The sequence below is a fragment of the Proteus sp. STS61-E genome (genome assembly GCF_040932335.1).
In the GTDB taxonomy this organism is placed as follows: Bacteria; Pseudomonadota; Gammaproteobacteria; order Enterobacterales; family Enterobacteriaceae; genus Proteus; species Proteus mirabilis_B.
In genome coordinates this window covers 57672-173014 of record NZ_JBFQGE010000009.1, presented here as the reverse complement: position 1 = coordinate 173014, position 115343 = coordinate 57672, and the positions used below count along the sequence as shown (strand labels likewise).

Below are 115343 nucleotides of genomic sequence, written 5' to 3'. Positions count from 1 at the left end.
CTGATGTCACCTTAGTGGCTTTGCTTGATGTAGATGGCGCTCTGTTCTCCAGTGATTTTCGTGCAGCCGAACGCTTTGCTCAGCTTTATATACAAGTGTCAGGTCGTGCTGGCCGTGCAGGTAAACAAGGCGCAGTATATTTACAAACTCACCAACCCGATCACCCGCTTTTACTAACACTATTAGAAAAGGGCTATGACGCTTTCACTAAAGAAGCTTTAGTGGAGAGACAAGCAACTTTTTTACCGCCGTATTCTAGCCATATTATGATCCGCTCTGAAGATCACAATAATCAACGTGCGCCTCAGTTTTTGCGACAACTCAAACAGTTCTTTGAACAGCACCCAATACGAGACGCCAATTTATGGGTAATGGGGCCTGTTCCTGCAATTCAAGCTAAACGGGGTGGAAATTATCGCTGGCAATTATTGCTCCAACATCCTTCTCGAGGTTATTTACAAAAATTAATGTCTATCACTTATCCTCAGATTGTCGCCTTGCCTGAGAGTAAAAAAGTGAAATGGAATATTGATGTTGACCCAACTGATTGTTAAGAGTCTTTTCAACTTAAGTTGAATGCATTTTAGCCAGATTCATAATGAGGATACAATTTCGATTGAGCACTAGTTACAGCCCAAGACTATTTATCAATTTTGCGAACTACCTCATAAAAACGATTGGTATCACACTTTTTATGCAAACTAGGTAACAGAATCTATTTAAAAAGCGGGTAGAATAACAATTTAGAATATTTCTTGAATTAAAAACCGTCGATAAAATCCTTTTTTGAATATTGGCGGTTTTTTTGCAATAAAAAAGCAATCGTTTAACTAAACCATCCAAAAGGGAGGTATGGGGTTTGCAACAGAATAATAAAGATAATACGCAAGCAACAATGAAAGATGTTGCCCTTGCAGCCGGCGTGTCCACAGCAACTGTGTCACGTACTTTAATGAATCCGGAAAAAGTATCCTCACAAACCCGTCAGAAAGTTGAACAGGCTGTTCTTGATGTGGGCTATTACCCACATAACCTGTCAAAGAACCTTAAGCGTAACGAGTCAAAAACGATCCTTGTGATCGTACCTAACATCAGTGATCCATTTTTTACTGATGTTGTGTGCGGCATCGAAGAAACTGCAGCACAACATGGTTATCTCGTGTTAATTGGTGATTGTAAACACCAGCAAAAACATGAAAATGCCTTTATTAATCTTATTATTACCAAACAAATTGACGGTATGTTACTTCTTGGCTCACACATCCCTTTTGATGTTTCCAAAGAAGAGCAGAAAAATTTGCCACCGATGATCATGGCAAATGAGTTTGCACCTGAACTCGAATTACCTACTGTCCATATTGATAATCTCACTGCATCTTTTAGAGCGACACACTATTTACAGCAAATGGGTCATAAGCGTATTGCTTGTATTACAGGCCCTGAAGATATGCCTTTATGTCGTTATCGCTTACAAGGCTATATTCAAGCCATGCGTAGAACAGGTGTACCGTTGCGCGAAGATTATATTATTCGGGGTGATTTTACCCATGAAAGCGGTGCAGAAAGTCTGAAAAAGCTGATTTCTTTACCTGAGCCACCGACAGCAGTCTTCTGTCATAGTGATATTATGGCAATTGGCGTTATGTGGCAGGCGAAAAAATTAGGGTTAGAGCTTCCCAAAGATCTCTCTGTGATTGGTTTTGATAATCTTGATATCACACGTTATAGCGAACCTGCTCTGACAACAATGGAACAACCTCGTTATCAAATTGGTCGTGAATCTATGTTGTTATTACTTGACCAATTACAAGGTAGACCTGTTGCACCCGGCTCTCGCTTATTAGATTGTGAGCTAATTATAAGAGATAGTGTCTGTCGGCTTAAAAGCTAGGCAAAACACACTATGTTAAGTAACATATCGTTTGTGATACCTATTCCTTTAATTATCAGCGAATCGAACTGTGGCACAACGAGACTATGTGGGACGAGGGCAGACATCTGCTCGTCGTAAAAAGACAACGAAAAGTAAAAGCAAAAAGGCTGCCAAAGGGCTGCCTTTAACGACGCTTATCGCGGCAATCGCTATTGTGGCGCTGTTTGTCGGCGGCCTCTATTTTATTACACATAATAAAAAAGAAGCCGTAGAAACAACGCCAACTGTCACTGGGCAACATCCAGCGAATAGCCTACCGCCAAAACCTCAAGAGCGTTGGCAATATATTAAAGAATTGGAAAATCGTCAGGTAGGTACGCCTTTACAGCCTGAATATCCTTCATCGGGTAGCCAGATTAATCCGAAAGCAACACTTTCGCCTGAGCAGTTGCGTTTTTTACAACAAATTGAAGCGGATAAGCGCCAACCTGCCGTTCAACTGCCAGAGGTGCCTTACAATGGTGAAGTGCCCCGTTCGCAAGTGGTTGTAACACCACCTGCAATAACAACGCCTTCTGTTGCACAACAACCAGTACAAACTCAACAACCGCAAGCGCCTGCACCTGCGATTGTTACACCACCTAAACCTGCTGTTACTGAAGCAAACTTTTTAGTCCAATGCGGCTCATTTAAAAATACCGAACAAGCTGAATCAGTAAGAGCAACACTGGCTTTTTCTGGTGTTGAAAGCCGAGTAACGAAAGGCAATGATGGTTGGGTCCGCGTTTTATCAGGTCCTTACAATAAAGAACAAGCCAACTCTGTGAGTAGACAAGCAGCTGGGGCTGGCGTATCAGGTTGTATTCTTCGCTCTTCTGGGGGTTGAAAAATAAATTTTCTCCCCCACCTATAATTCTAATTCACACAACGGGCAGTGCTTTATCTTAAATAAAAGCACTACCCGTCTCACTTTTTTATTGATTAAACCAGGGGCTGACTCATGACTACAATCGTAAGTGTTCGCCGTAAGGGCCAAGTTGTAATCGGTGGTGATGGACAGGCGACGATGGGTAATACCGTCATGAAAGGCAATGTTCGCAAAGTACGCCGTCTTTATAACGACAAAGTCATTGCGGGATTTGCTGGCGGCACTGCTGATGCTTTTACTCTTTTTGAACTGTTTGAGCGCAAATTAGAACTTCACCAAGGGCATTTAACGAAAGCTGCGGTAGAACTTGCTAAAGATTGGCGCACGGACAGAATGCTACGCAAATTAGAAGCGTTGCTTGCTGTTGCAGATGAAAATACATCTCTTATCATCACGGGTAATGGTGATGTGGTTCAACCAGAAAACGATTTAATTGCTATCGGTTCTGGTGGCCCTTATGCACAAGCAGCGGCTAGAGCTATGCTAGAAAATACTGAACTCTCTGCACGAGAAATTGCTGAAAAAGCACTTAGCATCGCTGGAGATATCTGTATTTACACTAACCATAATGTCAACTTTGAAGAACTCTCTTCAAAAGAGTAAGGATTAGAGAGCATGTCTGAAATGACTCCTCGCGAGATTGCCAGCGAACTTGATAGATTTATTATTGGTCAAGATAAAGCGAAACGTGCTGTGGCGATTGCCCTACGTAACCGCTGGCGTCGTATGCAGCTTGATGAAGCGCTGCGCCATGAAGTAACACCTAAAAATATTCTGATGATTGGACCTACTGGTGTAGGTAAAACTGAAATTGCACGCCGTTTAGCAAAATTGGCGAATGCACCTTTCATCAAAGTTGAAGCAACTAAATTCACCGAAGTGGGTTATGTGGGTAAAGAAGTTGATTCTATTATCCGTGATTTAACCGACTCTGCGGTCAAAATGGTACGTAGCCAAGCTATCGATAAAAATCGCTTTCGCGCTGAAGAAATGGCTGAAGAGCGTATCCTTGATGTACTGATCCCACCAGCAAAAAATAACTGGGGTGTAGCAGAGCAAGCATCAGAACCTTCTGCCGCACGTCAATCTTTCCGTAAAAAATTACGTGAAGGCCAATTAGACGATAAAGAGATTGAAATTGAGTTATCTGCAACACCAATGGGTGTTGAAATCATGGCTCCTCCAGGAATGGAAGAGATGACGAACCAATTACAATCTATGTTCCAAAATTTAGCGGGTCAAAAACAAAAAGCGCGCAAGATGAAAATCAAAGATGCGTTTAAGCTTATTGTTGAAGAAGAAGCGGCTAAATTAGTTAACCCTGAAGAGCTTAAACAGCAAGCTATTGATGCGGTAGAACAACACGGTATCGTCTTTATTGATGAAGTAGATAAAATCTGTAAACGTGGTGGACAAAGTTCCGGCCCTGACGTTTCTCGTGAAGGTGTACAACGTGACCTCTTACCACTGGTTGAAGGTTGTACAGTTTCAACAAAACACGGTATGGTAAAAACAGACCATATTCTGTTTATTGCATCAGGTGCTTTCCAAGTTTCAAGTCCTTCTGATTTAATTCCTGAATTACAAGGACGTCTGCCAATTCGCGTTGAACTTCAAGCGCTGACAGCAGAAGATTTTGAGCGTATTCTAACTGAACCTAATGCATCGTTAACAAAACAGTATGAAGCATTAATGGCTACCGAAGGTGTGTCTATTAGCTTTACCGAAGACGGTATTCGCAAAATTGCTGAATCAGCATGGCGCGTAAACGAAACCACTGAAAATATCGGTGCTCGTCGTTTACATACTGTTTTAGAGCGTTTGATGGAAGAAATTTCCTATGATGCAAGTGAACGTCAAGGTCAATCAGTATTGATTGATGCAGAATATGTGAAACAGCATCTGGATGAGCTTGTAGCAGATGAAGATCTGAGTCGATTTATTTTATAATCAACTTGTGCGATCCTTATCAGCAATATTTACGTGGGAGGCTTGCCTCCCATTCTTATTTTTATAATAACAACGAACATGAGTATCGAATTTCAGCATGAGCTCTCTAAATTCCACTAGCCGGACTCAAGCCTGGCTTGAAAGTTTACGACCCAAAACACTCCCTTTGGGGTTAATTGCCATTGTGACGGGTTCCGCATTAGCGTATTGGATGGGTCATTTTGAGCTACCTATTGCACTGCTTGCTATATTGACGGCGGGAACGTTACAGATCCTATCAAACCTTGCCAATGACTATGGTGATGCCGTAAAAGGAACGGATACTGAAGAGCGTTTAGGGCCACTTCGTGGAATGCAGAAAGGCATGATAACCGCAGCTCAAATGAAAAAAGCGCTGATCCTAAATGTTATTATTTCCTGTATCTGTGGTATTGCACTGATTATTGTCGCCTGTAAAAAGCCTGAAGACGCTATTGGCTTCTTAGTGATGGGTTTACTCGCTATTGTTGCCGCAATTACTTATACCGTGGGTAAACGTCCTTATGGTTATATGGGATTAGGTGATATTTCTGTTTTAATTTTCTTTGGCTGGTTAAGTGTCATCGGAACTTATTACTTACAATCCAATACCTTTGATATTGTTACCCTACTTCCTGCCACAGCCTGTGGTTTACTTTCTGTCGCTGTTCTAAATATTAATAACATGCGCGATTTAGAAAGTGATATTCAGGCGGGTAAAAATACATTAGCTGTTCGCTTAGGTCCTGCTGGCTCACGCACTTACCATACTTGTGTTATTTTTCTCTCTATTGCTTGCTTAATTATCTTTACCCTACTTTATATGCATCGCTGGACTGCGTGGTTATTTTTACTCGCTACCCCAATGCTTTTACTGCATATCAAGCGTGTGAATGCCGATCACTCAGGTGAGGCAATGCGTCCCCTACTTGAGCACATGGTAAAAGCCGCACTATTAACTAACGTTCTTTTCTCTTTAGGTTTAGTTTTAGAATAATTTCACTCGATTGTTGATTTGACTCACTGAATTTTCAGTGAGTCTTTTGCCAACCGCCCCTGTTAAGGGATATACTGGACTTTCCTGTGGCAACCTGACGTAATCTCCTATGAAATATGATACTTCTGAACTCTGTGATATCTATCAAGAAGATATCAATGTCGTAGAACCGCTTTTCTCAAACTTTGGTGGTCAAAGTGCCTTTAACGGGCAAATCATCACCGTTAAATGTTTTGAGGATAATGGCCTGCTTTATGACTTACTCGAAGAAAATGGCAAAGGCCGTATTCTTTTGGTCGATGGCGGTGGCTCTGTACGTAAAGCCTTAGTTGATGCTGAACTAGCGCGACTCGCTGTTTCTAATGAATGGGAAGGCATTGTCGTTTACGGTGCGGTACGTCAAGTTGATGCATTATCAGAGCTTGATTTAGGTATTCAAGCGATGGCAGCTATCCCTGCGGGTTGCCCAAGTGAAGGCATTGGTGAAAGTGATATCCGTGTTAACTTCGGAGGCGTTACCTTCTTCTCTGGTGATTATCTTTATGCTGATAACACAGGGATCATCTTATCTGAAGAGCCATTAGGCTTAGATGAAGATTTGATTGAAGAGTAATTGTTACTTTTTATCTGCATTCTTACGATTTCAAATACTCAAAAGCCACCTAACGGTGGCTTTTGTTTTCTTAGGCTTTAAGCAAACAAAGACAATTATTGCACGTCTTCCATTTTGCCTAACAGTGCGCGTAAACGCTCTTGCCAGCTTGATTGCTCTTGTTTCAGCTCTTCGTTTTCACGAACAAGAGCTTCGCGCGATCCTTTCGCTTCTTGAACTTCTTGGTTCAGCGCATCATTTTTTTCTTTTAGCTCTTCGATTTCCATCTGTAATAACGTGATGGTATCAATTGCTTGTTGTACTTTTGATTCTAACTTCTCGAAAACTTCAAATGACATACTGTAATCCCCCATATAATCGATACTTCCGATTGTAAGTAGCCTATCAACAACTGTCTAGCATCTTCCGAGGAATTACATTCTTTTTTCAATTTATCAAAAACACTGGTCAGATCACATTACAAATGTCGATCAAGTCACTAATTAAGAGCGTTTTCACTCATTTTCTTGATGAGACACACAAATTTCAATTTCGCTTATTCTCGTTTACGCTCATTAACGATAAATTCACAGTTATCTTTTCAATTCGAAAAGAATACTAACAATAAATAACCCTCTTTCAGGATAGAATATATGAGCCAGACGAAAACCTCTCTTATGGGTCAATGCATTTCTGAATTTATCGGAACTGCGTTGCTAGTCTTCTTCGGCCTTGGTTGTGTTGCTGCAGTACGTATTGCAGGAGCAGAGCTAGGACTGTGGGAGATAAGTATTATCTGGGGGCTGGGTGTTGCCTTAGCCGTTTATCTTACCGCCGGCACCTCTGGTGCACACCTGAACCCTGCTGTTACCGTTGCGTTTTGGCTATTTGCTTGCTTCGAACGCAGAAAAGTTGTTCCTTATATTATTGCACAAATGTTAGGTGGCTTCTTTGCCGCAGCCATTGTGTACTTTATGTACTACAGTGTTTTTCTCGACTACGAACAAGTTAATGGTATTGTCAGAGGCTCACAAGAAAGTCTCTTCACTGCCGGTGTATTCTCTACTTATCCCGCAGCTCAAATTTCCGTTGCACATGCCTTTGTTGTCGAAGTTATCATTGCCGTTATCCTTGTTGGCTTAATTTTAGCCTTAACTGATGATGGTAACGGTGTACCTAAAGGCCCATTAGCTCCGTTATTAATTGGTATCTTAATTGCCGTAATCGGTGGTGCATTTGGTCCACTAACCGGATTCGCCTTAAACCCAGCTCGTGACTTTGGCCCAAAACTGGTTGCGTACTTTGCTGGCTGGGGTGATATTGCGCTGACTGGTGGACGTGATATCCCTTATTTCTTAGTTCCAATGATTGCTCCATTTATCGGTGGTATCTTAGGTGCATTGGCTTACCGTAAATTAATTGGCCGTCACTTACCTTGCGATACCTGCAAAATCGAAGACGATAAATAAAATTAAGAGCAATATTGTTGATTATCAGAACAGGTTACTAACATGACAACAGAAACAAATACATCGAATACCGAGAAAAAATACATTGTTGCGCTGGATCAGGGCACAACCAGTTCACGCGCCGTAGTCATTGACCACGATGCAAACATCGTCAGTATTTCACAACGTGAATTCACCCAAATTTATCCTAAGCCAGGCTGGGTTGAACACGATCCAATGGAAATTTGGGCAACACAAAGTGCAACCTTAGTTGAAGTATTAGCAAAAGCAGATATTCCATCTGACCACGTTGCAGGTATTGGTATCACAAACCAACGTGAAACCACTATTGTATGGGATAAAGAAACCGGTAAACCTGTTTATAACGCGATTGTATGGCAATGTCGTCGTACTGCGGATTTCTGTACTCGCTTAAAAGATAAAGAAGGTGTTGAAGAATATATTCGCCAAAACACTGGCTTGATGGTTGACCCTTATTTCTCTGGTACAAAATTAAAATGGATCCTCGACAACGTCGAAGGCGCTCGTGAAAAAGCAGAAAAAGGTGAGTTATTATTCGGTACTGTTGATACTTGGTTAGTTTGGAAAATGACACAAGGTCGCGTTCACGTTACTGACTTTACTAATGCCTCACGTACCATGTTATTTAATATCCACTCTTTAGATTGGGATCAAAAAATCCTCGATCTGCTGGATATTCCTCGCAATATGCTACCAAAAGTGGTGCCATCTTCCGAAGTTTATGGCCAAACAAACATTGGTGGTAAAGGTGGTACACGTATTCCTATCGCGGGTATGGCGGGTGACCAACAAGCCGCACTCTATGGTCAACTTTGTGTACAAAGCGGTATGGCGAAAAATACCTATGGCACAGGTTGCTTCTTACTGATGAATACAGGTAAAGAAGCGGTTCGCTCTAATCATGGTTTGTTAACAACAATCTGTTGCGGTCCTCGCGGTGAAGTGAACTATGCTCTAGAAGGTGCAGTATTCGTTGGTGGAGCTTCTATTCAATGGCTACGTGATGAGCTAAAACTGATTGATGAAGCCACTGACTCTGAATACTTCGCAACGAAAGTTAACGATACTAATGGCGTCTATGTTGTTCCTGCATTTACAGGTTTAGGCGCGCCATATTGGGACCCGTATGCGCGTGGTGCTATTTTTGGTTTAACCCGTGGTGCTAATCGTAATCACATTATTCGTGCAACTTTAGAATCTATCGCTTATCAAACACGTGATGTTCTCGATGCAATGCAAGCCGATTCAGGTGCGCGTTTACAATCACTGCGTGTTGATGGTGGTGCTGTTGCTAACAACTTCTTAATGCAGTTCCAATCCGATATTTTAGGTACTCGTGTAGAACGCCCAGTTGTCCGTGAAAGTACCGCATTAGGTGCCGCATTCCTTGCAGGTCTTGCTATCGGTTTCTGGAATGATTTAGAAGAAGTTAAAAACAAAGCTGCTATTGATAAAGAATTCCGTCCTGGCATCGAAACTACTGAGCGTAACTATCGCTATAACGGCTGGAAAAAAGCTGTTGCTCGCGCTCAAGAATGGGAAGATCGCGGTTAATTGCTGTAAAACAGTTTGAGAGAGAAGTAGCCTAGGCTACAAAACCAAAATGCCGAGATTTTTTATCTCGGCATTTTTTTATTTAACTTACTGTATCAGTCAATTAATACTGTATCAGTCGATTAAATAGTATGTTCTTCATGGCTAAAACGATGAGCCAAAGGAAGCCAACAAAGTACAATAGCCACCGACATACCAAACATAATCATACCTAAGCTAAATTGGTTATGCTGTGGCAATAAAGCTGAAAACCATGTTGCTACGCCTGAACCTACATTTTGTAAACCACCCACCAATGCACCCGCAGAGCCAGCTAAATAAGGGAATGGCTCCATCGCACCTGTTGTTGCTAATGGGAATAACATACCTGCACCAAAGAAAAATAGTGCCGCAGGTACCAGTAATGTCCAGATATTAATAATATTTAGCCAACCAGGTATCCACATTAAAATACCCGCAGATAAACAACAAAAAACAGAGTGCCACATCAGTTGCACAAAGGTTTTACCTTCACGACCAGCATACCAAGCCCCAAAGAATGCCGCAGGGATCGGTAAAATAAATAATATACTGATAGTAATACTATTTAAGCCTAATACTCCCCCCATTAACACACCGCTTGATGCCTCAAAAACAGCAATACCGGATAATGCGCAAATCAGCATAATCAAGAATGCACTGAAGGTACTATTTGAAAGCAGTAAGTAAAATGATGATAGCATTTTACGTTTTTCAACTTGTACTGGGCGCGTTTCTGGCATCCAACGATACATACAAAAAAGAACGCTGCTTCCCAATAATAATAAGAAGATATAACACGCATGCCAGCCAAAGAAGTGAGCAACAACACCACCAATCATCGGCGCTAATAATGGGCTAACTAAAACACCCATATTTAATAAGCTATTGGCGTAACGTAATGCAGTTCCTGTATATAAATCACGAGGTTGAGTACGTGTCATGACACCTGCAACACCGGTTCCCATCCCTTGTAAGGTACTTGCAATAACCAGTGTGGTTAAATTTTGCGAGAAAATTGCCACCAGCGTTGATAAACAAAAGATCGTCATTCCGACTAAAATAACAGGACGACGCCCTACTTTGTCGGAAATAGGTCCATAAATTAACTGTGAAAAACCATAAGAAAAAAGATAAGCCCCCATTACTTGCTGTACCGCCCCAGTGGGTTCACTAAAGTAAACCGCCATATCAGCAATAACAGGAACATAAATAGTTTGAGTCATTTGACCCACAGCAACCAGTGCAATTATCAATAATAATAAATTTGCATGTTCTAACTTTCTCATTTCTTTTCTTTGCTCAAGAATTTCAGATAAATAAATTAACGGACAGGCGCACACCACAGAGAATTTATAAAAATAAACTCCGCAAAATGCATACCTTTTCAGAATGAGACTAAGTTAACAAATTTGGAGAAATTTGCGAGATAGCCAGCAATTTTTATATATAGATTAATGTCAGAGAAATACACCATAGTTGTCAATATAAATGTACATATTGTGTCATTTATTGACAAAATCTTAGATTAATCACATCACCACACCATCTTGATAAATAAAAAGCCGCTTCCTATTTAGAATAAATAAGCAACATAAGCATGTTTATCAAAAGGAGATAATCTCTATGGCTAATTGGGTGAATGGAAAAGTTACTCAAGTTCATCACTGGACTGATGCGTTAATGAGTCTCGTCGTCAATGCTCCTATTGATAAGTTTACAGCCGGGCAATTTGCAAAATTAGCGCTAGATATTGATGGTGAGCGAGTACAACGAGCCTACTCTTATGTAAATGCACCAGATGATCCAAATTTAGAGTTTTATCTAGTAACTGTTCCCGATGGAAAATTAAGTTCTAAATTAAGCGCACTAGAAGTCGGTGATGAAGTACTGGTAACTGAACAAGCCAGCGGCTTTTTTGTATTAGAAGAGGTTCCCACAGTAAATACGCTTTGGATGCTTTCGACGGGAACAGCCATTGGGCCTTTTCTATCTATTTTGCAATTAGGACACGATCTTGAGCGATTTGAAAATATCGTTCTTGTTCATGCTGTTCGATACGCCAATGACTTAAGCTATTTACCTCTAATGGAAAAACTCGTTGAACGTTATCAAGGTAAATTACGCATTCAAACCGTTGTCAGCCGTGAAAATCATATTGGCTCATTAACAGGACGTATTCCTGCACTCATTGAAAGTGGCGCTTTAGAAAAAACGGTTGGCTTAACTATCAGCCCAGAAGAGAGCCATATTATGTTGTGTGGTAATCCTCAAATGGTCAGAGACACTCAACAATTATTAAAAGAACAACGGGAAATGCGTAAGCACTTACGACGTAAACCCGGACATATCACCAGTGAGCAATATTGGTAATATTACAAAAAATAAGGGTGAGTCTATTTATCTCACCCTTATTCATTTGATTTTAATAATATGAATTAACGCCAACGACGATAGTTCACTTGTTCTGCTTGTTTACCAAAGTAGTTTTCGCCGTCATTACCGACAAATACACCGCAATCAAGCAACATGATCATCCCAATAAAAGAAGGAAGAAAGCGTCCAATCGCCCATTGCCAAAATGGTTCTAAACTACTGGTATCGGCTAACCCTAACATCACGGCAAGTAGGAGTAATAAAAGCCATATCCCTCTTTTATTTCTATCATGAAGTCTTTTAGTGAAAATCGCACACAAGGGATACAGAATAAAAAAGATCAATATCCACGTTACAATGGCAGGTAATGGATAAATTACATCGTTAATAATAAAGAGGCCTAAAAACAGCGCAAAGCAAGCACCCAAACCAGCCCAAAAGTCACGACGCCCAATTCGTCCTTTGAATGAAAATGCCCAATGTTGTAAGGTCATAAATTCTCAATAATTTACTTAATTTGTGAATTACACTGTCCATTTAGTATCAAATAATACAGACTAGCCAATAACAGCACAGACAAGCGGAGGACAGATGATAAAAGCAAACACACTTTCTACGTTATACCTGATAATCATAAGCATTGCTCTTTGTTTGCCAACTTCTGTTTTTGCAACAGAGATGTCTGTCGCACAAAAACAACCTGCAAAGGATGACATTGCTTATCTTAAACAAGATGCACCTGTTTTTGAGATAACTATTCCGGAGCTAAGAGCAAAATTTAATCAACAAAATCCGTTGTTATCGCTTAATGAATATAAAATTATCACCAATCACGATATTGCGATCCCTCTTGTCAGAGCAGCAACACGCATCACGCCTTATCTCTATTCATCTGCAATACTAGAGCGCGGTAGCGAAAAAATAAAAAGTTTACAACTAACGCTGATCCACTCCCCTGATTCACCTGAACTAGAAAAGATAAATCGTGAGATCACGACGCAATACATTATTACTTTGGTTTCTCAATTTGACTCATCAATAACCTCAGAGCAAATTCAAGAGGCTCTTAATTTATTCGCATTTAAAAATCAAACTTCTGATTACATTAGCCATGATGTGGGTGCAATTCGCTATATTATTGTCCATGAAGGTGACCAATTAACAACCTTCGCCATTGAACCGATTAAGCTTTCTTTAAACAGCAAGATCGTTTCAGCTATTCCGTGATAAAAAACAAAGCTATTCTATTCATTGTTCTCTATACTGTTGTGCATCAACAGAATTCGTGTTTATTAGCAAACTAAATTTAAACCACTCGGTTGGAGGAAAAGTTATGCGCCATCCATTAGTCATGGGTAACTGGAAACTCAACGGCAGCATTCATATGGTTCATGAATTAATTGCTGCATTACGTAAAGAAGTTAGCGGTGTTGCTGGTTGTGATGTTGCTATCGCACCACCAGCAGTTTACCTATGCCAAGCACGCCATGAAATTGGTGGAAGCCGTATTGCATTAGGTGCTCAAGATACAGGTGTTAACTTATCAGGTGCTTTCACTGGTGAAACTTCAGCAGAAATGCTGAAAAACGTTGATGTTAAATACGTTATCATTGGTCACTCTGAGCGTCGTACTTATCATAAAGAATCTGACGAGTTTATCGCTCAAAAATTCGGCGTGTTAAAAGAGTTAGGTTTAACACCAGTATTATGTATTGGTGAAACTGAAGCAGAAAACGAAGCTGGCAAAACTCAAGAAGTATGTGCTCGCCAAATCGATGCTGTATTAAATGCACATGGCGCAGCAGCATTTAAAGATGCCGTTATCGCTTATGAACCAATCTGGGCTATCGGTACAGGTAAATCAGCAACTCCAGCACAAGCTCAAGCTGTTCATAAATTTATTCGTGATCATATCGCGAAGAAAGATGCCGCTATCGCTGAACAAGTTATCATTCAATACGGTGGCTCTGTTAACGATAAAAATGCAGCAGAACTGTTTGGTCAACCAGACATTGATGGTGCATTAGTTGGTGGCGCTTCACTGAAAGCTGACGCATTTGCCGTTATCGTTAAAGCAGCAGCACAAGCTAAAGCGAAAAAATAATTTTTATCTTTCTGACCTATGCGGTTAATCGATAAAAAATAGAGAAAATCACCTTACTGGATATAAAACAGAAGGTGATTTTTTTGTTTCTCTCACCTTTGATTATCAACGACGACTAATTTCATCAAAGATACCGCCTGTCGCAAAATGTATTTTCTGTGCGGATTGCCAATCACCAAAAACTTCATTAAGTGTAAATAGTTCTAGTTTTGGAAAACTGTTTTGGTATTTCTCTGCTATTACTTTATCTCTAGGGCGATAATAGTTTTTTGCTGCGATCTCTTGTCCTTCTGGTGAGTAAAGATAGTCTAAGTACGCCGTGGCAATTTCTCGCGTTCCTCGTTTATCAACAACCTTATCGACTACCGACACCGTAGGCTCTGCAAGAATAGATATTGATGGTGTAACTATCTCAAATTTATCTGCACCTAATTCATTAATCGCTAATAACGCCTCGTTTTCCCATGCAATCAATACATCACCAATACCTCGCTCAACAAATGTATTTGTTGCTCCTCTCGCACCTGAATCTAATACTTCGACTTGCTGATAAAGTGCTTTAACAAAGGCTTTAGCTTTTTCACTATCTTGATGATTGGCTTTTAATCCATAGCCCCACGCCGCAAGGTAATTCCATCTTGCACCTCCTGAAGTTTTAGGATTAGGAGTAATAATTGAAACTCCCGGCTTAATTAATGAATCCCAATCAACTATTTGCTTAGGATTTCCTTTTCTCACCAGAAAAACGATTGTTGAAGTATAAGGCGCTGAATTATCAGGTAATCGTGTTATCCATTGTTTATCAATACTTCCTCTTTGCGCGATTGCATCTATATCATAGGCAAGGGCTAATGTGACAACATCTGCCTCAATACCGTTGATAACTGATGTTGCCTGCTTTCCTGATCCACCATGTGATTGGCGGATAGTGACTTTATCTCCCGTTTTTTGCTCCCAATACTGACTAAATGCTTGGTTATACTGCTGATAAAGTTCTCTCGTTGGATCGTAAGAGACATTTAATAGTTGAATATCTTTAGCCCATAAAATATTAGAAAAAAGTAATGTCACTAAAGCTGCCGATAATAAGCCCCATTGTTTAAACATATCTATCCATCCCCTATCGTTAAGTATTTAACTAGGCTGACAGAAAGTTTTATAACGATGAAATAACAAAAAGCCGATGGATATACACAACAGGAATATAACTATCAATATAAGGGGAATAAGAAGAAATAAAGGAGGATAGAGATCGTTAAGTGAAATGTTTTCACTCGAGAAGCTACTCTGACACAAGCAGAATGTATCAGAGCAGTTCACGAATAAGGATAGAACTCAGAAAGGCTCGGGTATTGCGAAAAATCTATTAATTAATACAGTTTTTTCGCTGTTTCATACCAATCAGCTTTAAAGACACGTTTCATATTCATAACCGCGTCAATAATATCATGGTGAACCAGTTTTTCATTTTGAATACCAACACAACGACCGCCATAGCCTTCTAATAGCAGTTGTACCGAGTAAGCACCCATACGAGAAGCAAGAATACGATCGTAAGCAACTGGAGAACCACCACGTTGGATATGGCCTAATACCGTTGCACGCGTTTCATGTTTAGTTTCAGCTTCAATAAAACGTGCTAATTCATGCACATCACAAACGTGTTCTGTAATTGCGACGATTGCATGACGTTTACCACGTTCAATACCTGCTTTGATTTCTGCCAACAGTTCATCACGGTTAAATGGTAATTCGGACTCAGGCAGAACAACAAATTCACAGCCCCCAGCGATTGCCGCAGACAGTGTTAAGTCACCACAGTAACGTCCCATCACTTCTACGATAGAGATACGTTTGTGAGAAGTTGAGGTATCACGTAAACGGTCAATAGCTTCAACAGCAGTTTCTAATGCAGTGAAATAACCGATGGTGTAGTCAGTACCAGCAACGTCATTATCGATTGTGCCCGGTAAGCCGATACATGGAAAACCTGCTTCCGTTAATTTTTTTGCACCTAGATAAGAACCATCACCACCAATAACGACTAAGGCATCAAGCTCGTTTTGTTTCATGTTTTCGATGGCAACAGCACGCACATTGTCTTCACGGAATTCAGGGAAACGAGCAGAGCCAAGGAATGTACCGCCACGGTTGATCATGTCTGACACGCTAAAACGGTCGAGTTTTTTCATGCGATTTTCGTATAGCCCCATATAGCCATCCATAATCCCATAAACCTCTAAACCTTCACTTAGTGCGGCACGAACAACACCACGGATCGCGGCATTCATACCTGGTGCATCACCACCACTTGTTAAAACCCCAATTCTTTTGATCCCATTGACCATGATTACCTCTGATTCTTATTCGATGTAATTATTGCAAAATTGTTGGAATAACTTTTTTATCTCAATACCGGCTTGTCTGGTGTTATATACCGATATCGCAAATGCTGAATTGATTCAACAATACCATTGTACGCATATTTTTTACCAGTTCATCATTATCGTACATTTTTTTTCATAAACTTGATGCGCATTAAACTAATCAGATAGCCTGTATAAAGATTATACTAGTCTATCTCAAATGTGTTTCACTAATAAGTTAACACTTTTTATACAGACACTTTACTGCCTTTTTGCATTCATCTCAAAAAAACGCTATTTATGCTAAAAAATAGCATCGGCATATTTTGATAAATATTCAGTTTTTCTCTTAAACAATGTTTTATCTGCCGTTTATCTTCCTATTTTGATAAGTCATCCTTTTAAAGAAAAAAATCATCTAAGGTACATTTGTGACTTATGGCAAAGTTCTTTGGTTCATTCTCCGCTTTTTAGCTTAGACTGATACAGTAGAACTTACACTTAATAGGAGGTTTTATGTTTGATTTAACGGGTAAAATCGCTTTAGTTTCAGGTGGCGCAAAGGGTATTGGCAAAGGTATCGTTATCGCACTAAAAAACAGTGGTGCGAAAGTGATTATTGCGGATATTGATGATGTAGCAGGTAATAAAACAAAAGATGAATTAGATGTAGGTTTTATGCATCTTGACGTCACTCAGCAATCTGCCTGTGAAAAAGTCATTGATGATGTCGTAAAAGAGTATGGCAAACTCGATATTCTTTGTTCCAATACTGGTATTTTCCCTCAAGCAACGATTAAAGAAATGACAGAAGCTGACTGGGATAAAATGCATACCGTAAACTTAAAAGGCATGTTCTTTTTAGTGAAAGCCGCACTTCGTGTAATGGAGAAACAAAAACAAGGTCGAGTGATCATTACCTCTTCCATTACGGGAGCAATCACAGGCTATCCCGGTTGGAGCCACTACGGCGCAAGTAAAGCAGGACAACTTGGCTTTATGCGTAGCGCAGCATTAGAATATGCACGTCATGGTATTACCATTAATGCTGTGATGCCGGGAAATATTCTCACTGAGGGTTTGCAAGCCCAAGGCGAAGCCTATTTAAACCAGATGAAGGCTTCTATCCCAACTCACACATTAGGTGAGCCAGAAGATATCGGCTACGCCGCCGCATTCTTTGCGTCGAATGAAGCAAAATATATTACAGGCCAGACAATTATCGTCGATGGCGGACAGATTTTACCTGAATCTCCAGAGGCACTGTTGTAGGTTTTTTGGATAAAAAAAAGCCCCTCTCCAGAGGGGCTGCAAAAGACAGGGATGGTGTCTATGGCAAGGAAAAAACTTCGTTGTTGCTACTTACTCTCTAACTAGGTACATCTTTACTACACTCTTACTCAACTACTTACTAATTAGTTACGTGTGTCAAAATCTGACATTTGCTGTTGGTAATTCTTTTCCAACTGCGCTTTCTGTTCTGGAGTTAACAACTGATACATCTGATTATGGACTTTTGCCATTTCTACATGGCGTTCAATTGCTTGTTTGTCCATATCTTGCATCTGTGCTCTTACTGCAGCTTCATCAAATTGAGGTGCTGTCACTAATTTGTGCATATTCTCATGACGTTGACGGTATACACCGTTATATCTGTCTTGATGATGCTGGCGCATTAAATCGCGCATTTGAGTACGTTGTTGCTCAGTTAATGTGATACCGTTAAACATACGTGATTCGGCATAACCGCGATCCATCATATGTCCACCGTTGTTCATCATATGGCCGCGTTGTCCGCGATGACCTCGATAATCACGGTCACCATGCATACCATAGCCATAATCACAGTGATAATTGCCATTATATTGTTGCTCAGTAGGCGGATTGGTGTTGGCGGTTTCGGCTAACACTACCGTCGGAGCTGCCAAAAACATTGATGCTAATGCAACTACTGCTACTTTACGCATTGCTTTCACTCCTAATTCGGTAATTTCATACCGACCTAATTAATGCTACCTAAATATGTGTAATTCTTTGCTATGTGGATTACTATACCGTTGCGGCTGCAAACTAGCGTCAGAGCGTGTAAAAGAACGTAAAGTCATAGATTCGCGCTATTTATTATCGTATTTTTCTCTTGGAGGAATTGACGAATGCATAAAATCTTATTAGTGGATGACGATCGCGAATTAACATCGCTATTGAAAGAACTGCTTGAAATGGAAGGCTTTAATGTTGTAATCGCCTCTGATGGCGAACAAGCACTTAAACTTTTGGATGCTTCTATCGACCTGTTATTACTGGATATTATGATGCCACGTAAAAACGGGATTGAGACACTCAAAGAGTTACGCCAAAATTTCCAGACCCCTGTCATTATGTTAACGGCAAGAGGCAGTGATCTTGACCGAGTACTTGGCTTAGAGCTTGGTGCTGATGACTATTTACCAAAACCTTTTAATGATAGAGAGCTGGTTGCTCGTATAAGAGCTATTTTGCGTCGTTCTAACTGGAGCGAACAAAAACAGACTGACAGCAATACATCTCCAACATTACAGGTCGATAAATTACAACTTAATCCTGGTCGACAAGAAGCAAGTTTTGATAATGAACCGCTAGAGTTAACGGGAACTGAGTTTACTTTGCTTTATCTACTTGCTCAGCACTTAGGGCAAGTCGTATCACGCGAACATCTAAGTCAAGAAGTGCTTGGCAAGCGCTTAACACCTTTTGATAGAGCGATTGATATGCATATTTCTAATTTACGCCGTAAATTACCAGAAAGAACAGATGGACAACCTTGGTTTAAAACTTTACGTGGCCGCGGTTATCTGATGGTTTCAATAACTTGATAAATATTCTTTATGATAAATAGTCTGTCAGCGCGCATTTTCGCAATATTCTGGCTGACGCTAGCATTAGTTCTTGTGCTAGTTATGATGGTTCCAAAGCTGGACTCGCGCCAGCTTACCCCTCTTTTAGAGAGTGAATACCGTCAAGGCGTTATGCTAGAACAACATATCGAAGCTGAATTAGCCCAAGATCCCGCTAACGATCTCCTTTGGTGGCGTCGATTAATTCGTGCCATTGATAAATGGGCTCCACCTGGTCAGCGCTTAATTATTGTTACGAGTGAAGGCCGTATCATTGGTGCTCAACGTAATGAGATGCAGGTTGTCAGAAACTTTATTGGTCAATCTGATAACGCAGATCACCCTAAAAAGAAAAAATATGGTCGTTCTGAGATGTTAGGACCATTTTCTGTAAGGGATGGTGAAGATCATTACCAACTTTATCTCGTGCGCCCTTCAAGTAGCCCTCAATCTGACTTTATCAACTTATTATTTGATAAACCGTTATTGCTACTCATATTCACCATGCTTATCAGCACACCATTATTAGTATGGCTTTCTTGGAGCTTAGCAAAACCCGCTAGACAGCTTAAGAATGCGGCAGATGATGTTGCTAAAGGCAACCTACGCCCTCACCCTGAACTAGAGACTGGTCCGCAAGAATTTTTAGCCGCAGGTACAAGTTTTAATCAGATGATAAGCGCACTAGAACGCATGGTTGAAGCACAACAACGCTTAATTTCTGATATTTCTCACGAGTTACGAACACCATTAACACGCTTACAATTAGCGAGCGCGTTGTTACGTCGTCGTAGTGGAGAAAGTAAAGAGCTAGAGCGTATTGAAACTGAGACTCAACGCCTTGATGGCATGATTAATGATTTACTGGTTCTTTCACGCAACCAACATAAAAACGAGTTATTACGTGAAACAGTAAAAGCCAACGAACTGTGGGATGATATTTTAGATAACGCTAAATTTGAGGCTGAACAGAGTAATAAGACGCTACAAGTAACAACACCTCCGGGAGCATGGCCTATCTACTGCAACCCATATTCACTTGCTAGCGCATTTGAAAATATTGTTCGTAATGCCCTACGTTATTCAAATTCTCGCATTGAGGTTGCCTTTACTGAACAAAACCAAGGTATCACTATTATTGTTGATGATGATGGCCCAGGTGTTAGTCCTGAAGATAGAGAGCATATCTTCCGACCTTTCTACCGAACAGATGAAGCAAGAGATCGCGAGTCAGGTGGTACAGGCTTGGGATTAGCTATTGTCGAGACGGCAGTAAGTCAGCATAGAGGCCATGTTAAAGCCGATGATAGCCCATTAGGTGGGTTGAGGGTTGAGATTTGGTTGCCGAGGGCTGGAAAATAGCCTTAATGCCTATTAATTTTTATTAATAAATTATATAAGAAACCACTAGTCATTCAATCCTATGATTAGTGGTTTTATTTTCATGTTAATTATAAATATAGTTCTCAGTCCCATTTTAACTCAATAGTTTCTTACTGAAGAATATGATCAGATAGCTATCATTTCCAATTATATTGCTCATTACACTTTTATAACTTAATCAATAGACTATCTAATACTACTTCCTAATAATATTGCCCCAAGCAATGCATTACTGCATTTCATAAAGCTCACTTTAAGACTAATATATTTACATTGTGTATAATAACAAAACTATACACATCATGAACTCTGGGTACTTTCCCAGTGCGGTAGCTATATCTTTAGCTTTCAGAGAATAAGTTAATGAATACAATAACAGTCACAAGTCCATTGTTTCCACCATTGGAAACTTTAGAACCTTACTTAAAAGATATATGGGATAAAAAATGGCTAACGAATAATGGATATTATCATCAATGCCTTGAAAATGCGCTTTGTGAATACCTAGATATCCCTTATATTAGTTTATACTCGAATGGAACATTAGCTTTAATAGCTGCAATCAATGTATTAGAACTTCAAGGAGAGGTGATAACGACACCATATAGTTTTGTTGCAACAAGTCATTCTCTATTACACAGTAATATCTCCCCTGTCTTTGTTGATATCGAACCAGATACCTATAATATTGATCCAAGTAAAATAGAAGCTGCAATCACAGATAAAACAAGTGCAATTTTACCTGTTCATGTTTATGGTCGACCATGTAATTATGAAGCAATACAAAAAATTGCAGATAAGTATAATATTCCTGTTATTTATGATGCAGCTCATGCCTTTGGTGTTAAAGAGAATAACCAATCAATATTAAAAAAAGGTGATCTATCTATTTTAAGTTTTCACGCAACTAAAACTTACTCTACCATCGAAGGAGGAGCAATTATTTGTCACACCAAAGAAATGAAAGAAAAACTCGATAGATATAAAAACTTTGGTTACACAAATGAAACAGTAATTGACGAATTAGGCTTCAATGCAAAACTCAATGAAGTACAAGCTGCATTTGGCTTAGCTACATTAAACTATATCGATGAAGCAATAGATAAAAGAAGAAAAGTCTCTGAGTTTTATCACTCTCATTTAAGTAATATGCCTGGCATTACTCTACCTACTATACCCGAAAACTTAAGATGGAATTATTCTTACTATCCTATAATAATCGATGAGAATAAATATAGTAAAAAAAGAGATGAGCTTTATCTAAAATTAAAAGATAATAATATAATAAGCCGTCGATATTTCTATCCATTAATTACTGACTTTAATATTTATAGTCAATATAAAGTAGAAACTCCAATTGCAAAAAAAATATCTGAAAATGTTATTTGCCTACCAATTCATCACTTATTAAGTGATAACGACTTATATAGAATCATAAATGTTATTAAAAGCTTAAAATAATGATAATAAATAAATTGATAACACCTCTCTCTGAAAAAGAAATAATCGATAGATGGGACTCTAAAGAGGTTATCGTTAGTGTAATATGTTGCACGTATAATCAAGAGAAATATATAGAAGATACTATACTTGGTGTACTTTGCCAAAATACATCTTATAGATATGAATTTATTATACATGATGATTGCTCTACGGATTCAACATCAAATATAATAAAAAAATATACTGATAACTATCCTAATATAATTAAACACATTATTCCACCTAAAAATATTTATTCACAAGGAATACAGCCTGGAATTAATGCGTTCTCATTTACAACAGGTAAATATATTGCTCTATGTGAAGGTGATGACTTTTGGATAGATGAAAATAAAATAACAAAACAAGTTGAAATTTTAGAAATAGAAAAAAGCATTAATTTATGTTTTAGTTCAGCTTATACACTACAACCCAATGGAAAGATTGAGGTTGCAGCAAACTATAACGATAGAATTTTTATTTCATCTCTTTCCACTGTTATTCGTCAAGGTGGCGCATATATGCCCACTGCTTCCATTATATTTAGAAGGGAAGTTTTCAAATTATTTAAAGATAATTTTTCAAGAGCATCTATTGGCGACTATTACTGCCAAATACTTGGTAGCATAGGAAAGGGAGCTATATATTTACCAGATATTACATGTGTCTATCGTATCAATTCTGTAGGTTCTTGGTCTGAAAACAGAAAAAATATTAATAAAGAGTTTTTAATTTCAGAAATAAATGAATACGAGAAATATTTATATAAATTAATTAACTTAGGTGTAGATAAAAAAGATATAGACTTTGCACTAGCAGATCTTATAAGAATAAATGCCAATCAGTTATTCCTTAAAAAAGAATGGAATGGCTCAAAATCATTAATTATAAAATCTTGGGGCCTTTATAAGGATATAAATAGAAATCAAAAAAAACTATATTTATATAGAAACTTTTTACCTGTTTTATTTATAAGAGAAAAAATAAAAATGCTATTGAAGAAAATAAATTTTTAAAAAAAACAGGATGAATATATAATGAAATTAGTTGTTATGCAACCCTACCTATTCCCATACATAGGATACTACCAATTAGCTTACTGCAGTGATCTTTTTATCTTTTATGATGATGTGAATTATATAAAAAAAGGATATATAAATAGGAATAATATAGCAACTAAAAATGGAGTTTTTTTATTTTCACTGCCTATAAAAAACGCATCTCAAAATAAGTTAATAAATGAATTATATTTCACTGAAGAAACAAAAAGAATTTTATTAACAATAGAAATGTCATATTCTAAATCAAAATATTTTCATGAGATTTACCCATTAATTGAATCAATATTCAATAATAAAAACAGAAATGTATCAAATATAACGTCACTATCAATTATTAAGGTATTTGAATATCTTTCATTAGATTTCAACTATAATTTTTCCTCAAGTATTGATTATGATCGAAAAAATAGTGCTCAAGAAAAAATATATGACTTATGTGAAATAAATAATTCCAAACAATATATAAATGCAATTGGAGGAATGGAGCTCTACGATAAAAAAGAATTTCAAAAAAGAAATATACAATTAGGATTTATCAAACCATTAATCACAAATTATCCACAAATGAATTCATCTACCTTTATAGGTAATTTATCAATAATTGATATTCTAATGAACTGTAGTAAAGATGAAATAATTAATCAACTCAATAATTTTAAAATTATATAGGCTAAATATGTCATTCTATACTCAAGAACAACTATTAGAAATTGGTTTTAAAAGTATTGGTGAAAATTGTAAAATAAGTACAAAAACGTCCATATATAGACCAGAAGAAATTGAAATTGGAAATGACTGCCGTATCGATGATTTTGTTATTTTATCTGGAAAAATTCATTTAAAAAACAATATTCATATTGCCGCATTTTGTAATCTAAGTGCCGGTGAATGCAGTATTTTTTTTGAAGACTTTTCTGGGTTAGCATATGGTTGTCATGTATTTACTGGAACTGATGACTATAGTGGTAGAACAATGACAAATCCAACAGTACCGTTGGAATATAAGGGATTAAAGGAAAAAAATATTATAATTGGGAAACATGCAATTATAGGAACAAATTCCATTATTATGCCCGGTGTTAATATTGCGGAAGGAACAGCTGTTGGCGCGTTATCGATGGTTACAAAAAGCACAAAGCCATGGGGTATATATTTTGGCAATCCAGCTAAAAGGATCAAAGAAAGAAAAAAAGATTTATTAAGTCTAGAAATAGAATATTTAGAAAGTAAAAAAAAGCATAATAAAGAATAAGTTATTGATAAGAATATTAAAATTTTTATTTACCGATATGAAAACTTATATGCAATTGATTTAAATGATATTAACCCATATTAGCTCTAATTTACTTTCCCATTTCCTATCAATATTACATCAATGATTAGCTAAAAAACCATTCCTTCTTAATCTACTATTTTTATTGGCACGCCCATACACTTTTGCCTTTCTACCAGTGCCTTATGTTTAAATATATACTCCAATAAGCAGGATAAAATCATAGCTAGCAAACACTATCATAAAAAATCATATGCTACTAAAAAACTCAAAGCAACGAGTAATAGAGTGATATTTAAAATCAAGTAATTAAACTGTTGTATCAAAATATCATGCCATCTATTGAAGAATAGGTGGCATATTCTTTTCATTAACGTTTGTTGATGTAATTCAGAATGATCTGGCTGAATCGACAGCTATTCCAGTATTTATATATCCTCAATCAATGCTAAAATACCCAGCTATCACTTGACCGTCTGGTTTGAAGAGTCTACTCTCAGTGCGGTTTTTAGCATATTGATAAAATATGCTTATATAACAAAACTCTTATATTACAATTAGATAAGAGTTTTTCGAGATGAATTTTGGCGCTCTGGGGGCCGTAAACCCAGTGCGGTAGCTTTGAAAATAATTAATTAACTCAAATTGGTCTTTCATATCCCTTAATAGCTAAATTAAGCAAATGCACATTCTTTAACAACTTGTATAATATGAAAAAAATTGCAATAACATCAAACACTAGCTGGTATTTATATAACTTTAGAAAAAACACCATTATTTCATTAATTAACACTGGTTTTGATGTATATACAATATCACCACTTGATGATTACTCAGAGAAATTAGTTAATTTAGGTGCAAAACATATCAATATAAAAATTGATTCAGCTAGCAAGAATCCTTTTATTGACCTCTATACATTAATTTCTTTCTATAAAATATGTAATCAATTTAAATTTGATGTAATACTTAATTTTACACCTAAAAATAATATTTATGGAACTTTAGCTGCGAAGTTAAATAAAATAAAAGTCATAAATAATATTGCAGGATTAGGAACTCTTTTTATAAATGATAATATCAGTTCTAAGCTTGCACGCAATCTATATCGTTATAGCCAAAAATACGCTAACAAAATATTTTTCCAAAACAATGACGACTTAACTCTATTTTTGGAAAGAAATTATGTGAAGAAATCACAAATAGATAGACTACCAGGCTCTGGTGTGGACTTATCGCGTTTTACTCTTTCATTATCTGAAAATAAAGAGAAATTAAGATTTATTTTAATTGCAAGAATGTTATATGAGAAAGGGATTACTTTTTATATTGATGCAGCTCGTATCTTGAAAAAAAAGTATGACAACAAGGTTGAATTTTGTCTTTTAGGTTTCGTTGGTGTTAATAACCCATCAGCTATTACTCATGAGCAAATGAATAACTGGGTTTCTGAAGGTATTATTAATTATTTAGGTACCTCGGATACTGTGGAGCAAGAAATAGCTAAAGCTGACTGTATAGTATTACCTTCTTTTTATCGAGAAGGTGTACCAAAAACATTGTTAGAAGCAGGCGCAATGGGGAAACCAATAATTACTACTGATAATGTTGGTTGTCGAGAAACTGTTACTCATGGATTTAACGGATACTTATGCCAACCTAAATCAGTATCAAGTTTAGTTGATGCAATAGATACCTTTATTAAGTTACCCTATGAAAACAAATTAAAAATGGGTGAAAATAGTAGAAAAAAAATTGAAACTGAATTTGATGAAAAAATTGTTATTAATAAATATCTAGATGCTTTAAAAGAAATTTTTCAAGATTAGGATAAAAAATGAAAATCACAATCTCAGGAACCGGCTATGTCGGTCTATCTAATGGGGTACTTCTTTCCCAAAACAACACAGTTGTTGCGTTAGATATCAATAAAGAAAAAGTTGAATTACTTAACAAAAAAATCTCTCCAATTACAGATAAAGAAATCGAAGAGTTTTTAGCAACCAAAAAGCTCGATTTTACTGCAACCTTAGATAAAGAATTCGCTTATAAAGATGCTGATTTCGTTATCATTGCAACACCTACCGATTACGATCCTAAAACAAACTATTTTAACACCTCATCAGTAGAGTCTGTTATTCGTGATGTTTTAGAATATAATCCAAATACGACAATGATTATTAAATCAACCATTCCTGTTGGTTTTACCAAAGAAATGAGAGAGAAATATAATACAGATAATATTATTTTCTCTCCTGAATTCTTACGTGAAGGTCGAGCACTTTACGATAATCTTTACCCATCTCGTATTGTTATTGGTGAACAATCAGAAAGAGCACAAAAATTTGCTGACCTACTACAGCAAGGTGCACTGAAAAAAGATATTGATGTTCTGTTCACTGACTCCACAGAAGCAGAGGCCATTAAATTATTTGCTAATACTTATTTAGCACTACGTGTTGCTTACTTTAATGAGTTAGATAGCTATGCTCAAGCTTATGGCTTAAATGCAAAACAAATCATTGAAGGCGTCTGTTTAGATCCTCGTATCGGCAACCATTATAATAATCCATCATTTGGTTATGGTGGTTACTGTCTACCAAAAGACACCAAACAACTGTTAGCAAACTACGACTCTGTTCCTAATAATATTATTAGTGCCATCGTTGAAGCTAACCGCACTCGTAAAGATTTTATTGCCGACTCAATTATCGCTAGATCACCAAAAATCGTAGGTGTTTACCGTTTAATTATGAAGTCTGGTTCTGATAATTTCCGCTCTTCTTCTATCCAAGGTATTATGAAACGTATTAAGGCCAAAGGTATTGAAGTGGTGATTTATGAGCCTGAAATGCAAGAAGAAACCTTCTTTAATTCAAAATTAGTTCGTGATTTAAATGAATTTAAATCAATCTCTGATGTTATTATTACCAATAGAATGTCATCAGTGCTAAACGACATTGAAGAAAAAGTTTATACTCGTGACCTATTTGGTAACGATTAATTAATAAATACGGGTTAATTACGTAATGAAATATTTAGTCACTGGTGCAGCAGGATTCATTGGTTTTCATCTGATAAAAAAACTAATCCAACAAGGTGAAACTGTTGTTGGTATCGATAATCTCAATGATTATTATGATGTCTCCTTAAAAGAATCTAGACTTAACATTCTGAATAAACTAAACAATTTCTCATTTTCTCTTATTGATCTAGCAGATAGAGAAAAAATAGCTAACCTATTTGAAACTGAGAAATTTGATAAAGTTATTCATTTAGCTGCACAAGCTGGGGTTAGATATTCACTAATTAACCCATTTTCTTACGCTGATAGCAATTTAACTGGCTTTCTGACAATCTTAGAAGGTTGTCGTCACAACAATATTAAACATCTTGTTTATGCTTCTTCCAGTTCTGTTTATGGCTTAAATGATGAATTACCATTTTCGCCTCATGATCAAGCTAATCACCCTGTTTCTTTATATGCGGCAACGAAAAAAGCTAATGAATTAATGGCTCATAGCTATTCTCATTTATACGGTATACCAACAACTGGATTACGCTTTTTTACCGTTTATGGTCCTTGGGGTCGTCCTGATATGGCATTATTTAAATTTACTAAAGCCATTATCAACGATGAATCAATTGATATTTATAATAATGGCCAAATGAGACGTGACTTTACTTATGTTGAAGATATCGTGGAAGGCGTTACTCGCATTGCAAATGTAATACCGACGCCACAACAAGATTGGAAAGTAAGTATAGGGACTCCGGCTAATAGTTCTGCACCTTATAAGGTTTATAATATTGGGAATGGTTCTCCAGTTAATTTAATGGATTACATTAGTGCATTAGAAACTCACTTAGTAAAAACTGCAGATAAAAACATGTTACCAATGCAACCTGGTGATGTTTACACCACATGGGCAGATACTGAGGATTTATTTAAAGCAACTGGCTATAAACCTCAAACAAGTGTAGATGAAGGTGTAAAACAGTTCGTTGATTGGTATAAAAGCTATTATCAAGTTAAATAAACCATGCTCAATATCGTCTTATTTGAACCCGAAATTCCACCGAATACAGGGAATATTATCCGCCTGTGTGCTAACACAGGCTTTCATCTTCATCTAATCCAACCACTGGGTTTTACTTGGGATGATAAACGTCTGCGTCGTGCAGGGCTTGATTATCGTGAGTTTGCTGATATTAAACAGCATCACGATTACTATGCTTTTTTAGAAAGTGAAGGTTTAAACCCTGATAATGCACAATCACCAACAGGTGCACGTGTATTTGCGTTAACGACAAAAGGCACACCAGCACATAGCAATGTGAGTTATCAAGATGGAGATTATCTCCTTTTTGGACCTGAAACTCGTGGTTTACCGCCTTATGTGTTAGACAATATGCCAACACAGCAGAAAATCAGAGTTCCAATGCTTGCTGATAGCCGTAGTATGAACCTATCGAATACTGTGGCTGTTGTAGTTTTTGAAGCATGGCGTCAACTAGGCTACCCAGGTGCATTATTGAAATAATTTTATGAAAACATTTCTCCTAAAAAAACTAAGTTCTCTTATAGTAAAAATTTATGTCTTCATTTTTTACAATGAATTAATTTACAACAAAAATGTTATATATTTTGGTTTTTTTACTATTAAAAATATAAAGAAATTATCTATCAAAGGGAGAGTAAATATTAATGATCATGTATATGTTAATGCCAAAGGAGGTATTACTCTCGGCAATAAAGTGACACTCTCAGCTGGCTCAAAATTAATTTCAACAGGATTGTTGATTAATGATAATGGAATTACTACTGAACATATAGATAAAGAAATTATAATTTCAGATAATGTACAAATAGGTGCTGGTGCCATCATACTTGCTGGTGTATCTATATGTGAAAATGTTATTGTAGGGGCTGGCTCTATTGTAACTCGCAATATTGAAAAACCTGGTGTTTATGTAGGAGCCCCAGCTAAATGCATAAGACTATTTAAATAATTTAAGAATGATTATTAAAAATGTTTTTTATCTACAATTCATTAAAGCAATCGAATTACTAATTCCCTTAATTGCGATTCCTATAGTTATAAAGTATCTTGGTATATCTAACTATGGCATTATAGCTTTGCTTCAAGCTATTTCAGCGTATATAATTCTTATTGGTGAATGGGGATATAATGCTAATGCAACAAGGGAATTTTCATCTGAAATTTCCATCTTTGAAAAAACATTATTATATATAGAAATACAAAAAATAAAGATTCTATTCTGTATATTAATATTTATTTTTTTGATCTTATTGAAATTTATTATTGAACTAACTTACTTACAAATGCTCATATTATTTGTATGGTTTTCCACCTCAATACTTCAATGTAAATGGTATTTTCAAGCTACATATAAATTAATAAATTTAGTCGTTATATCTTTATTTTCTAAAATAATATATATTATTTATGTTTTTCTATTTGTTAATTATGATACAAACATAGAAGAATACCTTCTTTTTTTAATACTACCTAATATAATTTTATTTATATACTCTAATTATTATATTATAAAGAGACTACCTATAAATAAAATAAAAAATAAAAAATACTTTAATCTATCAACAAAAAGTAAATTCTTATTGAAAGAAGGTTGGCATCTCACATCAATGAGGCTGATTACGGGCGCTATAAATCCCGTAGCACTAATTATAGCAAAATCAATATATGGTATTGAGTTTGTTGGTTTTATTGGTGTAGCACAACGCATTGTGTCAGCCTCAGTATCTATATTAACACCAGTCATCGATGTTACTTTTCCCAAAATGAATTATTTTTATTTAAATAATAAAAATAATTTTTATAAATTTATAAATCTTATCTTATTATTTTTCATATTTGTTCAAGTTTTAGGCATGTTAACCTATACAATATTAGACCAATATATTTTTCATATATTAAATATTAAATACTCTGAAGAACTATCACTGATACTATCCTTTTATTTACTAATTATATTCTTTAGCTTAGCAAACTCTTTTTTAGTACATATGTTAGTTATAATGAAAAGATCAAAGTATATAAGCCCATTTTCTTTACTAAGTGGGATATTAACAATATCATTTATGTTATCAATTGAAAACTTCAATCATTCTCAATATAATTTTGTTTTTTCTATTTTGTTAGGTCAACTATTCTTATTTATCTCAATATTATATTTAAAAGGTAAAAATAATATTTCATGAAAAATATTTTAATTTTATCAAACTCTCTTTCTAATGGTGGTGGTGAGAGAATAGCTTGTAACTTAGCCAATGGACTACAAGAAAATAATTATAAAGTATACTTCTATATAATAGAAAACAATATCAGCTATACTTTACATGAAGATATAATATTAATAAAAAACCCTATAAATATTAAAGCCCCTTTTATTGGAAAAATAATAAATAATTTCTCAGCAGCTATTCATTTGTTTTTTATTCTTAGAAAAGAAAAAATAAATACAATTATTAGTCACTTGTTTAGAGCAAATTATATTAATATATTTCTATCACTATTTAAAAAACATAAAAGTATAGTTGTTACACATGGCTCAATTTTAAAATATTCTAATAAAAGTTTAAAATCAAAAATAAATGTATTTATAATAAAGAATATATTTAAACACGCCACTAAAAAAGTATTTCTTACACAGAGAATGTTAAATGATTATTTACCTATTGTCGGAGAAAAAAACAACTTTGTTATCCCAAATTGTTATAATTTAGATAATATTCTTGAATTATCTAGAGTAATTGTAGATGACAATCCATTTTCTTCTGGTGAGTACTTCATCTTTGTAGGAAGATTTCACCCTGTTAAAAATATTTCTTTCTTATTAGATACATTTAAAAAAACCAATTATAAATTATTATTAATTGGAGATGGTGATTTATATAGTGAATATAAAAAAAAATATGAAAATAACAACTTACAATTTCTAGGAAATAGAGAGAACCCATACCCGTATATAAAACAAGCTAAATCGACTATACTTACTTCTATATCAGAAGGTTTTCCAAATGTATTAGTTGAGTCTCTTTATCTTGGTGTACCAATTATTAGCTCAGACTGTAGAACTGGTCCTAGAGAAATATTAAATATTAATGGAGATATAAAAAAAGGAGATATTTTATATAATAAGTTAGGTGTATTATATAACATTAATGATAGCCAAGGGTTATTAAACTCTCTAATATACATATCAAAATCAGATGAAAATTACGATAAAAGCTTAATGACTCACTCCATGAAAAACTACAACATACCTTCAATTGTTAAAGAATATATTAATATAATTTAAATCTTATGATCTATAATAAACTAATACCTCTATGGAATAATAAAGGGAAGTATCGTGAATTGTACTCTTTCTTTCCTATTACCTGTGTACTTATAATTCCTATTTTTTATACTTTTATCATTTTCCCTTTTTATTATCAAGAAAAACTATACCAATTATTTGTTATAGAAAACTCAATATTTTGGATAAGTGTAAGCCTAGTATTACTAGTCATATCTAAACTAATTTATAGTAGAACAAAAATAAAACAATATTTTTTCTCTAAAAACACGGCATTAATATTTGCTTTTATATATGTTGGCATTGTATTTTTTTATATTATTCTTAATATTATAATCATTGGATTCAATGGATTTTATTCAGGGTGTCATTACTGTGGTGAAGTATTAGGTGGATTCGAACTACTGAGAGTGATTATATTTGACCTTGGTACAGTCACTATATTACTGCTACCCATCTGCCTGATAACGTTTAGAAAAAATAAAATTTTTCTATCAATACATATTATTACTGCTTTATTAATCCTCACTTATTATTACATTGGTTCATACCGGAACCAACTCTTACCTATAATATTTCTATTCTTCCTAATATTTATTAGTAACTACCGTTCTTTTTTTAAGAAGATATTTTTTATTCTTTTTTTATTTCTATCTCCTGTTGCTGCTATTTCAATGGCTTTTTATCATTATTTTAAAGATAGTGACTCGCCATTAACACTCTATGATTATTTCTCTATGAATGAATTTTATTCTAATTATAATAATTTTATTATATATGAGTCTGGTTTCTCTCTAGATTTACCATTTTCTGGTTCTAGCTATTTAGGACCATTTCTTCATAAATTAAACGCATTAATTGATACAGGATTTAAAACATCAGCCACTCAAATGGCTCAGTATATGGATACAGGTATTGGATATGGTTTCTCTCCATTGCTAGAAGCCTTACTAAACTTTGGTGATTTATTTTTAATAGGAGCAATTATTGTAGCATTTACTATATACATATCAATCACACTCATTATCATTTCTAAAAATGATTTAATATCAACACTATATTTTTCTTTATTTGTATTTTTTATCTTTAATATCAATCGAGTAGACTTTACTTCTGCTTTTAATATTTACTTCCACAAACTTCTACTCATCTGGCTTTTTACTTTTTTCACAAATACTCGTATCTCTAATGAAAAACGATAAAATATCTGTATTACTTTCCATATATAATGAGATAGATGAATGGATTATACTATCTATTAATTCGATAGTCGCTCAAAATACATATAGTAAATTTAAAATTCAATTAGTTATTGTTATCGATAACCCTAATAAATGTGAACATTATAAAAATATAATTAATAATCTAGAAATAAAAAACATTGAAATAATAATTGTAGAAAATAGCATAAATCTTGGGTTAGCAAGTTCACTAAACAAAGCATTTGAACATAGCGATGGTAATTTTATTGCTCGGCTAGATGCTGATGATATTGCCGATCCAGAACGCTTAAATGTACAACTAAAATATTATAAATCTAATTCTTTTGCATTAATTGGTACAGGCATAAATAGAATTGATGAGCATGGTAAATTTATATCTACCTCCTGTTTGTCAAATGATTTTTTAAAACTAAAAAGTACCTTAGGTTATAAATCTGTTTGTTATCACCCTACATGGTTCATGTCGAGAGATATTTTTGAAAAAATGCAAGGATATCGAAATTACCCCAATTCACAAGATTTTGATTTTATTTCGAGACTTATTGCTAAAAACTATACAATTTCAAATATTGAAAAACCATTAGTAATGTATAGAATAAATACGCAATCTTTATCTTTTAAAAATTCGTTAAGACAAAGAAAATGCCAATATCACATAATAAAAATGAATAAAATTAGAAAAAAATATGGTATAGATAATTACAATGAACAAAGAATGTTAGATTATATAAAAGTGAATAAAATCATAAATGAATTACATTTTAAAAGTCAACTATTACTAGTAAGAGCACTTAGGATGAATAATGTAAATCCTAGTAAATACCTACTTTTATTATGTTCAACATTTCTTTCTCCATACCAAACAAAACATATTTTAAGAATGAGTTATTTTAAAATAAAAAATTATTTTATATAAATATTTATTAGTTTTTATAACTACTGTTGTGGTTTTTGAAGCATGGCGTCAACTTGGTTATCCTGGTGCATTGCTAAGAGACTGAAATGTAAAAAGCGCTGATCATAAATCATGACTAGCGCTTTTTTAATTTCAAACGACTAAAAATCTAACTTATTACTCTGATGGTTGTCTGATTTCAGCAATGACTTTGGTGATATACCTGCACCCTTCCCCCACATCCTTTAATACCAATGCATGAGCACCAATCACTGCATTATCACCTATCTCTATCTCACCACCAATAATCGATGAGTTACAACCAATATAAACGTGGTTGCCAACTCGAATATCTGCTTTACCATCCTTCTCTTTTACTCCGATGGTCACACCTTGCATTAACGTCACATTCTCACCTAGCTGGCAGTAATTAGTCAGTACGATCCCTATCGGATGAGGTAATGAAAGGCCTTTGCCTATGCGAGTTCTTAGTGAAATATCGTTGCAATACTTACGATTATTTTTAGCACCAATACGAATGCCAAGTTTTTTGAGAAAACGGTTTTCAGAGAAATAAAAAAATTGGGCGACACGCCACCAAAATAGATAACGTGAACGTTGGCAGAAAAAAACGCGATGAAAAAGTCTTATCCAACTAAAAGGCTTGTTATCACCGATATATTCAGCATGTAAACAAGCCTTCAGCTCAGAGAGTGTAACTTCAGTTAATGCCATTAAATGCCATCACCACATTCAAAACCAGGCACCACACCATTAAAGTGTTGATCCATATCGAGTGAAGGCTTGTCACTAGTGGGTTTACCGACAATACGGGCGGGAACACCCGCAACAGTAGTATGTGCAGGAACTTCATGTAAAACAACTGATCCCGCACCAATTTTAGCACCTCGGCCAATCTCAATATTGCCGAGTATTTTAGCACCCGCGCCAATCATTACACCTTCGCGTACTTTAGGGTGGCGATCGCCACAGGTTTTACCTGTACCCCCTAAAGTGACGGATTGCAAAATAGAAACGTCATTCTCAACGATAGCGGTTTCACCAATCACAATACCTGTTGCGTGATCAAGCATAATGCCATGACCAATGCGAGCGGCTGGATGAATATCAACCCCAAAAGTCACAGAAATCTGGTTTTGTAGGTAAATGGCGAGTGCTTTACGATCTTGCCCCCATAGCCAATGCGCTATGCGATAAGCTTGTAAGGCATGAAAACCTTTTAGATAAAGCAGAGGTGTGGAGTACTTATCAACAGCGGGATCGCGTAAACGAACGGCTGAAATATCATAAGCGGCTGATTCAATCATAGAATTATCACTACGATATGCTTCTTCAACAATCTCACGAACAGCAATCGCAGGCATAGTTTGGGTTGCTAGCTTGTTCGCCAGCATATAGCTTAAGGCACTACCTAAATTTTCATGCTTGAGTAATGTCGCATGGAAGAAACTCGCCAAAATTGGCTCGCAATCTGCCAAACATCTTGCTTCATCTTTAATATGATCCCAGACTCTTTTTAGTTCTTCTAGCGACATACTCACTCTCATTCTTTTTACATTGAAGCCTAAGTAAAAACTTAGGCTTCTTATGTTTAAAACAGAAATAAATAACTATCTAAAATAGACTTAGAAAAGATTACTGTCTATCTCATCTTTCGTTGCACGGCCTAATAAAGATAATGCCGCTTCTTTAGCGTCTTTATGCTGGTATAAAATTTGGTAGATCTGCTCTGTGATAGGCATTTCAACACCAACTTGCTCAGCTAATGCACGAACCTCTTTGGTATTGCGATAACCTTCAACGACCTGCCCGATTTTCTCTTGGGCAGTATCAACATCAAAGCCTTGACCTAGCATCATGCCAAATCGACGATTACGAGATTGGTTATCGGTACAGGTTAAAACTAAATCACCTAAACCCGCCATTCCCATAAAAGTAGCAGCATCTGCACCTAATGCTTTACCTAATCGGCTCATCTCGGCAAGTCCGCGGGTGATTAGCGCTGTACGCGCATTTGCACCAAATCCCATACCATCAGACATACCCGCACCAATCGCAATCACGTTTTTTACCGCGCCACCTAATTGCACACCGATAAAGTCAGGATTTTTATACACACGGAAACTTTTGCCACAATGGAAAAGCTGTTGAAGCTCTTCAGAGAACGTATTATCCGTTGATGCCACAGAAATCGCAGTGGGCAAACCCGCGGCAAGCTCTTTAGCAAAAGTAGGACCTGATAAAACTGCTAGCGGGATTTCATTACCTAATACTTCACGCGCTACATCTTGCAACAAGCGACCAGTATGAGCCTCAAGTCCTTTTGTCGCCCAAACAACACGTGCATCCTGACGTAAAAAGGGTTTGATCTGTTGTAATACATCACCAAAAACATGGCTTGGGATCACAACAAGAATATTACGGCTGGCTTCAATGGCTTTTTGCAAAGAAGCTTCCATGTATAAACTATCAGGAAAGGAAACATCGGGCAGAAATGCCTGATTACAGCGTGCTTGCTCTAATGCAGCAACATGCTCAGGATCATGACCCCAAAGTACAACGTCATGACCATTGCGCGCTAAGGTAATCGCTAAAGCGGTGCCGTATGAACCGGCACCGATAACTGTCATAGAAGCGTTCATTAAGCTTCTTCAGCCCCTTCATTAGCCGCATCAGTTTGTTGCTGTTGTAAATAGTTCATAAACAACGCATCAAAGTTAACAGGTGCTAAGTTCAGTTGTGGGAAAGTACCACGGCTAACTAAGTTAGTGATACATTCACGAGCGTAAGGGAACAGAACGTTAGGGCAATATGCACCTAAGCAATGTGCCAGTTGAGTGCCTTCGATACCTTCAACGGTAAAGATACCTGCTTGTTGAACTTCACACAGGAATGCAGTTTCGTTATCCATTGTTGCGGTTACAGTAACGCGCAGAATAACTTCATAGACGTTTTCAGCTAGAGTATTAGAAGAAGTATCCAGATCTAATTTAACTTCTGGTTGCCACTCTTTTTGGAAAACTTGTGGGGCATTAGGCGCTTCAAAAGAGATATCTTTTGTATAGATACGTTGAATTTGAAAAGTCATCTCTTGGTTTTGCTGTTCTGACATAATAATCTTACCTTTTTATATCCTTATTAATTGAATAGCAGTAAGTATAGAACTCAATCTGCCCGCTCGTTACTTTTTACCTTTAGCCAGTGGTAAATTCTCACCACTCCAGCCTGAAAGACCATCTTTTAAGATAAAGACTTTTTCAAAACCGAGTTTAATTAGGCTTTCTGCAGGTTTTGCACCTTCAATACCTGATGGTGACACAACAATAACTGGCTGTGATTTATATTTCTCCAGCTCAGCAATATTATTATTTTTGATTTCAGAAGGCGTTAAATTGATAGAATCAATGATGTGTCCTTTACGGAATTCATCACGGCTACGGATATCAACACACACCGCATTCTCTTTGTTTATCAAAGAAATCGCTTCTGTACGGGAAATATTTTTCGTCTTAGAAAAAAGCCCTTTAAAGGTCAATACAATGACCGCCACCAGCAACGCTACCCAAACAAAGCTTAACAGGGTGTGCCGGTTGAAAAATTGCATTACTTCTTGCAGCATAGGATGCAATCACTCTCGTTGGTTAAAAATAGTATCAAAGAGCCAAAGTATACCTTTGTCATGGCGCAATTACAGCCTATTCCTGCTTTTCTCTTTCTATTTTTGCGGAAAGTTTCTCAACAATCATTTTTTTTATTGACGGATTTATGTACCATTAGCGCCGGTTCAGTGAAAAATGATGAATTGAAAAGGCCTTACCTTTTTACTCTACAGGAACTCTCTTCAGGCAAGCTATTAATAAATCAGCATCCCTAATAGTGGCTACTTACGTATAAAATCTCCCATATTACGTAAGATCTATACCTGTCTGAGATACAACAACTATCTGTTATTTATTTAAAAGTATTGAGAACACGAGCATGTCGCAAACAAATCAAGTGCCTAAAATTGGATTCGTTTCATTAGGTTGTCCTAAAAATTTAGTGGACTCTGAACGTATCCTAACCGAACTGCGTACAGAAGGTTATCAAGTTGTTCCTACCTATAATGATGCTGATTTAGTCATCGTCAACACCTGTGGGTTTATTGACAGCGCAGTACAAGAATCGCTAGAAGCGATTGGTGAAGCACTCGATGAAAACGGTAAAGTCATTGTTACCGGCTGTTTAGGTGCAAAAGAGAACCAAATTCGTGAAGTGCACCCTAAAGTACTCGAAATCACAGGGCCTCATAGTTACGAACAAGTTTTATCTCATATTCACCATTATGTGCCAAAACCTGATCACAACCCGTTTCTCAGCCTTGTTCCTGAACAGGGTGTAAAATTAACGCCTCGTCATTACGCGTATTTAAAAATCTCTGAAGGTTGTAATCACCGTTGTACGTTCTGCATCATTCCATCAATGCGAGGCGATTTAGATAGCCGCCCAATTGGTGAAGTTTTAGGTGAAGCTAAAAGATTAGTTAATGCAGGAGTAAAAGAGTTACTTGTTATCTCTCAAGATACTTCTGCTTATGGTGTTGATACTAAACATCAAACGGGTTTTTGGGATGGAATGCCTGTCAAAACCAGTATGGTCAGTTTATGTGAACAACTGGCAAAATTAGGTATTTGGGTTCGCTTACATTATGTTTACCCATATCCACATGTTGATGATGTCATTCCTTTAATGGCAGAAGGTAAAATTCTACCTTATTTGGATATTCCGCTTCAGCATGCCAGCCCTAAGATTTTAAAACTGATGAAACGCCCAGGTGCTGTTGAGCGTACATTAGAGCGTGTAAAACGCTGGCGTGAAATTTGCCCTGAGTTAACCTTACGTTCTACCTTTATTGTTGGTTTCCCGGGTGAAACAGAAGAAGATTTCCAAATGCTATTGGATTTCTTAACACAAGCACGTCTTGATCGTGTTGGTTGCTTTAAATACAGCCCTGTTGATGGTGCGAAGGCAAATGAATTAGCCGATCAAGTACCTGAAGAAGTGAAAGAAGAGCGTTATCATCGCTTTATGCAATTACAGCAACAAATTTCGACTGAGCGCTTGCAAGAGAAAATCGGCAAAGTGTTGCTTGTTATGATTGATGAAGTGGATGAAGAAGGTGCGATTGGTCGTAGTATGGCTGATGCGCCTGAAATTGATGGTGCAGTTTACCTCAATGAGCAATTTGATGTAGAACCAGGGCAAATCGTTCGTGTTCTTATTGAACATGCAGACGAATATGATCTTTGGGGTACTATCGTCGAATAATCTCTCTCGTGGACAGCGTGATATTCTATTGCGCTGTCACACAAAATCCCTCTTTTTTCCTCTCTCCTATGATTATTGCTTTATAATCTCTTATTAATTGAATAGATTACCTGTTAGGTATTATCTGAAATTTCGGCTTTATTTCGTGTTAACTGGTCAGTTGTTTTATGGCATGGAATAATCTTACAAACTGTTATGAAAGGTACGTTGGTCAGATGGCAAAGAAAATGGATCTTCAAAAAAAAACACATCCGTCTTATCGTGTATTTTCTTTACCGTTAATCACGTTGCTTATTAGTACAACCCTCTTTTCAGCCACTCCTGTTTTTGCTAACACATTAACGGATAATCGCAATCAACTAAAAGATCTGCAAACCACGATTGCGGAAAAAGAAAAACAAGTTCAAGAACAACAAAAACAACGTACTGCACTTCTTAATCAACTAAAAACACAAGAAACCCAAATTTCCAGTGCGGGGCGTTCTGTGCATGAAACCCAAAACCGCTTACAAACATTGAGTAAAGAGATAAAAACCATTACCGCAAATATTGCTCGCTTACAAAAACAATATCAGTCACAGCAAGAGTTATTAGCGCGTCAAATGGATGCTGCGTATCGTCAAGGTAAGCACCAAGGTATTGAGCTCTTATTTCGTGGTGAAGAAGGCCAGCGTGAAGAGCGTATTTTAGCGTATTACAGCTATATTAATGATGCTCGCAAAGAAACAATGGCAGAGCTTGCTCAAACATCAAAAGAGCTTGAAGCAGAAAAAGCAGCGCAGCAAGCAAAACAGAATGAGCAAAAGCAGGTTCTCACTAAACAACAGCAAGAAAAACAAAAACTCGATAATGCTTTAGCTGCTCGACAAAAAACGCTGACACAACTTGAATCAACTTTAAAAGCAGATCAGAAAAACTTAGCCACCATGCGAGCTAATGAAGCTCAATTAAGAAATAAAATTGCTCAAGCTGAGCGTGAAGCTAAAGCACGAGCAGAGCGTGAAGCCCGAGAAGCAGCACGCATTGCAGCCAAACAACGAGAAGCCCAACAGCGCGGTTCAACCTATAAACCGACAGCCGAAGAGCAGTCATTAATGTCACGTACAGGCGGTTTAGGTAAACCTGCGGGGCAAGCTATTTGGCCTATCAGAGGCTCTTTATTACACCGTTTTGGTGAGTCTATTTCTGGCTCTGGTGAATTACGTTGGAAAGGAATTGTTATACCAGCAGCACAAGGCACCGAGGTAAAAGCCATTGCTGATGGTCGTGTATTATTAGCAGATTGGCTTCAAGGTTATGGTTTGGTCGTCGTGGTTGAACATGGTAAAGGTGATATGAGCCTTTATGGTTATAACCAAAGCGCTTTAGTGAATGTTGGCCAACAGGTTAAAGCAGGCCAATCTATTGCTTTAGTTGGTAACAGTGGTGGACAAGAGCGTTCAGCACTCTATTTTGAAATTAGACGTCAAGGAAAAGCAGTGAACCCTGTTCCTTGGCTTGGGAGGTAGGTTTGAAATTACTTGGCACATTACAACGCAAGCGCTCTTTTTTACTTAGTTTAATGTTGCTAAGTCTGGTTGTAAGTACACCTGCATTTGCAGCCAAATTAGCCATTGTAATTGATGATTTTGGTTATCGTAAAAAAGAAGATAACCAAGTTTTACAACTTCCTACTGCGGTTTCTATCGCTATTTTACCTGATTCTCCTCATGGTAAAGAAGTGGCGACTAAAGCCCATGCACAAGGGCGTGAAATTCTCATCCATATGCCGATGGCGCCCATTAGCAAACAACCTCTAGAACGCGATACCCTAAAACCATCAATGGATCAGGCTGAAATTAATCGCATTATTCAGCATGCTATTAGTAATGTTCCTTACGCTGTCGGTATGAATAACCATATGGGCAGTGCAATGACATCGGATAGACAAGCAATGGATAGAGTTATTAAAGCGCTTAATCACTCTAATCTCTATTTTTTAGATAGCGTGACCATTGGTAATACACAAGCTGCTATTGCTGCTAAAGCCGCAGGAGTTCCTTCTTTGCGTCGACATGTTTTTCTCGATAACGTACAAACAGAAGCAGAGACTCGCCAACAACTTGCCCGCGCCATTGCTTTAGCACGAAAAAATGGCTCCGCCATTGCTATCGGACATCCTCATCCCTCGACTGTAAGAGCATTACAGCAGCAGTTGCCTTTATTACCTGCTGATATTCAACTTGTGGCACCAAGTGCGCTATTAAAACCACAAATAAAAAAACCGATACAACCCGAACCGCCAAAAGTTGTGCCACCAACAGAGCAACCCAAAGAGCCAAAACCTGCGTCTTGGCTAAAGCCAGCACAAGAAGCCATTATTTCGATGAAAAAAAGTACGCTAATTAATACTTTATCCAGTGGATTTAGCTCATCAGAAAAAAAGAAATTACCCGATATAGCTGATCCTAATGGAATTGGTGAAGTTGAAAAATAATGCAATAAAAAAGAGCCTTTTAAGGCTCTTTTTTGCTTAGTGATCACTCATTACTGCCAATCTAAAATAACTTTACCTGATTGACCTGAACGCATGATATCAAAACCTTTTTGGAATTCATCGATTGAGAATTGATGAGTAATAATCGGAGAGAGATCAAGACCAGACTGAATAAGTGCTGCCATTTTATACCATGTTTCAAACATCTCACGACCGTAGATACCTTTAATAAACAGACCTTTAAAGATAACTTGTCCCCAATCAATTGCCATATCAGAAGGTGGAATGCCCAACAGTGCAATACGACCGCCATGATTCATGGTATTAAGCATGGTACGAAACGCAGGTGGTGCACCTGACATTTCTAATCCCACATCAAAGCCTTCTGTCATCCCCAACTCTTTCATAACGTCGATTAAGTTTTCTTTGCTGACATTGACGGCTCTGGTGACACCCATTTTTTTCGCAAGATCAAGGCGATATTCATTAACATCGGTGATCACCACATGACGTGCCCCAACATGCTTACAAATGGCAGCTGCCATAATTCCAATAGGACCAGCACCTGAAACCAGAACATCTTCACCCACTAAATCAAAAGATAACGCGGTATGCACAGCATTACCAAAGGGATCAAAAATAGCGGCTAATTCATCAGGAATATTGTCTGGAATTTTAAACGCATTAAAGGCAGGGATAACCAGATATTCAGCAAAACAACCGGGGCGATTTACACCCACACCAATGGTATTGCGGCATAAATGGGTACGACCACCACGGCAATTACGGCAATGCCCACAAGTGATATGTCCTTCACCTGAGACACGATCACCAATATTAAAGCCTTTAACTTCCTGCCCTATCGCAACAATTTCGCCGATATATTCATGGCCGACAACCATAGGAACAGGAATTGTTTTTTGTGACCATTCATCCCAGTTATAAATATGAACGTCAGTGCCACAAATTGCTGTTTTACGAATTTTGATCATCACATCGTTATGACCAAGTTCAGGTACTGGAACATCGGTCATCCAAATACCTTCTTGTGCTTTTAATTTTGACAATGCTTTCATAGAGTAACCTTATGCAATCACATTAAGTTCTTTGCCAATTTTGATAAATGCCGCCACTGCACGCTCAATTTGTTCAGTCGTGTGTGCTGCCGACATTTGTGTACGAATACGCGCTTGCCCTTGAGGCACAACAGGATAGAAGAATCCCGTCACATAAATTCCTTCATCAAGTAAGCGTGTTGCGAACTCTTGCGCTAATTTAGCTTCTCCTAACATCACAGGAATAATGGCATGATCAGCACCAGCCAATGTAAAATCTGCAGCACTCATTTTTTCACGAAAAAGTGAGGCGTTACGCCATAAACGGGCACGAATTTCATCCCCTGATTTCAGCATATCTAAAACAGCAATAGAGGCCGAAACAATCGCAGGTGCTAACGAGTTAGAGAATAAGTAAGGACGAGAACGCTGACGTAACCACTCCACGACTTCTTTACGCGCTGCGGTATATCCACCAGAAGCACCACCTAACGCCTTACCTAAAGTACCTGTGATAATGTCGACTCTGCCCATCACATCGCAATATTCATGGGTTCCGCGACCTTGTGCACCCACAAAACCAACAGCATGAGAATCATCGACCATGACGAGAGCACCAAATTCATCGGCTAAATCACAGATAGATTTTAGATCTGCAATCACACCATCCATTGAAAAGACACCGTCTGTCGCGATCATAATGTGGCGAGCATTATCTGCTTTGGCTTTTTCAAGTTGAACGCGTAGCTCTGCCATATCGTTATTGGCATAGCGATAACGTTTTGCTTTACATAAACGCACACCATCAATAATAGATGCATGGTTTAAAGCATCAGAAATAATGGCATCTTCAGGACCCATTAGTGTTTCAAATAATCCACCATTTGCATCAAAGCAAGATGAATACAGAATGGCATCTTCCATACCTAAGAATTCAGCGATTTTATTTTCTAATGTTTTATGTGAATCTTGTGTACCACAAATAAAACGCACAGAAGCCATACCAAATCCGTGACTGTCCATACCTGCTTTTGCGGCTTCAATTAATTTTGGGTGATTAGCGAGGCCTAAATAGTTATTAGCACAGAAGTTAATAACATGGCTTCCATCAGCAACTGCGATATCTGCGCTTTGTGAAGAAGTGATGATGCGCTCATTTTTAAAGAGGCCATCTTGACGAGTTTGTTCTAGTTGTTGATTAATTTGTTGGTAAAACGCGGGAGTAGACATACTTTCTCCTAAGACAGCAATTCGAAAAGAAACAACTTAAATAGTTTGACTACAATATAGTCAGTATTGTTTCTTATTCTATGCCTTTGTTCTATTAAAAACGACAAATGTAAATAATTAATGTTATTTGTGTAATTAAGATCACTAATACGCTCTGCTTTTTTCGAGAATTTCAGTCTGTTGTTCCATGATGAATGCTACCGTTAAAGCTGTTCAGTGTTATTATAGACCTAGAGCTAATTTTTAGATTTTATATGAAGGGGTAGCCACATGATTATCGTCACTGGCGGTGCAGGTTTTATCGGCAGCAATATTGTTAAAGCATTAAATGATGAAGGTTATACTGATATCTTAGTTGTTGATAACCTTAAAGATGGCACCAAATTTGTGAATTTGGTTGATCTGAATATCACTGATTACATGGATAAAGAAGATTTTATAGCAAGCGTTGTTGCTGGCGATGATTTCGGTGATATTGATGCAGTTTTCCATGAGGGTGCTTGCTCTTCTACTACTGAGTGGGATGGCAAATATATGATGGATAACAACTATCAATATTCTAAAGAGCTACTTCATTTTTGTCTTGAACGCCAAATTCCTTTCTTATATGCCTCTTCTGCTGCAACTTATGGCGGTCGTACAGATAACTTTATCGAAGATAGAAAATATGAAGCGCCTTTAAATGTCTACGGCTATTCAAAATTCTTATTCGATGAATATGTACGTCAGATTTTACCTGAAGCAGATTCAATGATTTGTGGCTTCCGTTATTTTAATGTTTATGGCCCTCGTGAAGGACATAAAGGTGGCATGGCGAGTGTTGCATTCCATTTAAATAACCAAGTAAATGCGGGTCAAAATCCAAAATTATTTGAGGGCAGCGAAACATTCCAACGTGACTTTATTTATGTTGGGGATGTAGCTGCGGTTAATTTATGGTTCTGGCGTAATAATGTATCTGGTATTTTTAACTGTGGTACAGGTCGTGCTGAATCATTCCAAGCTGTTGCAGATGCCGTTATTGCCCATCATAAAGATAAAGATCTCTCTATTGAACATATTGAGTTCCCAGAGAAATTGAAAGGTCGTTACCAAGCATTTACTCAAGCTGATCTGACGAATTTACGTAAAGCGGGTTATACCGCACCTTTTAAAACAGTTGCTGAAGGCGTAGAGCTTTATATGCAATGGTTAAATCAAGGTAAGTAATCGCTGTTTATGAAAATCTTTGTGGTAGGGCCTTCATGGGTCGGGGACATGATGATGTCCCAAAGTCTTTATCGTACATTGAAAGCATTACATCCTGCGGCAACGATTGATGTGATGGCACCTGCGTGGTGCCGTCCATTATTAGAAAAGATGCCAGAAGTTGATAATGCAATCCCGATGCCATTAGGTCATGGGGCTTTAGCCATTGGTGAACGTCGCCGTTTAGGAAAACAATTAAAAGAGAATGGTTATACTCACGCTTATGTATTACCTAACTCGTTAAAATCTGCCTTAGTCCCTTTCTTTGCAGATATTCCTAAGCGCACAGGTTGGCGTGGAGAGATGCGTTATGGACTATTAAATGATTTGCGACCTTTAAATAAAGAAGCATTTCCTTTGATGGTTGAGCGCTATGTTGCGCTAGCTTATGACAAGCAAAAAGTCCAAAAAGCGACTGATTTACCACAACCTTTGTTATGGCCGAAGTTATCAGTTACCGAAAATGATATTGCTACCACATTAAGTCAATTTTCATTATCGACTCAACGCCCTGCAATTGGTTTTTGCCCCGGTGCTGAATTTGGCCCTGCAAAACGTTGGCCTCATTATCATTATGCTGCTTTAGCGCAAAAACTTATCACAGAGCAAGGGTATCAAATCTTCTTGTTTGGCTCTCAAAAAGATAAAGAAGCAGGCGAAGAGATAAAACAAGCTTTAACACCTGATGCTCGAGAAGCGTGTTTTAATCTTGCTGGCGAAACCAGTCTTGAGCAGGCAGTTAATTTGATTGCATCTTGTAAAGCGGTCGTCAGTAATGACTCCGGTTTAATGCATGTTGCAGCCGCGTTAGAGCGTCCACTAGTGGCTCTTTATGGCCCAAGTAGCCCTGACTTTACACCACCTTTATCACATAAAGCACGCGTGATCCGTTTAATTACGGGTTATCACAAAGTGCGTAAAGGGGATGCTGAACAAGGCTATCACCAAAGCTTAATCGATATTCAGCCAGAGAAGGTTTTTGCTGAGTTAGCAAATTTACTGTCAACGGAGCCATCAGCGTGAAGCGGGTATTAATCGTTAAAACCTCTTCCATGGGCGATGTCTTACATACGTTGCCAGCATTAACTGATGCAATAAATGCTTATCCTGATATTCGTTTTGATTGGGTCGTCGAAGAAGGTTTTGCACAGATCCCAAGCTGGCATCAAGCCGTTGATACGGTTATTCCTGTGGCAATACGCCGTTGGCGAAAAAACTGGTTTAGTGCCCCTATTCGTGCTGAGCGCGCGCAATTTCGTCGCGCTATTCAATCTCATCATTATGATGCTGTTATTGATGCACAAGGTTTACTAAAAAGTGCATTTTTGGTCACTCGATATGCCAAAGGCACTAAGCACGGTTATTCTCGCCAATGCGCTCGAGAGCCTTTAGCAAGTTTCTTTTACGATATTCGTCACAATGTCAGTAAAGAGATGCACGCCGTTGAGCGGATTCGTCAACTGTTTGCTTTAAGCTTAAATTATCCAATTCCACAATCTCAGGGTGATTATGGAATTGCACAGCATTTTCTCTCACTTCCCGCCTTTGATGAGCGCCCTTATTTAGTCTTTTTACACGCAACTACGCGTGATGAGAAGCATTGGCCTGAATCTCATTGGAGGGAGTTAATTGCACTGCTTGCCGATTCTGGGTTACGTATTAAATTACCTTGGGGTGCCGAGCATGAACATCAACGTGCAATACGTTTAGCAAAAGATTTTGACTACGTTGATGTATTACCGAAGATGTCATTAGCCCAAGTGGCGCAGGTTATCGCTGGTGCTAAAAGTGTCGTTTCTGTGGATACAGGATTAAGCCATTTAACGGCTGCATTAGATAAACCCAATATCACCCTATTTGGCCCTACCGATCCCGGCTTAATTGGCGGTTACGGTAAAGCTCAAACGGCTGTAAAAGCAGAAGGTGGGGATATTGGGGAGATAAGTGCGCAACAAGTTATCAATATTCTCGATATTTAGCCTTATAAGCCCTAAAAACTATTAGTCTTTTAGGGTTTTATTGACGGCATTAAAAACTTCATCAACCGTTATAAGATCCATTGATGCTTGTATTCCCTCACCTGGGCTAGGTCTTTTATTGATAATGGTATGCAAATGAAGATCTTGATAAGGTCCCGTCCATTTAGGGTTTGCTGTCGCAAATAAACTTACTGTTGGGCGTTGTAATGTAATCGCCAAATGCAGAGGCCCTGTATCCCCTGTGACTAATACATCCATTATTTTTATCTGACTTAACAAATCAGGTAATGAAGTTTTACCTACTAGATTTTCAATATTGCTATGATATTTTTCTGGCAACAATACAAAAAAGTCTTCCGGTAAGTCTAACTCTCTTGATGAACCAATTAACTTAATCTGTAACGATGAGTCATTCTCAATAAGCGTTTGCGCTAATTCAACAAAATATTTTACTGGCCATCTACGCTCTTGCGTTGATGCCCCCATTTGAAATCCAACAATATGATAATTACCTTTATCTAATTGTTCAATTTCACAAGGAATTTCCATTCTTGTATCAGCACTATCTATTCCTAAGTGGCGAATAATATTAAGTTTACTTTGGATAACATGGCCAGATGCCGGTTTATGATCAGCAATTATCCACTTTCTAAACCACTCAGGAATAGAATCTGATGTATTACGAAAAATATATTGGGAACCAGACATAACAGCAAATAACACATCGTAAGGAAGATGTGAATGTAATATAACTGCTAATTCAGGTTTATATTTTTTTGCCTGTAGTGCGATAGGAAGTAAGTTTCTAATTTTATTATCCCAATAAACCACACTGTCTATTTGATCATAGTTTTCAACTAATAACCTATTCTTCTCACTTGAAACCAAGGTGATATGTGCATCAGGATAGTGCGCTCGGATCGCTCTTATCGCGGGGGTATTAAACATAAAATCCCCCAGCGCTGTCGTAGAAAAAATAAGAATACTATTAAATTGAATATCAGATGAAAATGTATCTGTTTTTTTCATCTTTCCTAAAAGGAGGTTATAGATATTTAGGAAGTTATGTACCCATTTTAATTTCTTTAACTTCATCTTATTTTGCCTGCGTCTTACTTTGATAATACTCAGCTAACGTCATTCCCTGCACTTTGCCTGACAAGAAACTAAATAAGGTTTCTAAATCGTTATATAACCCTTCAATATCTTTTTCAGTACGAAATGTTGGGCTACCACCCGGCATAAATTCAGATGAGTGCAACATAAATTCAATATGAGAATGGCCTTGAGCTAACGATTTTTCAGCAACCTCAATCATCTGTTGGGCATTTCCGCCTTTAGGGCGAAGCCAATTCACTGAAGGAGCTCTTTGCTTACCTCTTAATTTATCGTAACCCTGCTTAACTTTATTCATTAAAGGAGAGTGCTTATATTGAATACTCATTGGCACTTCTAGTAACGAAGAATTTCCCGCTTTAGTGATATCCTGTAAGTCTATAAAATAAGCATGACTTGGAAAATCGGTGTAATTTGTTCCACCTACTTGTGCTGGATCACCTTTAGTAAAACGCCAATCTACTTTTGGTGTCACAGAACAATCGACTTGATAACCAAACTCAACTAAAAGTTGAGCATAAATCTCATTAAATGCCCAACGACCTGCACGATGGCTTAACATTTTAGTTTGCAGTTTATCTTCAAGTAGGTGCGTCATTAATGCGATTTTTTCTCGCATTTGATCTTTGGGATATTCAATTAAATAAGGCTGATAACGTAAATCATTATCTGTTAAAGGTGTTAATGGTGGGCTATTCCATGCATGCAAGTGCATACCAATTTCACCGGTATTACGTGCAATAACATCACGAGCAAACTCAATATAAGCTTCATCCATAACCATTTCATAGTTTGTTAGCCAAACAGGTTTAAAATTAAAGCGCTCACAAAGTTGCTGAAAACGGGGAAGAAAGTGCGTATTTTGAGTAGTGATATCACGTTCATTTTCCCAAAGATTATCGCCTTCGGTATCTAATGTGATAATAAATGCTGGTTTAGTCATTATATTCTTTACTCTTTATTTCAAAAAAATCCATCATATTTTTTATATATACATCGCCATAAAATGGCTCAATAGATTTTTTTATTTCATTATATTCAGGAAAGTTTAATTTTTTATTAACAATATCATCTAATATTTTCAAGAATGACAATTCATCATTAACGGGGAATAATTTCCCATTATTTCCATTAATAATGTCAGAAGGCCCAGTTAAACAATCAGAGCTAATACAGTAAATACCATAAGATTGAGCCTCAATTAAAACCATAGGAAGTCCTTCATGAGTTGATGTTAACAAACATGCTGTAACTTCTTTAATATGATTTAATACATAATCCCACGCATTACTTTGCCATCCATGAAAAATAACTTTTTTGTCAATATCTAATTTTCTTGCAAGTGAAAGCAGATCTGCCCGATCCTTACCATCTCCAACTAAGTGTAACTCCCAATTTCCTTCTAATTTACTTAATGAACGAAACATAAATTCAAGGTTTTTACTTTCTTTGGATAATAATCGGCCAATATAGAGAAACTTTATTTTATCTTGAGGACGAGGAATAGTTTTATCAGTTCTATCTACAGGATTGTAAACTACATTAATACGGGATTCAGGTACATTTTTACTCAGTAAATATTTTTTATTACCTGAACTAATCGGTATATGATATTGCGTATTTAAAGTGTATATCGCTTTATATGCTATCCATAGTGATGTATGTATCCAAGAAAATACTGGGATATTCTTCAGTGAGAACTTAGATGCTAAATTAGCAATATAACATCCTATAACATCTGATCCAATAATGATATCTGGTTTTTCTTTTCTTAAAACACGAGCTAATTTACATGAAAATAAAAATCTTCTTACTTTATGATTTCTAATTTTACAACTAACAAATCTAACATTTAAATTTTCATACCAATTTTCATTAATACAAATATCCTGTTCCTTCAAAAGGATAATAGATAGATTTACTTGAGGATAAAAATCTTTTAATAAATTATTTAATTTATTAAAAACAACTTCCATACCTCCTAAACCTTGCAACTCGATACCAACTATTGTTATTTTCTTTATTGACATAAATATTTACCCACAAGAATATCTAATTTAGATTTAATTACATCTGTTGATATCTCACTGACTTTACTGTCTATTTTATCTTGCGTTACTTGAATTGCCTTTTTATTATTCGGTGACCACAGATAATTATTTACATATAAACCATGATAATCATTGCCATACAATGCAAGTGTCGGTTTATCAAAAGCTGTAGCAACATGAACAATGGATGTATCTGGTGTTATTACTAAATCAGCATATTTTATAATTGCTGACGCACTAATAAAATCCCCAATGGGATTGCCCAAAATATTTTCGAATTGCAGGCTTTTCAAATCATTCTGCTTCCCAATAAAGATAATATTTACTTTATATTCCTTGAAATAAGAAATTATAAATAATAACTGTTGTCTTGATATATCTCTTTTTTCAGATGCAGAAAATGGATTGATTACTACCGTTTTTTTATACGGTAGATTATTAATAAAACTTTTTATCTTATCATCTACCACATAAGGGATCGTAATCTCATATTTAAGTTCACTAAAAGGCACATTAAGAATATTAAGCATTTTCTTGTATCTTTCAATAACATGAGACTGGTACTTATCATAACCTATATTTAAATTATACATTTTAATGTTGGCTTTATTAAAACCCACAACATTTTTGGCATTAATTATTCTTATAAATAACAAATAAGATATTGGAAGCAACTCTCCCATATCAATAATTAAATCATACTTTTCTTTTCTTAACTCAAACGCTAACTTTATTATAGAAAACAATTTTTCTTCATATGTATAATTTTTATTGTATAAATCAGAATACTCAATAACACAAAAATTATTACTTCCAGAAACAATATCTACAGAATATCCATTATTCTTTAGATGTCTTAAAATAGATGTTGAAACAACCATATCACCAATTTTATTATCATCTCTTAAAAAGAGTACTTTAGGCTCTTTTTTTAAAGAAAAGCTCTTACGAGAAATGGGGTCAATAAAAAATTTAGCAATCAAAAATTTTACTTTTTTAAAAAAGTAGTTTTTTTGTCTATTTAATCGTCTAATTGTACTAAGTTTTTTACTTCTCATTTTTAGTGCTCTCTAGCTACTATGAGTTCAATATACTGATCAATCACTTCATCAATATCAAATTTTTGGTACATGTCTGGTGTAATTTTAGGTGGCGTAAAAAAAACCAATCGCATCTTTTCTGCTAACGATGCTGCATTTAGTTCTGCTTTATAATTAGCAAACTCACCTTCCATAATTTCACCAATGCCACCAGGACAGTTGGTACTCACAATCGGTGTATTACAAATCAAAGATTCAACCAACACATTACCTAAACCTTCGCTGTCAGAGCTTAAAACAACCGCTTTTGCGTCTTTAATAACAGCAAATGGGTTTGATAAAAAACCAATTAAACTCACCTTATCTTCTAAATTAAGCTCTGCTATTTTATTTTTAATTTTAGTTGTCACTTCAGAAGAGCCTTGCCCTGCAATAAATAATTTACAAGGTAAATCCGCTAACGCAAATGCTTCTAATAATCTGTCATGTCGTTTAACTTCATGAAAACGACCAATATGCAGTAAATAATCTTGCCCTTGATAAGAATTACTTTCTAAAGCTAAATTTCTAATTTCTTGAATATCAAACGGATTATAAATTGTTTTTAATTGTTGTGGTGATATCCCCACGTTTTGGATCAAATCCTGCCCAGCCGCATTGGAAACTGTAATAATATTTTTCTCTTGGTATACTTTTTGGATCTTCTTTTGTTTTAACCAACGAGAAAAACCAGTTTTATTACCTAAATAAGATTGGGAAAATATGCCATGAATGCAATACCATGTATTTTTATCCACCAACTCTTTAGATAAAGCAACAATCCTATCCGTCTTATGCAAATTTGAAACAACAAGCGATGGAATACCTTTACGTGCAAATAGTGATTTCAACGTGTTATCCATCGATTTTGCTCGACGTTTTAGTTCAGTTTGTCGATGAAATAATCCTCGATAACTATCTGCATCAATCAATAATTCAATATTAGCGGGGATAGAATAATCACATTTTTCGGCTAAAGAGAGTAGTGTAACGGTATAACCACGCTGGCTTAAGCCATGACATAACCTGATAGTGACATTTTCAGCACCACCACCTGGTAATCCATCAATAATAAAAAGGATATGTTCCTTCATAAACTAAGAACCTTTTGGTAAAGCCCAATCAGTTGTTGAGATAAATGCTCTGGCGTATAAGGCAGTATCTTATTTCGGGCGGCTTTAGACATTCTATTATCAAGATTATCGGCAGAAATTGTTTCTATTGCACTTATCATTGCCGAAATATCTAAAGCATCAGTGACAAAGCCATTAATACCTTGTTCAATAAATTCAGAACCACCACAAGTATAACTGGTGATAACAGGTAAACCACATGCCATTGCTTCTAAAACAACATTAGGAAAAGGATCATATAAGGTCGGCAATAGTAAACCATCAGCCATTTGATATAAAGGTAGAGTATCTTTTTGCATACCTAAAAAATGAACTCGCTCATGGCTTTTTAATTGATAAGCGAGTTGTTGATACTTTTTCTGCTCTTTATCTTGTCCAACAACAATCAAATGTGCATGAGTACAACTAATGGCTTCAATCGCCGCTTTTAAGCCTTTACGTTCAAACCCTGAGCCTACATAAATAAAGCATTTGGCATCAATTGGGATCTGGTAGTGTTGACGTAATTGCTCACGATAAAGTGTTGTGGCAGGAAAAAATTGCTGATTATCAATCGCATTATAAATTACACTAATGCGCTCACTTTCAACACCAAAGTCTTCCATCACTTCACGTTTTACCATTTCTGAATTACAGATAACCCGTTTTAGTTCTGGTGAATGATACATCTCTTTTTCAGCTTTCATTACATAGCGATGATAACAGCTATTAAGCAGTAATTGACTACGTAGTGGGCTTAATACTCGTGAACGTTGCAATAACCAGCGACGATGAACGCCATCTCCTGCACGATAAATATCGCATCCAGCAATACGCTCATGACTTTGTACTAAATCGAACTGTTCTTTTTGCCAGCATTGTCTTGCACTTTGAGCAAAACCTTTCTCACGGCTAATCCGCCCCCATTTCATTGGATTGACAATATGAATATGCCATTGGGGTTGTACAGCGCCAATCCATGAACGCGTGATCACATTAAGTTCTACTGCTTGATTATCCAATGCTTCAAGCGCCCGAGAAACAAATCGTTCAGCGCCTCCATCAGGTCGGTATTTTTGACGCACTATAGCCAGTCGGAATGAATTCATTTTAGTTGTCCCCTTACGGCATTCAGTACATCTTCGACAGGTATTAAACTGAGATAACGCGTTTGTGTGTTGGTATTGACATCATCAGGATCTGGGAGTTCACCATAATTTCCTGCCCATAATACTTCGCCAATATGTTCCCATGGTGACCAATGAAATAATTTTGATGGCCCAAAGAGGGCAACAAGTGGCGTTTTAAGCGCCGCAGCCATATGCATGGGAACGGAATCAACTCCAATAAATAAACGTGCATCATCAATTAACGCAGCAAGTTGAGGTAAAGAAAGTTGTCCTGATAATGAAATCACACTATTTGAAGTACACCCTTTAATTATAGTTTCAACCATCTCTTGCTCTCTTGGATCGGGGCCAGATGTTAAAACAATTTGCTTTCCTTCCTGTTCCAAAGTATCAATTAATTCTGACCATTTACCTTCATCCCAACATTTAAAAAACCATCGAGATGTCGGTTGAATAACAATATAAGAACTCAACACGTTATGTTCTTTTAATTTTTCGATAACAATTTGTTTATCTTGATGGCTATACGCCATTGATACTTGAGTATCGGTTTTAGGCAATTGTAATGGCTGCAAGAGTGCTAAATTTTGCTCAACAATATGTTTGTCATCTACAGAGCCTAATGGGATCAACTGTGTAAAACATTTTTTCCAAAAAGGACTTTGACGTTTATAAATATCATACCCAATACGAATTTTGGCTCCGGTAAAACGGGTTATTATCGCGCTATTCCACTGATCTGCTAAGTTTATAACAACATCATATTGTTGATTTCTTAAGTCTGTTAGTAATTTCCACTCATGACGTAATCTTGCCAGTTTTCCCTCTTTTTTCCACGCTTTATCTAGTACAAAGATATGATGAATAGAAGAAAAGTGCTCAATCATTGGCATGGTTTCTTTATTGATTAGGACATCAACTTTCGCATTTGGAAAATTAGCTTTTAATGTATTAATAACAGGGGTAATCAATAAAGTATCACCATGATGTCGTAACTTAATAACAAGAACCCTTTGTATTAACTTCATTTTTTCACTCATAACATTCCAAATGGACTTGAATAATTAGTAATGTGATTTGATTATAAAAAAAATTCTATCAAGTTTCCTGAATAAAGCCTGTTAAAATTAATAAAAAAGCATTATACAGTGTTGTTTATCGCCACAACGTTTGTTTTTACACACTTTCTACTACACAGTGTGATACTATAAGCGTTCGTCCAGATAAGTGAATTTGATAGCATGTTGTTGCGTTTATATCAGGTACTTCTTTACCTTATTCAACCTCTGATTTGGTTGCGTCTTTTATTACGCAGCCGCAAAGCACCCGCCTACCGTAAACGGTGGGGAGAGCGCTATGGCTTTTGCAAAGGCAAAGTCGTGCCTCAAGGGATATTATTACATTCGGTTTCTGTCGGTGAAACACTCGCCGCCGTGCCACTTGTTCGCGCCCTTCGTCATCACTATCCCGATTTGCCTATAACGGTCACAACCATGACACCAACAGGCTCAGAACGTGTGCGTTCTGCATTTGGTGATGATGTTTACCATGTCTATCTTCCTTATGATTTACCGGGTTCAGTTAATCGTTTTCTTAAAACGGTCGATCCCAAATTGGTTATCATTATGGAAACAGAATTGTGGCCTAACCTAATTTCAAAACTACATCAACGAAAAATCCCGTTGATTATTGCCAATGCACGTTTATCAGAACGCTCTGCGGCGGGTTATCAGAAATTAGGTAGTTTCGTCAAAACGATGCTCCAAAAAATCACCTTAATTGCGGCTCAAAACCAAGAAGATGGTGAGCGTTTTATCGAATTAGGACTCAAACGTTCACATTTACATGTAACGGGTAGCCTAAAATTTGATATTTCTGTCACCCCAGAATTAGCCGCAAGAGCCGTTGCTTTGCGTCGCCAATGGGCTGCTCATCGCCCAGTTTGGATTGCAACAAGCACACATGAAGGTGAAGAAACCATTATTTTAGAGACACATAAAAAGCTACTGACACAATTCCCACAGCTTTTGTTGATCTTAGTTCCTCGACACCCAGAGCGTTTTCCTAAAGCAGAGCAATTAACACGCGAAGCAGGATTAAAGTATACATTACGTAGCACTGATGCTGTTCCTGATGCACAGACCCAAGTTGTGATAGGCGACACCATGGGCGAACTGATGTTGCTCTATGGTATTGCTGATTTGGCTTTTGTGGGGGGAAGTTTAGTCGAGCGTGGTGGTCATAATCCTTTAGAGGCAGCCGCTCATGCTATCCCGGTTATTATGGGGCCTCATACTTTTAATTTTAAAAATATCTGTGCCAAACTCGATCAAGCTGAAGGGTTAATTACTGTTACAGACAGTGAATCGATGGCGACTGCTATTGCCTCATTACTTAACGATGAAGATTATCGTCGTTATTATGGTCGCCATGCTGTTGAAGTACTTCATGAAAACCAAGGTGCATTATTGCGTTTACTCACCCTGCTTTCACCTTACCTTCCCCCTCGGAGTCACTGATGAGCCAAAGCAAGCGCCTTTCTGTCGTGATGATCAGTAAAAATGCCGCTGATATCATTGGTGAATGCTTAGACTCCGTACAATGGGCTGATGAAATCATTGTATTGGATTCAGGAAGCCAAGATGACACCTGTCGTATTGCGACAGAGAAAGGGGCAAAAGTTTTTGTAAACAGTGAGTGGCCTGGTTTTGGTAAACAACGTCAATTAGCGCAGCAATATGCCACAGGTGATTATATTTTTATGATCGATAGTGATGAACGTGTCACACCTGAACTCAAAACCAGTATCCTCACGATATTGCAGCAACCTGAAGAAAATGTAGTTTATAACTGTGCTCGCCGTAACTTATTTATGGGACGATTTATGAAGCACAGTGGTTGGTATCCCGATAAAGTGACGCGTTTATATGCCCGTGAACGTTATCAATATAACAATAACCTGGTTCATGAGTCGTTAGAAACTCAAGGTGCAATAGTTAAAACGCTGCAAGGTGATCTCTTGCATCTTACCTGCCGTGATTTAATGGAGTTTCAGCAAAAACAGCTAAAATATGCTACCGAGTGGGCTAAAGAACGCCATCAACAAGGTAAAAAAACCCGTTATGGCTCCATCTTAAGTCATACATTAGGTGCCTTTTTTAAGACTTGGTTATTAAGAATGGGTTTTTTAGATGGGAAACAGGGATTAATACTGGCATTTGTTAATGCACAGTATACCTTTAATAAATACGCTTCTTTATGGGAACTCAGCCAGAAGACGACCAATCATGAAAAATAAAGCTATCTACCCCGGAACCTTTGATCCTATCACTTATGGTCATATTGATATATTAACTCGTGCAGCAGGTATGTTTGATACCGTTTTATTAGCTATTGCTGATAGCGCCCGCAAAAATCCGATGTTTACCTTAGAAGAGCGAGTTAATTTAGCCAGAGAGGTGACGAGCCATTTACCGAATGTTGAAGTCGTTGGTTTTAGTGAGCTAATGGCAAATTTTGCCAAACAGCAACAAGCTACTATTTTAATTCGTGGTGTTCGTAGCGTTTCTGACTTTGAATATGAATGGCAACTGGCAAATATGAACCGCCACTTTGCGCCTGATCTTGATAGTGTTTTTTTACTGCCCTCTCAAAATCTTTCATTTGTCTCTTCATCTTTAATTAAAGATGTGGCGCGCCATGACGGTGATGTTTCTACATTTTTACCTGAAGTCGTAACTGTAGCAATGCTGAAAAAGTTAGGTAAACTTTAGCTTTCATTCTCGCCATGTTGGCAATGTCGGCAGAAAAATGTGCTACGTTGCCCTTGTTTAATGCTTTCAATCTGTTGCCCACAAATCAAACAAGGCTTATCTTTACGCCCATAAACAAAGAGTTCTTGAGCAAAATATCCTGGTTTGCCATCAGACTGTAAGAAGTCTTTAAGTGTTGTGCCACCTTGCTCAATGGAGCGCGTCAATACTCGTTTAATCGCAGTCACCAGTACCGTACACTCTTCTTGCGTTAAGCTATTAGCTTTTCTATCAGGCATAATTCCCGATGAAAATAGCGCCTCGTTAGCATAAATATTGCCGACACCAACGACTAATTTATTATCCATTAACCACGGTTTGATAGCTGTTTTTTTATTTTTCGACTGTTGATATAGGTATTCAGCATTAAATTCATCAGAAAGCGGCTCTGGCCCTAAATGGGCTAATACAGAACTAGTTTCTAAATCTTCACACCATAACCAAGCACCAAAGCGTCGTGGATCGGTATAACGCAATACTTTGCCATCACGAAAAATCAAATCGATATGATCATGTTTCTCTTCAGGCTGTTCTTCTAATAAAATACGCACACTACCTGACATTCCTAAATGAATAATGATCCATCCAGTATTAAGCTCTATTAACAGATACTTAGCGCGACGCTTCACACTTAAAATAGGTTCATCCAGTAAGGTTTTTATTTTTTCAGAGACTGGCCAGCGTAATTTACTATTGCGCACAATGGCATAGTGCAACACATTGCCCACAAGATGAGGCTCAATGCCTCGGCGACTGGTTTCAACTTCTGGCAATTCAGGCACAGGCGGCTCCATTATTATCAGATAAGAGATACAGCGATAACATCATTTTTATTGTATGATCAGCTTCCCTAAAAGTAGAAAGGACGATAGCAGATTATTATGATGTTGTTTAAAGACTATAGTAAAAAATCCCTCTGGAACTTATCCATTATTGGGCTTTACATTATATTGATCTACTTACCGGATATCACCCGTTATAAAAATATTGTGATGGGATTAATTGGTGCAACAGCGCTGTGGTATTTGGTGCGTGATTTTAAGACTATCTGTAAGATATTTAAAAATAATCTGTCATTCTCACTGCTGTTTTTATTGCTGGTGATTGGTTATTCCATTGTGATTTCGGTTGAGCCCAGTATCAGTATAAAAGAGATTAATAAGCCGATACTCAATGGGTTACTGCTTTTTGCTATTACCTTTCCGATTGTGCTGTATAAAGAGAAACCTACCGATATAGCGAAGATGGTGATGGTCGCTTTTGCGATTGGGCTACTAGTGATTATGGCTAAAGAGTTGGTGCAGTATTATTTGGAATATAAAAGAAATATTTTACCTTTTAGAACCACTAGTCAGCGGATCCATCGAGAAATTTCTTATACATTACTTTTTTTCTTTCCTATCATTCTAATTTTTTGGGAAAAAAATACATTTCAAAAGTATATTTTTTTATGCTCATTTTATATTCTTTTTACTTTTTTAATCTTAGGAACTATGTCACGTGGAGCATGGATTGCATTCTCAGTAGTAACAATAGTTCTCTTATTAATTAATCGCCAATATATTTTTATAGCTTTAGGTATATTTTTATTTGTATTATTTATTGGACTTTTATGTCAAGGTAAATTAACTCACTTTATAGACAAAAAACTTTATTACAAATTTACCCAAATTAATAGTGGTAAACGCTTCGAAGGTGGTACTCAAAGCTCGGCATTAGATCTTATCTTTGAACAACCAATTAAAGGTTATGGTTATGGTAATCAGCTTTACCATAATGTCTATAATAAACGAGTTAAAGATCATCCCAATTGGAAATTTAAAAAATCCATTGGTCCTCATAATATCTTTTTAGCTTTCTGGTTTGCGGGTGGTGTGTTAGGGCTATTTGGTATTCTTTATTTTTGCTCTTCGATTATTGCCCAAGGTATCCAGCTAATAAGAAAAAACCAAGGGATTATTCGCCAAGCTGCTCTTGTATTACTGATGTCCTTCTTAGGGGTTTATGTACTACGAGGATTATTTGAAAATGCGTATATTAATCAAGTGGGTATTTTGGTGGGATTAATGTTGGCATTACGCCATGCTTTACTCAACAATCAATCAGTCACACCATCAGAAAAACAACAATAGGTTACTTAATTAACTTCTCTATTGTTTTTAATATAATCTCTGCCCGCTTATCCCAGTTGTAATAGTTTTCAACCAGAGAGCGGGCATGGGTTGTTTTTTCTTTGGCTCGCTGTGGGTTTTCTCTTAGCTGTATTATCTGTTTTGCAAAACTCTGCGCGTCGCCACTATCAGCAAAGCTTACCGCTTTCTCATCTACAACATCACGGATGGAAGGGAAATCTGAAATCACCACCGGTTTTTCCATAGCCATATATTCAAATAACTTAAGTGGTGAGGTGTAACGACTTCCAATGCTAGTTAACGTAAGCGGAAGTACACAGATATCATGTTGGCCAATTGCTTCAAAGCGTTTTTTTGGATCAATAAATCCCAAGAAATTCACTTTATCTTTTACATCCATTTCTTGAGCTAATAAAGTTAATCCTTCAATCTGTTCTGGTGTACCACCCGCAATATTAAGTCTTGCATTATCAAGGTATTTCATCGCTCGCATCATAGTTGGAATACCTTTCCATTTATGCAAGCTCCCTAAATACAACACTTCAGTAAAGTTTTTCTCAGTAATTAACCGTTTGACCTGATAGTCAGCCACAGCATGTAAATCAACCCCATCAGGAACCACTGTTATTGGCGTAGTAACTTGATACTGTGAAACAATATCATCTCTTAATAATGAAGTAAGAACAAAAATACCCGTCGCTCGGCTATAAACTAACTTCTCCATTTTTAATAGCTTATGATATTTGGCTCGATTCTTTTTTTTCTCAAATGAATGAGATTCTGCAAAAGATTGAGCGAAAATTTCATGACTCTCAAAAAAGAGAGGAATTTCTGGGTAATTTTCACAAAGATAACAAGCTAGTTTTAAATTACGGGTAAACAACGCATCAACGTTATTTTGCTTTACCCAGCGAGTAATCTGTAATGAGAAAAGTTTTTGTGAATTAAATGGAAAATACCATTTACGGCGAATATCTCTTAAAGAAACTAAACTCGCATTAGTATGAATTGAACGACCTAATATATCACTATCTCGATATTGTCCTTTAGGTGTGACTAATGTCACTTGAGCGCCTGCTCGAGCAAATGCATCCACATTTTGTAAAATTTGTAATGAAGCCACACGTAAGTCAGGCACTGGGTAAGGATCAAGATAGGCAATTTTCATAATTATGATGCCAATGCCTGTAATAAACGTTGCGCAGAATGTTGCCAAGTATAACGTGTTTCTATACGGACACGCGCCAGCTCTCCCATCGCCTTACCTCTGTCTGGTAATCCACGAAGATGATTAATCGCTATCACAATTTCATCTGCACTACCCGGTGCGACTAAAAGCCCTGCGGTACCTTCATTACCCACAACTTCAGGAATGCCACCGATATGACTCGCAATCACCGGTTTTGCACATGCCATCGCTTCTGCAATCGTAATACCGAAGGCTTCATCTCCAGTACTTGGGAAAATACCCACGTCACTTGCTGCATAAAATTCAGGTAATACGTTATGCTCGACAGGCTGATGAAAAATGACTTGCTCTGCAACACCTTTAGAAATCGCTTTCTTTTTTAATCGCTCAAGATCATCACCCGCACCGATAATCAAGAGTTTAACATCCTCACCTTTTAACTGCTCTATAGCATCAATTGCGACACTTAAGCCTTTCCAACCCACTAATCGCCCAGCAAATGAGAGTAAAAAAGTAGATCCATCTATTCCTAATTGCTCACGTAACGAGGTGGTCATAGGTTTAAATTTTTCAATATCCACACCATTATAAATCACACTAGGGAATTGCTTAAAATGATGTTGAATTTGCCAAGCATTAAAATGGCTACATGCCACCCATGCTGAAATCTTTTTACCTAACCAGCGATCACCTTTGAAAAAACTGGTTCCCCCACTCATATAGCAAAAATGCGTTGAGGATGATTTAGGCATCATAGAAGGCCAAAAAAAGTCAAAAGGCTTCGTTAAAATAACCCAATCAAAATTTTGACTAATAACATCTTTTTTAGCGTGTCGTGCAAAAGTGTAACGCTCGACAATACGACGAAAACGTCCACCGAGATCGATAACTTTATCTCGTGGTGTATAAGGGTAAGTGTGAATTTGTATTTGGCGTCCTGCCAGATTGTGTCGGATCTCGCCATTGCCGCCATAAAGATGAACTTCATGCCCAGCATCATGCAATTGCTTAGCCAGTTCCCAAACCGCTGTTTGGATCCCGCCATAAGACATGGTGATTGTGACATCAATTATACCGATCTTCATGGATTACTTTTTCACCTTCATTCCATTCATGATATTACTCACTGCATTCCACACATTTTCAACAGAGATTTCAGCCATATTATCTTCACGGCGTGCTTTTTCTAATGGTGTAGGGTGTTGGATAACCTGACAACAAGAATGTTGTATAGGGGCTAAATAGCACCCGGGATGATAGCTATGATATAGCGCCACCATCGGGATATCTAAAGCGCCGGCTAAATGTGTAGGGCCGGTATCAACACCAACATAAAGTGATAAATTTGCCATAATCGCCGCATTTTGACGCATCGAAACACGCCCCGCTAAGGCTAAACATCGCTCTTCACCTATTTTTTTCGCTAAATCAATAGATAATTGCGCACTTTCCTTACCACCTAATAGCAAAAAATACGTACTCGCGTCATGGGAAATAATCTGCTTTGCTAATTGCAGAAAGTTCTCCACTGGCCAATCTCGATAGGCTTTAGCAGGAAAGCTTTGTAACTGAAAACCAATAATATTCTTATTAATTAATGAATTATCTTTTAAAAATTGTTGTGCAAAAGTCACCTCTTCCTCACTGATAAAGTAACGTAATTGCCAACAACTCGGATAAATCCCTAATGCATTAATTAATAAGGCGCGCTCTTTTTGTGCAACCATTGGTGACTTGGGGCGAGCAACCCAAGTTGTATTGCCTTGCTGCTCAGATATATCAGCAAAAGCAACGGTATGATGAGATTGGCGACGAGCATAGTTCACTAATTCACAATCATTACCGTATACCAAAGCCAAATCATAAGGCTTATTAGGTAACCAACCTGACCAAACAGCGCGTTTTTTAGAAAAATGTCTAATACTTTTAATATCAGGATTATGCTCAAGAATACATGCACTACGCTTATGTGCAAATACATGAATATGAGCATTGGGCCAACGCTGTTTTAAGGCATGAATAACCGGAGTGATAAGTAATGTATCACCAAAACGTGCTACCGCTATAACCAATATATTTTTTGGGTCCATGTGCTTTTTATTTGGCTTAAATGATACATTTACTTCTCAGACTATACACTAAAAAGTATTACAAATATTCATCAATAAGATGAATACACCAAGTTGATAATAGAGATAATCGTTTCACGACTTTATTATCAACATTAATCATACTGATTTATTTTTATCGTTAATTGCCTGAATAAAGATCCTTTCCATCTTATCTAACATATTATCCAAACCAAATCGTGAGACAGCGTGTTCAAGCGCGGCTTTTCCCATCTGTTCACGTAATTCAGCTGAGCTCATTAATTTAGCTAAATGACTCGTGAATATTTCTTGTATTTGTGGTGCTAATGTAAATCCTGTTTTACCGTCAATAACGGCTTCGCTAATCGCGCCAACCGTAGTGGATACAACGGGCAAACCACACGCCATTGCCTGCATAATACCTTGTGGTACACCTTCATTACCAAAAGAAGGTAACGCAAAGAGATCCATTGCATTTAAACAATCAGGCACATCATTACGATTACCAAGGAAGAAGATACTTTGCTCTAATCCTGCCTCTTTAACCATCGGTTCTAAATTTTTACGTTGAGGCCCATCACCAACAAAAATTAATTGCCAATCAGGAAACTGCTGATGTAATGATTTCCATGCTTCTACTAAGTATTTATGTCCTTTCCACACTCGCATAGTTGCAACAATACCTAATGTCGGTTTATTCGGTATTCCAATTTTTTCTCTAGCTTGTTGTTTGTCTTGTGGAAAAAAACGTTGCAGATCAATTCCCGTAGGCACTGATGTCATTTTTTCTAATGGAAATTTATTATGCAGATGGAGAGTCTGGCGTAATTTCTCACCTGTTGTCACAACATGGGCACTAGACGAAAGATAAAGCCATCGAGTTGGTAATGAGCGTGAAACATCCGTAGAAACATGTCGAGTTCGAACAACCACAGGAGAATGACGTAATGTGGCACAAGAAGCGGCAACTAACCATGCATCGGTTGAGCTATGAGTATTGATAACATCAAATTGGTGATGATGTAATTTCAGCCATTGGCGAAGTACTTTTAATGCTGAACCGCGTTTTTTCTCAATGGGTAATGTGAAAACCTCAATACCATAATCAGGGGCAGCTTTGGCAATTTTGGATGTAGGGCAGCACACTAATGCAACTCGGTGCCCTCTGCGGATCATACCTTGAGATTCCGTCAGTATACGGATTTCCTGACCACCCCACCCACAAGATGATTCTGTATGTAATATTGATAATACTGACTTACTCATCCGCAATCCATTTACCTGATGGTTTAAAAAGAGCCATAGTATAACTAAAGAGTAAGCTAAGATCACAATAGCTTTACTTTGTTATACTTAGCAGACTCCAGATAACAAAAAACCCGACACTAAGGTCGGGTTTTTTAAGAAAACTAAAATTATTTAATTTTAGCTTCTTTATAAAGCACATGTTGACGAACAACTGGATCGAATTTTTTCATTTCCAGTTTTTCTGGCATAGTGCGTTTGTTCTTCGTAGTGGTATAGAAGTGACCTGTACCAGCAGAAGAAACGAGTTTAATTTTCTCGCGAATACCTTTAGCCATTTTTCAGCTCCTTAGAACTTCTCACCACGGGCACGTAAATCTGCTAATACAGATTCGATGCCTTTCTTATCAATCACACGCATACCTTTAGCAGATACACGCAGAGTTACGAAACGTTTCTCAGACTCAACCCAGAAACGGTGAGAGTGCAGGTTTGGCAGAAAACGGCGTTTAGTCGCGTTTAATGCGTGAGAGCGGTTGTTTCCACTCACAGGACGCTTGCCGGTAACTTGGCAGACTCGGGACATGTCTATTCTCCAAAAATCTAATCAGCTCGAGCTTTAATATCAGGTTTGACCGCCTCGTCAGGCTTTGGAGCCCATCTCAGCAACTTTTAACGATTGAAAAACTGTGTAAACACCTCAGAAAAAACTTGCTGAGATAGGCTCTTCTCGCCAAACCCAAGATCCTCAAAGGTGGCGTAGTATACGCCCAATGGCCTCAACGCTCAAGACCCGTACAAATAAAGATTGACAATAATTACAAAAATATTTGCTACAACCAACCTCGTTCTGCGAAAGAAACACAATTATCATGCCCTATCACAAGGTGATCGAGTACATTTACACCCACTAATTGGCAAGCAGTAAAAATTTTTTCCGTTATTTCTTTATCTGCGAGACTTGGTTCGCAAACACCAGAAGGGTGATTATGAGCAAGAATGATGGATGTTGCATTCTTTTTTATTGATTGACGGACAATTTCTCTAGGATGAACCTCTACTCTGTTAATTGTTCCTTTAAACATCTCTTCGAATGCAATCAATTGATTTTGATTATCAAGAAACAGTACCACAAACACTTCTCTGTCTCGCCAATGCAATAATTTTTGTAAGTAATGCTTTGTATCTTCTGAAGAAGATAATACATTTTTATACATAAATTGTGTTGTAGAAAAGCGCTGTGCCATTTCATTAATCGCTTGTAGCTGGGTAAACTTTCCCACACCAACGCCTTTAAAACGCCCTAAAGTTTCATAATCAGCATTAATAACATGATAAAGAGAACCGCACTCTTTAAGTAAAAAAGCCGCCAACTCTAATACCGATTTTTCATAAGTACCGGTGCGTAAAAAGAGCGCTAATAACTCAATATCGGTGAGTGATTCAACGCCATAAAGTAATAATTTTTCTCTAGGTAAAAGTTCACTAACCGATTGATTTTCCATCCATGGACTCCTTAATAAGCAAAGGCAGTGGTATTAATGATCTATTTTATTCATTTACATAAGCATTAGGATTTAGGTGAAGCATCACTCATCATTAAATGCTAATCACAAAACAACTGTTGTTTTATACAGCTAATTTACTATAAACTGCTAATCTTGTATAAAAAAGACACATATCAAATTTATGCGAGATGAATCGCAAAAATTTAATCTATAAAACATGAAGTTACATAGAATTCCGAATTCACGATGACCTTGTGGTAAAATTACGGGCAATTATTTATGTACTTAGGCATTTCATCATGACTACACTTCACGACAAAAAGATTATTCTTGGTATCAGTGGTGGTATTGCGGCCTATAAAGCACCTGAACTTGTACGCCGCTTACGTGAGAAAGGTGCAATTGTGCGAGTTGTAATGACACCCGCAGCTCATGCATTTGTGACACCGTTGTCACTACAAGCTGTTTCTGGTTTTCCTGTTGCGGATGATTTACTTGATCCAGCAGCAGAAGCCGCTATGGGGCATATTGAATTAGGTAAATGGGCTGATTTAATTCTACTTGCACCTGCTACTGCCGATCTTATTGCACGTTTACGAGTGGGTATGGCAAATGATTTACTTACCACACTCTGTTTAGCGAGTAACGCACCTATCGCTATTGCGCCAGCAATGAATCAGCAAATGTACAGAGCCACGATTACACAAGAAAATTTATCAGCTTTAGAGCAACGTGGCTGTTTAATTTGGGGACCTGACTCTGGTAGTCAAGCTTGTGGTGATGTAGGACCGGGACGAATGTTAGATCCTTTAGCACTTGTCGCATTAGCTGAAAAACAACTTGCTTTACAGCCACAAGATTTTGCAGGTAAAAAAATCACGATAACCGCAGGTCCGACTCGTGAAGCCTTAGATCCAGTGCGTTTTATCAGTAATCATAGCTCAGGAAAAATGGGGTTTGCGATTGCACAAGCAGCCGCATTACGCGGAGCTGATGTTACACTTATCGCTGGGCCTGTCACATTACCGACACCCGCTTGTGTTAAACGTATTGACGTTGAAAGCGCACAAGAAATGTATGAACAAGTGATGTTAATCGCCCCTTCGCAAAATATTTTTATTGGTTGTGCGGCTGTTGCTGATTACCGCGCTAAACTTATCGCGGCTGAAAAAATAAAAAAACAAGGTGATGAAGTCACCATCACTATGGTAAAAAACCCCGACATTGTCGCGAGTGTCGGAAAAATGGTTGAACACCGTCCTTTTGTTGTTGGATTTGCAGCCGAAACCCAGAATGTGGAAGAATATGCCCGCAAAAAACGAGAACAAAAGCAGCTCGATTTAATCTGTGCCAATGATGTTTCAATAGAAAATCAAGGCTTTAACAGTGACAACAATGCATTACACCTTATTTGGGCTAATGGAGAAACGCGCTTACCACACAGTAGTAAAGCACAACTTAGCCATCGCCTACTTGACGAGATAGCCAAACATTATGATGAAAAAAATTGATGTTAAAATCCTTGATGCACGTATTGGTCAAGAATATCCACTTCCTGCTTATGCCACGACAGGCTCTGCTGGTTTAGATTTACGTGCTTGCCTTGATACACCATTAGTTCTTGAACCAGGGCAAACCGAATTATTACCTACAGGTCTTGCTGTACATATTGCCGATGAAGGATTAGCAGCAATGGTACTTCCTCGTTCAGGTTTAGGTCATAAACACGGTGTTGTATTGGGTAATTTAGTTGGACTAATTGATTCTGACTACCAAGGTCAACTGATGGTATCGGTTTGGAATCGTGGTCAAACAGCGTTTACCATCGAACCGGGTGAGCGTATTGCTCAAATGATTATCGTACCCGTAGTTCAAGCTGAATTTAATATTGTTGAAGATTTTACCGCAACGGAACGCGGTAGCGGTGGCTTTGGTCACTCCGGCCGCCAATAATAACGACGTCTTGCATTAATTATATCAATGACGATATCACTCCCTTTGCACTAAAAACCTTAGTGCAAAGGTTTACTGATTTGTTTTGCTTTTAGCAGGGGCCTTATCAGTCATGGCAGAAGAAAAAGAAACCAAAAAGAAAAGAAATAGACGGGATGAAATCTTACAGTCACTTGCCCAAATGTTGGAATCAAGTGATGGCAGTCAGCGTATCACAACGGCAAAGCTTGCCGCCACGGTTGGTGTATCTGAAGCTGCGCTCTATCGACATTTTCCAAGTAAAACAAAAATGTTTGATAGCCTAATTGAATTTATCGAAGATAGCCTAGTCTCCCGTATTAATTTGATTTTAAAAGACGAAAAAGAGGCTGTTGCAAGAATTCGCTTAATTCTTATCTTGATCCTCGGTTTTGCTGAGAAAAACCCGGGGCTATCTCGTATTTTGACTGGTCATGCATTAATGTTTGAACAAGACAGATTGCAAGGGCGAATAAATCAGCTTTACGAGCGTATTGAGGTTCAACTACGACAAGTCATTAAAGAGCGTAAAATTCGTGAAGGTAGTGCATTCTTGCATGATGAAGCATTACTTGCTTCACAACTACTCGCTTTTTGTGAAGGTATGTTAGCGCGCTTTGTACGCACAGAATTTCGCTATCAACCTACTCAAGAATTTGAAGCGCGCTGGCCATTAATTTTGGCGCAGTTACAATGAAATGATGGACTCGTGATTTAACTCAACAATTTGAAATTTACAGATATGCCGTTTTTTTCTTATTTGTGTTAACATGCGTCCTCTGGTACACAGTTACCTAAATGTATTTATCAGGAATGGCATTCGTGCAGTTCCTACATTGTGGCATTAGCGACTCGCTTTGCCCCTGCTGTAAAAGTCCTTTTTATATTTCAATATCTGTGATAATTGTCGCAGAAGATTCATTGTACTACTCACCCCGCCCATAATTGGGCGAGGGCTTTTTTTTATCTCTAATCGACCAACTCGTTTATCGCGTATTCACTTTATTAATTCACGCCATAGCGCTCACGATAAGCTTTAACCGCAGGTAAATGCTCAGACAGTGTTTCATTCTCACTTAGGTAACTAATTAAATCATCCAAGGTAATAATCGAATACACTTGGCATTGATAGTCACGTTTTAACTCTTGTATTGCAGAAAGTTCTTCTCGCCCTTTCTCTTGTCTATCCAAACTTAATAACACGGCAGAAAGCGTTGCATCATGCTGTTTTATGATTTCCATTGATTCACGAATTGCGGTACCGGCTGTAATGACATCATCGACAATCACAACATTACCTTTTAATGGGCTTCCTACTAATGTTCCTCCTTCACCATGATCTTTAGCCTCTTTGCGATTAAAACAGTAAGGAATATCGATATCATGATGTTCAACCAATGCGACTGCCGTTGTGGTTGCAATAGGTATCCCCTTATAAGCGGGTCCAAACAACACATCACAAGACACATTATTATCTAATAATGTTTGCGCATAGAACTGCCCCAGTAAAGCCAAATCACGCCCTGTATTAAATAAACCGGCATTAAAAAAGTAAGGACTCACCCTTCCTGATTTCAGTGTGAACTCACCAAATTTCAGAACATTTTTTGCTAATGCTAGTTCGATAAAGCGGCGTTGGTAGGCTTTCATTTCTTTCTCCTCTCTATGTTACTTGATGACAAATTTTAGGCATAAAAAAGGCGACTTCTCAGTCGCCTTAAAAATATAATTTATTGCTTAAGCGCCTCTTTTTGCGCTTCAAATATTTTCTCTAACCCCCCCTTTGCAAGGGCGAGTAAAGCAAGTAATTCTTCGTGACTAAATGGTGCGCCTTCTGCCGTACCTTGAACTTCAATCATACGACCATCATCAATCATCACCACATTCATATCCGTTTCTGCGGCAGAATCTTCAACATATTCAAGATCGCATAATGGTTCACCATCAACAATCCCCACAGATACCGCAGCGACCATTGATTTAAGAGGGCTCTTTTTCAGTTTACCTTCTTCAACCATTTTATTTAAAGCATCAACTAATGCGACGCAAGCACCAGAGATAGAGGCAGTACGTGTACCACCATCAGCTTGAATAACGTCACAATCAACAGTGATAGTAAATTCACCTAATGCTTTTAAATCAACAGCGGCACGTAATGAACGTGCAATTAAGCGTTGAATTTCCATAGTACGGCCGGTTTGTTTACCGCGAGCCGCTTCACGTGCATTACGACTATTTGTTGCGCGAGGAAGCATACCGTATTCTGCGGTTACCCAACCTTGCCCTTGTCCTTTAAGAAAACGTGGTACACCCTCTTCTACAGTGGCGTTACACAAGACTTTAGTATCACCAAATTCGACTAATACAGAACCCTCAGCGTGTTTTGTATAATGACGAGTGATGGTAATAGGACGTACTTGGTCTGCTTGTCTGTCTGCTGGACGCATGGTGTTATCTCCGCTTTCTCTGACATATTGGGGGCGCATTATACGACCTAAAATGGCTTATGCCTATCCTGTATCGATGCCTAGGGTTATAATCGTATCATCTTTTACACTATTGAGACCCTATTATGATCCGTAGCATGACCGCTTTTGCTCGCCGAGACATCAAAAAAGACTGGGGTAGCGCTGCATGGGAACTACGTTCCGTAAACCAACGCTACCTTGAAACTTATATTCGTTTACCTGAGCAATTACGTAGTTTAGAGCCTGTTATTCGTGAACGTCTACGTAATCGCTTAACGCGCGGTAAAATTGAATGTAACTTACGTTTTGATCTTAATGCTCGCTTTCAAGGTGAACTTAATCTTGATGAAAATTTAGCAAAACAACTGATTGTTTCTGCCAACTGGGTAAAAAGTCACAGCCATGAAGGGACTATCAGCCCATTTGATATTTTACGTTGGCCGGGTGTTATTTCCGCACAAGAACAAGATTTAGATGCCATTGGTACTGAGCTTTTAGCTGAATTAGATTTAGCTATTGATGCCTTTATTGCCAGCCGTGAAGCTGAAGGACAATCACTGAAAGTACTTATTGAACAGCGTTTAGATGCTGTTTGCGAAGAAGTTGTTAAGGTGAGAGCACAGATGCCAGAAGTTTTACAATGGCAACGTGAACGTTTAACGAGCAAATTAGAAGAAGCTCAAGTCCAAATTGATAATAATCGTTTAGAACAAGAGTTAGTGATGTTAGCGCAACGTTTAGATGTTGCTGAAGAGCTTGATAGATTAGAAGCCCACGTTAAAGAAACACGCAAAATTCTTGTGAAAAAAGAGGCGGTAGGTCGTCGTCTTGATTTTATGATGCAAGAATTTAACCGTGAATCCAATACATTAGCATCAAAATCAATTAATACTGAAATCACTAATTCAGCCATTGAATTAAAAGTTTTAATTGAACAAATGCGCGAGCAGATCCAAAACATTGAGTAAGATTTCTTAGCGGTTTACAACCCGTCATTAAGCCAGTAGATACCTTGTATTTGCTGGCTTTTTTATTATAGAAAACTTCTCATTTTATTTTTTAGATTGAAATTTGTACAGCCAAGACGTACACTTTAAATGTACATTAAATAATGTGAGAAAATGTTATGCACACTTATACCTCTACTCAAGCTCGAGCAAATATTTCTGAAGTTCTAGATACTGCCATTCATGGTGAACCCGTTGAAATAACACGTAGAGATGGTAGTTCTGCCATCGTTATCAGCAAAGCTGAATTTGAAGCCTACCAAAACGCGAAGCTAGATGCTGAATTTGATCTTATTATGCAACGCCATGGACACACAATTAAGGCATTAACAAACCGATGAATTGGGTAAGTGCAAAAGAAGTTATTGCTTTTCATGATAGGATCTTAAAGCAACTTCCTGGTGTTGCAGGAATGCCTGAACCAGGAAGAGCCGAAGCACTTATTTACAGAGTACAAAATCGTACTCATTATGAAGGCATAACAGATATTTATGAACTAGCTGCAACCTATTGGATTGCCATTTCTCGAGGCCATATTTTTAATGATGGTAATAAGCGAACTGCCTTTTTTGTCACTATGACTTTTCTTTATCGCAATGGTATAAAAATAATAGATATTAACGATGTGTTGGAGAATTTAACTGTTGAAGCAGCCACAGGAACTAAAAATAGCCAACAGTTAGCACAATACCTAAGAAAACTAAGTGATAAAAACTAAAATTATTTAATCACTCACCTAATGCCTTTCTAATAAATCCTTTGTTTTGATTAAGCATCTGTGTGGCTTGCGGTGCATCTACATTTGCTAAGATCATTAGAATTGCCGTTTTACAGTGACGATGGCATTGTGATAATGCTTCTTCAGCGATAGCTCTTTCACACTCAGTTGCTTGCATTACAATACGAATTTGGCGTTCAACCAATTTGGCATTGGTTGCTTCAACATCCACCATTAAATTACCAAAAACTTTGCCGATTTTTATCATCGCGCCGGTTGTTATCATATTTAATATAAGTTTTTGTGCTGTGCCAGCTTTCATACGCGATGATCCTGTTACCACTTCAGCACCCACAATCGGTGTAATGGCAATATCAGCAAGTTTGGCAATCGGGCTTTCTGGATTGCAACTTATCGCCCCTGTTGTTGCACCTAATGATTTTGCATACTGCAAAGCACCTATCACATACGGTGTTCTACCACTTGCAGCAATACCTACTAAAACATCTTTCTCGTTAAAATTAAGCTGGCGTAAATCTTGTTCACCTAATTGAATATTGTCTTCTGCATTCTCGACAGCTTGTAAAATAGCCTTGTGTCCACCAGCAATTAATCCAATCACCATTTCATGAGGTGTACCATAAGTTGGAGGACATTCACTGGCATCTAAAATCCCTAATCGCCCCGATGTACCAGCGCCACAATAAATAAGACGACCACCTTGAGAAAAAGCGGTCGCAACTTTATCAACTAATTGAACAATCTCAGGTAACGTTTTTTCGACGGCTAATGGCACTTTTTTATCTTCATTATTAATAACTTTTAGCATATCGAAGGTTGAAAGTGTGTCTATATTTTCACTGTTATGATTTCTACTTTCTGTGACAAGATTGCTAAGATCAATCGCCATTATCGCGCTCCCAATATTGTTATTTATTTGATTAAGCCGAAGAAATAAACTGCTTTTATACCATTATTATTGGTAAGATTTTCAAAATCATTACAAACGGTACCCTACATGACATTTATTAAATATATTTCGACCTTTATCAGCCTAATTACACTTTTTTTCTCCTTTTCTTTGCATGCTAATTTTGAAGAGCAAGACAAAAGAAAATTTGAAGATACTCGCAAAGAAGCACTAAACCATAATGCACAAGCTCAATATCAGTTAGCTGAAATGTATTCGATGGGAACAGGTGTAGAAAAAAACCTTCTTAATGCACAACTGTGGGCAAATGAGGCAATAAAAAACGACTATGCCGATGCCTATGCCTTACTTGCTGATATTTACTTATTTAATGCTGATCCTTATTTTAAAAATAATTATATCGAAGCAAAAAAATTAGCTACTCTCGCAGTAAATAAAGGAAGCATAAGAGGAAAAATAAGTTTAGCAACAGCTCTCATTGCGCCATTATCTGGAGAAACAGATCACAAAAAAGCGATTGTATTATTAGAAGAAGTTGCAGCGACTCATCAACCTGAATTTGTTTACGCTCCGATTTGGTTAGGTGTTCTTTATAGTGGGGTTGACAATGTGCCTGTAGATACTGAAAAAGCGAATATGTGGTTTGCAAAAGCTAATGAAATGACTTTTGAAGGATTCGCTCAAGCAATGGCTTCTTTTATGTTCTCTGGCCAATATCATATTATTGAGCCTAACAAGCAAAAAGCAGATGAATTAATGAAACAGGCTTGTGAAGAAGCAAAAAAAGTTGGCAATGAGTTTTATTGCCAACAAGAGTTTAATTAACCCAAAATCAAATAAATAACCCTAACTCAGAAAAGAGATGGTAAATATCGCCATCTCTTTTATACCCTGTCTGTCCTACCTAATATTCTTTTATAGCGCCATACGGTATTCAATCACACCCGGTTTTTCTGCTACCCAATTATATAAGCGCTGACCACGTAAATTAGTTTCCTGTGTATGCCAATATAGACGAGCACAATCACGCTCTTTGGCTTGTTGATTAACAAACTCAATAAGTTGCTTACCTACATGGCGACCACGCGTATCTGGTGAAACAAATAAATCTTCTAAATAACAAAAATCACTTTCAGCCGATGTTGAACGATGAAAAAGATAATGAACAAAACCCAATACCTTTTCACCCTCCATCGCTACTGCACAATAAACAGGTTCTTTTTCATCAAAAAAACGTGCCCATGTTTTTAATGTTGTCTCTTCTGATAACTCAACTTTATAAAATGCTTGATAACTTAACCAATGTGGCAACCATTGAGCATAATGCTCTTGTTCAACAAACTGAATTGAAACAGTTATTGGTGTTGTGCTCATCTCTTCACTTCCTTCTACTTTCATAAATGCTATAAAAAGGTATCACCTGCCTTTAATCGTGGTCATGGTACGTTTAATTTTGGTTCTCAATAAGGTACACTTTTTGTGTTTTTATAGGGTCCACTTTATGAAACAGAAAAAAACAGCATATTTTCCTAATCTTGTTTTAGAAGAAGGGCCCATTGGTTCTCAGGTTTATCACGCGATTAGAAAGGCGATTTTAGATGGGCGTTTATCGTCAGGTAGTCGTTTACCATCAAGCCGTACCTTAGCTGAAATGATGTCGATTTCCCGCAATTCTGTTATCGCAGGATTTGAACGTTTAATTGATGAAGGCTATTTATTTACTCGACGCGGTGCAGGTACTTTTGTTGCAAGTACAATCCCTGATGCCATTATTTCGGATAATTGGATCAAAACAACTCACTCTATTTCATTACCAGCAATCGAAAGCCCATTAGAAACACTAAACCCCAATATGCAAAAAGCACAAGCTTTTTGGCAACAGTCGCAACCCAATATCAATAGTAACCCGATATTTCATGTCGGTATTGGATGTGTTGATCTTTTTCCACATGAGCTTTGGGGAAGATTATTAGGGCGAGTTTGGCGACAATCGAAAAAAGCACTAGCAACATTTAATTCGCCAACAGGTTACACGCCTTTAAAAGAAATGATATGCCAATACATGCAATCAACTCGTGGGCTTTTTTGCCAACCTGAGCAAATCATTATTGTGAATGGAACACAGCAAGCAATTAATCTCACCACCAGAGTATTATTAAAAGAAGGTGATGCTGTTTGGTTAGATGATCCTGGCTATGACAGTGCTCGGGGGATCTTCACATCTTATGGTATAAAATCACATCCAATAAATTCAGATATTGACGGAATGGATATTTATCAAGGAATAGAGCAGTGCCCTGAAGCAAAACTTGTTTTTACCACACCTTCTCATCAATTCCCTTTAGGTAATACGCTCTCACTTTCACGCCGTATTGCGTTGTTAGAGTGGGCATCATCCAATAATGTGTGGATCTTCGAAGATGACTACAATAGTGAATTTCGCTATCACTCTAAACCCATTCAATCACTACAAGGATTAGATAAATACCAGCGCGTTATTTATGCCGGCACATTCTCAAAAATGATGTATCCCGGATTTCGTTTAGGTTTTTTAGTGGTTCCTTTACCTTTAGTTGATGCATTTAAAGCTGCTAAATACTATACCGATTCACATTCTGGCTTTTTAGAGCAAGCTACATTGGCGCTGTTTATTTCTCAAGGGCATTATGCACGCCATGTTAGGCGAATACGAAAAGCCTGTTATGAACGCTATCAAGTGTTAACTAATGCCATAAAAACACATCTATCTCATGTTTTCAGTGTTGAACCGACAGACTCGGGCATCCATATTGTCTGCTGGCTAAAGGCTGGCTATACAGAAGAATATATTGTGAAAAAATCACGAGAGATTGGATTAGCTATACAGCCTTTATCTCGTTACTGCATCCAAACTTACCCAAAACAAGGCGTATTATTAGGGTATGCGGCTCATGATCCTATTGAAATTGAAAAGAGTATTATTTTGCTTGCTCAAACATTATCTAAATAAATAACATCTTTGTTATTTACAATATAAACGTCGAGCAAGCTTTGCATTTACCCTATTTTATTTTTTGGCGTGCAATAATAAACCCAAGCGGGGGGAACATTTAGCATTACCAATTTTTTTTCTAAATGAAAATAACGAGATAACGTTTTTTCATATCGAGTTGTATATTGAAATAATACAAAACAACCTTGTGTTTTTAATAACTCTTTATGTACTCGTTTTAAAACTCTTAAACCTGTTTTTTTAGGAATAGATAAAAAAGGTAGCCCTGAAATAATCATATTATAATGACTATTTAATTTTTCTGCTGATGCGGTATAAACCCTTAAGCGCTTATCGTTAATTTTATCTAATTCTGTCGCAAAACTGGGTTCTATTTCAAAAACATCTAATGATGAATTCAACGACATTCTTTTTAAAATCTGTTGAGTAATAACACCCGTACCAGCACCTAACTCAGCAACCTGAAGATCCTGTTGCCAATTGAGTTTATCTAACATTTCATAACATAACCAACGAGATGAAGGCGCAATAGTACCCATTGTGGTTGGTGAGATCACAAACCGTTTTAAATATGAGTAGTATGTAGATAATGGAATGAATGTGGATATATCCATCTTCGCCTCCTAGTGCCTTTTAATTAAGGTAAAATAAAAATTAGATTAAATGAAGAACATTCATCATTATTTTTTATTTATGAAAATACATCATCTATTGAATAATGACTTTCAGTATAAAGCTTGGAGTCATCTCTAAGTAAATACGTTTTTCTTATATATTACACTATTTTACATTTTTCTATTTTTACTCTATTTTCTTAAACAAGAATATATTTTTATTTATCAAAAAAAAGAAAATAAGATATAGCAGATTATTCTTACACTTTTATGGTTGGTTCATTTTCTTTTTTAACAACTCATTGATATTTGTTCGTTCTGCGGCTTTCTTTTGTTAACTCTACGAAGACTATAAGAAACACTTCTAATTCTTTGGTAAATAATCAATAAATTAACTTGCACCCATCTCTATATTTTGTCAGGTTAGTGTGAGGTCTCTCACTATTCCTACAGATAAAGACAGGGTAATTACAATGAAAAATGTTGGTTTTGTGGGCTGGCGTGGTATGGTCGGCTCCGTTTTAATGCAAAGAATGGTTGAAGAACGTGATTTTGATGGGATAAACCCTGTTTTCTTCACCACATCTCAATTAGGTGAAGCAGCACCTGCTTATGGTAATCACCGTAGCACTCTGCAAGATGCTTATGATATTGATACCTTAGCATCACTCGATATTATTATTAGTTGCCAAGGTGGTGACTACACCAATGAAATCTATCCAAAACTGCGCCAAGCAGGTTGGCAAGGTTACTGGATTGATGCAGCATCAGCACTGCGTATGAATGATGATGCCGTGATTATTCTCGATCCTGTTAATGGACAGCATATTCAAGACAGCTTAAATAAAGGCATTAAAGCCTTTGTCGGCGGTAACTGTACCGTCAGTTTAATGCTGATGTCATTAGGTGGCCTGTTTGCTAACAATTTAGTGGAATGGGCAAGCGTATCCACTTATCAAGCGGCTTCTGGGGCTGGCGCTCGCCACATGAGAGAGTTACTGTCACAGATGGGCTCTTTGCATAATCAAGTGGTTAAAGAGCTAGAAAACCCAGCATCTGCAATCTTGGATATTGAGCGTAAAGTCACTAACTTTACACGCAGTGGTGCGATGCCAACTGAGCAATTTGGTGTTCCTCTAGCAGGTAGCTTGATCCCTTGGATTGATAAACAATTAGAAAACGGTCAAAGCCGTGAAGAATGGAAAGGGCAAGCAGAAACCAACAAAATCCTAAATACAGGTTCAAATATCATTCCTGTAGACGGTCTTTGCGTTCGTATTGGTGCATTGCGTTGCCATAGCCAAGCATTCACTTTAAAACTGAAAAAAGACTTACCTGTTGCGGAAATTGAACAATTACTTGCAAGCCATAACGATTGGGTAAAAGTCATTCCTAATGATCGTGAATTAACTATACGTGAATTAACACCCGCCGCAGTTACCGGTACATTGAGTACACCAGTAGGCCGTATTCGCAAACTGAATATGGGCCCTGAATTTATTTCAGCCTTTACAGTGGGTGACCAACTGTTATGGGGTGCCGCAGAGCCTTTACGCCGTATGCTAAATATTCTACGTTAATATTAATTTTTTAGAATATCAGCCATTTTTAGAAAATAGAAATGGTTGATATTCTTATTCTCAATAGCTATTAGCTTCATTTCTTATTTCCCCCACCTTCTTTCTTCATAAAACTATTTTTTAATTTTTCATATTTTATTTATTTTTAATTTTAGGGTGCTTTATAAAATACGTTTCCTACAATAGTTTCAAAAATAACTCTAAAGAATTCAGGCAGATTATTCAGCATAATCCACCTATTTTTATTCAAAATAGAGTGCAAAAATAAATAAAGTATTTTTTAACAACTGAAAAGTAATGATGACAAAAATCTAAATATAACAATTTCTAATATATTATTCCTTTTCTCTTCATTTTATAGAAACTGCGGTAACTACCTATTATTTAAAAATAAATTTACTTTGTATTGTCATTTATTTATGGTGATTTTTATTACTTTTATAAAAAGATGCATTATAAATATGACAACACAAACACAACCCAATAAAAAAGGTTTTTTAAACCGAGTTGAACGTATTGGTAATATCATGCCTGATGTTACGATGCTGTTCGTTTACGCTTTAGTGATCTGCTGGATATTTTCATTTCTCCTCTCTTTTGTACATTTTGATTATTTCCATCCAGTGACTAAAGAAAAAATCGCCGTTATTAATATGTTTCAATATGAAGAAATCATATTATTTGTGACAAGTGCAGTAAAAAATTTCATTAGTTTTCCTCCACTTGGAATAACGATTGTTGCAACTTTAGGGATTGGTATTGCAGAAAGCAGCGGTTTTATTAAAACAGCGTTAAAAAAGATGCTTTCGTTTATTTCGCCTAAAATGCTAACACCAACCGTTGTATTTGTTGGTATTGTTGCGCACTTAGCTTCTGACTCTGCTTACGTTATTCTTATGCCCGTCTCTGCGATGATGTTCTATGCCAGTGGTCGTCACCCTTTAGCTGGTATCGCTGCCTCATTTGCAGGTTTAGCGGGTGGATTTACTGCAAGTTATACACCATCAATTATTGATCCAATAATGCAAAGCTTTACTCAAGAAGCGGCGCAAATTATGGCTCCGGGATATAGCGTTAACGTTTTATGTAACTACTTTTTTAGCGTAGGCGGAACATTTGGCGTTATTTTAACTTGTTGGTATATCACTGAAAAAATTGTTGAACCTTGGTTAAACAAAAACTGCCCTGTCTCTTCAGGGATTGATACCAAGGATGCAGAGTTAGGTGAAATCACACCAACAGAAAAACGTGCATTCCGTTTTGCAGGTTGGGCGGTTGTATTGATGGGAATTGGTTTATTTACCCTGTTATTACCAGAAACCTCACCATTACGTTCACCAGAAGGCAGTTTAACCAGCCCTAAAGCGCCAATTATGCAAATTGTGGTGCCTTTACTGTTTATCTTCTTCTCTGTACCCGGCTTAATCTATGGCTATATGACCAAGTCTTTTGCTTCAACAAAAGATATCGTCAAAGCGATGGAAAATATCACTAAATCGCTGATCCCATTTATCGTTTTTGCCTTTTTTGCGGCTCAGTTTCTTTACTCTTTCCAACACTCGAATTTAGGGACTCTATTAGCATTATCGGGTGCAGAGTTACTGCGTACGCTTAATATGCCTTCAGGTATGACGGTATTAGGTGTGATTTTGCTGACTGCGATTTTAAATATTATGATCACCTCAGCAACATCAAAATGGGCTGTTATTGCTCCGGTATTAGTGCCAATGTTAATGGCTGTCGGAATTTCACCTGAATTAACGCAAGCTGCGTTCCGTGTCAGTGATTCCGCAATGAATGTGAGTACACCGATGTTCCCATTCTACCCACTGATTTTGATGTATTGCCAAAAATACTATAAAGGGGCTGGTATCGGTACACTGTGCTCAATGATGATCCCTTTCACTATTGGCTTGCTTATTGTATTAACGACAACACTGTTTGTCTTCTGGGGACTCGATATTCCACTTGGCTTTGACAGTGGATATACATGGCAACCGGCATCATAACTCACACTTATAAAAACAACTGTATTAGGAACAACATTATAATGAACACCCTAGGTCAAAAGTTAGAACAGCGTTTCTTCCGTTATCTGGCAATTGAAAGCCAAAGTAATGCATCTGCTTCTGTTGTGCCCAGCACACAAGGGCAACTTGAGTTAGCAAAATTACTGGCTAAAGAGCTAGAAACTTATGGACTCAAAGATATCTATATCGATTCTCATGCCATTTTATATGCAATGAGACCGGGTACTAAACCCAATGCGCCTAAAGTTGGGTTTGTTGCTCACCTTGATACTGTTGATGTGGGCATTTCACCTGATATTCACCCTCAAACACTGCGTTATGAAGGGAAAGATCTCTGCTTAAATAAAGAGAAAGATGTTTGGTTTAAAGCTCAAGAACACCCTGAAGCAGAACCTTATATTGGTGAAGAGATTATTTTCAGTGATGGTACAAGTGTATTAGGTGCTGATAATAAAGCGGCAATCACCGTAGTTATGGAGTTAATGGATAAACTTCAACATGCTGATTTTGATTGTGGCGATATCTATGTTGCGTTTGTACCAGATGAAGAGATTGGATTACGCGGCTCTAAACTGATGGATTTATCTCGCTTCAACGTTGATTTTGCTTACACCATTGATTGCTGTGCATTAGGCGAAGTGGTGTATGAAACCTTTAATGCGGCATCAATTAAAGTGTCTGTAAAAGGTATTACTGCACACCCAATGTCAGCGAAAAACGTATTATTAAACCCAATTCGTGTTGCTCATGATTTTATTGGCTGTTTTGACCGCTTTGATACACCAGAGCACACTGAACACCGCGAAGGTTATTTCTATGTCACAGATTTAATCGCCAACCCTGATAATGCAGTGATTAAAATGGCTATTCGTGATTTTGACAAGCAAAGTTATGAAGCCCGTAAACAGTTTATTAAGCAATCTGTTGCATTGATCCAAGCTCGTCACCCTCGTGCGCAAATCGATTATGAGATTGTCGATGTGTATAGCAATATCAGTGATTCGATTGGGGAAGATCGCACCGCTATCGAACTTATTTTTGAGGCATTAAAACGATTAGATATTCAACCTAATGTGATCCCAATGCGAGGAGGTACAGATGGCTCTGCACTTTCAGCAAGAGGATTACTAACACCAAACTATTTCACTGGTGCATTGAATTTCCACTCTCGTTTTGAGTTTTTACCTGTTAGCTCATTTGAAAAGAGCTATTTAGTAACAGAGATGCTGTGTCGTTTGGTCGGACAACGCGGATAAGCGTAATTATTTACGCCAACAAAAAAGCGGAACCATTTTCATGGCTCCGCTTTTTTTATCTAACTTAATCTAAAACTAGATATCAATATTTGCCGCTTTCAGTGCATTCTCTTCGATAAAGGCACGACGAGGTTCAACCGCATCACCCATTAAGGTGGTAAATAATTCATCAGTTGCAATCGCATCTTTCACGGTCACTTGCATCATACGGCGTGTATCTGGATTCATGGTGGTTTCCCATAATTGCTCTGGGTTCATTTCACCAAGACCTTTATAACGCTGTACAGCAAGACCACGACGTGATTCTTTTGTTAACCACTCAAGTGCTTCTTCAAAGCTTGAAATTGGCTGACGACGCTCTCCACGCTCAATAAACGCACCATCTTCAATCAGGTTACCGATAATGTCACCTAAATGAGTAATACGTTGATATTCGCTACTGTGGATAAAGTCATAATCCAGTTTGTAGTCTGTATCTACACCATAGGTACGAATACGTAACACAGGTTCAAATAGACGATTTTCATCGTTTTGAGCGATAGTGTAGCTATAAGTACTGCCTTGATCTTCCGCTTCATTTAAGCGGTTAACCAAGCCACTCATCCACTCTTCAACTTTAGTTTTATCAGATAACGCATCTTCTGTAAGCGTTGAGTGATACACCAAGCTGTTTAACATACTAAGAGGATAGATACGCTCCATACGACGAATAATCTTGTGCGCTGCATGGTAATCAACAACCAGTTTTTCAAGTTGCTCACCGTGCATTGCTGGTGCGTGTTCACTCACATAAAGTGCTGCACCATCAAGCGCGATCGACATCAGATATTCGTCCATTGCGTCGTCATCTTTGATGTATTGCTCTTGTTTACCTTTCTTCACTTTGTAAAGTGGTGGCTGAGCAATAAAGATATGACCACGTTCGATAATTTCTGGCATTTGACGATAGAAGAATGTCAGTAGCAAAGTGCGAATGTGAGAACCATCGACGTCCGCATCCGTCATGATGATAATGCTGTGATAACGCAGTTTATCTGGGTTATATTCATCACGACCGATACCACAACCTAATGCAGTGATTAACGTTGCAACTTCTTGAGAAGCCAACATTTTATCAAAGCGCGCTTTTTCAACGTTTAGGATTTTACCTTTTAACGGAAGAATAGCCTGTGTTTTACGGTTACGCCCTTGTTTTGCCGAGCCGCCCGCAGAGTCCCCTTCCACTAAGTACAGTTCAGAGAAAGCAGGATCACGTTCAGAACAGTCTGCTAATTTACCCGGTAAACCACCTAAATCTAATGCGCCTTTACGACGTGTCATCTCACGAGCTTTACGCGCAGCTTCACGAGCACGAGCGGCATCAATGATTTTACCGACAACAATTTTCGCGTCGTTTGGATTTTCTAACAGATATTCCACCAGCTTCTCATTCATCAGCGTTTCTACCGCTGTTTTCACTTCTGAAGAAACCAGTTTATCTTTTGTTTGTGATGAGAATTTAGGATCAGGCACTTTAACAGAGATAACCGCAATCAGACCTTCACGAGCATCATCACCCGTTGCACTGATTTTCGATTTCTTATTAAAACCTTCTTTATCCATATAGTTGTTTAACGTACGTGTCATTGCAGTACGGAAACCAACTAAGTGTGTACCACCATCACGTTGTGGAATATTGTTGGTAAAGCAGTAAACATTCTCTTGGAAACCATCATTCCACAGCATCGCAACTTCTACACCGATATTGTCTTTCTCTGTTGAGAAGTAGAATACATTTTGGTGAATTGGCGTTTTATTACGGCTTAAGTATTCAACGAATGCTTTAATACCGCCTTCATAGTGGAAATGATCTTCACGGTTATCACGTTTATCAATTAAACGGATAGAAACGCCTGAGTTTAAGAAAGACAACTCACGAAGACGTTTTGCTAGGATCTCATACTGGAATTCAGTCTCGCCTTTAAAGGTTTCAAGACTTGGCCAGAAGCGTACAAATGTCCCTGATTTTTCAGTATCGCCAATGACTTTTAAGCGATCATCAGGCACACCATGACGATAAATTTGCTGATGGATATTTCCATCACGATGGATTGTCAGTTCAAGTTTTTCAGACAACGCATTAACAACAGAAACCCCTACACCATGAAGTCCACCAGAGACTTTATAGGAGTTATCATCGAATTTACCCCCCGCATGCAGAACGGTCATAATAACCTCTGCCGCTGAGACACCCTCTTCTGGGTGAATGCCGGTTGGAATTCCACGACCATCATCTCGAACAGAGACGGAGTTATCTGAATGGATAGTGACAATTATCTCATCACAGAAACCCGCGAGGGCTTCGTCGATTGCGTTGTCGACCACCTCGAAGACCATGTGATGCAGACCGGTTCCATCATCTGTATCCCCGATATACATCCCCGGGCGCTTACGCACCGCATCCAGCCCTTTTAATACTTTGATACTTGAGGAGTCATATGTATTCGACATCAACGTTTCTCGCTTTATTCCTATGGTTTAACCTCTATTTTGCCACGTTCTACGCTAAATAGCCTGCTATTTACATCTAGCATATCTTTCACTTGCCCTTGTGTTATCGCACTGACAAACACTTGAGCTTGCGTAGACTTTAGACGCTCGGCTAACAACTGACGCCGACTTGCATCTAATTCGGAAGCAAAATCATCGAGCAGATACAGGCATCTTTGCCCATTCTTACGAGTGAAATATTCACCTTGTGCCAGCCTCAAAGCACACATCAATAACTTGAGCTGGCCTCGTGACAACATATCTTCTACTGGCGTGCCGTTTGCTCTAATGCGTAAATCCGCTTTATGAGCACCAAGTGAGGTATACGCTAGCATTTTATCACGTTCAAATTGACGTGCTAGCAACTCACCATAATCTGTTTCTTTATCCCATCCTCGTTGAAAGCTCACTTTCAACGAAAACTCAGGCAAAAACAGACGACACGTTTCTTCAATATCTTTAGCGATATCTTCGGTATATTGAGCTCGCCATTCACTTATCTGTTCTGTTAATGAGATAAGTTCTTTATCCCAAGGCATCAGTTGTCGATAAGACGTTGCTTGCCTTAGTGCTGCATTACGTTGTTTTAATACACGTTTTAAATCTGACCATGCAGCAAAAAATCGAGGTTCATTATGAAAACAACCCCAATCAATAAAAGCGCGACGATATTTAGGCCCACCATTCAGTAGTGTAAAGCCTTCAGGTGTTATTAATTGCATGGGTAACAATTTTGCTAACTCTGCAATTTTATGACCATCGCTGCCATCAATACGAACTGTGCTATTGCCTTCGCGATCTTTACTTAATCCAATCGCATAGCCACGGCTCTCTTCATTGAGTCCACTTAAACGCCCATGAAGAATAAATTCATTTTCATCATGCTGGATCACGCGATTAGCTTGAGAGCTACGAAATGCGCGTCCATGACCTAAAGTGTAAATCGCTTCAAGTATACTTGTTTTACCACTCCCGTTAGGTCCAACAAGGAAATTAAAGCCATCCGCTAATGGCAGATCCGCCTGTTCAATATTTCTAAAATGACGGATCAATAAACGGGATAAAATCATGTTAGTGACTATTATAAACGCATTGGCATAACAACATAAGCAGCCGCAGAACTTGCCACATTCTCCACTTGAACACTTGAAACAGCATCTGTTAGCAGAAGCTTAACTTCCTCACATTTCAATGTATTAAGTACATCAAGGAGATAACTGACATTAAAGCCAATTTCCATTTCTTCACCTTGATATTGAACATCAACAATCTCTTCTGCTTCTTCTTGCTCAGGGTTATTCGCTGTAATCTTCAATTGACCATTGGTAAGGTTTATACGCACACCACGGAATTTTTCATTAGATAAAATTGCAGCACGAGAAAATGCCTGTTTAAGAATATCACAACCCGCTGTTACTGTTTTCGTTGGGTTTTTCGGTAATACACGACGATAGTCAGGGAAACGACCATCAACCAACTTCGAGGTGAAAATAAAATCACCTACATGGGCACGTATATTGTTGCTACCGATTTGTAGTTGCAGTGAGCTTTCACCACCACCATCAAGTAAACGCATCAATTCAATGACACCTTTACGAGGAACAATAACAGAATGCCCCGGTAAAGATTGTCCAATATCCATTGAACATACCGCTAAACGGTGTCCATCTGTTGCAACTGTGCGTAACTCTGTATTTTCAGTTTCAAACAACATACCGTTGAGGTAATAGCGTACATCTTGATGCGCCATTGAAAATTGAGTGGACTCAATCAGACGTTTTAATGTTGCTTGAGGCAAAGTAAATTCAACCTCACTTTGCCAGTCATCTAAATTAGGAAAATCAGATGCAGGTAATGTTGATAAAGAGAAACGACTACGACCTGAACGTACTAAAAGACGATCACCGTCGAGCTCAACACTGATTTCAGCACCTTCTGGTAGCCCACGCCAAATATCAAAAAACTTACGCGCAGGAACAGTTGTAGCACCCATTTCATGAGATTGGCTAAGATTAACTCTTGCCACCATCTCCATTTCAAGGTCAGTCCCTGTTAGCGATAAGGTGTTTTCAGTAACCTTAAGCAATAGGTTACCTAAAATAGGTAATGTTGGACGACCACCTAAAGGGCCACTTACTTGTTGTAGCGGCTTAAGAAGCTGTTCACGTTCAATGATAAATTTCATAGCGCTAGGATGATAATGTTCTGATTAAGTTAGAAAAATCTTCTTTGATGTCATGACTTTCTTCACGCAATTGCTCTATTTTTCGGCACGCATGAAGTACAGTTGTATGATCACGACCCCCAAAGGCATCCCCGATTTCAGGCAAGCTGTGGTTTGTTAATTCCTTCGCCAGCGCCATTGCCATTTGCCTCGGACGGGCAACCGATCGAGATCTCCGCTTTGACAGTAAATCAGCGACTTTAATTTTATAATATTCAGCAACCGTTTTTTGAATATTATCAATAGTGACTAATTTTTCCTGCAAGGCGAGTAGATCACGTAATGCTTCACGTACAAAGTCGATAGTAATGGCACGACCTGTAAAGTTTGCGTTAGCAATCACTCGGTTTAATGCACCTTCAAGCTCACGGACGTTAGAACGAAGTCTTTTGGCAATAAAAAAGGCCACTTCGTCAGGTAACTGAATTTGATTTTCATCCGCTTTTTTCATCAAAATCGCCACTCGGGTTTCAAGTTCAGGTGGCTCAATAGCAACCGTTAATCCCCAACCAAAGCGTGATTTTAATCTGTCTTCAACACCATTTATCTCTTTAGGATAACGGTCTGACGTTAAAATGATTTGCTGATTACCCTCTAACAATGCGTTAAAGGTATGAAAAAATTCTTCTTGTGAACGCTCTTTATTGGCAAAAAATTGAATATCATCAATTAATAGTGCGTCCACAGAACGGTAATAGCGTTTAAAGTCTTCTATCGCGTTATTTTGTAACGCTTTTACCATATCTTGTACGAAACGTTCAGAATGCATATAAACGACTTTTGCATTCGCTTTACGTTCCATAATGCTGTTACCCACCGCATGCAATAAGTGCGTTTTACCAAGCCCTGTTCCACCATATAAAAAGAGTGGGTTATAAGCACCACCAGGGTTATCAGCAACTTGTCTTGCCGCAGCTCTTGCTAACTGGTTTGATTTACCTTCAACGAAGTTATCAAATTTATGTTTAGGGTTAACGTTAGAACGATAATTAAGTTCAGGCAATTGAGAAGCGGGTTGATTATCCCAACTTGGGCGAATAGGCTGACTATGCGTTGGAGCCGTATTCACTGTTGGATGTACAACCGCTTTAGGAATACTTTCTGTAGTACGTGTTGATGCAGGTTTATTACCGACTTCAAAACGCAAAGAAGGGACTTCAGAGCCACAAAAATCCACTAATAATGCGTTGATATTATTAATGTATTTTTCTCTCACCCAATCTAAAACAAAACGATTAGGAGCATACAGCGCCAGCGTATCATCGCTTAGTTCTGCCTGCAAGGGACGTATCCACATACTAAATTCAGTGGCAGGTAACTCATCCTGCAATCGGGCAAGACAATGCTGCCAAAGCGAAAGTGACACGGCGGACTCCCCTAAAAAAACAAGACTAAAAAATAAACAGGAAAAATGCAGTTAAACACTGTGTGCCTAAATACAAAGTGCACAACACCGTTCCTCTTCAATTCTTAATAAGGAACAACTCTTGGTGACAACGATTTTTTTACATCGTGATTCACGATCGCAGACTGGCTATTCTGATCGTGACGGGGGATCATATCGCAAAACGAAACGAAGATCCTCTTTCTTTTGCACAGTTTTTATGGTTTTTATCCACAGGCTTGCTGATTTACGATAATTCACCAAATGAAATATGCAAAGGCGTTCTAGTGTACTTGAGTCGTCCTATAAATAGCAATTGGGGATAACTTTCTCTTTGCATAAATCTCCCTTTCTTATAGTAAGTGATCAAATATCTCTCATTTGATCCACTAAAGATCCTTGCGCTTTCACCATGAGTCCGTATAATCTTGCACCCTGCGTGCTTGTACCAACAAAGTCACTTATTAAGACCTTTTTTAGGCCGCTAATAAGCGTACTCGTTGCGCATAAGTCAGGATTGATTATCGGGTTTGCTAAAAAAGACGACAAAAATCGGTACTTAAAGCGTCATCTTCATTGACGCATTTGAGTGATTTTATTACAATCCCGCATCTTTCCATCATTGATGCTGCGATTGAAGTACCGGTTTGTTTATTTATTGCACGCCTGTCTGTCAACGCATTTGCTGAATCAGTAATTATATTAAGTAGGTAGAAATCGCCATGAAACGCACTTTTCAACCGTCTGTACTGAAGCGCAACCGTAACCACGGCTTCCGCGCTCGTATGGCCACTAAAAATGGTCGTCAGGTTCTGGCTCGCCGTCGTGCGAAAGGCCGCGCTCGTCTGACCGTTTCTTCGAAATAATAAAAGCTAACCATTCCGTGGTTAAGCTCGCTTTTCCAAGGGAGTTACGTTTGTTAACTCCCAAGCATTTCAATTTTGTTTTCCAGCAACCACAACGTGCGAGTTCTCCAGAAGTTACTATTTTGGGTCGCCAGAATGAGCTGGGGCATCCCCGCATCGGTCTAACAATCGCAAAGAAAAACGTTAAACGTGCTCATGAGCGTAATCGCATTAAACGATTAGCCCGTGAATACTTTCGTTTACATCAGCATGAATTACCGCCGATGGATTTTGTGCTATTAGTAAGAAAAGGGGTTGCTGAACTTGATAACCATCAATTGACGGAAGTATTGGGTAAATTATGGCGTCGTCATTGTCGCTTGGCTCAAAAGTCCTGATCTTGCTGATTAGGGGCTATCAACTGGGGATTAGTCCTCTGTTGGGGCCTCGTTGTCGTTTTAATCCTACATGCTCTAATTACGGAATTGAGGCATTGCGCAGGTTTGGAATGATAAAAGGTAGTTGGTTAACAGTGAAACGCATATTAAAATGCCACCCTTTACACGAAGGTGGTGATGATCCTGTCCCACCTAGAAAAAACGACGATAACAGAGAAAATTAACGATGGATTCGCAACGCAATCTTCTATTCATCGCTTTGCTGTTCGTTTCTTTCCTGATCTGGCAGCAGTGGGAGGGTGATAAAGTTTCACAAAACACCACCACTACCGCTCAGGTCTCGCAACAAGCGGACGTGCCAAGCAGTGATAGTCTTGCTGTAACTGGTAACAGCAATGAGCAGGCAAAATTGATTACCGTAAAAACTGACGTACTTGATATTCGTATCAATACTCAGGGCGGTACTATCGATGAGGCTGATTTGTTAGCCTATCCCGCCGAGCTTAATTCACAGACACCTTTCCGTTTACTGGAAACTACACCACAATTCCTGTATCAGGCTCAAAGTGGCTTAATCGGCCCAGATGGTCCAGATCAGAAATCTCGCCCAGTTTATAGTGCTGATAAAAACGAATTTGTACTTGGTGAAAACCAAGATGAATTACGCGTACCTATGACTTTCGTAAATGAAGAAGGCGTGAAATTCGTCAAAACCTTCATTCTGAAGAAAGGTCAGTACGATATCGGTATTGATTACAAAATTGAGAATACAACAGATAAAACGCTGACCATGAACTTCTACGGCCAGTTAAAACAATCTGTTAAATTGCCAGAAAGCCGTGATACAGGTAGCAGCAACTTTGCGCTACACACTTATCGTGGTGCGGCATACTCATCAGATGAAACCAACTATAAAAAATATAGTTTTGGTGATATCGAAGATAAAAACTTATCTCTAACCACGAATAATGGTTGGGTTGCAATGTTACAACAGTACTTTGCAACAGCATGGGTTCCTTCTAAAGATAGTCAGAACAATAACTTCTACTCTATCACTTTAGAAAACAAATCTATTGCTCTGATTGGTTATAAATCAGCACCAGTGACAATTGCACCAAATAGCAGTGCTGATATCAGCTCAACATTATGGGTTGGTCCTGAAATCCAGTCAGAAATGTCAGCCATTGCGCCACATTTAGACCTGTCTGTAGACTACGGTTGGTTATGGTTTATCTCTCAGCCACTGTTTAAACTGTTGAAATTCCTTCACAGCTTTATCGGTAACTGGGGCTTCTCCATCATCATGATCACCTTTATCGTTCGTGGTATCATGTACCCGCTGACTAAAGCACAGTACACCTCCATGGCGAAAATGCGTTTACTGCAACCAAAACTGGCTGCACTGCGTGAGCGTATTGGTGATGACAAACAGCGTATGAGCCAAGAAATGATGGCGTTATACAAACAAGAGAAAGTGAATCCTCTGGGTGGTTGTTTACCACTGATTATCCAGATGCCAATCTTCCTTGCGTTGTATTACATGCTGATGGGCTCTGTTGAATTACGTCATGCACCATTCATGTTATGGATCCAAGACTTGTCTGCGCAAGATCCGTACTACATCCTGCCATTATTAATGGGTGTGACAATGTTCATCATTCAGAAACTGTCTCCAACAGCAGTCACTGATCCGATGCAACAAAAAATCATGACCTTTATGCCGGTTGTGTTTACCGTATTCTTCCTGTGGTTCCCATCAGGTCTGGTTCTGTACTATATCGTCAGTAACTTAGTGACCATTATCCAGCAGCAGTTAATTTACCGCGGTCTGGAAAAACGTGGCTTACACAGCAGAGACAAAAAATAAGGTCACATGAGGAAAAACCTCTTCCTTGGTTACATTCAAAGGAAAGTGACATAAAATAGCGAAGGCGGTCTACAATGACCGCCTTCTGTTTTTATATTGATATGATTATTCTGATTAAGCGAGTACACCATGCATAGCACTGATACTATCGTCGCTCAGGCCACACCTCCGGGAAGAGGCGGTGTTGGTATCCTACGCGTTTCTGGCCCTAAAGCTGCCCTTGTGGCACAAACTGTTTTAGGCAAGTTGCCTAAACCTCGTTATGCCGATTATCTGCCATTTCGCAATGATGACAACTCAGTACTTGATCAGGGTATCGCCCTTTTCTTCCCTAATCCGAACTCATTTACGGGTGAAGATGTTCTAGAATTACAAGGCCATGGCGGCCCCGTTATTCTGGATTTATTACTAAAACGTATTTTACAAATTCCCGGTGTGCGTATTGCAAACCCTGGGGAATTCTCTGAACGTGCATTTTTAAATGACAAGCTTGATTTAGCACAAGCAGAAGCGATTGCCGATTTAATTGATGCCAGCTCGGAACAAGCGGCTCGTTCAGCAATTAATTCATTGCAGGGTGCATTTTCCTCTCATATTAACGAAATGGTGGAGTCATTAACTCACCTACGTATCTATGTTGAAGCTGCCATTGATTTCCCTGATGAAGAGATTGATTTTCTTTCTGACGGTATCATTGAAGGAAAACTTAACGCGGTTATTGCTGAATTAGATGACGTTCGTGCTCAAGCTCGCCAAGGTAGCCTGTTACGTGAAGGGATGAAAGTGGTTATCGCTGGTCGCCCTAATGCGGGCAAATCAAGCCTACTAAATGCATTAGCAGGTCGAGAAGCAGCTATTGTCACAGATATTGCTGGTACAACTCGTGATGTATTGCGTGAGCATATTCATATTGATGGAATGCCTTTGCATATTATCGATACAGCAGGCTTACGTGAAGCCAGTGATGAAGTTGAACGTATTGGTATTGAACGTGCTTGGAAAGAGATTGAGCAAGCAGACAGAGTGCTATTTATGGTTGATAGCACCACAACCGACGCCACAACACCTGAAGACATCTGGCCTGAATTTATGGCACGTTTGCCAAATACCTTGCCTGTTACTGTTATTCGTAATAAATCAGATTTAACAGGGGAAAATGTCGAGATCACGGCACAAGGTAACTACCCGATGATCCGCTTATCTGCTCGTGATGGAATGGGTATCGAGTTACTTCGCTCACACCTAAAAGAAGCAATGGGCTTTAATAGTAATACCGAAGGTGGTTTCTTGGCTCGTCGTCGCCACTTACAGGCATTAAATACCGCAGCAGAACATTTACAGCAAGGCCATGAACAATTGGTTTATGCAAAATCCGGTGAATTATTAGCGGAAGAGCTACGACTGGCTCAACAAGCATTAAGTGAGATCACTGGTGAATTTACTTCAGATGACTTATTAGGTCGTATTTTCTCAAGTTTCTGTATCGGGAAGTAACCATCAAAACTTACCTGCTATACCGTGTAAATTTTAATTTAACGGTTATGGCAGGTAAAGTCCGTTTTACACGCTATAACCACTAAACCTTGATCTACACGCTATAACCGGTATATTAGACATTAACGCCTATAACCGGTAGAAGATGATGATTATAATTAACGCCTATCAACTCAGCGTACATCTAAAAGATGTCCGATTAACAAAAAAGCTTTCTCAAGGTAAAGTCGCCCAAAAAGTGGGAATTCGACAAGACACTGTATCCAATTTTGAACTTAATCCTAATTCCACCAAGCTAGAAACCTTTTTCAAACTGCTCTCCGCTCTAAATTTAGAGATGGAAATTCATCCTAAAGATGCTAAAAATAATTTAGCACACAAAAGTGAATGGAAAGAGGAGTGGTAAATGGCGAGCCTTGATGTGTATATGAATGAATATCATGTGGGCATTTTTACTAAAAAAAGCTCAGGTGCGCATTCATTCCAATATGCTGAAGATTGGGTTAATCAACCGGGAAGTCGTCCTATATCTCTTTCTATGCCACTACAACTTCAAGAATATCAAGGAGATTGTGTCTATAATTTCTTTGATAATCTTTTACCTGATAATACTGAAATTAGAAATCGTATTGTGAGTCGCTATAATTCGAACTCAAATCAACCATTTGATCTATTAGCTGCCATAGGTGCGGATACAGTTGGTGCATTACGGTTACTTCCCAGTGGTAGTACGCCAGCTAATATAAAAAAAATAGAATATAACAAACTTGATAACGCTGAACTTGAAAAAATACTATTAGGATATCAATCCAATACACCACTCGGAATGCTTGAAGAATATACTGATTTCAGAATTTCTATTGCTGGTGCACAAGAAAAAACAGCATTACTTTTAAAAGATGATCATTGGTGTGTGCCACACAATAATACGCCGACTACACATATTATTAAGCTACCCATTGGTGTTATTGAAGGGCATTCCTACACAATGGATTTATCCGATAGTGTAGAAAATGAATATCTTTGTACCTTAATTGCCAAAGAGTTTGATCTTCCCGTCCCTCACTGCTCTATTATTAAAACAGAAAATATTAAAGCGCTTGCTGTAGAACGCTTTGATAGAAAATATTCATCTGATAAATCGTGGATAATACGCTTACCCCAAGAAGATTTCTGCCAAATTCTAAATATACCTTCAGCTCTAAAATATGAAAATGAAGGGGGCCCAGGCATTATTGATATTATGAATTATTTGCTTGGTTCATCAAATGCTGATCAAGACCGTTTTCATTTTATGAAGGCACAAGTACTATTTTGGCTTTTAGCTGCAACAGATGGACATGCAAAGAATTTTTCTATTTTTATCAATCAAGAAGGACGTTTTCACCTCACTCCTCTTTATGACATCATGTCTATCTATCCCAATTTTGGAGGACGAGGACTTAATCCACGAGATGCAAAACTCGCTATGGGATTACAAGCAAGTCGAGGAAAAAAATATGCTATTGAGCAAATTTTCCCTCGCCATTTTTACCAAACAGCTGAAGCAGCCAGTTTCGATCCTTTATTGATGACAGATATTCTTCGTTATTTTTATAAAGAAATGGACGATGCCATCAAACGTGTAAAACAACAACTACCTGATGATTTTCCTTCTGAAATTAGTAATAAAATATTGAATGGAATGAAAGCACGCTCGGCAAGATTAGCCAATATTTAGCTATTTACCTGCTATACCGTGTAAATTTTAATTTAACGGTTATGGCAGGTAAAGTCCGTTTTACACACTATAGTCGTTTTTTAATAATTAAGTGATAGTTTTACTCCTCCTTGTAGTTCATTTTTCAAACAATTAATCCTTGTTTATACTAATCAACATTGCTATCTTTTCCGGAAAGAAAATCATAGGAGATATCTATGGCCACGACTTCTTTTAGCAAAAATTTTATTGTTAAGGACAAACAGTCTATTGAACTTATACAGAATGCTTTAAGTTATCCTCGACATATAAAAATAGTAAAACGGAATTACGAAACAGAAAATAGACAAGGAATTGCGTTATTAAAACAACGATTGTCCAACTTGGAAAACTACTAAAAGAGTTTGATAAAGAAACAACAATTAAACTCTTAAGTAGTTTTCTAATAATTTAAATTGTGATGTTGAGAAATTTTTAACTTCTTCTACTAAAGCAATAAGATTTGAGCAAACTAATAATGCACGAACCTATTTAATATTAAATGATAATGGTGAAATTCTTGCTTACTTCTCTTTATCCTTTAAAGAACTTATTCTTGATAATGCAAAAATAAATAAAACAAAAATACAACAACTCGATGGAATTTCTAAAAAAGCTGAAAGAATTAAAGCTTTTCTTATTGGTCAAATTGGGAAAAACACATCTATAATAAATAATCCTATTTCTTTAAAGTTAATCTTGAATGAGATTTATGCTATCTTATCAGAAGCAAAAGCCCTTATTGGTGGTAGGATCATTATATTAGAATGCGAAAATAATAAAAATCTAATTCAACTTTATCAAAGACATGGTTTTACACTAATTGAAACCGAGAACAATTGTCCTTATTCTCTTCGCACTCTTTATATTCATATTATTGAAGAATAATAATAAATTAAATATCAATAAATAATACTTAGTTAAAATATTTATTTTTACATTTAATAAATAAAACTGATTACGCAATCGTTTACTTTTTCTATCTTGAATAAAGATCAATATATCTAACACGTATTAATACCATTATTAAATGTGCTTTTTAATGATCTAAATATAGAAAACCAGCCAATGACAATGCTAAACTTCGTTTTTAGTTAACTGGGTAAATATCCCCCTTATATTTAAGAGTCTATCGTGAGAACGCTTTATTTTACTGCGCTGACAACAGGCATTCTTTCTGCCATTTGGGCATTTGTTGCTAATCAATTTGACTTATTAAGCTGGGCTGGCTTTTTAGGTTGTACCGCCTATTTTGCTTATCCTAAAGAAGGTATTAAAGGATTAGCTGTCACTATGGCTACCATTATGAGTGGCGTAATTTGGGCATTGGCGATTATTTATGGTAGCCAAGTATTTAGTGATATTTCCATTTTTGGCTATGCTGTCACTGGTGTTATTGCCTTTGTGATGTGTATTCAAGCTAAAAGTGCACTACTCGCTTATATTCCCGGTACCTTTATTGGAGCATGTACTATATTTGCCGCTCAAGGGGATCTCTCTCAAACTATCCCTTCATTAATCGTTGGCGTTTTATTTGGTTACTCGATGAAAATGAGTGGACTTTGGGTTGCCAATAAATGGCCAAAAACAGCATAATTTATTTATGCTAACTCAAATCTAAAAGCGGTATTTAGTTATGCTAAAGCCGCTTTTTTCTTTCTTAGCTATATAGTCAGTTATATAGTTAGCTATATAGTTAGCAAGGCACAATCATCGGTGTCCCAACAACAGGATCAGGAATAATTTGGCATTCCAAATCAAAAACTTGTTTGATTAGCGCTTGATTGATAATAGATTTTGGCTCTCCTTGCGCAATGATTTTTCCTTTCACCATCACCACCAAATTATCGGCATAACGACACGCTTGGTTTAAATCATGTAAAACGGCAACAACGGTACGCCCCTGTTGTTGATTGAGTTTTCGAAATATATTGAGTAATTCAATTTGATAAGCAATATCTAAATATGTTGTTGGTTCATCTAGCAGTAAAATATCTGTTTGTTGCGCTAATATCATCGCCACCCAAACACGTTGCCGTTGACCACCAGATAACGAATCCACTGTTTTATCTGCAAATTCTACAATTCCAGTCTCTTTCATTGCAGTTTCTATGGCTAACTTATCTTCTCGACTCCATTGATGCATAAAGCTTTGATGAGGAAAACGTCCTCTTGCCACTAAATTAGCCACGGTGATCCCAGAAGGCGCTTGCATCGTTTGTGGTAATAACGCAATTTGACGGGCTAATTTTTTGGTTGGCAATGCTGTTAAAGGCTGGTCATCTAATGAAACATAACCTGATAACGGTTTTAATAAACAACACAAACTACGCAGTAGCGTTGATTTACCACAACCATTGGGGCCAATAATAACGGTGATCTTTTTATCAGGAATAGAAAGCGAAATATCTTGGCAAATCGTTGTCTGTTGATATCCCAACTTTAAACTGTGTGTCTGTAATCGGCTATTGTGCATAACATTATCTTTTTATTGAATGATCACATTAAGCAAAATAAGGGTGATAAATTAACACCACCCTTTGCTGTGATTTATATTTAGAACCGAACTTCTACTGAAGCACCAACCATACGAGGGCGTTGGTAAATAGCGGTATCTTTATTATTATCTGGAATAAGAATTCGTTTATCAGAATCAAATAAGTTCTGAGCGAATAACGTTGTTCTACCCCATTTAAAGTTATAGCCAAGCTGTAAATTAGCTAACCAAAAACTATCTACTTTGCCACTATCTGCATTATTCGCATTCGAGAAGTAGTCTCCCGAGAACTGAACATTACCGCTAATATCCATCGCCTGTGTTAATTGATATTTAGCACCGACATTCGCAGTATAACTTGGTGCTCGAGCTAACTCTTTTCCTTCAATACCACTGTTACCAAAGTCTTTGATTTTCGTTTTTAATAAACCAACACCTGTATTTAATTCAAGAGAGTCTATTGGTTGATAAGCAACCGTTAATTCAGCACCATAAGTTTCAACCTTTTTCGCATTACGAATAGTGGAAGAGTTTGGCCCTAAATAAAATGGCAGTTGCATATCTTTATAATCGTTGTAGAACAAGTTTGTCATAACACTTAACTTGTTATCCAACAGGCTATTACGTGTATAAAGGCTATAATTCCATACATATTCAGGTGAATATACGTAAGTAACGATCGGCTTACCAATCGTCACACCTGCGCCACCACCGTTATAACCTCGGCCGACAGCAAAACCGACGGTTTGATTCACAGCAGGTTTCCACGCGATATCTGCTTTAGGAAGAAACGTGTTATAGGTTTCATCAAAATCGATAGCAACGGCCGCACTTCCCCCATTACGGATGTGGTGCTCTCGTTCAAAACGCCCTGATAACGTTACGTCAATTTCAGGAAATAGTGTGTAAGTTAATGAACCGTAAGCGGAAGCTGTTTCTGTTTTATCATCAAAATAGCTACCACCAAAGATATTCACAAATTCATCTTGTTTGGCATGAAAATAACGTAAACCAAAAATTCCGCTTAATGCTTCACTGTCCGTTTTAAAACGGAGCATAGGTTCAAATTCAAACTCTTTAGCATCAATATCTGCACGAGGGCTTTGTGCTTCTGTCAGGCGGCGTGTTGAAAAATCAGTATAAATCAGTGTGTTTTCAACACTCAAATTATCATTCGCTTCCCATGTGGTATTTAAAATACCGCTGGTTGTTTTACGTTTAATAACCGGACGAAAACGAGAAGGGGCATTTGGCGCTAAATTACTTGCCATATTGGCTTCATTTTGCGGTGATCGACTATCAAGATGGCTGACTGTTAACTTGGCTTTAAAATCAGGATTATCTAAAGAGTCATAAAGCAGTTTTCCACGAAATGTATTGGAATGAATATCGCGTGGATCACCCGTTGGTGAATATTTATCCATATGAACAAAGCTTTCACGCTCTTGTCTTTCTGCGGTAAAACGAAATGCTAGTTTATCTTCAATCAGTGGCCCTGAAGTCATCACCGCATATTCACGAAGATCTTGCTGACCCGCCCCCAGTTTTACAGCATTTTCCCAATAGAATGTGGGATCTTGAGTTTTCACCAAAATCGCACCAGCAATCGCATTACGACCTTGAACATAGCTTTGCGGATCACGGAAAATTTCAACGGTATTCACATCCCATAACGATTGAGCACCATAACCAAATTCGTTGTAGGTAAATGAACGACCATCAACGGAGAAATTAACTCTAGGGCGAGTACCGCCTAAAAAGGCAATCGCACCTTGTGCAGGTCCTGAACCATCAACACCACGAATAGCAGGTAAAGCATTGCTGTTTCCGTTATCCACAATGTTGGGTGTCATTTGCAGTAATGTGTTCACATCTGCATTTGGTGTGGCTTCTATTTTTTTCGCATCATAAACCGTGACACTCGAGCCTGTGTCATAGATAGATTTATTCAGTTTTTCACCGGTCACAATTAATACATCCACTTTTTCATCGTGTTTTTTGTTGTCTTGTGACGTTGACGTTTTTTCTATTTCTTGTGCATTTACACTAGGAGCGGCAATACATAAAGTTCCTAATAAAGCTGTTTGCACTAGTGTTGTTATTGTGGCTTTTTTAGCGCGTAGAGTAAGAATAGTAGACATAAGTCTATACCTTTCATGCCATAGGGCATGCCATTAGACGATTTATAAAATACCCTCATTACATCCCAAATGTTTAATTAGTCTTTCTGGCGACCATCCCATGACTCATCCTTAAGTTAGTAAATATTTACTTCCTTTATTATTATTTTAAGTTCTCTGTTTTCTTGTTAGTAACCACAACAAATAAAGCCCACCAATAACACCCGTCATTAAACCAACTGGCATCGTAATATTGATGGGTAGGCTTTGTGATAACACATCAGCAGAAAGTAAAAGGAGTGCTCCCATTAATGCAGAGCCCACAATGGGTAACTTTCCTGAATGGCTTAATCTGATCACTAATTGAGGTGCAGCGAGTGCGACAAAGGCAATTGGCCCTGCGCTGGCAGTTGCTAATGAGGCAAGTAATACGGCACTAAAAATCATCACCCATCTGACTCTACCCACATGGACACCCAATTGCTGTGCCATGTCATCGCCCATTTCCATTAACGTTAATGACTTAGCATAAAAAATAATAAGTGGAACAAGGATCAGTAAACCAATAAAGGTAGGATAAACATGTTGCCAAGTACGGGCATTTAGCGAACCCGCAAGCCAGAGATTAGCCATAATGGCATTATCAATATTGCCCTTTACCAACAATAACCCATTAAAGGCATGTAAAATGGCACCGACGCCAATACCGATTAAAATCATGGTGTAACCAGACATAACACCATTTTTTAATGACAGCAGATAAACAATTAGCGCCGTTGCCATTCCGCCTATTAACGTAGAAATAGCAATATCCACAACGGTGCCATTAAAAATAATGATTTGAAGTAATGCGCCTGTTGCTGCACCTGTTGTAAAACCAATAACATCCGGTGAACCTAAAACATTACGAGAAATCGACTGGAAAATAGCCCCTGAAATACCTAATGCAGCGCCAACGCCCATTGCGGTAAGCAGACGAGGCAAACGGATATCCATGACGATTTTTTCTTTAATGCCGCCTTCTGATTGCCCGACAACAATATCTATCAATGTAGAAAATTCGATAGGAAACTTACCTGTTGTAAGAGCGAAAAATGCCAGAGAAATCATCAATAAAAATAAAATAAAGGCGATGATGATATCTTTTGGAGAGAAGATCCAAGACCATGTACCCAATTGGCAGATAATCTCATTATTTTTAAGTTTCATAATGTAATGATCCGCCAACGTTTAACCAGATAGATAAAGAAAGGTCCACCAATCAGTGAGATCATAATACCAACGCTAATTTCCCCCGGTGTGCCAATTAACCGCCCTAAGCAATCTGCGACTAACATCACTAATGCACCAATCAACATTGACATAGGTAAGATACGTCGATATTCAGCACCGACTAAACGACGAGCAAAATGTGGAGCTGTTAACCCTAAAAAGCTAATAGGTCCAACGGCTGCGGTTGCACTCCCTGCAAGAAGCACTATTGCAAAAGCCGATAACAACCAAACTCGTTTTTGGTTAGCGCCCAACGCATGGCTAATATCATCACCTAACGTCACGATATCTAACGAACGCGTGAGTGAGTAAGCAACCACACTTCCAATGACCACTAATACCGTAATTGGGTACAAAACATCGAAGCTACGTCCTTGTAATGAACCCACAACCCAATGACGGAATTGATCGAACACGCGTTCATCACTATTTACCGTAACAAGCTGTGTAATAGCGAGTAAAACAACGGAAAGCGCAACACCTGCAAGCACCATTCTCACAGGATTAAGTCCGTGTCTTACACCACCAAGAAGATAAACACCAATACCTGCGAAGAAAGCCCCTAATAAACCAAACCACATGTAAATAGTGACATCAGTGATCCCAGTTAGCGCAATTAAAGAGACAATCGCAACCATGGCTCCAGCATTAATACCAAACAAGCCCGGATCAGCGAGTGGGTTACGTGTCAAAGCTTGCATTAGTGTTCCGGCTCCGCCTAATGCGACACCAATCACTATTGCTAATAATGTGCGAGGAAAACGTAGGTAGCGCACTAATAAGTGCTCACTATTTGTCGTATCAAAATCGATAAAAGCCTGCCATGTTGTGTACATAGAAACAGGTCGGCTTCCTACAAATAAGCTTAATAGTGCAAAACAGAGCAACAGAAGAATAGCGCCTCTTATTCCCCACTTTATGCTGTGGTGAGAAGTAAACATGCGTTATTACTTATGTTGGCTAAAGCGCGCAACCATATCACTGATAATTTCTTGTGCGCTGTAATAATCAATACGAAACGAGTTTGCACCTAAACCATAAACTTGCTTATTTTTTATAGAAGGTAGATTTGCAAGAATGGGATCAGCCATAAATACATCGGCTTCTTTGGCAGTTCCACTTAATAGGAACGTTGTGGGTGCAGTGAGTTGTGTTAAATGCTCATATTGAGCCCACACAAAATCTGAAACGGGTTTATCTTTCGGTTGCCACGCGAGATCTGCACTTTCAATGGTAAAACCGAGTTGTTGTAATAATACCGCATGAGGGCTGGTGGTTAGCGAAACGGGATTAACAGTACCAGCACCAAAATAAGAGATAATATTGACCTGACCTTCAGGGAGTTGTAGCGCTTCTTTCCCCTCTTTTACTACATTCGCAAAACGCTGTAGTAATGTACCGGTCTCTTCTTCTTGTCCTGTTGCTTGTGCCAATTGTAACGCTAAGCTTTCCCAGCTCTGTTTGCCGTAATCTAAAACAATGGTAGGCGCGATTTGTTTAAATTGTTCAACTTGAGGATAGACCGTATCACCACCATTGATGGAAACAACGATTAAATCAGGTGCATAAAGATAAGCCATCTCTAATGAAACACTGCCCGCAGACCACAGTTTTTCAACCTTTCTCTCTTTTGCCACTTTATCCCATTGGGCAAAAAATTGGCCATTTGCCGCCGTTGAACTAGCAACTACCGGAGCTTGCATAGCAAGAAGCGTTCCAGTGATAGAAACTGATGCCGATAAAATACGCTGAGGTTTTGCTTTAATTTCAGTTTTAGTACCATCAACGTTGGTAAAAGTGCGAGGCCAAGATTGGCTATCAGCGCCAACATCAAAAGCATTTGCGGCATTAACAATGAAAGAAAAAATAAAAAGACAGGCAATAGAGACAACGGATTTAAACATGACCACTTTCCAAGTAAATAATCTTTACTTTAAATAATAAATGTAATTATTAATGTTAATCATAATCAATATCATTAACAATAAGGATTTATGGGTTTGTGATCGGAAAAGTGAGAATGAGCGCACAAAAACAACTTTATAAAAAAACACCCAAGTCTAAGCCACACTTGGGTATTTTCGTTAGTTTATTAATTTAATTGAAAATCTAATGAAACAATCAAAGGGTTCAATAGGTTTTCAGGTTTAGGGCCTATGGGCTTTACACGTTTAACCGCAGCTATAGCTGCATTATCAAGGGAAGAAATACCCGAAGTGCTTTCTATCTCAACCCTTGAAATCGCACCTTCAGAGGTTAGTGAAAAGCTCACCACCACCTGACCTTCATGTTGCATGCGACGTGCTTGTGATGGATAACGTTTATGGCGCTCTATTTCTCGACGCAGTGAACTAATATAGTGATTATCAGATTCGCCTTGCCCTATTCCTTTCTCGCTTAATGCATGACTTCTTCCTGCTAACGAGCTTGCCGTATGTTGCGTTACGCTTTCTGCCGATGCTTCTGAAGTCGTTTGCGCTACTTGGCTTTCTAAATCACGCTGTTTTATCGGCTCTACTTTTTCTTGCACCACCTGTTTTTTTACAGGTGTAATTGGTTTTATAGGTGTGGGCTTTTCTTTTATTTTTTCAGGTATTTTCTTTGGTGCTTCAACAAACTCCCCTTTTTCGGCAATGGGTAAAACAATGGGCGTTTCTTGTGGCTCCGTTTCCACTAAAGGTTCCGGCACGACTGTTGATTGTTGAGGAGGTGAAAATACCACTTGGTAAACGGATAATGTATTTTCTTGTTGCTGATGAATATGGTGCGCACTTTCTGTCATAGAAAGTGAACGTAACACCCAACTTAATACGCCGATATAAACTAACGATATGCCAATCAGCCAATAATAAATATTAAACGGATGCCTGACAGAAAGTGCCAACATAAATAAAAGCTCCTTACTCTCTTTTAATTAAAATTGTGCAGTCACACCTAATCGGAATGTTCTTCCCGGCGCAGGCATACCTGATCGCGTTAAAGGATCAATGTAGTATTCGTTTAATAAATTACTGCCTGTTATTTCAAAAGATAAATTAGGGCTATACTGATAGTTAATATAAGCATCAACGGTAAAGACTTTTGCCCAACGCATTGGGTTGTTATTTCTGCCATACATTTCTCGTGGTAATTTTTCTTTTAGCCATTTTTCATCTTTATTTTCCACTTCTGATGAATAAAGCCAGCGACTTCCAATTTCTAATTTATTATCTAACCAACGAGTCCCTAAATGTAAATTAACCGAATATTTAGGTTGGATAGAAGTACGTAAAAAACCACCAGGATAACCCCCCGTCATACACTCTTTAATACCCAAGAAACCAAATGGATCATAGTTACTAAAGGCATTTTTATCACATACTTTATTTTTATGGCTATAAACTAAAGCCGTGTCCATAAAAATAAAGTCATTATCAAAGCGAGCTTGAACCTCCAGCCCCTCTAATATTTGCTTTTCAAATTGCCTAATTTGCCAATTCGCATCTCTATCAAACACATTTTCAATATTGGTACGAAAATAGTTAATTTTAATATCGGCATGGCGATCCACATTTAGCCAATCTGTCAAATCAAACACAACACCTAATTCAGCACTTTTCGCACGCTCGGGTTTTAATTTAAAACCGTAATAACGCGCTTTTGATCCAGAAAAACCACTGGTATCTTCAAAAAGACTGGGTAACCGTAGCTGCTCGGTATAACGTCCATAAATACGCAATATATCGTTGGCATAAACCGTCGCAGACACTAAAGGGGAAAATGCGCCATGATGATAGCTGGGCTCTGGTGCAAAATTATCTTTATCATCATCAAGATAAATAGGTATTGAATTAGAAACGCCCATTTCATACTTATTAACTAGTTCACCTGTAATTGGATCAGGTACTTTTTCATTAATATCAACATAGCCACTTAAGAAGATGTTTTTACTTTTAGGTAACTCTCCATTTTCATTATAAAGTAAGACTGTATATTCAGTGACCATAAGACGTTTTTGAGAAGATTTTATGTTGAGATTTCCTTGTTTATCACGAAGAAAATCATCCTGCATCATATCAACTTGAACTCTATTCACTTCATTACTATTAATTATCTTTTCTTTTATTTCTAATGGTAAGTTTTCATATTCAGGGTAAATAAACTTAGATTTTATAAACTCACGTATTTTTTTATAGCTTTCTGGATAACGTCGATAATTCTTTAGTTCTTCCGGTAAACCTTCTACATCAATACTGTGATAGGCTCTATATAATAAATATTCCTCAGCAGTTAAAGTTCGTCGATAAGGAAGAATAAAGCCTCTTATTGATGGGGGTTTTTCATAACCTTTTACGTTATTCCTTCGCTTATTATTTAAAAAAGTATCTGTTAAATGATAATAATGGTATTTCCCACCCGCTGTAATGGCTAACCAAGAAAGTGGCTTCCAATCTGTGGAAAGGGCTAAATTAATTTCATGACGTTGCCCTGCTCGCCCAGAGGTAACAAAATCAAAATTTTCAGGAATTTTAATTTCATCACTATCTAATTTTTCAAACTGATAATTACTGGAAAATGAAATAGAAAATTGAGGTGATAATTTAAATATAGAAGATAAATCCACACCATAGCGATTGTTCTCTTGATAAAGAGATGCTGTATCAATAAAACGGGTATCTATTTTTGCATCCCATTTAGATAAATATCTTTCACTATAATCAATATCCATTGAGACTCTGGGTTCACCACCACGAGTATTCGTATGCCCAGAAGTTAAATTACCCCATAAACGTAACAGTAAATCCGCTTGCTTATCTTCTGGTTTCCACTGGTAAGTTAATATTCCCGCCTGTTGATTAATCGTTGCTAATGGCCATTGAGGCACGACATTTTTTTCGTAACGAGCCCACTCTAATCTCAGAGGCATAATATCGCCAAACAGTAAGTCTGTGTATCGATAGTTAATTGAAAAACGATGTGTTGATTCAGGGAATAATGTTCCTTTTACTAAAAAGGAACGATTACGATTAGAGGTATTAGGGACTTCATTACCAGGCCGATAAATATGGGCAATAAAAGGAACATAAGGCGTTAACCTTAATTTATAATCAATAGAATGGATTGCTTTCATATCATCCGTTTCGAGATAAGCTTTTGTATTTCTTTTTCCTGCTAAATAATTTCCTTTTTCTCGTAATGCATAAGCAAATAATAAATTAAATTTTTCTTCTTCAAAACCAACCCCAAGTCGAAATGAATGGTCATGAAAATTCCAATCTTTATTTTTTTGAGGTGTTATTTCTAAAGCAGGATCAACGACCCTTGAACCATGATGATAGAAATAAGGATAATTGCGATAATCTCCGAGCATATCTAAATAGACTTCTTTATATCGTGTGGAGTTATTACTGATATCCCCTTTAAAATTAATCCCAAAAGAATCACCTATAGGCACAATATCTCGAATATCTAAAGTTTTTACTGCAATACCGCCACCAATACCCGTTTTCATATCAGGTGTTAATGAGGGACCTTTTTCAATATAGATACTGCTAATCAGATTAGAATCAATATAATTACGATTAGATGCACCACTATAACCTCGATAAACAGTAATTGCCTGTTCAGTCCCATCTACAGTCACGGGTATTCGACCTTGCCCTTGAATACCCCGAATATTTGGGTCAAGCGCCCCACCATTACGCGCTTCACCACTATAAACGCCAATGGCACTTTTTAGTAAATCAGCAGGAGAAACGCCTTGATAACGCTCTAATAGCTCTTTTCCTAAATAAACATTAGAAACATCTTTCTCATAAACTTGTGAATAACCTTGTTTATCTTTTTCTTTATTATCAGAAATCTGAATATGACCAAGATCGGTTTTATCTTCTTTGGCTTGCAGATAAAAGCAAGGAGAAAATAGTGATAGAGAAACGAAGATTGAAACAATTTTCCGCTTTCTAAAAAGCATTACATGCATTGTTTTACCTATTCAATTAATAAAAGAAGTTACTTATTTAATTAAAATTGTTTTTCTAATTTAAATAACACTTCATGTTGCTGATATTGATATAACCAATCCACATTGCTTAATCTTCGGGTATAACGTAATTCTATTGTGGGATAAAACCCTAAAATAAAAGGTAATTTGTTTTTAATATTAGCTGTAAAAATAAAACCATTATCTTTTCTTCTCTTTTTTAATAAAGGGTTATAGTTATTAAAATATTTAAATTGATACTGTAAAAAAAGAGAGATATGCCAATTCACTGATAATGGATAATAAACACCAGTTTTTATACCATACAGCTGATAATTTAATAAAGTATTTTTTTTACGATCTAACTGATAATTTAATTGATTAACTAACTGCATTCTATTATTAAAATAATAGTTATGGTAAGTACTATAACTTACTCTCTTACTATTTAAATTATTTAACGCTTTTTGATATTTCTTTATTTTATAATCAAAACTTAAATTAATAGTTTGCTTTTTATTAATAAAATAAGAAAACTGTGTTTCATTTCCCCACGCTTGATATTCATATTGTTCCCGTGATGATTTTATTTCGTAATAAGGTGTTATTGACCACTGATATTGCGGTTTTTGATAGCGATAACCCAGTTGTGTATATAATGCAAAAAAATTGGCGTTACGGTGAGAATGATAATCTATATATCGAGCATAAGTATAAGAAGAAAAAGTATGATGAGAATAAATAATAAAAGGTTGATAAAAAGAAAAATAATGAGTAATTCCTTTAGATGCAATAGGTTTTGCACCTCTTAGCGTCGTTTTTCCTTGAGTGGATTGAGAGATAATTTTTTCAGATAAGTAAGGTGCATGATTAATATTATCATCATAAAAAAAACCAAGTTGATAGAAACGTTGGCCTTGAAAATAAGAGGCTAACTTAACCTTATAAAACTCAATAGATTGGATAATATTTTTAGATAAATCAACGATATTGCTCAGTTGATTAAGTTGTTGCTGTGCTTTTTTATATTCTCGTAAATGAAAATAAAGTTGAATTAATCCTGTTTGGGCTGGGATAAAATCGGCTTTTTGCTTAAGTTGTTGCTGATAATAAAATTCAGCGTTTAAAAAATCACCTCTGTTTTGTGCCAATAACGCCTTTGCGTAATTAACAAGTAATACTTCATGTTGAGATTGTTGTTGATAATAAAGCAATAATCTTTCTGCTTTTTGCCACTGTTGTTGTTGCAAATAGTGATAAAGTTGCTGACCAATTTCAGCTGTATTCGTTGTTTCAAGATAATAAAATGGCTTGTCACGGCTCTCTTTTGCACTCCCATTAAATGAAAATAAAATAAGCAATAAAGCCAATAACCCTCTTATTAAAGGTCGATAATAATTCATGATATATCCTTATAAAAACAAAAGAACAATTCCTTTAAATCGGCTTAATTTAGATAAAAAAAAACAGATAACCCTATACCAGATTATCTGTTGCTAACATTTAGCGTAATGACCACTAATACCACTTTAAAAGAATTAACCGATTGTATTACCAAATAAATCTATAATATTATTTTTGAAAAAATCAAGAAGCGTCCATGCTTGCTGTCATTTATTCACTGTCACTGCTATTTTTCGTACCACCAAAACTAATATCTTTTTTATGATCTGAACTAAACACCACAATACCTGCTAACGCCTCTGCACTTTCACCAAAGAAAGTCCCTTCAACAACCCCTGATGTTGACCCTTCATTTGCATCTGCAGAAAACGTCACTTGGTTATTTGCTGTATAAAGGTATCCTCCTGCTACATCAATCGTACGCTGGCTATTAGTCAGCGAACCTGTAATTTCTTTTTGTGAGAAATTAACATCGAACGTACCTGAAAGTAAGTTACTGCCGCTATATTGACTAATACCCGTTACGGTATAAGTAGCACTATCTGTCGGTAATGTGGTTGTAACATCTTTACCAACATAATAGGTTTGGTGTGTCGCATCTGTCGTTGATGTTGTTTTTGCCCAGTCACCAAAATAGACATTAGCATCTGTGATTTTGGCAAAGTGGAAAACACCCATATCACTATGTTGATGATTGGATTGGACTGTATAAATCCCATTACTATCCGCTCCACTACTCATCATTGGCGAGGTTAATGAAGCAAAACCAATTTTTTTACCATATCCAATCGTTCTAATACCAACACCCGGTTCTCCGCCAGCTGATTGATGAGGACCTCGATTAACTGCATCACTTGATCCCACTTCCATTGTTGTTAAAGGGCCACTTTGAATAAAATAAATTTCAGCATGTACTGCATGAGAGCCCATTAATATAAATAATGCGCAGACTAATTTATTACGTTTTTTCATAATAACTTCCTTATTATTCATTGGAGGGTGTGGCTACTTATTATAAATAGAAATAACAAGTAGCCACTTACAGAAATATTAATATTTTATCTATCTTTCCAACTTCACTTACGAATATAAAGTTTGCTGTGTTGTTCGTAGGTAATATTAAATAAATCTCTTTTGTTGTAAATAACACATTTTAATTAGAGAGATTTTAATTAACCCTATTTATGTTATGAGAATTAAATTAATTAAATGATTTACTTTGATTTTTTATTTAAACACATAAAAAACCAACAAATATTTCATGTTTATTTTTGTGAACAATCTCGCAATTATTTATCTTTATTTGTTTTGAGACTAATTAATATTTATTAGGTATTTTAGCTTTCTTATAAGTTATATATTATAAATATAATCATTAATAAAATTAGAAACCTATTTCATTCATTATATTTTATTTATTTCCTCAGAAATTATTTTTATAAAAATATCACGATCTTTATTCTGAATATTATTATTCCAAATAACACCTATTTCCCATTGTGTATACAAACCAGATAGTGGCAATAAAGTGACTTTTTGTTTATCACAAATAAGTTCTGCACTTTTAGGTACCAATGCCATACCTAATCCTGCGGCAACTAATGCTAGCTGCGTTTGAATATCTTGTGATTGCTGTAATACACGAGGTTTAATTTGATGATGTTTCAGAAAATCATAAATTTGTTGATACAGTTTTTTCCCTTTTTCAGGAGACAACTGAATAAGCCCAAGCGTATTAAAGTAGTGCAGTGGATCATCATCAGCCTCTAGCACCATAATAGTTTGCGTGGGGATGGCTAACATTAATCGCTCTTGCACTAATGAAATACTTTTTAGTGGCTCTGTAACGGGTAAACGTGAAAACGCCAGATCAAGCTCACCCAAAAGTAATTTATCTTCCATTGTGTTAGAAGGCATATCATCAATATGAACGGTGATATCAGGATGAACATGATTAAATTTTGCCAATAGTGGTGTAATAAAATTTAATGAGGACAGACCAAATCCTGCATACAGCTCTATTTTTTGAGGTGCACTTAATTGACGAGCTTGTTTTTCTAGAATACGGGCTTCTCTTAAAACTGATTGAGATTGACTCAGTAAATACTGTCCTTCAGGGGTTAATTTTGCGCCGTGACGTCCGCGCTGGAAAAGAGTGACACCCAATTGAGATTCTAATGTTTTTATCTGCTTAGTTAGCGCCGGTTGGCTAATACAAAGCTTTGATGAAGCTTCACCAAAATGTTCTGTTTCAGCTAAAACAACAAAAGCATTCAATAAACGGGTATCCATGATTAATCATTAATCCTATCTTATTTTTCCTTTTATTATTCTAACATAGAATAAATAAATAAAATTAATAACCACCACCAATATATTAATAAGTAAAACAAATAGATCAAATTGAGATTATTCTTTAACCAAAACAAAAACAGCCAACAAAATAAAAGCTGTTTTTTATTGAATTACGCTTTACCAAATCGAACTGAAATAGGATCTTGTTCATTTCCTAATTTTGTCGTTAATATCGAATAAAGTTCAGGTCTTCGCCCTGTTAGCCAACGTCTTCCGGTTGAGTTTTCTAATAATGAGAGATCAATATCTGCAATCACCATATCATCATTAATCGCTTTGCTCTCTTTTACTATCCGTCCATAAGGGTCGATGATCATTGCATTCCCTGTACGAACTTCTTCCTCATCACGACCTACACCATTACTAAATAGTACAAACATGCCATTATCATGAGCTCTTGCAGGTAACCAACGCATTAACCAGCCTCTTCCGTGCTCACCTTGAAATGCCTCTTGTAATGATTTGGGATCTTGATGTCGATTCTCCCAAAGTGTCATGGGAATAGGCTTCATACTATATGGGCTGCGTGAATTTGTTCCACCTGTTTGATGAGGTGCAAGTAAAATATCGGCACCTAATAATGCATTAGCGCGTGCGTTTTCTACTAAGTTATTATCCCAGCAAATTAATACTCCCATTTTAACGCCCCAAGGAGTTTCAAATACGGTGTAATGCTCACCACTTTTGATGATTGGATGTTCGAAGGCATGTAATTTCCGATGCTTATGCAAAGAGCCATCAGGCATACAAACAACCCATGTATTATAGAGTGTATTGTCTTCTGCTCGCTCAATAAGCCCAACACCTATCGCCATTTGATGCGTTATCGCTTTTTGTTTGATTAACGCTAAAGACTCGCTATCAGAAACACGTTCGCTTAATGCGTAGACTGCATGTTCTGGCAATTGAGGAACGTGCCAATATCCTGTAATGCACATTTCAGGAAGCACTAATACATCCACCTGCTGACTAGCTGCATTATCTATAAATTGATGAATTTTCGCTAAATTATAAGCTTTGTCGTTTGCTTTATGCTGAAACTGCACAGTTGCAACGCGTAATGTTTTAGGTGTGTTCATACGTTTTTACCTGTTAAGCCCTGTATTTCTCTCAATATAAAAACGTATTTATTGCTCAAAAGATAATCACTTATTCTCTACTTTTGATAACCTTTTGGAATGAAATAGGATAACAGCAAGAAATAACAGGGTTCTGCACCTCTGTTTCATGGAATAAATACCTTATTTTCTGGCATCATAATGGCAATAAAGGAGTATTTATGTCTGCTAAGTCCCTATTTATAATTCTTTCATTACTAGGATTATCTGTTTCCTGTTTGGCGGGAGATGGCTTAGTGGATAGAACATGGCCAACTTCTGGATTAGATACACAAAGCTATCGACAAGCATTAAGACAGCCGACAGCAAGTTCTCGATATACTCTTTTTAATATCACACCAGATATGCCCGTTCCGGGTGGTGCAAGCCATTCTGATCCTCAAGGTATTCGTTATATTGCAATGAAATATGGCCCTTATGGTCAGCCTGAGCACTATAAAACCTACCAAATTATGTTTTCTCACTATTCAAATAGTAGTACGAAGAAAATTCGCTATTTAGGTGAGCTATATACCGTGGTCGGCGATATCTATTTAATTGATCCCTTTGCAACAACCAATGAATGGCAACGTGGCCGTAGCCAAATCGTTGAAGAGTATTATGAGATATTAGATTCTCACGGAAACAGAACAGGCAAAGGATTACGCTTTAATAATTGGGATAAACCAATTCATATAACTAAATGGTCATCAAATTAATATACTCTTAATCAATATTCCTTTTTGTTAACTCTCTCTTAATGTCGTCATTTTTTCTTTTATTAAAATAAGTACTTTGAATATTAACCTACGTTAATACTTTTTAAGTTTATATAAATAAAAAATATAAGAATATCAATAACTGACATTATTCTCTTAATTTCTATTTAATTTAATTATTTCTTTATATAGAAGTTTAATTCAAAGAAAAGTTAGTTTTTATTTCACTTATCTATTTAAAATAATCATTAGCTTATGAAAATCATAGAATATTATTTCAAACAGTTTCGCACTATCGCATTACCTGATCGTGTGTATTTAAAGAACAAGTTTATTCGTAACCTAGGTTATCAACCCAACTTTAAAATACCGACATCACTTAATGAAAAAATTAATGCTCGTATGCTATTCGATAGAAATCCAATTTATACGCGCTTAGCTGATAAAATCAAAGTCAGAGATTATGTGATAGAAAAGATTGGTCCACACTATCTGGTTCCTATCATTAACACCTATTCTCATCCTGATGAAATCGATATCACTCAACTTCCTTCACGTTTTGTACTCAAATGTAATCATGACAGTGGTAGTACAATCATCTGCCTTGATAAAGCCACTTTTGATTTTGAAAAAGCAAAGAAAAAGCTTCAGTTTCATTTAAAACGTAATCTCTATCCTGTCACTCGTGAATGGCATTATAAAAAAATCAAAGCTCAAATTCTTTGTGAAGAATATATTGATTTATTTGATACACAAAATCCAATGATACCAACAACTTGTCGTCTTCACTGTTTTAATGGTCAGCCGCTTTATGCTGAAATTGATATTTCTGACACCAAAGGGAATGAGTACATTAATGTGTATGATACAAATTGGCAGTTACAGCCTATTACATTAGAAGATCCCAATACCCCAGAACTTGTTGAAAAACCACCTCAATTTGAAAATATGTTGCAATTAGCCGCTAAAATGGCAAGTGACTTTAATTATTGCCGAGTTGATTTTTTAATGTCTGAAAATAGGCTTATCTTTAGCGAAATGACTTTTACTCCAAATGCAGGACGTATCCCCATCAAACCTAAAGAGTGGGATTACAAATTAGGTGCATTGTGGCCATCAGTCAAATAGGTGTAATGCAATAACATGATCGCATGTAGTTATTACACCTATTTTCAATAATCGCACTTTAGTCAGTCAGTCGTTGTGGATGAGTAAACACCGTTGCTCTTCCACGGCGACAAAAACCCACCAGCGTAATATTGTATTTATTAGCCACTTCAACAGCTAAAGAAGTTGCCGCTGAAACAGCGAATAAAATCTCAGCGCCACACATAGCGGCTTTTTGCACCATTTCATAACTGGCACGACTCGAAACTAATACCGCACCTTCACTCCATTTTTCTTGTGCTTTCATGCCTAAAAGCTTATCAAGTGCGACATGACGACCAACATCTTCACATCCCCCTTGCATTTCACCTTCTGGCGACAACCAAACCGCAGCATGTGTACAACCCGTTAGCTCACCGATTTCTTGAACGGTTGTCATCTGTTCTAAAGCTTTATCAAGATTTGAAAGTGAAAACATTTGTGTAAAAGGTAACGGTGTAATTGGTCGGAAAATCTCTTCTAGTTGTTCAGTTCCACAAATACCACAGCCAGTACGACCAGTCATATTGCGGCGACGCTCTTTTAATCCCATAAAACGTCGGCTCGATAATTCAACTTGAACTTCAATACCTCCGTTACAACTTTCCACAATTTCGATACTGCGAATTTCATTAGAAGATTCTATAATGCCTTCGGATAAAGAAAATCCGACAGCAAACAACTCTAAATTTTTAGGGCTTGCCATCATAACGACGTGAGAAATTCCGTTGTACACTAATGCAACAGGAACTTCGAGTGCAATATAATCGTCTTCTTGTCTGTTAAGCGATCCTTTGTGTTGCACAATTGTTTGATCTACGCCAATGATTACACGTTTAGTTAACAATTTTGTCGATTTTGTTTCATCCATAAGATGAATTCCTAAATTTATTAATACATAATAACAATACGGGTAAAACGATTTTACACTACCTATCAGGCAATGAACCTGATCCTATTAAGGATAATAGGAATAAAAAAACAATCAGCTCAATTTTCGAGAAGAAAATCAGAGTCAGTAAAAGCAATGTATGATGAGGAGAGACCCCATGCAGGTCAGCAGAAGACAGTTCTTTAAGATCTGTGCTGGCGGTATGGCAGGTACTACGGCGGCGGCGCTCGGTTTTGCACCAGCAGTTGCGCTAGCAGGTTCACGTCAGTATAAATTACTGAGAGCCCGCGAAACCCGCAATACCTGTACGTACTGTTCTGTCGGTTGTGGACTATTAATGTATAGTCTGGGCGATGGCGCGAAAAACGCAAAAGAAACGATATTCCATATTGAAGGTGACTCAGACCATCCAGTAAACCGTGGTGCATTATGCCCTAAAGGTGCTGGTCTTGTGGATTTCATCCACAGTGAAGGTCGTTTAAAACACCCTGAATACCGTGCACCCGGCTCGGATAAATGGGTAAAACTCTCATGGGAAGAAACGTTTGATCGTATTGCGCGCTTAATCAAAAAAGACCGCGATGCCAACTTCCAGAAATTCAATAAAGAAGGTGTAGAAGTCAACCGTTGGTTAACAACCGGTATGCTTTGCGCCTCTGCAGCAAGCAATGAAACTGGGTTTTTAACTCAGAAATTCTCAAGAGCTCTTGGGATGCTAGCTGTCGATAACCAAGCGCGTGTCTGACACGGACCAACGGTAGCAAGTCTTGCTCCAACATTTGGTCGCGGTGCGATGACCAACCACTGGGTTGATATGAAAAACGCCAACCTTATCGTCGTTATGGGCGGTAATGCGGCAGAAGCACACCCTGTGGGATTCCGCTGGGCGATGGAAGCTAAAATCCATAATAACGCCAAGCTCATTGTTATTGATCCTCGCTTCACCCGTACTGCGGCTGTTGCGGATTTCTATACGCCTATCCGTTCTGGTACTGATATTACGTTCTTATCGGGCGTTATCTTATATCTGCTCGAAAATAAGAAATATCAAAAAGAATACGTTGAAGCTTATACCAATGCTAGCTTGATTGTCCGTGAAGACTATCATTTTGATGATGGTTTATTCAGCGGATATGATGCAGAAAAACGTAAATACGATAAAACCACTTGGAACTACGAGATGGATGAAAATGGTTTCGCAAAACGCGACACCACATTACAACATCCTCGTTGTGTCTGGAATCTGTTAAAACAACACGTTAGCCGTTACACGCCTGATGTGGTTACTCAGATTTGTGGTACACCAAAAGACGATTTCCTAAAAGTCTGTGAATATATTGCTGAAACAGCAGCGAAAGATAAAACAGCTTCTTTCCTGTATGCATTAGGCTGGACTCAACATACCGTTGGTGCCCAAAACATTCGTACCATGGCAATGATCCAATTACTGTTAGGTAATATGGGTATGGCTGGTGGCGGTGTTAACGCACTACGTGGTCACTCCAATATTCAAGGCTTAACTGACCTCGGTCTATTATCTCAAAGCTTACCGGGCTATATGACTCTGCCTTCTGAAAAGCAGACTTCATTAGAAACCTACTTAGCTGCGAATACGCCAAAAGCGACAGTACCGGGACAAGTTAACTACTGGGGCAATTATCCTAAATTCTTCGTCAGTATGATGAAGACATTCTATGGTGATAATGCTCAACGTGATAATGATTGGGGCTTCTCACTGTTACCTAAGTGGGACAAACCTTACGACGTTCTACAATACTTCGATATGATGGATAAAGGTGAAGTCAACGGCTATATCTGCCAAGGCTTTAACCCAGTTGCATCGTTCCCGAATAAGAACAAAGTTGTTCGTTCATTATCAAAACTGAAATTCCTTATCACAATGGATCCGCTAAATACTGAAACTTCATGTTTCTGGCAGAACCACGGTGAAGAGAACGACGTTAAAACAGCAGATATCCAGACAGAAGTCTTCCGTCTGCCAACAACCTGTTTCGCAGAAGAAGACGGTTCTATCGTTAACTCTGGTCGCTGGTTACAGTGGCACTGGAAAGGTGGTGATGCCCCTGGTGTTGCTATCCCTGATGCTGAGATTTTATCTGGTATTTTCCATCGTTTACGCCAACTCTATAGAGAAGAAGGCGGCGCGATGCCAGAGCAGGTGTTGAATATGACTTGGGATTACTTTGATCCTGATAATCCAACATCCGCAGAAGTTGCACAAGAAAGTAA

The 115343-nt window shown here is 37.5% G+C and carries 110 protein-coding genes (2 of these 110 cut by a window edge); 61 read left to right on the top strand and 49 right to left on the bottom strand.

The window, feature by feature from the left end:
* The 7 genes from priA to rraA all read left to right on the top strand — a co-directional run.
* Positions 1-554 carry the 3' portion of a primosomal protein N' gene (priA, locus tag AB4J89_RS18410; RefSeq protein WP_311755742.1) on the top strand. It extends 1648 nt beyond the left edge of the window, so only the last 554 of its 2202 coding nucleotides appear in the window; its start codon lies off the left edge, out of view; its stop codon occupies positions 552-554.
* A gap of 305 nt (positions 555-859) precedes the next feature.
* On the top strand, positions 860-1891 hold the full coding sequence (gene cytR, locus AB4J89_RS18405) for a DNA-binding transcriptional regulator CytR (protein ID WP_072064648.1): 1032 nt from the start codon (positions 860-862) through the stop codon (positions 1889-1891).
* A 70-nt stretch (positions 1892-1961) separates the two neighbouring features.
* Positions 1962-2759 (top strand): cell division protein FtsN, encoded by a 798-nt coding sequence (gene ftsN / locus AB4J89_RS18400; RefSeq protein ID WP_088494083.1) that lies wholly within the window; start codon positions 1962-1964, stop codon positions 2757-2759.
* A 114-nt stretch (positions 2760-2873) separates the two neighbouring features.
* The gene (hslV, locus tag AB4J89_RS18395) at positions 2874-3404 is read left to right on the top strand and encodes an ATP-dependent protease subunit HslV (RefSeq protein WP_006534149.1); all 531 of its coding nucleotides are present in this window, start codon (positions 2874-2876) and stop codon (positions 3402-3404) included.
* A gap of 12 nt (positions 3405-3416) precedes the next feature.
* The gene (hslU, locus tag AB4J89_RS18390; protein WP_075672990.1) at positions 3417-4751 is read left to right on the top strand and encodes an HslU--HslV peptidase ATPase subunit; all 1335 of its coding nucleotides are present in this window, start codon (positions 3417-3419) and stop codon (positions 4749-4751) included.
* 97 nt (positions 4752-4848) lie between these two features.
* Positions 4849-5766, top strand: a complete 918-nt coding sequence (locus tag AB4J89_RS18385; protein ID WP_075672991.1) for a 1,4-dihydroxy-2-naphthoate polyprenyltransferase — start codon at positions 4849-4851, stop codon at positions 5764-5766.
* A gap of 109 nt (positions 5767-5875) precedes the next feature.
* A complete protein-coding gene (gene rraA / locus AB4J89_RS18380) occupies positions 5876-6379 on the top strand; it encodes a ribonuclease E activity regulator RraA (RefSeq protein WP_088494084.1) in 504 nt (167 codons plus the stop codon).
* A 95-nt stretch (positions 6380-6474) separates the two neighbouring features.
* On the opposite strand, the gene zapB is transcribed toward rraA, so the two are convergent.
* Positions 6475-6717 carry a cell division protein ZapB gene (gene zapB / locus AB4J89_RS18375; protein ID WP_036933299.1) on the bottom strand — a complete coding sequence of 81 codons (243 nt, stop codon included), beginning with the start codon at positions 6715-6717 and terminating at the stop codon, positions 6475-6477.
* Between the two features lie 294 nt (positions 6718-7011).
* Between zapB and AB4J89_RS18370 the strand changes: the two genes are divergently transcribed.
* Complete coding sequence (locus AB4J89_RS18370; protein ID WP_088494085.1) at positions 7012-7827, top strand: MIP/aquaporin family protein; 816 nt, start codon at positions 7012-7014, stop codon at positions 7825-7827.
* A 42-nt stretch (positions 7828-7869) separates the two neighbouring features.
* Positions 7870-9402, top strand: coding sequence for a glycerol kinase GlpK (gene glpK / locus AB4J89_RS18365; protein WP_088494086.1), 1533 nt, complete (start codon positions 7870-7872; stop codon positions 9400-9402).
* Positions 9403-9524: 122 nt separating this feature from the next.
* On the opposite strand, the gene emrD is transcribed toward glpK, so the two are convergent.
* Positions 9525-10709, bottom strand: coding sequence for a multidrug efflux MFS transporter EmrD (emrD, locus tag AB4J89_RS18360; RefSeq protein ID WP_088494087.1), 1185 nt, complete (start codon positions 10707-10709; stop codon positions 9525-9527).
* A gap of 337 nt (positions 10710-11046) precedes the next feature.
* Between emrD and fpr the strand changes: the two genes are divergently transcribed.
* On the top strand, positions 11047-11793 hold the full coding sequence (fpr, locus tag AB4J89_RS18355) for a ferredoxin--NADP(+) reductase (RefSeq protein WP_088494088.1): 747 nt from the start codon (positions 11047-11049) through the stop codon (positions 11791-11793).
* 65 nt (positions 11794-11858) lie between these two features.
* Here fpr and AB4J89_RS18350 read toward each other — a convergent pair whose 3' ends face one another.
* A complete protein-coding gene (locus AB4J89_RS18350) occupies positions 11859-12290 on the bottom strand; it encodes a DUF805 domain-containing protein (RefSeq protein WP_088494089.1) in 432 nt (143 codons plus the stop codon).
* 97 nt (positions 12291-12387) lie between these two features.
* Here AB4J89_RS18350 and AB4J89_RS18345 point away from each other — a divergent pair, with 97 nt between their 5' ends.
* Positions 12388-13023: a DUF1454 family protein gene (locus tag AB4J89_RS18345; RefSeq protein WP_088494090.1), complete on the top strand. Its 636-nt coding sequence runs from the start codon at positions 12388-12390 to the stop codon at positions 13021-13023.
* Positions 13024-13129: 106 nt separating this feature from the next.
* Complete coding sequence (gene tpiA, locus AB4J89_RS18340; protein WP_069366847.1) at positions 13130-13900, top strand: triose-phosphate isomerase; 771 nt, start codon at positions 13130-13132, stop codon at positions 13898-13900.
* A gap of 105 nt (positions 13901-14005) precedes the next feature.
* On the opposite strand, the gene AB4J89_RS18335 is transcribed toward tpiA, so the two are convergent.
* Positions 14006-15007, bottom strand: coding sequence for a sulfate ABC transporter substrate-binding protein (locus AB4J89_RS18335; RefSeq protein ID WP_194951577.1), 1002 nt, complete (start codon positions 15005-15007; stop codon positions 14006-14008).
* A 263-nt stretch (positions 15008-15270) separates the two neighbouring features.
* Positions 15271-16248: a 6-phosphofructokinase gene (pfkA, locus tag AB4J89_RS18330; RefSeq protein WP_075673000.1), complete on the bottom strand. Its 978-nt coding sequence runs from the start codon at positions 16246-16248 to the stop codon at positions 15271-15273.
* Between the two features lie 534 nt (positions 16249-16782).
* On the opposite strand from pfkA, the gene fabG reads away from it, so the two are divergent.
* Positions 16783-17538: a 3-oxoacyl-ACP reductase FabG gene (gene fabG / locus AB4J89_RS18325; RefSeq protein WP_166539327.1), complete on the top strand. Its 756-nt coding sequence runs from the start codon at positions 16783-16785 to the stop codon at positions 17536-17538.
* A 143-nt stretch (positions 17539-17681) separates the two neighbouring features.
* On the opposite strand, the gene cpxP is transcribed toward fabG, so the two are convergent.
* Positions 17682-18233 carry a cell-envelope stress modulator CpxP gene (gene cpxP, locus AB4J89_RS18320; protein WP_088494094.1) on the bottom strand — a complete coding sequence of 184 codons (552 nt, stop codon included), beginning with the start codon at positions 18231-18233 and terminating at the stop codon, positions 17682-17684.
* A gap of 186 nt (positions 18234-18419) precedes the next feature.
* Here cpxP and cpxR point away from each other — a divergent pair, with 186 nt between their 5' ends.
* The 15 genes from cpxR to AB4J89_RS18245 all read left to right on the top strand — a co-directional run bounded on the left by cpxR (position 18420) and on the right by AB4J89_RS18245 (position 33824).
* Positions 18420-19118 (top strand): envelope stress response regulator transcription factor CpxR, encoded by a 699-nt coding sequence (cpxR, locus tag AB4J89_RS18315; protein WP_023583423.1) that lies wholly within the window; start codon positions 18420-18422, stop codon positions 19116-19118.
* Between the two features lie 12 nt (positions 19119-19130).
* Entirely contained in the window at positions 19131-20501 is a 1371-nt protein-coding gene (gene cpxA, locus AB4J89_RS18310; RefSeq protein ID WP_109402115.1) for an envelope stress sensor histidine kinase CpxA, read from the top strand.
* 384 nt (positions 20502-20885) lie between these two features.
* Entirely contained in the window at positions 20886-21983 is a 1098-nt protein-coding gene (locus AB4J89_RS18305) for a DegT/DnrJ/EryC1/StrS family aminotransferase (protein WP_368470244.1), read from the top strand.
* Positions 21983-23020 (top strand): glycosyltransferase, encoded by a 1038-nt coding sequence (locus AB4J89_RS18300; RefSeq protein WP_368470242.1) that lies wholly within the window; start codon positions 21983-21985, stop codon positions 23018-23020. Before AB4J89_RS18305 ends, AB4J89_RS18300 begins: the two co-directional genes overlap by 1 nt.
* A gap of 21 nt (positions 23021-23041) precedes the next feature.
* On the top strand, positions 23042-23734 hold the full coding sequence (locus tag AB4J89_RS18295) for a WbqC family protein (RefSeq protein WP_368470240.1): 693 nt from the start codon (positions 23042-23044) through the stop codon (positions 23732-23734).
* A 7-nt stretch (positions 23735-23741) separates the two neighbouring features.
* Positions 23742-24317: an acyltransferase gene (locus AB4J89_RS18290; RefSeq protein ID WP_368470238.1), complete on the top strand. Its 576-nt coding sequence runs from the start codon at positions 23742-23744 to the stop codon at positions 24315-24317.
* 731 nt (positions 24318-25048) lie between these two features.
* Positions 25049-26167, top strand: a complete 1119-nt coding sequence (locus tag AB4J89_RS18285) for a glycosyltransferase family 4 protein (RefSeq protein ID WP_368470236.1) — start codon at positions 25049-25051, stop codon at positions 26165-26167.
* Positions 26168-26175: 8 nt separating this feature from the next.
* Positions 26176-27342, top strand: a complete 1167-nt coding sequence (locus AB4J89_RS18280; protein ID WP_368470234.1) for a nucleotide sugar dehydrogenase — start codon at positions 26176-26178, stop codon at positions 27340-27342.
* Positions 27343-27367: 25 nt separating this feature from the next.
* Positions 27368-28378, top strand: a complete 1011-nt coding sequence (locus AB4J89_RS18275) for an NAD-dependent epimerase (RefSeq protein ID WP_368470232.1) — start codon at positions 27368-27370, stop codon at positions 28376-28378.
* A 3-nt stretch (positions 28379-28381) separates the two neighbouring features.
* The gene (gene trmL, locus AB4J89_RS18270) at positions 28382-28882 is read left to right on the top strand and encodes a tRNA (uridine(34)/cytosine(34)/5-carboxymethylaminomethyluridine(34)-2'-O)-methyltransferase TrmL (protein WP_194951571.1); all 501 of its coding nucleotides are present in this window, start codon (positions 28382-28384) and stop codon (positions 28880-28882) included.
* A 4-nt stretch (positions 28883-28886) separates the two neighbouring features.
* Positions 28887-29351, top strand: a complete 465-nt coding sequence (locus AB4J89_RS18265) for a DapH/DapD/GlmU-related protein (RefSeq protein ID WP_368470230.1) — start codon at positions 28887-28889, stop codon at positions 29349-29351.
* A 7-nt stretch (positions 29352-29358) separates the two neighbouring features.
* On the top strand, positions 29359-30585 hold the full coding sequence (locus AB4J89_RS18260; protein ID WP_368470228.1) for an oligosaccharide flippase family protein: 1227 nt from the start codon (positions 29359-29361) through the stop codon (positions 30583-30585).
* Complete coding sequence (locus tag AB4J89_RS18255; protein ID WP_368470226.1) at positions 30582-31685, top strand: glycosyltransferase; 1104 nt, start codon at positions 30582-30584, stop codon at positions 31683-31685. Before AB4J89_RS18260 ends, AB4J89_RS18255 begins: the two co-directional genes overlap by 4 nt.
* A gap of 674 nt (positions 31686-32359) precedes the next feature.
* Complete coding sequence (locus AB4J89_RS18250; RefSeq protein WP_368470224.1) at positions 32360-32887, top strand: hypothetical protein; 528 nt, start codon at positions 32360-32362, stop codon at positions 32885-32887.
* Positions 32874-33824, top strand: coding sequence for a glycosyltransferase family 2 protein (locus tag AB4J89_RS18245; RefSeq protein ID WP_368470222.1), 951 nt, complete (start codon positions 32874-32876; stop codon positions 33822-33824). Before AB4J89_RS18250 ends, AB4J89_RS18245 begins: the two co-directional genes overlap by 14 nt.
* A gap of 156 nt (positions 33825-33980) precedes the next feature.
* Here the strand turns inward: AB4J89_RS18245 and AB4J89_RS18240 are convergent, their stop codons facing one another.
* From AB4J89_RS18240 to AB4J89_RS18220, 5 genes are all read right to left on the bottom strand, one after another.
* Positions 33981-34538 (bottom strand): serine acetyltransferase, encoded by a 558-nt coding sequence (locus AB4J89_RS18240; protein ID WP_349474620.1) that lies wholly within the window; start codon positions 34536-34538, stop codon positions 33981-33983.
* Positions 34538-35359 carry a serine O-acetyltransferase gene (gene cysE / locus AB4J89_RS18235; protein ID WP_088494105.1) on the bottom strand — a complete coding sequence of 274 codons (822 nt, stop codon included), beginning with the start codon at positions 35357-35359 and terminating at the stop codon, positions 34538-34540. Before cysE ends, AB4J89_RS18240 begins: the two co-directional genes overlap by 1 nt.
* A gap of 90 nt (positions 35360-35449) precedes the next feature.
* A complete protein-coding gene (gene gpsA / locus AB4J89_RS18230) occupies positions 35450-36466 on the bottom strand; it encodes an NAD(P)H-dependent glycerol-3-phosphate dehydrogenase (protein WP_088494106.1) in 1017 nt (338 codons plus the stop codon).
* A complete protein-coding gene (gene secB, locus AB4J89_RS18225) occupies positions 36466-36936 on the bottom strand; it encodes a protein-export chaperone SecB (protein ID WP_006534205.1) in 471 nt (156 codons plus the stop codon). The genes gpsA and secB overlap by 1 nt, the downstream gene beginning before the upstream one ends.
* Before the next feature lie 69 nt (positions 36937-37005).
* A complete protein-coding gene (locus AB4J89_RS18220) occupies positions 37006-37443 on the bottom strand; it encodes a rhodanese-like domain-containing protein (protein WP_023583406.1) in 438 nt (145 codons plus the stop codon).
* A 359-nt stretch (positions 37444-37802) separates the two neighbouring features.
* Here AB4J89_RS18220 and rimO point away from each other — a divergent pair, with 359 nt between their 5' ends.
* The 3 genes from rimO to AB4J89_RS18205 all read left to right on the top strand — a co-directional run bounded on the left by rimO (position 37803) and on the right by AB4J89_RS18205 (position 41607).
* Positions 37803-39131, top strand: a complete 1329-nt coding sequence (gene rimO, locus AB4J89_RS18215; protein ID WP_088494108.1) for a 30S ribosomal protein S12 methylthiotransferase RimO — start codon at positions 37803-37805, stop codon at positions 39129-39131.
* 215 nt (positions 39132-39346) lie between these two features.
* Complete coding sequence (gene envC / locus AB4J89_RS18210; RefSeq protein ID WP_368470218.1) at positions 39347-40639, top strand: murein hydrolase activator EnvC; 1293 nt, start codon at positions 39347-39349, stop codon at positions 40637-40639.
* Positions 40640-40692: 53 nt separating this feature from the next.
* The gene (locus AB4J89_RS18205; protein ID WP_368470272.1) at positions 40693-41607 is read left to right on the top strand and encodes a divergent polysaccharide deacetylase family protein; all 915 of its coding nucleotides are present in this window, start codon (positions 40693-40695) and stop codon (positions 41605-41607) included.
* A 50-nt stretch (positions 41608-41657) separates the two neighbouring features.
* Here the strand turns inward: AB4J89_RS18205 and tdh are convergent, their stop codons facing one another.
* Both tdh and AB4J89_RS18195 read right to left on the bottom strand, forming a co-directional pair.
* Positions 41658-42683: an L-threonine 3-dehydrogenase gene (tdh, locus tag AB4J89_RS18200; RefSeq protein WP_100157754.1), complete on the bottom strand. Its 1026-nt coding sequence runs from the start codon at positions 42681-42683 to the stop codon at positions 41658-41660.
* A 9-nt stretch (positions 42684-42692) separates the two neighbouring features.
* Positions 42693-43892 (bottom strand): glycine C-acetyltransferase, encoded by a 1200-nt coding sequence (locus tag AB4J89_RS18195; protein ID WP_368470215.1) that lies wholly within the window; start codon positions 43890-43892, stop codon positions 42693-42695.
* 270 nt (positions 43893-44162) lie between these two features.
* Between AB4J89_RS18195 and rfaD the strand changes: the two genes are divergently transcribed.
* The 3 genes from rfaD to rfaC are packed head-to-tail and all read left to right on the top strand — an operon-like array spanning position 44163 to position 47119.
* Positions 44163-45101: an ADP-glyceromanno-heptose 6-epimerase gene (gene rfaD, locus AB4J89_RS18190; protein WP_088494111.1), complete on the top strand. Its 939-nt coding sequence runs from the start codon at positions 44163-44165 to the stop codon at positions 45099-45101.
* 9 nt (positions 45102-45110) lie between these two features.
* Complete coding sequence (gene rfaF, locus AB4J89_RS18185; protein WP_194951560.1) at positions 45111-46163, top strand: ADP-heptose--LPS heptosyltransferase RfaF; 1053 nt, start codon at positions 45111-45113, stop codon at positions 46161-46163.
* Positions 46160-47119, top strand: coding sequence for a lipopolysaccharide heptosyltransferase RfaC (rfaC, locus tag AB4J89_RS18180; RefSeq protein ID WP_088494113.1), 960 nt, complete (start codon positions 46160-46162; stop codon positions 47117-47119). The genes rfaF and rfaC overlap by 4 nt, the downstream gene beginning before the upstream one ends.
* A 21-nt stretch (positions 47120-47140) precedes the next feature.
* Here rfaC and AB4J89_RS18175 read toward each other — a convergent pair whose 3' ends face one another.
* The 7 genes from AB4J89_RS18175 to rfaQ form a co-directional block, all read right to left on the bottom strand.
* A complete protein-coding gene (locus tag AB4J89_RS18175) occupies positions 47141-48148 on the bottom strand; it encodes a glycosyltransferase family 9 protein (RefSeq protein ID WP_227718960.1) in 1008 nt (335 codons plus the stop codon).
* 67 nt (positions 48149-48215) lie between these two features.
* A complete protein-coding gene (locus tag AB4J89_RS18170; protein WP_368470212.1) occupies positions 48216-49178 on the bottom strand; it encodes a polysaccharide deacetylase family protein in 963 nt (320 codons plus the stop codon).
* Positions 49171-50265, bottom strand: coding sequence for a glycosyltransferase (locus tag AB4J89_RS18165; protein ID WP_368470210.1), 1095 nt, complete (start codon positions 50263-50265; stop codon positions 49171-49173). The genes AB4J89_RS18170 and AB4J89_RS18165 overlap by 8 nt, the downstream gene beginning before the upstream one ends.
* A complete protein-coding gene (locus AB4J89_RS18160; protein WP_368470208.1) occupies positions 50256-51344 on the bottom strand; it encodes a glycosyltransferase family 9 protein in 1089 nt (362 codons plus the stop codon). Before AB4J89_RS18160 ends, AB4J89_RS18165 begins: the two co-directional genes overlap by 10 nt.
* A 2-nt stretch (positions 51345-51346) precedes the next feature.
* On the bottom strand, positions 51347-52459 hold the full coding sequence (locus AB4J89_RS18155) for a glycosyltransferase (RefSeq protein ID WP_368470206.1): 1113 nt from the start codon (positions 52457-52459) through the stop codon (positions 51347-51349).
* Positions 52456-53586 (bottom strand): glycosyltransferase family 4 protein, encoded by a 1131-nt coding sequence (locus AB4J89_RS18150; RefSeq protein ID WP_368470204.1) that lies wholly within the window; start codon positions 53584-53586, stop codon positions 52456-52458. The genes AB4J89_RS18155 and AB4J89_RS18150 overlap by 4 nt, the downstream gene beginning before the upstream one ends.
* Complete coding sequence (rfaQ, locus tag AB4J89_RS18145) at positions 53583-54647, bottom strand: putative lipopolysaccharide heptosyltransferase III (protein ID WP_368470202.1); 1065 nt, start codon at positions 54645-54647, stop codon at positions 53583-53585. Before rfaQ ends, AB4J89_RS18150 begins: the two co-directional genes overlap by 4 nt.
* Before the next feature lie 201 nt (positions 54648-54848).
* On the opposite strand from rfaQ, the gene waaA reads away from it, so the two are divergent.
* Genes waaA through coaD form a run of 3 tightly spaced genes read left to right on the top strand, consistent with a single transcriptional unit; the run spans position 54849 to position 57380 of the window.
* Positions 54849-56126 carry a lipid IV(A) 3-deoxy-D-manno-octulosonic acid transferase gene (gene waaA, locus AB4J89_RS18140; RefSeq protein WP_075673244.1) on the top strand — a complete coding sequence of 426 codons (1278 nt, stop codon included), beginning with the start codon at positions 54849-54851 and terminating at the stop codon, positions 56124-56126.
* Positions 56126-56905: a glycosyltransferase family 2 protein gene (locus AB4J89_RS18135; protein ID WP_349474461.1), complete on the top strand. Its 780-nt coding sequence runs from the start codon at positions 56126-56128 to the stop codon at positions 56903-56905. Before waaA ends, AB4J89_RS18135 begins: the two co-directional genes overlap by 1 nt.
* Positions 56895-57380 (top strand): pantetheine-phosphate adenylyltransferase, encoded by a 486-nt coding sequence (coaD, locus tag AB4J89_RS18130; RefSeq protein WP_088494122.1) that lies wholly within the window; start codon positions 56895-56897, stop codon positions 57378-57380. The genes AB4J89_RS18135 and coaD overlap by 11 nt, the downstream gene beginning before the upstream one ends.
* Here the strand turns inward: coaD and mutM are convergent.
* Positions 57377-58201 carry a bifunctional DNA-formamidopyrimidine glycosylase/DNA-(apurinic or apyrimidinic site) lyase gene (gene mutM / locus AB4J89_RS18125; RefSeq protein ID WP_349474463.1) on the bottom strand — a complete coding sequence of 275 codons (825 nt, stop codon included), beginning with the start codon at positions 58199-58201 and terminating at the stop codon, positions 57377-57379. The two genes, coaD and mutM, sit on opposite strands and share 4 nt — an antisense overlap.
* 99 nt (positions 58202-58300) lie before the next feature.
* On the opposite strand from mutM, the gene rfaL reads away from it, so the two are divergent.
* The gene (gene rfaL / locus AB4J89_RS18120) at positions 58301-59551 is read left to right on the top strand and encodes an O-antigen ligase RfaL (protein WP_368470199.1); all 1251 of its coding nucleotides are present in this window, start codon (positions 58301-58303) and stop codon (positions 59549-59551) included.
* Between the two features lies 1 nt (position 59552).
* On the opposite strand, the gene AB4J89_RS18115 is transcribed toward rfaL, so the two are convergent.
* The 7 genes from AB4J89_RS18115 to radC form a co-directional block, all read right to left on the bottom strand.
* On the bottom strand, positions 59553-60722 hold the full coding sequence (locus tag AB4J89_RS18115) for a glycosyltransferase family 4 protein (protein WP_368470270.1): 1170 nt from the start codon (positions 60720-60722) through the stop codon (positions 59553-59555).
* Entirely contained in the window at positions 60722-61825 is a 1104-nt protein-coding gene (locus AB4J89_RS18110) for a glycosyltransferase family 4 protein (RefSeq protein WP_368470197.1), read from the bottom strand. The genes AB4J89_RS18115 and AB4J89_RS18110 overlap by 1 nt, the downstream gene beginning before the upstream one ends.
* A gap of 3 nt (positions 61826-61828) precedes the next feature.
* The gene (locus AB4J89_RS18105) at positions 61829-62830 is read right to left on the bottom strand and encodes a glycosyltransferase family 9 protein (protein ID WP_368470195.1); all 1002 of its coding nucleotides are present in this window, start codon (positions 62828-62830) and stop codon (positions 61829-61831) included.
* A gap of 138 nt (positions 62831-62968) precedes the next feature.
* The gene (locus AB4J89_RS18100; protein ID WP_311755688.1) at positions 62969-64096 is read right to left on the bottom strand and encodes a glycosyltransferase family 4 protein; all 1128 of its coding nucleotides are present in this window, start codon (positions 64094-64096) and stop codon (positions 62969-62971) included.
* Between the two features lie 149 nt (positions 64097-64245).
* A complete protein-coding gene (gene rpmG, locus AB4J89_RS18095) occupies positions 64246-64413 on the bottom strand; it encodes a 50S ribosomal protein L33 (protein WP_006534250.1) in 168 nt (55 codons plus the stop codon).
* A gap of 11 nt (positions 64414-64424) precedes the next feature.
* Positions 64425-64661 (bottom strand): 50S ribosomal protein L28, encoded by a 237-nt coding sequence (rpmB, locus tag AB4J89_RS18090; RefSeq protein WP_036914542.1) that lies wholly within the window; start codon positions 64659-64661, stop codon positions 64425-64427.
* 247 nt (positions 64662-64908) lie between these two features.
* Positions 64909-65580 carry a DNA repair protein RadC gene (gene radC / locus AB4J89_RS18085; RefSeq protein ID WP_088494128.1) on the bottom strand — a complete coding sequence of 224 codons (672 nt, stop codon included), beginning with the start codon at positions 65578-65580 and terminating at the stop codon, positions 64909-64911.
* Between the two features lie 302 nt (positions 65581-65882).
* On the opposite strand from radC, the gene coaBC reads away from it, so the two are divergent.
* The 3 genes from coaBC (at position 65883) to slmA (ending at position 68251) form a co-directional block, all read left to right on the top strand.
* A complete protein-coding gene (gene coaBC, locus AB4J89_RS18080) occupies positions 65883-67094 on the top strand; it encodes a bifunctional phosphopantothenoylcysteine decarboxylase/phosphopantothenate--cysteine ligase CoaBC (RefSeq protein ID WP_088494129.1) in 1212 nt (403 codons plus the stop codon).
* On the top strand, positions 67078-67536 hold the full coding sequence (gene dut, locus AB4J89_RS18075) for a dUTP diphosphatase (protein WP_088494130.1): 459 nt from the start codon (positions 67078-67080) through the stop codon (positions 67534-67536). Before coaBC ends, dut begins: the two co-directional genes overlap by 17 nt.
* A gap of 112 nt (positions 67537-67648) precedes the next feature.
* The gene (gene slmA / locus AB4J89_RS18070; protein ID WP_075673256.1) at positions 67649-68251 is read left to right on the top strand and encodes a nucleoid occlusion factor SlmA; all 603 of its coding nucleotides are present in this window, start codon (positions 67649-67651) and stop codon (positions 68249-68251) included.
* 308 nt (positions 68252-68559) lie between these two features.
* On the opposite strand, the gene pyrE is transcribed toward slmA, so the two are convergent.
* On the bottom strand, positions 68560-69204 hold the full coding sequence (gene pyrE, locus AB4J89_RS18065) for an orotate phosphoribosyltransferase (RefSeq protein ID WP_088494131.1): 645 nt from the start codon (positions 69202-69204) through the stop codon (positions 68560-68562).
* A gap of 80 nt (positions 69205-69284) precedes the next feature.
* Entirely contained in the window at positions 69285-70001 is a 717-nt protein-coding gene (rph, locus tag AB4J89_RS18060; RefSeq protein ID WP_069366895.1) for a ribonuclease PH, read from the bottom strand.
* A 125-nt stretch (positions 70002-70126) separates the two neighbouring features.
* Between rph and AB4J89_RS18055 the strand changes: the two genes are divergently transcribed.
* The 3 genes from AB4J89_RS18055 (at position 70127) to AB4J89_RS18045 (ending at position 71747) form a co-directional block, all read left to right on the top strand.
* Positions 70127-70990 carry a YicC/YloC family endoribonuclease gene (locus tag AB4J89_RS18055; protein ID WP_088494132.1) on the top strand — a complete coding sequence of 288 codons (864 nt, stop codon included), beginning with the start codon at positions 70127-70129 and terminating at the stop codon, positions 70988-70990.
* Positions 70991-71148: 158 nt separating this feature from the next.
* Complete coding sequence (locus AB4J89_RS18050) at positions 71149-71370, top strand: type II toxin-antitoxin system Phd/YefM family antitoxin (RefSeq protein WP_088494133.1); 222 nt, start codon at positions 71149-71151, stop codon at positions 71368-71370.
* A complete protein-coding gene (locus tag AB4J89_RS18045; RefSeq protein ID WP_088494134.1) occupies positions 71367-71747 on the top strand; it encodes a type II toxin-antitoxin system death-on-curing family toxin in 381 nt (126 codons plus the stop codon). The genes AB4J89_RS18050 and AB4J89_RS18045 overlap by 4 nt, the downstream gene beginning before the upstream one ends.
* A gap of 10 nt (positions 71748-71757) precedes the next feature.
* On the opposite strand, the gene murQ is transcribed toward AB4J89_RS18045, so the two are convergent.
* The gene (gene murQ, locus AB4J89_RS18040; protein WP_088494135.1) at positions 71758-72657 is read right to left on the bottom strand and encodes an N-acetylmuramic acid 6-phosphate etherase; all 900 of its coding nucleotides are present in this window, start codon (positions 72655-72657) and stop codon (positions 71758-71760) included.
* A gap of 108 nt (positions 72658-72765) precedes the next feature.
* Between murQ and AB4J89_RS18035 the strand changes: the two genes are divergently transcribed.
* Positions 72766-73503: a tetratricopeptide repeat protein gene (locus AB4J89_RS18035; protein ID WP_088494136.1), complete on the top strand. Its 738-nt coding sequence runs from the start codon at positions 72766-72768 to the stop codon at positions 73501-73503.
* Between the two features lie 90 nt (positions 73504-73593).
* On the opposite strand, the gene AB4J89_RS18030 is transcribed toward AB4J89_RS18035, so the two are convergent.
* Positions 73594-74052, bottom strand: coding sequence for an N-acetyltransferase family protein (locus AB4J89_RS18030; protein ID WP_368470189.1), 459 nt, complete (start codon positions 74050-74052; stop codon positions 73594-73596).
* A gap of 127 nt (positions 74053-74179) precedes the next feature.
* Here AB4J89_RS18030 and AB4J89_RS18025 point away from each other — a divergent pair, with 127 nt between their 5' ends.
* On the top strand, positions 74180-75667 hold the full coding sequence (locus AB4J89_RS18025) for a PLP-dependent aminotransferase family protein (protein ID WP_102949434.1): 1488 nt from the start codon (positions 74180-74182) through the stop codon (positions 75665-75667).
* 47 nt (positions 75668-75714) lie between these two features.
* Here the strand turns inward: AB4J89_RS18025 and AB4J89_RS18020 are convergent, their stop codons facing one another.
* Positions 75715-76284, bottom strand: coding sequence for a class I SAM-dependent methyltransferase (locus AB4J89_RS18020; RefSeq protein ID WP_088494137.1), 570 nt, complete (start codon positions 76282-76284; stop codon positions 75715-75717).
* Positions 76285-76757: 473 nt separating this feature from the next.
* Between AB4J89_RS18020 and asd the strand changes: the two genes are divergently transcribed.
* From asd to pepT, 3 genes are all read left to right on the top strand, one after another.
* On the top strand, positions 76758-77864 hold the full coding sequence (gene asd / locus AB4J89_RS18015) for an aspartate-semialdehyde dehydrogenase (RefSeq protein WP_088494138.1): 1107 nt from the start codon (positions 76758-76760) through the stop codon (positions 77862-77864).
* 461 nt (positions 77865-78325) lie between these two features.
* Entirely contained in the window at positions 78326-79873 is a 1548-nt protein-coding gene (locus tag AB4J89_RS18010; RefSeq protein ID WP_088494139.1) for an AbgT family transporter, read from the top strand.
* 38 nt (positions 79874-79911) lie between these two features.
* The gene (gene pepT, locus AB4J89_RS18005) at positions 79912-81150 is read left to right on the top strand and encodes a peptidase T (RefSeq protein ID WP_193775183.1); all 1239 of its coding nucleotides are present in this window, start codon (positions 79912-79914) and stop codon (positions 81148-81150) included.
* A gap of 75 nt (positions 81151-81225) precedes the next feature.
* On the opposite strand, the gene gyrB is transcribed toward pepT, so the two are convergent.
* From gyrB to dnaA, 4 genes are read right to left on the bottom strand one after another with little or no spacing between them, the layout of a single operon-like run.
* Positions 81226-83640 (bottom strand): DNA topoisomerase (ATP-hydrolyzing) subunit B, encoded by a 2415-nt coding sequence (gyrB, locus tag AB4J89_RS18000; protein WP_088494141.1) that lies wholly within the window; start codon positions 83638-83640, stop codon positions 81226-81228.
* Positions 83641-83660: 20 nt separating this feature from the next.
* Positions 83661-84749, bottom strand: a complete 1089-nt coding sequence (recF, locus tag AB4J89_RS17995) for a DNA replication/repair protein RecF (RefSeq protein ID WP_088494142.1) — start codon at positions 84747-84749, stop codon at positions 83661-83663.
* 11 nt (positions 84750-84760) lie between these two features.
* The gene (gene dnaN, locus AB4J89_RS17990; RefSeq protein WP_088494143.1) at positions 84761-85864 is read right to left on the bottom strand and encodes a DNA polymerase III subunit beta; all 1104 of its coding nucleotides are present in this window, start codon (positions 85862-85864) and stop codon (positions 84761-84763) included.
* Positions 85865-85868: 4 nt separating this feature from the next.
* Positions 85869-87269, bottom strand: coding sequence for a chromosomal replication initiator protein DnaA (dnaA, locus tag AB4J89_RS17985; protein WP_098941507.1), 1401 nt, complete (start codon positions 87267-87269; stop codon positions 85869-85871).
* A 740-nt stretch (positions 87270-88009) separates the two neighbouring features.
* Here dnaA and rpmH point away from each other — a divergent pair.
* The 9 genes from rpmH to AB4J89_RS17940 all read left to right on the top strand — a co-directional run bounded on the left by rpmH (position 88010) and on the right by AB4J89_RS17940 (position 95225).
* Complete coding sequence (gene rpmH / locus AB4J89_RS17980; protein ID WP_004246509.1) at positions 88010-88153, top strand: 50S ribosomal protein L34; 144 nt, start codon at positions 88010-88012, stop codon at positions 88151-88153.
* Between the two features lie 17 nt (positions 88154-88170).
* Entirely contained in the window at positions 88171-88530 is a 360-nt protein-coding gene (gene rnpA / locus AB4J89_RS17975) for a ribonuclease P protein component (RefSeq protein WP_071788569.1), read from the top strand.
* Positions 88494-88754, top strand: a complete 261-nt coding sequence (yidD, locus tag AB4J89_RS17970; protein WP_072064717.1) for a membrane protein insertion efficiency factor YidD — start codon at positions 88494-88496, stop codon at positions 88752-88754. The genes rnpA and yidD overlap by 37 nt, the downstream gene beginning before the upstream one ends.
* A gap of 2 nt (positions 88755-88756) precedes the next feature.
* Positions 88757-90397: a membrane protein insertase YidC gene (gene yidC, locus AB4J89_RS17965; RefSeq protein ID WP_088494145.1), complete on the top strand. Its 1641-nt coding sequence runs from the start codon at positions 88757-88759 to the stop codon at positions 90395-90397.
* A gap of 129 nt (positions 90398-90526) precedes the next feature.
* Complete coding sequence (gene mnmE, locus AB4J89_RS17960) at positions 90527-91891, top strand: tRNA uridine-5-carboxymethylaminomethyl(34) synthesis GTPase MnmE (RefSeq protein WP_088494146.1); 1365 nt, start codon at positions 90527-90529, stop codon at positions 91889-91891.
* A gap of 148 nt (positions 91892-92039) precedes the next feature.
* On the top strand, positions 92040-92297 hold the full coding sequence (locus AB4J89_RS17955; protein WP_072070485.1) for a helix-turn-helix domain-containing protein: 258 nt from the start codon (positions 92040-92042) through the stop codon (positions 92295-92297).
* On the top strand, positions 92298-93611 hold the full coding sequence (locus AB4J89_RS17950; protein ID WP_368470183.1) for a type II toxin-antitoxin system HipA family toxin: 1314 nt from the start codon (positions 92298-92300) through the stop codon (positions 93609-93611).
* A 197-nt stretch (positions 93612-93808) separates the two neighbouring features.
* Positions 93809-93988 carry a hypothetical protein gene (locus AB4J89_RS17945; protein ID WP_088494147.1) on the top strand — a complete coding sequence of 60 codons (180 nt, stop codon included), beginning with the start codon at positions 93809-93811 and terminating at the stop codon, positions 93986-93988.
* 775 nt (positions 93989-94763) lie between these two features.
* The gene (locus AB4J89_RS17940) at positions 94764-95225 is read left to right on the top strand and encodes a DUF1097 domain-containing protein (protein ID WP_088494149.1); all 462 of its coding nucleotides are present in this window, start codon (positions 94764-94766) and stop codon (positions 95223-95225) included.
* 100 nt (positions 95226-95325) lie between these two features.
* On the opposite strand, the gene AB4J89_RS17935 is transcribed toward AB4J89_RS17940, so the two are convergent.
* The 11 genes from AB4J89_RS17935 to AB4J89_RS17885 all read right to left on the bottom strand — a co-directional run bounded on the left by AB4J89_RS17935 (position 95326) and on the right by AB4J89_RS17885 (position 110318).
* Positions 95326-96105 carry an ABC transporter ATP-binding protein gene (locus AB4J89_RS17935; RefSeq protein ID WP_368470181.1) on the bottom strand — a complete coding sequence of 260 codons (780 nt, stop codon included), beginning with the start codon at positions 96103-96105 and terminating at the stop codon, positions 95326-95328.
* Between the two features lie 80 nt (positions 96106-96185).
* Positions 96186-98267, bottom strand: a complete 2082-nt coding sequence (locus tag AB4J89_RS17930; RefSeq protein WP_368470179.1) for a TonB-dependent receptor — start codon at positions 98265-98267, stop codon at positions 96186-96188.
* A 147-nt stretch (positions 98268-98414) separates the two neighbouring features.
* Positions 98415-99455: an iron chelate uptake ABC transporter family permease subunit gene (locus AB4J89_RS17925; RefSeq protein ID WP_098941514.1), complete on the bottom strand. Its 1041-nt coding sequence runs from the start codon at positions 99453-99455 to the stop codon at positions 98415-98417.
* Positions 99452-100459 (bottom strand): iron ABC transporter permease, encoded by a 1008-nt coding sequence (locus AB4J89_RS17920; protein WP_088494151.1) that lies wholly within the window; start codon positions 100457-100459, stop codon positions 99452-99454. Before AB4J89_RS17920 ends, AB4J89_RS17925 begins: the two co-directional genes overlap by 4 nt.
* Before the next feature lie 6 nt (positions 100460-100465).
* Entirely contained in the window at positions 100466-101422 is a 957-nt protein-coding gene (gene fepB / locus AB4J89_RS17915) for a Fe2+-enterobactin ABC transporter substrate-binding protein (RefSeq protein ID WP_368470177.1), read from the bottom strand.
* A 188-nt stretch (positions 101423-101610) separates the two neighbouring features.
* Positions 101611-102405, bottom strand: a complete 795-nt coding sequence (locus AB4J89_RS17910) for an energy transducer TonB (protein WP_368470175.1) — start codon at positions 102403-102405, stop codon at positions 101611-101613.
* Positions 102406-102432: 27 nt separating this feature from the next.
* Positions 102433-105480, bottom strand: a complete 3048-nt coding sequence (locus AB4J89_RS17905) for a TonB-dependent receptor (RefSeq protein ID WP_368470173.1) — start codon at positions 105478-105480, stop codon at positions 102433-102435.
* 41 nt (positions 105481-105521) lie between these two features.
* Positions 105522-106883, bottom strand: coding sequence for a surface lipoprotein assembly modifier (locus AB4J89_RS17900; protein WP_368470171.1), 1362 nt, complete (start codon positions 106881-106883; stop codon positions 105522-105524).
* A 211-nt stretch (positions 106884-107094) separates the two neighbouring features.
* Positions 107095-107856 (bottom strand): Slam-dependent surface lipoprotein, encoded by a 762-nt coding sequence (locus tag AB4J89_RS17895; RefSeq protein ID WP_368470169.1) that lies wholly within the window; start codon positions 107854-107856, stop codon positions 107095-107097.
* Between the two features lie 432 nt (positions 107857-108288).
* Positions 108289-109176, bottom strand: coding sequence for a LysR family transcriptional regulator (locus tag AB4J89_RS17890; protein WP_088494154.1), 888 nt, complete (start codon positions 109174-109176; stop codon positions 108289-108291).
* Positions 109177-109349: 173 nt separating this feature from the next.
* On the bottom strand, positions 109350-110318 hold the full coding sequence (locus AB4J89_RS17885) for a nitrilase family protein (protein ID WP_368470167.1): 969 nt from the start codon (positions 110316-110318) through the stop codon (positions 109350-109352).
* 200 nt (positions 110319-110518) lie between these two features.
* Here AB4J89_RS17885 and umoA point away from each other — a divergent pair, with 200 nt between their 5' ends.
* Both umoA and AB4J89_RS17875 read left to right on the top strand, forming a co-directional pair.
* The gene (gene umoA, locus AB4J89_RS17880) at positions 110519-111055 is read left to right on the top strand and encodes a UmoA family flagellar biogenesis regulator (RefSeq protein ID WP_311755673.1); all 537 of its coding nucleotides are present in this window, start codon (positions 110519-110521) and stop codon (positions 111053-111055) included.
* Positions 111056-111310: 255 nt separating this feature from the next.
* Positions 111311-112183, top strand: a complete 873-nt coding sequence (locus tag AB4J89_RS17875; protein ID WP_368470165.1) for an ATP-grasp fold amidoligase family protein — start codon at positions 111311-111313, stop codon at positions 112181-112183.
* Between the two features lie 58 nt (positions 112184-112241).
* On the opposite strand, the gene fdhD is transcribed toward AB4J89_RS17875, so the two are convergent.
* Positions 112242-113072, bottom strand: coding sequence for a formate dehydrogenase accessory sulfurtransferase FdhD (gene fdhD, locus AB4J89_RS17870; protein WP_088494158.1), 831 nt, complete (start codon positions 113070-113072; stop codon positions 112242-112244).
* A 178-nt stretch (positions 113073-113250) separates the two neighbouring features.
* Between fdhD and fdnG the strand changes: the two genes are divergently transcribed.
* Positions 113251-115343: the 5' portion of a formate dehydrogenase-N subunit alpha gene (gene fdnG / locus AB4J89_RS17865; protein WP_311755672.1), read on the top strand. Its footprint extends 955 nt past the window's final position; 2093 of the gene's 3048 nt are visible here — the first part of the coding sequence; the start codon lies at positions 113251-113253; its stop codon lies beyond the right edge, outside the window.

What these genes read in the sequence shown, in the direction of transcription:
- AB4J89_RS18175 (WP_227718960.1), bottom strand. Translation starts at nt 48,148, where the DNA reads ATGAAAAAAACAGATACATTTTCATCTGATATTCAATTTAATAGTATT.
- AB4J89_RS17955 (WP_072070485.1), top strand. Translation starts at nt 92,040, where the DNA reads ATGATTATAATTAACGCCTATCAACTCAGCGTACATCTAAAAGATGTC.
- cpxA (WP_109402115.1), top strand. Translation starts at nt 19,131, where the DNA reads ATGATAAATAGTCTGTCAGCGCGCATTTTCGCAATATTCTGGCTGACG.
- envC (WP_368470218.1), top strand. Translation starts at nt 39,347, where the DNA reads ATGGCAAAGAAAATGGATCTTCAAAAAAAAACACATCCGTCTTATCGT.
- AB4J89_RS17885 (WP_368470167.1), bottom strand. Translation starts at nt 110,318, where the DNA reads ATGAACACACCTAAAACATTACGCGTTGCAACTGTGCAGTTTCAGCAT.
- rfaD (WP_088494111.1), top strand. Translation starts at nt 44,163, where the DNA reads ATGATTATCGTCACTGGCGGTGCAGGTTTTATCGGCAGCAATATTGTT.
- cpxP (WP_088494094.1), bottom strand. Translation starts at nt 18,233, where the DNA reads ATGCGTAAAGTAGCAGTAGTTGCATTAGCATCAATGTTTTTGGCAGCT.
- rpmG (WP_006534250.1), bottom strand. Translation starts at nt 64,413, where the DNA reads ATGGCTAAAGGTATTCGCGAGAAAATTAAACTCGTTTCTTCTGCTGGT.
- fpr (WP_088494088.1), top strand. Translation starts at nt 11,047, where the DNA reads ATGGCTAATTGGGTGAATGGAAAAGTTACTCAAGTTCATCACTGGACT.
- emrD (WP_088494087.1), bottom strand. Translation starts at nt 10,709, where the DNA reads ATGAGAAAGTTAGAACATGCAAATTTATTATTATTGATAATTGCACTG.
- AB4J89_RS18100 (WP_311755688.1), bottom strand. Translation starts at nt 64,096, where the DNA reads ATGAGTAAGTCAGTATTATCAATATTACATACAGAATCATCTTGTGGG.
- AB4J89_RS18250 (WP_368470224.1), top strand. Translation starts at nt 32,360, where the DNA reads ATGGCTTTTTATCATTATTTTAAAGATAGTGACTCGCCATTAACACTC.
- tpiA (WP_069366847.1), top strand. Translation starts at nt 13,130, where the DNA reads ATGCGCCATCCATTAGTCATGGGTAACTGGAAACTCAACGGCAGCATT.
- AB4J89_RS18350 (WP_088494089.1), bottom strand. Translation starts at nt 12,290, where the DNA reads ATGACCTTACAACATTGGGCATTTTCATTCAAAGGACGAATTGGGCGT.
- pfkA (WP_075673000.1), bottom strand. Translation starts at nt 16,248, where the DNA reads ATGGTCAATGGGATCAAAAGAATTGGGGTTTTAACAAGTGGTGGTGAT.
- AB4J89_RS17895 (WP_368470169.1), bottom strand. Translation starts at nt 107,856, where the DNA reads ATGAAAAAACGTAATAAATTAGTCTGCGCATTATTTATATTAATGGGC.
- AB4J89_RS18150 (WP_368470204.1), bottom strand. Translation starts at nt 53,586, where the DNA reads ATGAATTCATTCCGACTGGCTATAGTGCGTCAAAAATACCGACCTGAT.
- AB4J89_RS18300 (WP_368470242.1), top strand. Translation starts at nt 21,983, where the DNA reads ATGATAATAAATAAATTGATAACACCTCTCTCTGAAAAAGAAATAATC.
- AB4J89_RS17910 (WP_368470175.1), bottom strand. Translation starts at nt 102,405, where the DNA reads ATGTTGGCACTTTCTGTCAGGCATCCGTTTAATATTTATTATTGGCTG.
- rfaL (WP_368470199.1), top strand. Translation starts at nt 58,301, where the DNA reads ATGATGTTGTTTAAAGACTATAGTAAAAAATCCCTCTGGAACTTATCC.
- tdh (WP_100157754.1), bottom strand. Translation starts at nt 42,683, where the DNA reads ATGAAAGCATTGTCAAAATTAAAAGCACAAGAAGGTATTTGGATGACC.
- AB4J89_RS18385 (WP_075672991.1), top strand. Translation starts at nt 4,849, where the DNA reads ATGAGCTCTCTAAATTCCACTAGCCGGACTCAAGCCTGGCTTGAAAGT.
- pyrE (WP_088494131.1), bottom strand. Translation starts at nt 69,204, where the DNA reads ATGAAAGCCTACCAACGCCGCTTTATCGAACTAGCATTAGCAAAAAAT.
- cysE (WP_088494105.1), bottom strand. Translation starts at nt 35,359, where the DNA reads ATGTCGCTAGAAGAACTAAAAAGAGTCTGGGATCATATTAAAGATGAA.
- umoA (WP_311755673.1), top strand. Translation starts at nt 110,519, where the DNA reads ATGTCTGCTAAGTCCCTATTTATAATTCTTTCATTACTAGGATTATCT.
- AB4J89_RS18265 (WP_368470230.1), top strand. Translation starts at nt 28,887, where the DNA reads ATGAAAACATTTCTCCTAAAAAAACTAAGTTCTCTTATAGTAAAAATT.
- rpmB (WP_036914542.1), bottom strand. Translation starts at nt 64,661, where the DNA reads ATGTCCCGAGTCTGCCAAGTTACCGGCAAGCGTCCTGTGAGTGGAAAC.
- recF (WP_088494142.1), bottom strand. Translation starts at nt 84,749, where the DNA reads ATGATTTTATCCCGTTTATTGATCCGTCATTTTAGAAATATTGAACAG.
- mnmE (WP_088494146.1), top strand. Translation starts at nt 90,527, where the DNA reads ATGCATAGCACTGATACTATCGTCGCTCAGGCCACACCTCCGGGAAGA.
- AB4J89_RS18255 (WP_368470226.1), top strand. Translation starts at nt 30,582, where the DNA reads ATGAAAAATATTTTAATTTTATCAAACTCTCTTTCTAATGGTGGTGGT.
- AB4J89_RS18035 (WP_088494136.1), top strand. Translation starts at nt 72,766, where the DNA reads ATGACATTTATTAAATATATTTCGACCTTTATCAGCCTAATTACACTT.
- coaBC (WP_088494129.1), top strand. Translation starts at nt 65,883, where the DNA reads ATGACTACACTTCACGACAAAAAGATTATTCTTGGTATCAGTGGTGGT.
- rpmH (WP_004246509.1), top strand. Translation starts at nt 88,010, where the DNA reads ATGAAACGCACTTTTCAACCGTCTGTACTGAAGCGCAACCGTAACCAC.
- AB4J89_RS18195 (WP_368470215.1), bottom strand. Translation starts at nt 43,892, where the DNA reads ATGTCTACTCCCGCGTTTTACCAACAAATTAATCAACAACTAGAACAA.
- AB4J89_RS18285 (WP_368470236.1), top strand. Translation starts at nt 25,049, where the DNA reads ATGAAAAAAATTGCAATAACATCAAACACTAGCTGGTATTTATATAAC.
- zapB (WP_036933299.1), bottom strand. Translation starts at nt 6,717, where the DNA reads ATGTCATTTGAAGTTTTCGAGAAGTTAGAATCAAAAGTACAACAAGCA.
- cpxR (WP_023583423.1), top strand. Translation starts at nt 18,420, where the DNA reads ATGCATAAAATCTTATTAGTGGATGACGATCGCGAATTAACATCGCTA.
- AB4J89_RS17935 (WP_368470181.1), bottom strand. Translation starts at nt 96,105, where the DNA reads ATGCACAATAGCCGATTACAGACACACAGTTTAAAGTTGGGATATCAA.
- AB4J89_RS18110 (WP_368470197.1), bottom strand. Translation starts at nt 61,825, where the DNA reads ATGAAGATCGGTATAATTGATGTCACAATCACCATGTCTTATGGCGGG.
- AB4J89_RS18370 (WP_088494085.1), top strand. Translation starts at nt 7,012, where the DNA reads ATGAGCCAGACGAAAACCTCTCTTATGGGTCAATGCATTTCTGAATTT.
- yidD (WP_072064717.1), top strand. Translation starts at nt 88,494, where the DNA reads ATGGCGTCGTCATTGTCGCTTGGCTCAAAAGTCCTGATCTTGCTGATT.
- dnaN (WP_088494143.1), bottom strand. Translation starts at nt 85,864, where the DNA reads ATGAAATTTATCATTGAACGTGAACAGCTTCTTAAGCCGCTACAACAA.
- glpK (WP_088494086.1), top strand. Translation starts at nt 7,870, where the DNA reads ATGACAACAGAAACAAATACATCGAATACCGAGAAAAAATACATTGTT.
- rraA (WP_088494084.1), top strand. Translation starts at nt 5,876, where the DNA reads ATGAAATATGATACTTCTGAACTCTGTGATATCTATCAAGAAGATATC.
- rimO (WP_088494108.1), top strand. Translation starts at nt 37,803, where the DNA reads ATGTCGCAAACAAATCAAGTGCCTAAAATTGGATTCGTTTCATTAGGT.
- asd (WP_088494138.1), top strand. Translation starts at nt 76,758, where the DNA reads ATGAAAAATGTTGGTTTTGTGGGCTGGCGTGGTATGGTCGGCTCCGTT.
- gpsA (WP_088494106.1), bottom strand. Translation starts at nt 36,466, where the DNA reads ATGAACGCTTCTATGACAGTTATCGGTGCCGGTTCATACGGCACCGCT.
- fabG (WP_166539327.1), top strand. Translation starts at nt 16,783, where the DNA reads ATGTTTGATTTAACGGGTAAAATCGCTTTAGTTTCAGGTGGCGCAAAG.
- AB4J89_RS18220 (WP_023583406.1), bottom strand. Translation starts at nt 37,443, where the DNA reads ATGCTGCAAGAAGTAATGCAATTTTTCAACCGGCACACCCTGTTAAGC.
- AB4J89_RS18335 (WP_194951577.1), bottom strand. Translation starts at nt 15,007, where the DNA reads ATGTTTAAACAATGGGGCTTATTATCGGCAGCTTTAGTGACATTACTT.
- fepB (WP_368470177.1), bottom strand. Translation starts at nt 101,422, where the DNA reads ATGTTTAAATCCGTTGTCTCTATTGCCTGTCTTTTTATTTTTTCTTTC.
- AB4J89_RS17890 (WP_088494154.1), bottom strand. Translation starts at nt 109,176, where the DNA reads ATGGATACCCGTTTATTGAATGCTTTTGTTGTTTTAGCTGAAACAGAA.
- AB4J89_RS18155 (WP_368470206.1), bottom strand. Translation starts at nt 52,459, where the DNA reads ATGAAGGAACATATCCTTTTTATTATTGATGGATTACCAGGTGGTGGT.
- gyrB (WP_088494141.1), bottom strand. Translation starts at nt 83,640, where the DNA reads ATGTCGAATACATATGACTCCTCAAGTATCAAAGTATTAAAAGGGCTG.
- AB4J89_RS18045 (WP_088494134.1), top strand. Translation starts at nt 71,367, where the DNA reads ATGAATTGGGTAAGTGCAAAAGAAGTTATTGCTTTTCATGATAGGATC.
- waaA (WP_075673244.1), top strand. Translation starts at nt 54,849, where the DNA reads ATGTTGTTGCGTTTATATCAGGTACTTCTTTACCTTATTCAACCTCTG.
- AB4J89_RS18290 (WP_368470238.1), top strand. Translation starts at nt 23,742, where the DNA reads ATGTCATTCTATACTCAAGAACAACTATTAGAAATTGGTTTTAAAAGT.
- dut (WP_088494130.1), top strand. Translation starts at nt 67,078, where the DNA reads ATGATGAAAAAAATTGATGTTAAAATCCTTGATGCACGTATTGGTCAA.
- AB4J89_RS17920 (WP_088494151.1), bottom strand. Translation starts at nt 100,459, where the DNA reads ATGTTTACTTCTCACCACAGCATAAAGTGGGGAATAAGAGGCGCTATT.
- AB4J89_RS18020 (WP_088494137.1), bottom strand. Translation starts at nt 76,284, where the DNA reads ATGGATATATCCACATTCATTCCATTATCTACATACTACTCATATTTA.
- AB4J89_RS18240 (WP_349474620.1), bottom strand. Translation starts at nt 34,538, where the DNA reads ATGGCATTAACTGAAGTTACACTCTCTGAGCTGAAGGCTTGTTTACAT.
- AB4J89_RS18050 (WP_088494133.1), top strand. Translation starts at nt 71,149, where the DNA reads ATGCACACTTATACCTCTACTCAAGCTCGAGCAAATATTTCTGAAGTT.
- AB4J89_RS18305 (WP_368470244.1), top strand. Translation starts at nt 20,886, where the DNA reads ATGAATACAATAACAGTCACAAGTCCATTGTTTCCACCATTGGAAACT.
- yidC (WP_088494145.1), top strand. Translation starts at nt 88,757, where the DNA reads ATGGATTCGCAACGCAATCTTCTATTCATCGCTTTGCTGTTCGTTTCT.
- AB4J89_RS18025 (WP_102949434.1), top strand. Translation starts at nt 74,180, where the DNA reads ATGAAACAGAAAAAAACAGCATATTTTCCTAATCTTGTTTTAGAAGAA.
- AB4J89_RS18205 (WP_368470272.1), top strand. Translation starts at nt 40,693, where the DNA reads ATGTTGCTAAGTCTGGTTGTAAGTACACCTGCATTTGCAGCCAAATTA.
- hslU (WP_075672990.1), top strand. Translation starts at nt 3,417, where the DNA reads ATGTCTGAAATGACTCCTCGCGAGATTGCCAGCGAACTTGATAGATTT.
- AB4J89_RS18010 (WP_088494139.1), top strand. Translation starts at nt 78,326, where the DNA reads ATGACAACACAAACACAACCCAATAAAAAAGGTTTTTTAAACCGAGTT.
- AB4J89_RS18160 (WP_368470208.1), bottom strand. Translation starts at nt 51,344, where the DNA reads ATGAGAAGTAAAAAACTTAGTACAATTAGACGATTAAATAGACAAAAA.
- murQ (WP_088494135.1), bottom strand. Translation starts at nt 72,657, where the DNA reads ATGGCGATTGATCTTAGCAATCTTGTCACAGAAAGTAGAAATCATAAC.
- AB4J89_RS18165 (WP_368470210.1), bottom strand. Translation starts at nt 50,265, where the DNA reads ATGTCAATAAAGAAAATAACAATAGTTGGTATCGAGTTGCAAGGTTTA.
- AB4J89_RS18030 (WP_368470189.1), bottom strand. Translation starts at nt 74,052, where the DNA reads ATGAGCACAACACCAATAACTGTTTCAATTCAGTTTGTTGAACAAGAG.
- AB4J89_RS18275 (WP_368470232.1), top strand. Translation starts at nt 27,368, where the DNA reads ATGAAATATTTAGTCACTGGTGCAGCAGGATTCATTGGTTTTCATCTG.
- AB4J89_RS17950 (WP_368470183.1), top strand. Translation starts at nt 92,298, where the DNA reads ATGGCGAGCCTTGATGTGTATATGAATGAATATCATGTGGGCATTTTT.
- fdhD (WP_088494158.1), bottom strand. Translation starts at nt 113,072, where the DNA reads ATGGATGAAACAAAATCGACAAAATTGTTAACTAAACGTGTAATCATT.
- AB4J89_RS17905 (WP_368470173.1), bottom strand. Translation starts at nt 105,480, where the DNA reads ATGCATGTAATGCTTTTTAGAAAGCGGAAAATTGTTTCAATCTTCGTT.
- AB4J89_RS17930 (WP_368470179.1), bottom strand. Translation starts at nt 98,267, where the DNA reads ATGTCTACTATTCTTACTCTACGCGCTAAAAAAGCCACAATAACAACA.
- AB4J89_RS17945 (WP_088494147.1), top strand. Translation starts at nt 93,809, where the DNA reads ATGGCCACGACTTCTTTTAGCAAAAATTTTATTGTTAAGGACAAACAG.
- coaD (WP_088494122.1), top strand. Translation starts at nt 56,895, where the DNA reads ATGAAAAATAAAGCTATCTACCCCGGAACCTTTGATCCTATCACTTAT.
- AB4J89_RS18280 (WP_368470234.1), top strand. Translation starts at nt 26,176, where the DNA reads ATGAAAATCACAATCTCAGGAACCGGCTATGTCGGTCTATCTAATGGG.
- rfaQ (WP_368470202.1), bottom strand. Translation starts at nt 54,647, where the DNA reads ATGAGTGAAAAAATGAAGTTAATACAAAGGGTTCTTGTTATTAAGTTA.
- AB4J89_RS18345 (WP_088494090.1), top strand. Translation starts at nt 12,388, where the DNA reads ATGATAAAAGCAAACACACTTTCTACGTTATACCTGATAATCATAAGC.
- rph (WP_069366895.1), bottom strand. Translation starts at nt 70,001, where the DNA reads ATGCGTCCAGCAGACAGACAAGCAGACCAAGTACGTCCTATTACCATC.
- AB4J89_RS18135 (WP_349474461.1), top strand. Translation starts at nt 56,126, where the DNA reads ATGAGCCAAAGCAAGCGCCTTTCTGTCGTGATGATCAGTAAAAATGCC.
- AB4J89_RS17875 (WP_368470165.1), top strand. Translation starts at nt 111,311, where the DNA reads ATGAAAATCATAGAATATTATTTCAAACAGTTTCGCACTATCGCATTA.
- AB4J89_RS17925 (WP_098941514.1), bottom strand. Translation starts at nt 99,455, where the DNA reads ATGAAACTTAAAAATAATGAGATTATCTGCCAATTGGGTACATGGTCT.
- AB4J89_RS18105 (WP_368470195.1), bottom strand. Translation starts at nt 62,830, where the DNA reads ATGGACCCAAAAAATATATTGGTTATAGCGGTAGCACGTTTTGGTGAT.
- AB4J89_RS18295 (WP_368470240.1), top strand. Translation starts at nt 23,042, where the DNA reads ATGAAATTAGTTGTTATGCAACCCTACCTATTCCCATACATAGGATAC.
- AB4J89_RS18245 (WP_368470222.1), top strand. Translation starts at nt 32,874, where the DNA reads ATGAAAAACGATAAAATATCTGTATTACTTTCCATATATAATGAGATA.
- rfaF (WP_194951560.1), top strand. Translation starts at nt 45,111, where the DNA reads ATGAAAATCTTTGTGGTAGGGCCTTCATGGGTCGGGGACATGATGATG.
- slmA (WP_075673256.1), top strand. Translation starts at nt 67,649, where the DNA reads ATGGCAGAAGAAAAAGAAACCAAAAAGAAAAGAAATAGACGGGATGAA.
- AB4J89_RS18170 (WP_368470212.1), bottom strand. Translation starts at nt 49,178, where the DNA reads ATGACTAAACCAGCATTTATTATCACATTAGATACCGAAGGCGATAAT.
- AB4J89_RS17900 (WP_368470171.1), bottom strand. Translation starts at nt 106,883, where the DNA reads ATGAATTATTATCGACCTTTAATAAGAGGGTTATTGGCTTTATTGCTT.
- secB (WP_006534205.1), bottom strand. Translation starts at nt 36,936, where the DNA reads ATGTCAGAACAGCAAAACCAAGAGATGACTTTTCAAATTCAACGTATC.
- trmL (WP_194951571.1), top strand. Translation starts at nt 28,382, where the DNA reads ATGCTCAATATCGTCTTATTTGAACCCGAAATTCCACCGAATACAGGG.
- AB4J89_RS18260 (WP_368470228.1), top strand. Translation starts at nt 29,359, where the DNA reads ATGATTATTAAAAATGTTTTTTATCTACAATTCATTAAAGCAATCGAA.
- AB4J89_RS18055 (WP_088494132.1), top strand. Translation starts at nt 70,127, where the DNA reads ATGATCCGTAGCATGACCGCTTTTGCTCGCCGAGACATCAAAAAAGAC.
- radC (WP_088494128.1), bottom strand. Translation starts at nt 65,580, where the DNA reads ATGGAAAATCAATCGGTTAGTGAACTTTTACCTAGAGAAAAATTATTA.
- hslV (WP_006534149.1), top strand. Translation starts at nt 2,874, where the DNA reads ATGACTACAATCGTAAGTGTTCGCCGTAAGGGCCAAGTTGTAATCGGT.